This window comes from Halocatena halophila, assembly GCA_027563145.1.
Taxonomy (GTDB): Archaea; Halobacteriota; Halobacteria; order Halobacteriales; family Haloarculaceae; genus Halocatena; species Halocatena halophila.
Map to the genome: position 1 here is coordinate 2,484,797 of CP071306.1, position 113,517 is coordinate 2,598,313.

Annotated in this window: 113 protein-coding genes, 2 pseudogenes and 1 CRISPR repeat array (1 of these 116 running past the window's edge); of the genes and pseudogenes, 57 read left to right on the top strand and 58 right to left on the bottom strand. The window is 57.6% G+C overall.

Annotated features, from left to right (window positions below):
* Positions 1-479, bottom strand: partial view of a hypothetical protein gene (locus JXQ78_RS13240; RefSeq protein WP_330631240.1) — the 5' portion only. 28 nt of this gene lie to the left of the window's left edge; 479 of the gene's 507 nt are visible here — the first part of the coding sequence; the start codon lies at positions 477-479; its stop codon lies off the left edge, out of view.
* 36 nt (positions 480-515) lie between these two features.
* Here JXQ78_RS13240 and JXQ78_RS13245 point away from each other — a divergent pair, with 36 nt between their 5' ends.
* Complete coding sequence (locus JXQ78_RS13245) at positions 516-656, top strand: hypothetical protein (RefSeq protein ID WP_330631241.1); 141 nt, start codon at positions 516-518, stop codon at positions 654-656.
* 205 nt (positions 657-861) lie between these two features.
* Here JXQ78_RS13245 and JXQ78_RS13250 read toward each other — a convergent pair whose 3' ends face one another.
* The 8 genes from JXQ78_RS13250 to JXQ78_RS13285 all read right to left on the bottom strand — a co-directional run bounded on the left by JXQ78_RS13250 (position 862) and on the right by JXQ78_RS13285 (position 7,672).
* Positions 862-1,269 carry a hypothetical protein gene (locus tag JXQ78_RS13250; RefSeq protein ID WP_330631242.1) on the bottom strand — a complete coding sequence of 136 codons (408 nt, stop codon included), beginning with the start codon at positions 1,267-1,269 and terminating at the stop codon, positions 862-864.
* The gene (locus tag JXQ78_RS13255) at positions 1,266-2,324 is read right to left on the bottom strand and encodes an outer membrane protein assembly factor BamB family protein (protein WP_330631243.1); all 1,059 of its coding nucleotides are present in this window, start codon (positions 2,322-2,324) and stop codon (positions 1,266-1,268) included. The genes JXQ78_RS13250 and JXQ78_RS13255 overlap by 4 nt, the downstream gene beginning before the upstream one ends.
* 511 nt (positions 2,325-2,835) lie before the next feature.
* Positions 2,836-3,342 (bottom strand): hypothetical protein, encoded by a 507-nt coding sequence (locus tag JXQ78_RS13260; protein ID WP_330631244.1) that lies wholly within the window; start codon positions 3,340-3,342, stop codon positions 2,836-2,838.
* A 74-nt stretch (positions 3,343-3,416) separates the two neighbouring features.
* Positions 3,417-4,088, bottom strand: a complete 672-nt coding sequence (locus JXQ78_RS13265) for a hypothetical protein (RefSeq protein WP_330631245.1) — start codon at positions 4,086-4,088, stop codon at positions 3,417-3,419.
* Complete coding sequence (locus tag JXQ78_RS13270) at positions 4,088-6,001, bottom strand: hypothetical protein (protein ID WP_330631246.1); 1,914 nt, start codon at positions 5,999-6,001, stop codon at positions 4,088-4,090. Before JXQ78_RS13270 ends, JXQ78_RS13265 begins: the two co-directional genes overlap by 1 nt.
* Positions 6,002-6,159: 158 nt before the next feature.
* On the bottom strand, positions 6,160-6,420 hold the full coding sequence (locus JXQ78_RS13275) for a hypothetical protein (protein WP_330631247.1): 261 nt from the start codon (positions 6,418-6,420) through the stop codon (positions 6,160-6,162).
* Between the two features lie 21 nt (positions 6,421-6,441).
* Positions 6,442-6,726 carry a hypothetical protein gene (locus tag JXQ78_RS13280; protein WP_330631248.1) on the bottom strand — a complete coding sequence of 95 codons (285 nt, stop codon included), beginning with the start codon at positions 6,724-6,726 and terminating at the stop codon, positions 6,442-6,444.
* 13 nt (positions 6,727-6,739) lie between these two features.
* Positions 6,740-7,672, bottom strand: a complete 933-nt coding sequence (locus JXQ78_RS13285; protein ID WP_330631249.1) for a universal stress protein — start codon at positions 7,670-7,672, stop codon at positions 6,740-6,742.
* 89 nt (positions 7,673-7,761) lie between these two features.
* Here JXQ78_RS13285 and hisI point away from each other — a divergent pair, with 89 nt between their 5' ends.
* From hisI to JXQ78_RS13300, 3 genes are read left to right on the top strand one after another with little or no spacing between them, the layout of a single operon-like run.
* Positions 7,762-8,151: a phosphoribosyl-AMP cyclohydrolase gene (gene hisI / locus JXQ78_RS13290; protein ID WP_330631250.1), complete on the top strand. Its 390-nt coding sequence runs from the start codon at positions 7,762-7,764 to the stop codon at positions 8,149-8,151.
* Between the two features lie 7 nt (positions 8,152-8,158).
* Positions 8,159-9,271 carry a DUF7118 family protein gene (locus JXQ78_RS13295; protein WP_330631251.1) on the top strand — a complete coding sequence of 371 codons (1,113 nt, stop codon included), beginning with the start codon at positions 8,159-8,161 and terminating at the stop codon, positions 9,269-9,271.
* 37 nt (positions 9,272-9,308) lie between these two features.
* Positions 9,309-10,100, top strand: a complete 792-nt coding sequence (locus tag JXQ78_RS13300; protein ID WP_330631252.1) for a sugar phosphate isomerase/epimerase family protein — start codon at positions 9,309-9,311, stop codon at positions 10,098-10,100.
* 5 nt (positions 10,101-10,105) lie between these two features.
* On the opposite strand, the gene JXQ78_RS13305 is transcribed toward JXQ78_RS13300, so the two are convergent.
* Positions 10,106-10,885, bottom strand: a complete 780-nt coding sequence (locus JXQ78_RS13305; RefSeq protein WP_330631253.1) for an SDR family NAD(P)-dependent oxidoreductase — start codon at positions 10,883-10,885, stop codon at positions 10,106-10,108.
* 80 nt (positions 10,886-10,965) lie between these two features.
* Complete coding sequence (locus JXQ78_RS13310) at positions 10,966-11,613, bottom strand: helix-turn-helix domain-containing protein (RefSeq protein WP_330631254.1); 648 nt, start codon at positions 11,611-11,613, stop codon at positions 10,966-10,968.
* Positions 11,614-11,699: 86 nt separating this feature from the next.
* On the opposite strand from JXQ78_RS13310, the gene paaA reads away from it, so the two are divergent.
* The 7 genes from paaA to thsA all read left to right on the top strand — a co-directional run bounded on the left by paaA (position 11,700) and on the right by thsA (position 17,077).
* Positions 11,700-12,605, top strand: a complete 906-nt coding sequence (gene paaA, locus JXQ78_RS13315) for a 1,2-phenylacetyl-CoA epoxidase subunit PaaA (protein ID WP_330631255.1) — start codon at positions 11,700-11,702, stop codon at positions 12,603-12,605.
* Complete coding sequence (paaB, locus tag JXQ78_RS13320) at positions 12,602-12,913, top strand: 1,2-phenylacetyl-CoA epoxidase subunit PaaB (protein ID WP_330631256.1); 312 nt, start codon at positions 12,602-12,604, stop codon at positions 12,911-12,913. The genes paaA and paaB overlap by 4 nt, the downstream gene beginning before the upstream one ends.
* Positions 12,910-13,746, top strand: coding sequence for a 1,2-phenylacetyl-CoA epoxidase subunit PaaC (gene paaC, locus JXQ78_RS13325; RefSeq protein WP_330631257.1), 837 nt, complete (start codon positions 12,910-12,912; stop codon positions 13,744-13,746). The genes paaB and paaC overlap by 4 nt, the downstream gene beginning before the upstream one ends.
* Positions 13,736-14,137: a metal-sulfur cluster assembly factor gene (locus JXQ78_RS13330; protein ID WP_330631258.1), complete on the top strand. Its 402-nt coding sequence runs from the start codon at positions 13,736-13,738 to the stop codon at positions 14,135-14,137. The genes paaC and JXQ78_RS13330 overlap by 11 nt, the downstream gene beginning before the upstream one ends.
* Complete coding sequence (locus tag JXQ78_RS13335) at positions 14,134-14,304, top strand: PaaD-like zinc ribbon domain-containing protein (protein ID WP_330631259.1); 171 nt, start codon at positions 14,134-14,136, stop codon at positions 14,302-14,304. The genes JXQ78_RS13330 and JXQ78_RS13335 overlap by 4 nt, the downstream gene beginning before the upstream one ends.
* Positions 14,305-14,386: 82 nt before the next feature.
* Positions 14,387-15,259, top strand: a complete 873-nt coding sequence (locus JXQ78_RS13340; protein ID WP_330631260.1) for a rhodanese-like domain-containing protein — start codon at positions 14,387-14,389, stop codon at positions 15,257-15,259.
* 138 nt (positions 15,260-15,397) lie between these two features.
* Positions 15,398-17,077 (top strand): thermosome subunit alpha, encoded by a 1,680-nt coding sequence (gene thsA / locus JXQ78_RS13345; RefSeq protein WP_330632831.1) that lies wholly within the window; start codon positions 15,398-15,400, stop codon positions 17,075-17,077.
* An 80-nt stretch (positions 17,078-17,157) separates the two neighbouring features.
* Here thsA and JXQ78_RS13350 read toward each other — a convergent pair whose 3' ends face one another.
* The 3 genes from JXQ78_RS13350 to lrp all read right to left on the bottom strand — a co-directional run bounded on the left by JXQ78_RS13350 (position 17,158) and on the right by lrp (position 20,125).
* Entirely contained in the window at positions 17,158-18,135 is a 978-nt protein-coding gene (locus tag JXQ78_RS13350; protein ID WP_330631261.1) for a bile acid:sodium symporter family protein, read from the bottom strand.
* A 114-nt stretch (positions 18,136-18,249) separates the two neighbouring features.
* Positions 18,250-19,458: an MFS transporter gene (locus tag JXQ78_RS13355; protein ID WP_330631262.1), complete on the bottom strand. Its 1,209-nt coding sequence runs from the start codon at positions 19,456-19,458 to the stop codon at positions 18,250-18,252.
* A gap of 208 nt (positions 19,459-19,666) precedes the next feature.
* Positions 19,667-20,125: an HTH-type transcriptional regulator Lrp gene (gene lrp / locus JXQ78_RS13360; RefSeq protein ID WP_330631263.1), complete on the bottom strand. Its 459-nt coding sequence runs from the start codon at positions 20,123-20,125 to the stop codon at positions 19,667-19,669.
* Positions 20,126-20,253: 128 nt separating this feature from the next.
* Between lrp and glnA the strand changes: the two genes are divergently transcribed.
* Positions 20,254-21,627, top strand: coding sequence for a type I glutamate--ammonia ligase (glnA, locus tag JXQ78_RS13365; protein ID WP_330631264.1), 1,374 nt, complete (start codon positions 20,254-20,256; stop codon positions 21,625-21,627).
* Between the two features lie 37 nt (positions 21,628-21,664).
* Here glnA and JXQ78_RS13370 read toward each other — a convergent pair whose 3' ends face one another.
* From JXQ78_RS13370 to JXQ78_RS13380, 3 genes are read right to left on the bottom strand one after another with little or no spacing between them, the layout of a single operon-like run.
* On the bottom strand, positions 21,665-22,039 hold the full coding sequence (locus JXQ78_RS13370) for a ribonuclease BN (RefSeq protein WP_330631265.1): 375 nt from the start codon (positions 22,037-22,039) through the stop codon (positions 21,665-21,667).
* A 20-nt stretch (positions 22,040-22,059) separates the two neighbouring features.
* Complete coding sequence (locus tag JXQ78_RS13375) at positions 22,060-22,902, bottom strand: YihY/virulence factor BrkB family protein (RefSeq protein ID WP_330631266.1); 843 nt, start codon at positions 22,900-22,902, stop codon at positions 22,060-22,062.
* A gap of 52 nt (positions 22,903-22,954) precedes the next feature.
* Complete coding sequence (locus JXQ78_RS13380; RefSeq protein ID WP_330631267.1) at positions 22,955-24,061, bottom strand: tRNA (guanine(26)-N(2))-dimethyltransferase; 1,107 nt, start codon at positions 24,059-24,061, stop codon at positions 22,955-22,957.
* Positions 24,062-24,154: 93 nt separating this feature from the next.
* On the opposite strand from JXQ78_RS13380, the gene JXQ78_RS13385 reads away from it, so the two are divergent.
* Positions 24,155-24,502, top strand: coding sequence for a hypothetical protein (locus JXQ78_RS13385; protein ID WP_330631268.1), 348 nt, complete (start codon positions 24,155-24,157; stop codon positions 24,500-24,502).
* 1 nt (position 24,503) lies between these two features.
* Here JXQ78_RS13385 and JXQ78_RS13390 read toward each other — a convergent pair whose 3' ends face one another.
* Positions 24,504-25,214 carry a DICT sensory domain-containing protein gene (locus JXQ78_RS13390; RefSeq protein ID WP_330631269.1) on the bottom strand — a complete coding sequence of 237 codons (711 nt, stop codon included), beginning with the start codon at positions 25,212-25,214 and terminating at the stop codon, positions 24,504-24,506.
* A gap of 238 nt (positions 25,215-25,452) precedes the next feature.
* Between JXQ78_RS13390 and JXQ78_RS13395 the strand changes: the two genes are divergently transcribed.
* The 5 genes from JXQ78_RS13395 (at position 25,453) to JXQ78_RS13415 (ending at position 30,458) form a co-directional block, all read left to right on the top strand.
* Positions 25,453-27,363 (top strand): 2-oxoacid:acceptor oxidoreductase subunit alpha, encoded by a 1,911-nt coding sequence (locus JXQ78_RS13395; RefSeq protein WP_330631270.1) that lies wholly within the window; start codon positions 25,453-25,455, stop codon positions 27,361-27,363.
* Between the two features lie 2 nt (positions 27,364-27,365).
* Positions 27,366-28,298, top strand: coding sequence for a thiamine pyrophosphate-dependent enzyme (locus JXQ78_RS13400; RefSeq protein ID WP_330631271.1), 933 nt, complete (start codon positions 27,366-27,368; stop codon positions 28,296-28,298).
* A 379-nt stretch (positions 28,299-28,677) separates the two neighbouring features.
* A complete protein-coding gene (gene lrpA1 / locus JXQ78_RS13405) occupies positions 28,678-29,106 on the top strand; it encodes an HTH-type transcriptional regulator LrpA1 (RefSeq protein WP_330631272.1) in 429 nt (142 codons plus the stop codon).
* Between the two features lie 18 nt (positions 29,107-29,124).
* A complete protein-coding gene (locus JXQ78_RS13410; RefSeq protein ID WP_330631273.1) occupies positions 29,125-29,598 on the top strand; it encodes an SRPBCC family protein in 474 nt (157 codons plus the stop codon).
* Entirely contained in the window at positions 29,595-30,458 is an 864-nt protein-coding gene (locus tag JXQ78_RS13415; RefSeq protein WP_330631274.1) for a DMT family transporter, read from the top strand. The genes JXQ78_RS13410 and JXQ78_RS13415 overlap by 4 nt, the downstream gene beginning before the upstream one ends.
* Here the strand turns inward: JXQ78_RS13415 and JXQ78_RS13420 are convergent.
* From JXQ78_RS13420 to JXQ78_RS13430, 3 genes are all read right to left on the bottom strand, one after another.
* Positions 30,448-31,449, bottom strand: coding sequence for an NAD-dependent epimerase/dehydratase family protein (locus tag JXQ78_RS13420; RefSeq protein WP_330631275.1), 1,002 nt, complete (start codon positions 31,447-31,449; stop codon positions 30,448-30,450). The genes JXQ78_RS13415 and JXQ78_RS13420 overlap by 11 nt on opposite strands.
* Positions 31,450-31,476: 27 nt before the next feature.
* Positions 31,477-32,952: a sugar transferase gene (locus JXQ78_RS13425; protein ID WP_330631276.1), complete on the bottom strand. Its 1,476-nt coding sequence runs from the start codon at positions 32,950-32,952 to the stop codon at positions 31,477-31,479.
* 279 nt (positions 32,953-33,231) lie between these two features.
* Positions 33,232-34,056, bottom strand: a complete 825-nt coding sequence (locus tag JXQ78_RS13430) for an undecaprenyl-diphosphate phosphatase (RefSeq protein WP_330631277.1) — start codon at positions 34,054-34,056, stop codon at positions 33,232-33,234.
* Positions 34,057-34,206: 150 nt separating this feature from the next.
* Between JXQ78_RS13430 and JXQ78_RS13435 the strand changes: the two genes are divergently transcribed.
* Positions 34,207-35,799 carry an O-antigen ligase family protein gene (locus JXQ78_RS13435; protein WP_330631278.1) on the top strand — a complete coding sequence of 531 codons (1,593 nt, stop codon included), beginning with the start codon at positions 34,207-34,209 and terminating at the stop codon, positions 35,797-35,799.
* On the opposite strand, the gene JXQ78_RS13440 is transcribed toward JXQ78_RS13435, so the two are convergent.
* From JXQ78_RS13440 to JXQ78_RS13465, 6 genes are all read right to left on the bottom strand, one after another.
* Positions 35,800-36,876 (bottom strand): mechanosensitive ion channel family protein, encoded by a 1,077-nt coding sequence (locus tag JXQ78_RS13440; protein WP_330631279.1) that lies wholly within the window; start codon positions 36,874-36,876, stop codon positions 35,800-35,802.
* A gap of 78 nt (positions 36,877-36,954) precedes the next feature.
* Positions 36,955-37,326 (bottom strand): hypothetical protein, encoded by a 372-nt coding sequence (locus JXQ78_RS13445; protein ID WP_330631280.1) that lies wholly within the window; start codon positions 37,324-37,326, stop codon positions 36,955-36,957.
* A gap of 69 nt (positions 37,327-37,395) precedes the next feature.
* Positions 37,396-38,025, bottom strand: coding sequence for an imidazole glycerol phosphate synthase subunit HisH (hisH, locus tag JXQ78_RS13450; RefSeq protein ID WP_330631281.1), 630 nt, complete (start codon positions 38,023-38,025; stop codon positions 37,396-37,398).
* Between the two features lie 44 nt (positions 38,026-38,069).
* Positions 38,070-38,663, bottom strand: a complete 594-nt coding sequence (locus JXQ78_RS13455) for a uracil-DNA glycosylase (RefSeq protein ID WP_330631282.1) — start codon at positions 38,661-38,663, stop codon at positions 38,070-38,072.
* A gap of 23 nt (positions 38,664-38,686) precedes the next feature.
* Positions 38,687-39,265, bottom strand: a complete 579-nt coding sequence (locus tag JXQ78_RS13460) for an endonuclease dU (protein ID WP_330631283.1) — start codon at positions 39,263-39,265, stop codon at positions 38,687-38,689.
* Positions 39,262-39,432 (bottom strand): DUF5786 family protein, encoded by a 171-nt coding sequence (locus tag JXQ78_RS13465; RefSeq protein ID WP_330631284.1) that lies wholly within the window; start codon positions 39,430-39,432, stop codon positions 39,262-39,264. Before JXQ78_RS13465 ends, JXQ78_RS13460 begins: the two co-directional genes overlap by 4 nt.
* A gap of 108 nt (positions 39,433-39,540) precedes the next feature.
* On the opposite strand from JXQ78_RS13465, the gene JXQ78_RS13470 reads away from it, so the two are divergent.
* Positions 39,541-40,152 (top strand): MBL fold metallo-hydrolase, encoded by a 612-nt coding sequence (locus JXQ78_RS13470; RefSeq protein ID WP_330631285.1) that lies wholly within the window; start codon positions 39,541-39,543, stop codon positions 40,150-40,152.
* Entirely contained in the window at positions 40,149-40,952 is an 804-nt protein-coding gene (locus tag JXQ78_RS13475; RefSeq protein WP_330631286.1) for an alpha/beta hydrolase, read from the top strand. The genes JXQ78_RS13470 and JXQ78_RS13475 overlap by 4 nt, the downstream gene beginning before the upstream one ends.
* 358 nt (positions 40,953-41,310) lie before the next feature.
* On the opposite strand, the pseudogene JXQ78_RS19195 reads toward JXQ78_RS13475, so the two are convergent.
* The 3 genes and pseudogenes from JXQ78_RS19195 to JXQ78_RS13485 form a co-directional block, all read right to left on the bottom strand.
* A pseudogene (locus JXQ78_RS19195) lies at positions 41,311-41,967 on the bottom strand (DNA polymerase II large subunit); the annotation flags it as partial.
* Between the two features lie 15 nt (positions 41,968-41,982).
* Positions 41,983-46,728: pseudogene (polC, locus tag JXQ78_RS13480) on the bottom strand (DNA polymerase II large subunit); the annotation flags it as partial.
* 183 nt (positions 46,729-46,911) lie between these two features.
* Positions 46,912-47,070 (bottom strand): DUF7556 family protein, encoded by a 159-nt coding sequence (locus JXQ78_RS13485; protein WP_330631288.1) that lies wholly within the window; start codon positions 47,068-47,070, stop codon positions 46,912-46,914.
* Between the two features lie 368 nt (positions 47,071-47,438).
* Between JXQ78_RS13485 and JXQ78_RS13490 the strand changes: the two genes are divergently transcribed.
* The 10 genes from JXQ78_RS13490 (at position 47,439) to JXQ78_RS13535 (ending at position 59,152) form a co-directional block, all read left to right on the top strand.
* Entirely contained in the window at positions 47,439-49,235 is a 1,797-nt protein-coding gene (locus JXQ78_RS13490) for an ABC transporter substrate-binding protein (protein ID WP_330631289.1), read from the top strand.
* A 136-nt stretch (positions 49,236-49,371) separates the two neighbouring features.
* Entirely contained in the window at positions 49,372-50,418 is a 1,047-nt protein-coding gene (locus JXQ78_RS13495) for an ABC transporter permease (RefSeq protein WP_330631290.1), read from the top strand.
* Positions 50,415-51,914, top strand: a complete 1,500-nt coding sequence (locus JXQ78_RS13500; protein WP_330631291.1) for an ABC transporter permease — start codon at positions 50,415-50,417, stop codon at positions 51,912-51,914. Before JXQ78_RS13495 ends, JXQ78_RS13500 begins: the two co-directional genes overlap by 4 nt.
* Before the next feature lie 3 nt (positions 51,915-51,917).
* Positions 51,918-53,273 carry an ABC transporter ATP-binding protein gene (locus tag JXQ78_RS13505; protein WP_330631292.1) on the top strand — a complete coding sequence of 452 codons (1,356 nt, stop codon included), beginning with the start codon at positions 51,918-51,920 and terminating at the stop codon, positions 53,271-53,273.
* A complete protein-coding gene (locus JXQ78_RS13510) occupies positions 53,270-54,907 on the top strand; it encodes an ABC transporter ATP-binding protein (protein WP_330631293.1) in 1,638 nt (545 codons plus the stop codon). The genes JXQ78_RS13505 and JXQ78_RS13510 overlap by 4 nt, the downstream gene beginning before the upstream one ends.
* Positions 54,907-55,305, top strand: a complete 399-nt coding sequence (locus JXQ78_RS13515) for a DUF7555 family protein (RefSeq protein ID WP_330631294.1) — start codon at positions 54,907-54,909, stop codon at positions 55,303-55,305. Before JXQ78_RS13510 ends, JXQ78_RS13515 begins: the two co-directional genes overlap by 1 nt.
* Positions 55,306-55,431: 126 nt before the next feature.
* Positions 55,432-55,956: a DUF7529 family protein gene (locus JXQ78_RS13520; protein WP_330631295.1), complete on the top strand. Its 525-nt coding sequence runs from the start codon at positions 55,432-55,434 to the stop codon at positions 55,954-55,956.
* Positions 55,957-56,039: 83 nt separating this feature from the next.
* Entirely contained in the window at positions 56,040-56,888 is an 849-nt protein-coding gene (locus tag JXQ78_RS13525; protein WP_330631296.1) for a CBS domain-containing protein, read from the top strand.
* Positions 56,885-58,579 carry a glycine--tRNA ligase gene (gene glyS, locus JXQ78_RS13530; RefSeq protein WP_330631297.1) on the top strand — a complete coding sequence of 565 codons (1,695 nt, stop codon included), beginning with the start codon at positions 56,885-56,887 and terminating at the stop codon, positions 58,577-58,579. Before JXQ78_RS13525 ends, glyS begins: the two co-directional genes overlap by 4 nt.
* A complete protein-coding gene (locus JXQ78_RS13535; protein ID WP_330631298.1) occupies positions 58,580-59,152 on the top strand; it encodes a dolichol kinase in 573 nt (190 codons plus the stop codon). It abuts the gene before it with no gap.
* A 16-nt stretch (positions 59,153-59,168) separates the two neighbouring features.
* Here the strand turns inward: JXQ78_RS13535 and JXQ78_RS13540 are convergent, their stop codons facing one another.
* Positions 59,169-60,179 (bottom strand): alcohol dehydrogenase, encoded by a 1,011-nt coding sequence (locus tag JXQ78_RS13540; protein WP_330631299.1) that lies wholly within the window; start codon positions 60,177-60,179, stop codon positions 59,169-59,171.
* Positions 60,180-60,443: 264 nt separating this feature from the next.
* Between JXQ78_RS13540 and JXQ78_RS13545 the strand changes: the two genes are divergently transcribed.
* The 10 genes from JXQ78_RS13545 to yciH all read left to right on the top strand — a co-directional run bounded on the left by JXQ78_RS13545 (position 60,444) and on the right by yciH (position 71,109).
* Positions 60,444-62,807, top strand: a complete 2,364-nt coding sequence (locus tag JXQ78_RS13545) for a DEAD/DEAH box helicase (RefSeq protein WP_330631300.1) — start codon at positions 60,444-60,446, stop codon at positions 62,805-62,807.
* A 50-nt stretch (positions 62,808-62,857) separates the two neighbouring features.
* Positions 62,858-63,325, top strand: a complete 468-nt coding sequence (locus JXQ78_RS13550; RefSeq protein WP_330631301.1) for a DUF5518 domain-containing protein — start codon at positions 62,858-62,860, stop codon at positions 63,323-63,325.
* A gap of 111 nt (positions 63,326-63,436) precedes the next feature.
* Entirely contained in the window at positions 63,437-63,976 is a 540-nt protein-coding gene (locus JXQ78_RS13555; RefSeq protein WP_330631302.1) for a hypothetical protein, read from the top strand.
* A gap of 349 nt (positions 63,977-64,325) precedes the next feature.
* The gene (locus JXQ78_RS13560; RefSeq protein WP_330631303.1) at positions 64,326-64,970 is read left to right on the top strand and encodes a DUF6230 family protein; all 645 of its coding nucleotides are present in this window, start codon (positions 64,326-64,328) and stop codon (positions 64,968-64,970) included.
* Positions 64,971-65,015: 45 nt separating this feature from the next.
* Entirely contained in the window at positions 65,016-65,477 is a 462-nt protein-coding gene (locus tag JXQ78_RS13565; protein ID WP_330631304.1) for a DUF6114 domain-containing protein, read from the top strand.
* A 3-nt stretch (positions 65,478-65,480) separates the two neighbouring features.
* Positions 65,481-66,503 carry a hypothetical protein gene (locus tag JXQ78_RS13570; RefSeq protein WP_330631305.1) on the top strand — a complete coding sequence of 341 codons (1,023 nt, stop codon included), beginning with the start codon at positions 65,481-65,483 and terminating at the stop codon, positions 66,501-66,503.
* A 124-nt stretch (positions 66,504-66,627) separates the two neighbouring features.
* Positions 66,628-67,572, top strand: coding sequence for an AAA family ATPase (locus tag JXQ78_RS13575; protein WP_330631306.1), 945 nt, complete (start codon positions 66,628-66,630; stop codon positions 67,570-67,572).
* The gene (locus JXQ78_RS13580) at positions 67,569-68,567 is read left to right on the top strand and encodes a DUF58 domain-containing protein (protein WP_330631307.1); all 999 of its coding nucleotides are present in this window, start codon (positions 67,569-67,571) and stop codon (positions 68,565-68,567) included. Before JXQ78_RS13575 ends, JXQ78_RS13580 begins: the two co-directional genes overlap by 4 nt.
* Positions 68,564-70,756, top strand: coding sequence for a transglutaminase TgpA family protein (locus tag JXQ78_RS13585; protein ID WP_330631308.1), 2,193 nt, complete (start codon positions 68,564-68,566; stop codon positions 70,754-70,756). The genes JXQ78_RS13580 and JXQ78_RS13585 overlap by 4 nt, the downstream gene beginning before the upstream one ends.
* Before the next feature lie 59 nt (positions 70,757-70,815).
* A complete protein-coding gene (yciH, locus tag JXQ78_RS13590) occupies positions 70,816-71,109 on the top strand; it encodes a stress response translation initiation inhibitor YciH (protein WP_330631309.1) in 294 nt (97 codons plus the stop codon).
* Positions 71,110-71,161: 52 nt separating this feature from the next.
* Here yciH and JXQ78_RS13595 read toward each other — a convergent pair whose 3' ends face one another.
* On the bottom strand, positions 71,162-71,503 hold the full coding sequence (locus JXQ78_RS13595) for a rhodanese-like domain-containing protein (RefSeq protein ID WP_330631310.1): 342 nt from the start codon (positions 71,501-71,503) through the stop codon (positions 71,162-71,164).
* 92 nt (positions 71,504-71,595) lie between these two features.
* Between JXQ78_RS13595 and JXQ78_RS13600 the strand changes: the two genes are divergently transcribed.
* Positions 71,596-71,784: a hypothetical protein gene (locus tag JXQ78_RS13600; protein ID WP_330631311.1), complete on the top strand. Its 189-nt coding sequence runs from the start codon at positions 71,596-71,598 to the stop codon at positions 71,782-71,784.
* Between the two features lie 24 nt (positions 71,785-71,808).
* Here JXQ78_RS13600 and JXQ78_RS13605 read toward each other — a convergent pair whose 3' ends face one another.
* From JXQ78_RS13605 to JXQ78_RS13615, 3 genes are read right to left on the bottom strand one after another with little or no spacing between them, the layout of a single operon-like run.
* Positions 71,809-72,420 carry an NUDIX hydrolase gene (locus JXQ78_RS13605; protein ID WP_330631312.1) on the bottom strand — a complete coding sequence of 204 codons (612 nt, stop codon included), beginning with the start codon at positions 72,418-72,420 and terminating at the stop codon, positions 71,809-71,811.
* Positions 72,413-72,838, bottom strand: a complete 426-nt coding sequence (locus JXQ78_RS13610) for a DUF5809 family protein (RefSeq protein ID WP_330631313.1) — start codon at positions 72,836-72,838, stop codon at positions 72,413-72,415. Before JXQ78_RS13610 ends, JXQ78_RS13605 begins: the two co-directional genes overlap by 8 nt.
* Positions 72,839-72,885: 47 nt before the next feature.
* Positions 72,886-73,302, bottom strand: coding sequence for a DUF5810 domain-containing protein (locus JXQ78_RS13615; protein ID WP_330631314.1), 417 nt, complete (start codon positions 73,300-73,302; stop codon positions 72,886-72,888).
* A 151-nt stretch (positions 73,303-73,453) separates the two neighbouring features.
* Here JXQ78_RS13615 and gdhB point away from each other — a divergent pair, with 151 nt between their 5' ends.
* Positions 73,454-74,746, top strand: a complete 1,293-nt coding sequence (gene gdhB / locus JXQ78_RS13620; protein WP_330631315.1) for a glutamate dehydrogenase GdhB — start codon at positions 73,454-73,456, stop codon at positions 74,744-74,746.
* Here gdhB and JXQ78_RS13625 read toward each other — a convergent pair.
* The 3 genes from JXQ78_RS13625 to JXQ78_RS13635 all read right to left on the bottom strand — a co-directional run bounded on the left by JXQ78_RS13625 (position 74,743) and on the right by JXQ78_RS13635 (position 77,391).
* On the bottom strand, positions 74,743-75,762 hold the full coding sequence (locus JXQ78_RS13625) for an ABC transporter permease subunit (protein ID WP_330631316.1): 1,020 nt from the start codon (positions 75,760-75,762) through the stop codon (positions 74,743-74,745). The genes gdhB and JXQ78_RS13625 overlap by 4 nt on opposite strands.
* Positions 75,759-76,670 carry an ABC transporter ATP-binding protein gene (locus JXQ78_RS13630; protein WP_330631317.1) on the bottom strand — a complete coding sequence of 304 codons (912 nt, stop codon included), beginning with the start codon at positions 76,668-76,670 and terminating at the stop codon, positions 75,759-75,761. Before JXQ78_RS13630 ends, JXQ78_RS13625 begins: the two co-directional genes overlap by 4 nt.
* 100 nt (positions 76,671-76,770) lie before the next feature.
* Positions 76,771-77,391, bottom strand: a complete 621-nt coding sequence (locus tag JXQ78_RS13635) for an undecaprenyl-diphosphatase (RefSeq protein ID WP_330631318.1) — start codon at positions 77,389-77,391, stop codon at positions 76,771-76,773.
* Between the two features lie 231 nt (positions 77,392-77,622).
* On the opposite strand from JXQ78_RS13635, the gene JXQ78_RS13640 reads away from it, so the two are divergent.
* Entirely contained in the window at positions 77,623-78,348 is a 726-nt protein-coding gene (locus JXQ78_RS13640; protein ID WP_330631319.1) for a hypothetical protein, read from the top strand.
* Between the two features lie 166 nt (positions 78,349-78,514).
* Positions 78,515-79,954 carry a M48 family metallopeptidase gene (locus JXQ78_RS13645; protein ID WP_330631320.1) on the top strand — a complete coding sequence of 480 codons (1,440 nt, stop codon included), beginning with the start codon at positions 78,515-78,517 and terminating at the stop codon, positions 79,952-79,954.
* Here JXQ78_RS13645 and rimI read toward each other — a convergent pair.
* From rimI to JXQ78_RS13660, 3 genes are all read right to left on the bottom strand, one after another.
* Entirely contained in the window at positions 79,929-80,426 is a 498-nt protein-coding gene (gene rimI / locus JXQ78_RS13650; protein ID WP_330631321.1) for a ribosomal protein S18-alanine N-acetyltransferase, read from the bottom strand. The two genes, JXQ78_RS13645 and rimI, sit on opposite strands and share 26 nt — an antisense overlap.
* A gap of 36 nt (positions 80,427-80,462) precedes the next feature.
* Entirely contained in the window at positions 80,463-82,439 is a 1,977-nt protein-coding gene (locus JXQ78_RS13655) for an aconitate hydratase (RefSeq protein WP_330632832.1), read from the bottom strand.
* Positions 82,440-82,586: 147 nt separating this feature from the next.
* The gene (locus tag JXQ78_RS13660; RefSeq protein WP_407934026.1) at positions 82,587-83,120 is read right to left on the bottom strand and encodes a CDP-2,3-bis-(O-geranylgeranyl)-sn-glycerol synthase; all 534 of its coding nucleotides are present in this window, start codon (positions 83,118-83,120) and stop codon (positions 82,587-82,589) included.
* A gap of 90 nt (positions 83,121-83,210) precedes the next feature.
* Here JXQ78_RS13660 and JXQ78_RS13665 point away from each other — a divergent pair, with 90 nt between their 5' ends.
* Positions 83,211-83,969 carry a hypothetical protein gene (locus tag JXQ78_RS13665; protein ID WP_330631323.1) on the top strand — a complete coding sequence of 253 codons (759 nt, stop codon included), beginning with the start codon at positions 83,211-83,213 and terminating at the stop codon, positions 83,967-83,969.
* Here the strand turns inward: JXQ78_RS13665 and JXQ78_RS13670 are convergent, their stop codons facing one another.
* Positions 83,970-85,487 carry a sulfatase gene (locus tag JXQ78_RS13670; RefSeq protein WP_330632833.1) on the bottom strand — a complete coding sequence of 506 codons (1,518 nt, stop codon included), beginning with the start codon at positions 85,485-85,487 and terminating at the stop codon, positions 83,970-83,972.
* A gap of 159 nt (positions 85,488-85,646) precedes the next feature.
* On the opposite strand from JXQ78_RS13670, the gene JXQ78_RS13675 reads away from it, so the two are divergent.
* From JXQ78_RS13675 to JXQ78_RS13700, 6 genes are all read left to right on the top strand, one after another.
* Positions 85,647-86,156, top strand: coding sequence for a DedA family protein (locus tag JXQ78_RS13675; RefSeq protein ID WP_330631324.1), 510 nt, complete (start codon positions 85,647-85,649; stop codon positions 86,154-86,156).
* Between the two features lie 181 nt (positions 86,157-86,337).
* Entirely contained in the window at positions 86,338-90,057 is a 3,720-nt protein-coding gene (locus tag JXQ78_RS13680) for an MMPL family transporter (protein WP_330631325.1), read from the top strand.
* Positions 90,050-90,826 (top strand): TrmB family transcriptional regulator, encoded by a 777-nt coding sequence (locus tag JXQ78_RS13685; protein WP_330631326.1) that lies wholly within the window; start codon positions 90,050-90,052, stop codon positions 90,824-90,826. The genes JXQ78_RS13680 and JXQ78_RS13685 overlap by 8 nt, the downstream gene beginning before the upstream one ends.
* A 75-nt stretch (positions 90,827-90,901) precedes the next feature.
* Positions 90,902-91,840, top strand: coding sequence for an ABC transporter ATP-binding protein (locus JXQ78_RS13690; RefSeq protein ID WP_330631327.1), 939 nt, complete (start codon positions 90,902-90,904; stop codon positions 91,838-91,840).
* Entirely contained in the window at positions 91,797-92,594 is a 798-nt protein-coding gene (locus JXQ78_RS13695; RefSeq protein WP_330631328.1) for an ABC transporter permease subunit, read from the top strand. Before JXQ78_RS13690 ends, JXQ78_RS13695 begins: the two co-directional genes overlap by 44 nt.
* A gap of 73 nt (positions 92,595-92,667) precedes the next feature.
* The gene (locus tag JXQ78_RS13700; protein ID WP_330631329.1) at positions 92,668-93,717 is read left to right on the top strand and encodes a right-handed parallel beta-helix repeat-containing protein; all 1,050 of its coding nucleotides are present in this window, start codon (positions 92,668-92,670) and stop codon (positions 93,715-93,717) included.
* On the opposite strand, the gene JXQ78_RS13705 is transcribed toward JXQ78_RS13700, so the two are convergent.
* Entirely contained in the window at positions 93,714-94,970 is a 1,257-nt protein-coding gene (locus tag JXQ78_RS13705; RefSeq protein ID WP_330631330.1) for an outer membrane protein assembly factor BamB family protein, read from the bottom strand. The two genes, JXQ78_RS13700 and JXQ78_RS13705, sit on opposite strands and share 4 nt — an antisense overlap.
* Before the next feature lie 177 nt (positions 94,971-95,147).
* Here JXQ78_RS13705 and JXQ78_RS13710 point away from each other — a divergent pair, with 177 nt between their 5' ends.
* Positions 95,148-95,690: a metal-dependent hydrolase gene (locus tag JXQ78_RS13710; RefSeq protein WP_330631331.1), complete on the top strand. Its 543-nt coding sequence runs from the start codon at positions 95,148-95,150 to the stop codon at positions 95,688-95,690.
* On the opposite strand, the gene JXQ78_RS13715 is transcribed toward JXQ78_RS13710, so the two are convergent.
* Genes JXQ78_RS13715 through JXQ78_RS13745 form a run of 7 tightly spaced genes read right to left on the bottom strand, consistent with a single transcriptional unit; the run spans position 95,627 to position 102,253 of the window.
* The gene (locus JXQ78_RS13715) at positions 95,627-96,163 is read right to left on the bottom strand and encodes a DUF7261 family protein (RefSeq protein ID WP_330631332.1); all 537 of its coding nucleotides are present in this window, start codon (positions 96,161-96,163) and stop codon (positions 95,627-95,629) included. The genes JXQ78_RS13710 and JXQ78_RS13715 overlap by 64 nt on opposite strands.
* Complete coding sequence (locus tag JXQ78_RS13720) at positions 96,160-96,516, bottom strand: DUF7262 family protein (RefSeq protein ID WP_330631333.1); 357 nt, start codon at positions 96,514-96,516, stop codon at positions 96,160-96,162. The genes JXQ78_RS13715 and JXQ78_RS13720 overlap by 4 nt, the downstream gene beginning before the upstream one ends.
* Positions 96,509-97,150 carry a DUF7263 family protein gene (locus JXQ78_RS13725; RefSeq protein ID WP_330631334.1) on the bottom strand — a complete coding sequence of 214 codons (642 nt, stop codon included), beginning with the start codon at positions 97,148-97,150 and terminating at the stop codon, positions 96,509-96,511. The genes JXQ78_RS13720 and JXQ78_RS13725 overlap by 8 nt, the downstream gene beginning before the upstream one ends.
* Positions 97,137-97,574: a DUF7266 family protein gene (locus JXQ78_RS13730; RefSeq protein WP_330631335.1), complete on the bottom strand. Its 438-nt coding sequence runs from the start codon at positions 97,572-97,574 to the stop codon at positions 97,137-97,139. The genes JXQ78_RS13725 and JXQ78_RS13730 overlap by 14 nt, the downstream gene beginning before the upstream one ends.
* Positions 97,571-98,275: a DUF7289 family protein gene (locus JXQ78_RS13735; RefSeq protein ID WP_330631336.1), complete on the bottom strand. Its 705-nt coding sequence runs from the start codon at positions 98,273-98,275 to the stop codon at positions 97,571-97,573. Before JXQ78_RS13735 ends, JXQ78_RS13730 begins: the two co-directional genes overlap by 4 nt.
* A complete protein-coding gene (locus tag JXQ78_RS13740) occupies positions 98,272-100,095 on the bottom strand; it encodes a type II secretion system F family protein (protein ID WP_330631337.1) in 1,824 nt (607 codons plus the stop codon). The genes JXQ78_RS13735 and JXQ78_RS13740 overlap by 4 nt, the downstream gene beginning before the upstream one ends.
* Positions 100,082-102,253, bottom strand: a complete 2,172-nt coding sequence (locus JXQ78_RS13745; RefSeq protein WP_330631338.1) for a type II/IV secretion system ATPase subunit — start codon at positions 102,251-102,253, stop codon at positions 100,082-100,084. Before JXQ78_RS13745 ends, JXQ78_RS13740 begins: the two co-directional genes overlap by 14 nt.
* 195 nt (positions 102,254-102,448) lie before the next feature.
* On the opposite strand from JXQ78_RS13745, the gene JXQ78_RS13750 reads away from it, so the two are divergent.
* Positions 102,449-103,417, top strand: a complete 969-nt coding sequence (locus JXQ78_RS13750; protein WP_330631339.1) for a transcription initiation factor IIB — start codon at positions 102,449-102,451, stop codon at positions 103,415-103,417.
* Positions 103,418-103,459: 42 nt separating this feature from the next.
* Here JXQ78_RS13750 and JXQ78_RS13755 read toward each other — a convergent pair whose 3' ends face one another.
* The gene (locus tag JXQ78_RS13755; RefSeq protein ID WP_330631340.1) at positions 103,460-103,696 is read right to left on the bottom strand and encodes a hypothetical protein; all 237 of its coding nucleotides are present in this window, start codon (positions 103,694-103,696) and stop codon (positions 103,460-103,462) included.
* Positions 103,697-103,787: 91 nt separating this feature from the next.
* Here JXQ78_RS13755 and JXQ78_RS13760 point away from each other — a divergent pair, with 91 nt between their 5' ends.
* Positions 103,788-104,015 carry a DUF7860 family protein gene (locus JXQ78_RS13760; protein WP_330631341.1) on the top strand — a complete coding sequence of 76 codons (228 nt, stop codon included), beginning with the start codon at positions 103,788-103,790 and terminating at the stop codon, positions 104,013-104,015.
* 6 nt (positions 104,016-104,021) lie between these two features.
* Here JXQ78_RS13760 and JXQ78_RS13765 read toward each other — a convergent pair whose 3' ends face one another.
* The 3 genes from JXQ78_RS13765 to JXQ78_RS13775 all read right to left on the bottom strand — a co-directional run bounded on the left by JXQ78_RS13765 (position 104,022) and on the right by JXQ78_RS13775 (position 108,150).
* Positions 104,022-105,407, bottom strand: coding sequence for a GntP family permease (locus tag JXQ78_RS13765; RefSeq protein ID WP_330631342.1), 1,386 nt, complete (start codon positions 105,405-105,407; stop codon positions 104,022-104,024).
* A 116-nt stretch (positions 105,408-105,523) separates the two neighbouring features.
* Positions 105,524-106,390 carry a 2-oxoacid:ferredoxin oxidoreductase subunit beta gene (locus JXQ78_RS13770; RefSeq protein ID WP_330631343.1) on the bottom strand — a complete coding sequence of 289 codons (867 nt, stop codon included), beginning with the start codon at positions 106,388-106,390 and terminating at the stop codon, positions 105,524-105,526.
* Entirely contained in the window at positions 106,387-108,150 is a 1,764-nt protein-coding gene (locus tag JXQ78_RS13775) for a 2-oxoacid:acceptor oxidoreductase subunit alpha (protein WP_330631344.1), read from the bottom strand. Before JXQ78_RS13775 ends, JXQ78_RS13770 begins: the two co-directional genes overlap by 4 nt.
* 375 nt (positions 108,151-108,525) lie before the next feature.
* Here JXQ78_RS13775 and JXQ78_RS13780 point away from each other — a divergent pair, with 375 nt between their 5' ends.
* Both JXQ78_RS13780 and JXQ78_RS13785 read left to right on the top strand, forming a co-directional pair.
* Positions 108,526-109,179 (top strand): FAD-binding oxidoreductase, encoded by a 654-nt coding sequence (locus JXQ78_RS13780; RefSeq protein ID WP_330632834.1) that lies wholly within the window; start codon positions 108,526-108,528, stop codon positions 109,177-109,179.
* 63 nt (positions 109,180-109,242) lie between these two features.
* On the top strand, positions 109,243-109,443 hold the full coding sequence (locus tag JXQ78_RS13785) for a hypothetical protein (protein ID WP_330631345.1): 201 nt from the start codon (positions 109,243-109,245) through the stop codon (positions 109,441-109,443).
* A 9-nt stretch (positions 109,444-109,452) separates the two neighbouring features.
* On the opposite strand, the gene JXQ78_RS13790 is transcribed toward JXQ78_RS13785, so the two are convergent.
* The 4 genes from JXQ78_RS13790 to cas4 all read right to left on the bottom strand — a co-directional run bounded on the left by JXQ78_RS13790 (position 109,453) and on the right by cas4 (position 113,486).
* Entirely contained in the window at positions 109,453-110,112 is a 660-nt protein-coding gene (locus JXQ78_RS13790) for a hypothetical protein (RefSeq protein ID WP_330631346.1), read from the bottom strand.
* Between the two features lie 370 nt (positions 110,113-110,482).
* A CRISPR array of direct repeats spans positions 110,483-111,569; the repeat unit is 30 nt; unit sequence GCTTCAACCCAACTAGGGTACTGCTGTAAC.
* A 102-nt stretch (positions 111,570-111,671) separates the two neighbouring features.
* A complete protein-coding gene (gene cas2, locus JXQ78_RS13795) occupies positions 111,672-111,932 on the bottom strand; it encodes a CRISPR-associated endonuclease Cas2 (protein ID WP_330631347.1) in 261 nt (86 codons plus the stop codon).
* Complete coding sequence (gene cas1b, locus JXQ78_RS13800; RefSeq protein ID WP_330631348.1) at positions 111,932-112,924, bottom strand: type I-B CRISPR-associated endonuclease Cas1b; 993 nt, start codon at positions 112,922-112,924, stop codon at positions 111,932-111,934. Before cas1b ends, cas2 begins: the two co-directional genes overlap by 1 nt.
* Before the next feature lie 4 nt (positions 112,925-112,928).
* On the bottom strand, positions 112,929-113,486 hold the full coding sequence (gene cas4 / locus JXQ78_RS13805; RefSeq protein ID WP_330631349.1) for a CRISPR-associated protein Cas4: 558 nt from the start codon (positions 113,484-113,486) through the stop codon (positions 112,929-112,931).
* Positions 113,487-113,517: the final 31 nt, after the last annotated feature.

Consider the following 113,517-nt stretch of genomic DNA (forward strand, 5'->3'; position numbering starts at 1 on the left):
GCTGGAACAACGGAAATCCCGGCCTCTTCAAACGCTGTGATAGCGTTCTCTAACTGTTTGTCGCCTCCGAGCCGTTGATGAGATAGTGGGACTGGTCGTGCCCCCGTTTTTTTGCCGTCCTCGACAATAATACGGAGCATTGGGAATAGCCGCGACCCCCCAGTGTACTCGACGTGACTGACGGTTGAACGTTGGATCTCTGAAGCTGACGCTATATCATTTCTGAGCTTCTGTACAATAATGGCGATCGGTGGGCCTACGATGGAAAAGATAAGGACAAATTTTGAAAGGGTTTGAAAGTATGGAGATGGATCGAATACAAAGATAAGAACTGTCATCAGATATCCTCCGATAAAGAAGGCACCAATAAGCTTGCTTTGTTCAAAAAGACGCTTAAACGACGTAAATGGACTGAGATCGATCTGTATGGTCTCATCTGTAATCGTTACTGTACCAGCAGCGACCTTGGTGGATTTCATGGAATCACTACTACTCAATAACATATCAGGTAGTTCATGGCGAAAACGACTTCGAAGGACTTCGTACTCCGATTTTTCTGTTCCGAGTTTGCCTGCTTGCTGTACTCGCTGTGGCGATTGATCAACTATCTCGTACAGGTGTTCTTTACGGACACCTACGGCGATGATCGTGGGTGACGATGAACGATGTGCTCACGTCGATGAAAAAGCAAATCGGGATTGGGGAGCTACTGGTTTATCCCTTGAAATCTAAAATATTATTATATAGAATAATAGGGCTAATTCTGGAGTAAATTGCTACTGCTCTGGTCATAATTGGAAGGGATCATGCATTGATTGGCAAAATAAGACGATGATTTCCAGTCCTATCTGGTTTATGACATTATTCACGTATTGGAAGGACCTCCGGCCAGTTGGTCCACACGACAACACAGCTCAATGACAGTGCTGCGATCCAGCTAAGGCCAGCTTCCACAGTGTAATAGATCGTCCCTCCTGTTCGGCCATCTATCATCACCGGATTGAGAAGTGTCAGCCCGAAGAATACGAATATCATTGTGAGGGCAAATGGCCAGACCGTTCGTAATCGAACGTCGGGATACCACCACTGCACAATGTAGGTAGCACCAACTGCGACAAGCATACTGATCCCGCTTACTGGCTGATTGGGAAGGGCTACATCGAGGACCATTGCAATCCCATTACCCAGCGAGTATTCGAACGCGAACCAGAGTGCGAGGACCCGGCCAAAGCCATTGAATTCGTTCTGCAGGCGGTTGAGCACACTCATTGGGACGTAAGAGCGTAGAGTGTCTGGTCGACTGCGAGATACACAGTTCCACCTGCAATGATCGGTGAAGTACTTACTGTCCCTGGATTGGATATTGTCACCCGGAATCGTTCGTTCCCAGTTGTACTGTCGAGTGCGGCGAGACCATCTTCGAGCCCAACGTAGAGCGTTCCATCGGTGAGTGTCGGTATACTCGCCACGCCGGAAAGATCGACACGCCACCGCAACTTGCCGGTTTCTGCATCGAGCGCATGGACGCTGTCATTGAGCACAAAATAGACTATGGACCCATCGGATACCGGTTCAATGTTGGCGTCATTGGTCCCAAGTGGGTACGACCAGCGGGTGCTCCCGTCCGTAAGATTCAGCGCATACAGTGGTCCGGTTCCGCAGTAGACAATCCCATTCGCGATACACAGGCTGGGCTGATAGAGGGGATTACTGATCTTAATAGATCGTTTCCATGCTCTCGCTCCGGTGGAAACATCAACAGCACCGATCGACTGATCGTGGTCAATGACCTGCCCAACAACGTACTCTTGGGCGTAGGCGTATGGGCGAATCCCCTGGCTCGGCTCTGTTTTCCAGCGTTTGAGTCCCGAGTGAACATCGATGGCTATGAGGCTGCCGTTGTCGCCGATCCCTGTGACGGCGTACACGGTATTTCCGACAAGGAGTATCGATCTAACATTGCCTCTCAATGTATGCTTCCATCGTGCACTCCCATCTGTCTGATCGACAGCATACAGATTAGGCAAGGAACCAAGGAGCAACTGTTCATTGCCGAGGCTAGGACCGGCCTTGACCACGAGTGGCTTATCGTAGTCGAGCAACGTTCCGAAGCTCTCCGTTCGCCAGCGTCGCTTCCCCGTTTCAGCAGCGACTGCGGTCAGCGTGTATTCGGTTGCGGCGTACACTGTCCCCGTCGAACAGACAAGCTGTGACACATATTCGTCCTCGTCTGCGACCGTAGCTTGCCATGAGATGTCTGGTGTCTGTATCGGTCCGTCTGCATCCGGCGCGTAGCCTGTTCGTGCTGGGTCATACCGGTCCATCGGCCACGATCCGGCGGAGGGCTGTGTAGTTAGATTGGGAGCACTTTTGAACCACTCTTGTGGAAGCGTAACACTACCGATTGTTGCGCCCACACCGACAGCGAGTGCTTGTCGGCGGGTGACGGGTGACCTGTTTCGAGACATTATGAAATGCGCCCGTTGCGACGTGGGCCCCCCCTCAAGTTGCGACTGTTGATTCCAATGCATGGATACGATATATTCTCATCCTTGGGGATGGGTCGTCGTGAGTTTGATCATGAATTCCCGACGTATACGTAAGTGCAATTCAGAAAGGGCTCCAATCTGTTACTGTGAGGCGGGGTTGGACGTATCGGCCCTGTAATATAAACTCGAAATTACAACATTACTGGTCTCGGTAGCCAGTCTCTATTTGGTGCGTTGATGCACACAAGTTGGACTGAAAGAAAGTCGCCGGCGATGAGCGTCCACCGGTGGTACCTGTTATTCACGATCGGCAGAAGCGTTCGCCACCGCAAATAGAAGGTGAGTATTAGCTGTTCTCGTCCGGCGTTTCATCGGCTGGAACAATGGCAATTCCGGCTTCTTCAAACGCTTCGATTGCATTCTTTAGCTCTTGGTCTCCCCCGAGGCTTTGTAGGGATAAAAAGACTGGTCGCTTCTTCGTCTTCTTTTCCTTTTCAACGACTATGTACAATTTTGGGGCGAGCAGCTTCGACCCTGTCGTATATTCTATATGATTAATGGAATTACGAGGGATTTCTGATGCATTTTTTATACTGTTGCCAATATATTTGTATATATACTCGAAAGTTATTGCTGAAATGGCGAAGATAACTACAAACTTACCCAAATATTGAATTGGTGAAGAATCCGACATTGATGTGTCTACAGCTAACACCATTATGACAATCAGGAAAGGCACAATGAGTATATTTTGCTCATGGAGCCGTTTTAGGGCACCAAGTGGACTTGTATTTAACTGGACAGTCTCATCGGTGATTGTTACTGTTCCAGATCTGATTTTAGTGACAATCATATAGTGGCGATTTAGTTTGTCTTCTTAGGATATCAAATACAGCCAAATTAAAAGTTGTTTCTACTAGGGTGGTGTTAACCTAACCCAGCAATTGCTGTTCCTACTGCACCTCCAGCTATGGCAATAGCTGTGGCATTAATTGCTATATATACGATTGCGGCTACTAATATCATATATAATACCGCCTTAAGGACTGTTAAAATAAGATCGATAGCAGACCCGTTATCCGCCCAATTGCCTAGATCACTGAGAACATCGTCTACTAACGTATGAACATCCCCTACTGGGATCCTTCTCAAATCACATGGAAGTCCTCCACATGCAATTGTTTCTTTACCCCCATCTCCGTCGGGTCCGTCAATACCTAACCAGATACATTGTACCCTTCCTGTATCCTCATACATCTCAAAACCCAGCCAGAGTTCAAGTGTATAGTAAACTTCGGAGTTGGGATACTCTTCTGCGGGTCCTGGTGGTTCATTACCCCATATTTCGGAGTAGGGAAGCCCTCCTAAGTGCTTTGTAGACACTTTTATGGGTGCTATTTTAAGTTTTACTGCTCTATTATCGCCACAAGCTTTATTTTCCTCTGCCCAATCTTGTGGATTTTGGGAAGCTCTTATAGCTACACATATTGCTTCTGCTGGTTTGGCAAGTGAGTCTACCCATGACTTTCCTAATATATTTGCAGTCATTGGAGAAATCTCATTACAGAGATCATATTTTATTCTCCCACCAACACTCATTATTCTTCCCCTCCGTTAGGAGCAGGGTATGGTGTTTCAGCCGATACAACTGGTTTGTATATGAGGTCGCTAAGTGTCATTTCCTGAGTGCAGTCGTAGCCGTCACGCCAGAACTGGATCACATTGGTATCTGCCCATTTGAGATCGGAGATACCAACAACAACTTGTTCACTGATTCGTTGGATCACAGATGGTACCTGATCAACGGCGCTAACACCGTGTGCAAGGTACAGTTCGAATCGGTCCTCAACCACAGTTGAGGTGAACACGATACGGTCTTTGTTCGGATCCACGAGTGATTCCATGGCGAGTTTTTCGACAGTTGCGTCTGGGTATTGGTTCTCACCTGACAATCGTGGATACGGCGTTTCTAATTTCACCTTGATCGAGGTTGGGAAGATGACTTCAAGGAGCTCTCCGGTGAAATTGAACACATCGGTTTTACCGGAGACCTTTCCAGAGACTGAATTGCCGTTGATTGTTGCGTTGTTATTCGAGTCATCTTTCGAAAGTGTTCCACTGACTGTCAGCTCGTAGCCATACGGCGGATTGGAGCTATCAGTGAGATCACGAACGATGAGCTGCTGGTTTGGACGGTCAACGTCCAGTTGGATACAGGTGAAGTCGCTGATGCTCTCTAATTCGCCACAGTACAGATACTCATCAGCACCGGTGTTAGCGCCGTAGCCACGCCCGTAGCCGTTAGCGGCTCGATCGCCGGAACTGGAATTTCCGAGCGGACCGACTTCGAGATTACCAGTAACACTGAAGCCGTAATCCACACGCTCTTGACGATCTATACTGATCGTCATTTTGTTGGGTAGCGTTCTAGGATCAAATTGTTCCTCGGGAAGCAATGATCCAGGGGTAACTTCTGTCCCGTTTTTGAGTACTTGGACACTCGAAGGGACATCAATCGATTGTATCTCGCCAGTGTAGGCGTAGCTATCACGACCCCCAACAACAGAACCAGATACCTCACTGCCATCGATGGTATCGCTGCTGTTAATCGAGCCGTTGTAGGCATCCGTTTTGGCGACATCCGTCTCAACGGTAAACGTATACTCACGAGCAGTCTCACAACCACATCCATCAATCGTGATGATGTCTCGCTCTAAATCAGAGTATCTGACAATGTCTCCATTGATATACACCTCGAGTAGAACGTCGGCTCTCAGGTCAGTAACATCACCCGAATAGAGATAGCTATCGGTACCTCCATTGAGCTCTCCTTCGACGATAGTCTCTCCATTGAGATCGTCTTCGTTACGTATGCTGGTGTCTAACCCATAATCCTTCGTCCGACCAGAGATCTTGTCTGAATCTTGAATGGTTCCATTAAAATCAGTGCTTTTCAACACCTCGCCATCCACACGCATTCGATAAGAGACTCGTTCTCCTGGTGGTCCTTTGAGTGCGATATGATTATTGAGCTCTTCTCCGTTCAAGTAGAGATTCAGTGCGTCGTAGTCGCCAGACCACGACGTTATCTCACCACTGAACGAGTAACTGTCACGGCCACTACCGGCAACAATACCCGACGCCGTACTCCCAGAAATCAAGTCCTCGCTGCCGATCGATCCACCAAACGCCGTGCTCTTGTCCAGATCGCCCTCAACGGTAAACTCGTAGTTCTGCCTTGTCCCTGTTGCTTCGATCGTTAGTGTCCGGTGAAGTCCATCCCCACCACGAACGGCCGGCACGCCGCCAATTCCGGCGACAGCGGAGCCACCAACTAACTTTAGGTACGATCGGCGATTCACACGGTCCTCTCGTTGTGAGTTCTGTGTTACGCCTTCACCCTTATTTGTAGGTTCCATTTGATTACTACAAATCAATTTATATTGACTGATTATATAATAGTTGTGTTCTTGATAATGATTATTACTACTTTCATAATGCTTTTTGCTCATAGAATGACCATATATTATCAGATATATTTGCAGAAGTTGTAGGATATAATGATGACCCTAAGGTATCGACCCGGATAAGCCTCCAAGAGCCGATCGATATGATTGAACCCACGGGCGCCGTTTCCACGTCTCGATGGGTGCTGTCACGTGGAGCGTTCCTAACTCACCGAACTGCACGAACTCGATTGCGCTCGGGCCGTGCGTCGTAACGGCTTGTTCAGCAACCCATTCATCGACATGACCCAGTTGTCGAGTGCCATATCATTCGGTCCATAGGTCGTGACGGGCCCTTCATTCGTGACGCGCTTTACATAGCCGCCGTAGCTGACGAACACACCCCACCATCGAATAGGATGGTCGTGACTGCCGGCGCTGATATCCAGAAGCTCGGCCGACAGTGTGGAGTCAGCCGTTTGCATATTCCACACCCTGCATCGCGTCTACCCCATACGCGTGGGGTCGTCTCGTCCGGCCACGGAGATCGGCGCGCTTAATGTGTGATCGGTGACGGTCACCGCCCCGCTGTTGATGGCGTCGTGAGCGAGAATCTGCACCTGCCCCACCGTCTGGCCCCCGAAGAGTTCGAGCGTTCCCAGTCGATCGACGATCGGTGTGTTGTCTCGTGAGAGACGGATCCCGTTGGCACCGAACTGAGCCGTCCATAAAAACTCGTTCTGTCGGTCGAAACGAACCTGTGACACCGAATCGGTGGGAGGCCAACCCATACTGGAATCCCGGCTACGCCAATCGGCGCAGCCAGTACCGAATCCTCGAACTCAGTCGCGTACTCCGCCGTGCGATGATCACGGTGCTATCTGCGTTCTGGGCCACCTGCTCGGGCGTTGGCCCGACGACGAGCCGCTGGGTCCAGGTCCGATCAGTCGCACCGAGGACCGTCACATCGTGCTCGTCGGTTTGCTGGCGCAGCAGATCGGTGACGGAATCAGTCGTTTCAACCCGCTCAGTAACGGGGACCGACGCGCCGATCGTTTCGACGACTGCACGAACACGCTCGTGGGCCTGCTCTCGGTCGTGATCCGTGGCGTCCGAATCGATCAACCGACAGACATCGATGACGGCGTCGTTGGCGAGTGCGATCGCCCGGGCGACTTCCGCAGCGAGCGTCGTGTTGGGACCCTTCCCCACCGGAAGGAGCACCCGATCGACACCATCGGCCTGGTGACCGATGTTTTCGACGAGCACGTCACACGGCGCATGCGTGACGACGCGATCGACGTTGCGCCCGAACACCGACTCCGATCGCTTGCGATCGCGCCAGCCAAGCAACACGGCGTCACAGTCGAACTCCAGGACGGCACCGTCAATTGCTCGTGACACGTCTGGTGCAACCAGCAACCGACCACGAATTGGAACTGTAGAACCCGCTCCGAGTTCGAGCGCTCGATCGAGGATCGCCCGACGATCACCACAGAACTCACGCTTGATAAATTCGTCTGCAAAAATCGAAAACGGCGAGCTCCGCTCTTTGGTGATGACACTAAGGATTAACACCTCACCGTCGTGGTCCGCTGCCACATCGAGTGCTGTCCGAAGGAGCTGCTCGGTGTTGCGGGGCGCATCAAGCGCGACGGCGATGCGATAATTGGCCGACGGGAGCGGCCCAGCCTCCTCGGGCGTCGCCTCGATTGCGGCGCTCGCATCGTCAACCATTAGTGATAAACGTTACCACCAGACAGACAAAAGCCTTCCCACCCGTCGGTGTCACAAGGCATATCCACCGACACCACCTTCGAGAACACATGACAGTCGATCTCGCGTTTGCGGATGGACTCATGCCGGCTGTCGCACAGGACGCCGAGTCGGGGACGGTGTTGATGCTGGCGTACGTCTCACCAGAAGCGCTCGAACGAACCGAAGAGACGGGACTGGCACATTACTACTCGCGGAGTCGCGATGAACTCTGGCAGAAAGGAAAGACGAGCGGCAACGTACAGCACGTCGAGTCGATTCGCGTCGACTGTGACGGCGATGCGCTCGTATATGTCGTCCAACAGGAGGGTGGTGCCTGTCACACTGGGCACGAATCGTGTTTCTATCGGACGGTCGATGCGGTAAGCGAGGGTGGAAAAAGCGCCACGACGACAACGACTGGCGAGCGGGTGTTCGATCCGGAGGCCGTCTACGACTGACCGATCGATGAGCGACTCGATCGATCAGCTCCGAACGATTGGAACCGAGTATGAATCGATCAGCGCAAAGCTCGATGCTGCGGGCCAGGAGTCGGTTATGACGGTCCGGACGGAGTACAACGCGCTACTCGACCTGTTCGATCGCTACGAGGAGCGTGCGACCGACTGGGACGACTTCGAGGGCTACGTGGAGTTTCAGAATCGACTCGTCGAATTCATCGACGGACTGCCTGCAGGACTTCCCGAGCGCGACGCGTTCATCGCCGCAGATGAGAAGCTGGACCAGCGTAATCTCTCCGAACGGGATTTCGAGCGAGCCCGCGCTGCGCTGACACCGGCACGGGAACTGGCCGAGCTCGCCGATCGCCACGACGAACTCGAACGAGAGTATCGCCAGGCGTATCACGAACTGGAGCGCGAACTATCCACGCTCGAAAATCGGATCGATGACCTTCGGCGGCTCCAGTCGTACGCCGATCTCGATCTCGAACGATCGATCGATCCGCTGCAGTCGCCAATTCAAGAATACAACGAGGCGATCCGAGACTCGTTCCGAACGTTTCGTGAGACCGCACCAGCAACCGAGCTGCTGGACTGGGTCACCGCGACGACAGCCTATCCCCTCGTCTCTGTCACCCAGCCACCGGATCGGCTCACGACGTATCTGGAAACCCATCCGGTTGGTACAGAACCGATTCCCACGCTGCTCGAATACGCCGAGTACTCCAGCTCGAAGCTTGCTCACTACGTTGATGATCCACAGGCGTTGCTCGAGGCGATCGGCTCAAGCCGAACGTATCTCGAACGACTCAATTCGACGCCACTGACGATCGATTGGCCCCCACCACAGGCCGACTACGTCCGCTATCGGATCGATGAGCTGATCAGCGTGATTGATGCGTTCGCCGACGCGAAGACGGTCGCACAGCTCAGATCAATAGCACAGCTGACGCGAACGGCCACGTACGCAGAGCTGCGAGCAATTGCGGTGGCGAACGACCGACTCGATCCGGAGGCACGCCGTCGTCTTCGGGACGGCTCGACCGATCGCGAACTCGCGACAGCAACCGATCGGCGCGACCAGCTAGAGGACGTGCTTTCTGCGCACGATCGGCCGTAGGCCCAGGTTTTTTGCAGTGCTCACACAACAGCACGCCATGCAATCGATCCAACAGGGGTTCATGCTCGGGCTCGGACTCTCGTTCGAATCGACCGTCGAGTGGGCAACCGACGTTGGTTACGAGTTCGTGGAGGTGCTATTGGATGGTCCGTACGCGCGCGAGCGCATGAAAAACCTTGAAACGAAACGCCACATTCTGGACCAAACGGGCGTCGGTGTCGTGATTCACCTCCCTTTTGCAGCCGACATTGGCTCACCGTTCACCCCCGTTCGTCAGGGCGCAATTGAGGAGTGTCGTCGGGGAATGGACCTCGCCGCTACGCTTGGTGCTGACCGTGTCGTGTTTCATCCGTCGTCTGATGCCTGGTCTGCCGGCTGGGAAGCCGCCGACTGTCTCCCGTTCATCCATGAAAGCGTTGGCGAGCTCATCGACGCTGCCCACGAACGCGATCTCACCCCGTGTCTCGAAAACATCATCTCTGGATACTACGACGTTCATGCGTTTCCCGAACTGCTCGATCGATTTCCGAGAGCGCAGATGACGTTCGACACGAGCCATGCGTTGCTGGCGGGGATGGACGAACCGGCGATGGCAGCTTTCATCAAGCGCCACGCAGAGCGGATTGGCCACCTCCATCTGGTTGACACCCGTGGCGAAGATGATGAACACCTCCCGGTCGGAATGGGATCGATAGCGTTCGAAACGATTCTCGATGGCATTCGCCGAGCGAACTGGCACGGAACCGCGACCCACGAGGTCGGAACCGAGAACAAAGCGACGATCGCGCTCTCGAAACGAAACCTCGATAGTCTCCAGGGGGCGCTCTGAACCGGTCACCCGAGCTGCCAGCCGCCATCAACCCAGAGCAACTCCCCTGTGATGTAGCTCGCCGCTTCGCTGGCCAGAAAGAGATACGCACCGGCAACGTCTTCGGGAGTACCGGCCCGTCCGAGAGGAATCGGCTTCAGAAACTCCGCAGACTCGGTCGCCGCCTCTGTCCAGCCCTCGATGAACTCCGTGGCGATCTGTCCCGGCGCAACACCAGCGACGCGAATGCCGTGCTCGGCAAGCTCGAGTGCCATTCCACGCGTGATCATTTTCACCGCGCCCTTCGAGGCGTCGTACTGAACCTGGCCGAACTGTGCGAGCTCGGAGCTGATCGAGGCAGTGTTCAAAATCACGCCCGGATCGTCTCGGTCGAGCATATCCAGTGCTGCATACTGACAGCCGAAGAACACGCCACGAACGTTCACGGCGTGAATCCGATCCAGTGCTGTCGGCGTGAGATCTTTCCAGGACGACTCGACGAACAGTCCAGCGTTGTTGACCATCACGTCAACCCCACCGGCGGCCTTTGCTACCGCGATGAGCGCTTTGATCTCGTCGGGATCGGTCACGTCCGTCCGCTCGAACGTCGCCTCGCCACCACGATCTTCGATCAGCTCGTGCGTTGGCGTCGTAGCGTCCGTGTCTTTCGGATCGGCACGAATGTCGCCGATGAGCACCGTGGCACCGGCCGCGCCGAACTGCGTTGCAATTTCCCGTCCAATCCCCGAACTGCCGCCCGTGACGACGACCGTTTCGTCCGAGAAATCGTACGACACCCTTCCCATAGGGACTACTTGTGTGCGCATGATGGTAACTGTTGACGTGGATTTACACAGTCACTCCATCCTTTCGCTCGATAGAGACTTCAAAACAGCTGTGTGAAAACGGTCCGTTCTGCCCGTCGAAGCCGTTCGAGAAACGCAGACTTCGAGATCTCAAGCGCGGCGGCGACGTCGCTGGCATCCGCACGACGTGGCTGTTCGAAATATCCAAGTCGGCGTGCCGTGCGAATTGCATCGAGTTGCTTCGGTGTCAATCCCCATCGCGTTGTCATCGACGTGGTGGAGCTGCCGCCGGCTTTTAGTGGCGAAATGCGCTGGATGGAGATTCCCACTGTCCCTTCGGCACGGCGACGGACGCCCGCGAGAACCGTGTAGCCGACGACTGCTCCGCGAACCGTTGCCGTTCCGTCGTTGTAGCCGAGCGACTCCAGCAACAGCCCTTCACTCACGAGATCGTGGACGACACAGGGTTGTTTCGAAAGACAGCGAAACGTTGCCCGGTCGTCGTGGTCGACCCGATGGAGATATCGGAGTCGGTCGTCCCCATCCAGCGGTCTAGTGAGCGTGTCGGCTGCTGTCGCCGTTGCAGAAAACCGCACCAGGGAGTTTCCGTCCGGGCGCAACTGTGGAGGCTGTGCCGATAACCCAACGCCGGTCGCTGCGGTGGCGTCCGCGAGCGGACAGTTGTCGCCGTCGATCGCGAACTCGACGATGAGACACTCCTCGATCATGGGTGGTGGTCACTGCCACCACTTGTAAACCCCGGACATGTGGTGGGTAATGGGTATGCGGACTGCTCACGTAGCACGAGAGCACAATGGAGCTCCAGGAGTGTAAAGCGCGGGCCGGACCCCGCGAGTTTGGTCCCCACGACGACCTCCCCAGGGAGTATCGCGAGGCCGCCACACGGATGATTCAGTTCCACGCCAACTCAGAAATCATGGGTGCGTATCTCGAACGGCCGTTCATCCGCCAATCACCGAGTCTGGACCGCAAGCTGGCCTTTTCTGCAAAGGTGCAGGATGAGATCGGTCACGGACAGCTCCTCTATCGAGCGGCCGAATCGCTGGGGGTCAAAACCCGCGAAGAGATGCTCGATGAACTCGCCAACGGCGAGGGGAAATTTCTCAACTGCTTTCACTACCCGATGACGGAGTGGTGGGAGACCCCGATGATCGCGTTTTTCGTCGACGGTGCGGCGATGCGCCGCCAAGCCACGATCAAGCGAACGAGCTGGGAGCCGTATGCCCATGCCATGGACAAAATCTGCTTCGAGGAGGGCTTTCACATCAAACACGGCGAACACATCATGCGCGAGCTAGCAACCGGATCGCGCCGAGAACAGCAGTTGCTCCAGGAAGCCTTCGAGGAGTGGTGGCCGCGTATCTTGCAGTTTTTTGGGCCGACAGACGACGAATCCACCCACCATGATTTCGCAGCTGAGGTTGGCTTAAAAACGATGAGCAACGACGAGCTCCGCCAGGCGTTTCTCAACGCGTATCTCCCAAAGGCCACCGAATATGGGCTCGAGATCCCCGATGAACCACGCATTCGCGAGGAAGACGGTCGATACGTCGTTGAGGAGGACGACCTCGACTGGGAGGAGTTCTGGGCGGTGGCAAACAACGATTACGCCGGCAGCCACGAACAGATCGACGCTCGTGCGAGCGCCCACGACGCAGTTGCGTGGGTCAGAGCCACAATTTCGGGTGAGACCGCATGATCTGGGAGGTGTTCAGACAGGACGAGCCTGGTGGGTATCACACCCACTGTGGCAACGTCCACGCGCCGGACCGAGAGATGGCGCTGTTGTTCGCCGAGATCCAGCACGCCCGACGCAAGCCAACCAACAGCCTCTGGGTCGTTCCACAGAAAGAAATCGCGAGCCAGACGGACGAGACCGACCGATTCGGTGGAACGACGGATAAGACCTACCGCTGGGTGTCGGCGTACAACGTTGATGTGGAGTTCGCAAAGGAGATCGAGGACTCCGATCGCGAACAGCGATCCGTGGCGGGTGATTCCGCATGAGTTCGCTGTCTGGCCCGGATGTGCTCTCGGCGGACGAGCGAGCGGCGATCGAAGCGCTGGTGTTTCCGCTGGCTGATGACGAGTTCGTCCTCGCGGAGCGCTACACCGAATGGCAGGTCCGTGCGCCAACGTTAGAGTCCGATCTCGCGCTGGCGAACGTTGCGCAGGATGAGCTCGGCCATGCCCGACTCTGGTACGACGTGGTGGCCGATCTTGGCTACGATGAGCCCGAACTGCTGTTTGAGCGCGATCCCGACGCGTTCTATCACGCGTCGCTCTGTGCGCTCCCGTTCGAGACGGGTGACTGGGCGGATGCGGTCGTTCGGAGCTATCTGTACGATACCGCCGAAGGGCTTCGACTCGACTCGCTTGCCGGCTCTGCGTACGCGCCAATCGCCAACCGAATCGAGCGGATCACCACCGAGGAGGAGTATCACCGCGAGCACGCGGCCACCTGGATCAAGCGGCTCTGTGTGGATTCAGAGGGTCGCCAGACGGTACAAAACGCGGTAGATCGGCTCTATCCCTACGCACTCGCGCTGTTCGAACCCGGCGAGCCCACACAAACTGACGTGATCGAATCGCTTGGTCTCAGAACGGAGTCGCTTCCCTCGTTGCGAGGGCAGTGGATTCAGACCACGAGCACGTTCTTCGATTCGATCGACGTGTCTGTGCCTGTGGTTGAACTGCCGCAGGGGCTCCCCGAGGATCCCGGTCGCCACGACCCTCACGTTGCGGCCTGGCTCTCGCTCTACGATGATTTCACCCGAACGTACCGGGAGCTGGATCGAGCACACACCCCAACCATCACGAGTGAGCACAATGACGGCTGAGGATCCCTGCCCGTATCCGTCGTACGAGGGGACGACCGACAGCGAGATGCCAGTGCCAGCCCGTGGCGAAACTGCGACAGGGATCGAACGGCGTGTCTTCGAGGCCCTCGAGACCGTCGAAGATCCGGAGATGCCGATTAGCATTGTCGATCTGGGGCTGATCTATGGCGTGTCAGTAACCGATGGTGTGGCAACAGTCGAACTCACGCTCACCTACAGCGGCTGTCCGGCTCGCGATCTGCTGTGTGAAACGATCGAAGCGCGCGTCGAACAGCTCGATCCAATCGAAACCTGTTCGATCGAACTGGTGTGGAATCCGCCATGGTCGATTGAAATGGTCTCTGCAAACGGAAAAGCGGCGCTCGAATCGTTCGGGGTGTCGGTACAGTGACGCCCCCACCCGATCCGAGCGTTGAGGCAGGTGACAGCTCGGCGGACGCACGCTGTCCGTACTGTGGTTCGTCTGACACCGATCTTGAGCATCCGAAGGGGCCATCGCTCTGTCGATCCATCTACTTCTGCAACGTCTGTGCAGAACCCTTCGAAACGATCGAGTGACGACTGTGAGCGACTATTCCTCGCATACACGGGTAGAGAAATCAATAACGTAATACAGCCCGATCGCAAACGATTTGTATAGATGAACGGGCGAACGCTTTCCCGCCGCCGTCTACTCGCGGCGACCGGTACGTCGGTGGTGGTCGGACTCGCCGGCTGTTTGAAACCGAACAATTCGGATGGTGGAACCGACGGTGGCGGTGGCGACGGGTATGCGCCAGAAACCGTGACCGACGCCGGGACGAACACCACCACGAACGCCAGTACGGAGACCACCACGTCCGGCGATGTTCCGGCAGAGCCAACCGCGGCGGCCGTCAATGGATATCAGTCGAAACTCGAAAGCGGTGTGGAAGTTCCCCTCGCACCGATCGATCACGTGTACAAATGGTATCAAAACCGGGCCATTCGAGTGGTTGACGCACGTGGAGCCAAGCAGTACGGGAAATCCCACATTGCGGGGGCCGTTCATAGTCCGGCAGAAGATGGGAAATCGAACAACGATCCCGCCGAACAGTGGCCCAAAGACGCCTGGATCGTCACCTACTGTGCCTGTCCGCATCATCTCTCTTCGATGCGGGCAGCGAGCCTCATCAATCAGGGCTACGAGCACGTGATGGCACTGGATGAGGGCTATCTCGAATGGCAAGAACGAAACTATCCGCTCGAAGGATCGGACGTTGACCAGCAGGCGAACGTCAGAACGATCATCGGCGAGACTGCCGCAAAATTCGCCGGCGAGAAAGCCTGGGCGTTCCATCGCGACAGCGGACAGAAAGAAGTCACCGATATCGACCAGGACGGCAGCTACAAGCTTGATCTCCCGTTCTACGACGTAACCGACGATTCACTCATCGAGATCGAAACCCCGGCATACACCGTCGAAAAGCCCCTCGGTGAGCTCACGACGGGCACCCTCACCACCAGCGGTACCCTTCGCGTTGGTACCCGATAACGCTCATCGGTAGTTAAAGTTCGTCCTGGGAACCATTACCATCCGGGACGGAACGGCGCCGTGACGGGTTTGGGCTCTCCTGTTTCGGTACATTTATGTAGAAGCACAATCAATCATTGACCGATTATGGCACAACAGATGGGTAATCAGCCCCTCATCGTTCTGTCCGAGGAAAGCCAGCGAACCTCGGGTCGCGACGCGCAGTCGATGAACGTCACCGCCGGGAAGGCAGTAGCCGAGTCGGTACGAACCACCCTCGGTCCGAAAGGAATGGACAAAATGCTCGTCGATTCGACGGGCAACGTCGTCGTGACAAACGACGGCGTCACCATTCTCGACGAGATGGACATTGAGCACCCGGCAGCCAACATGATCGTCGAGGTCGCTCAGACCCAGGAAGACGAGGTCGGCGACGGAACGACGACGGCAGTCGTACAGGCCGGTGAACTGCTCGCGAAAGCAGAGGACCTTCTCGAGCAGGACATCCACGCCACCATTCTCGCACAGGGGTACCGACAGGCCGCAGCGAAGGCCAAAGAGCTCCTCGAGGAGATGGCGATCGATGTCTCCGAAGATGACACGGAAATCCTCGAAGAGATCGCCGCAACGGCGATGACGGGCAAAGGTGCCGAGTCCGCCCGTGAGCTGCTCGCTGAGCTCGTCGTTGAGTCCGTTCGCTCGGTCAGCGACGACGATGGCGTTGACACGGACAACGTCAAACTCGAGAAGGTCGTTGGCAGCGCCATCGATGAGTCCGAACTCGTCGAAGGCGTCATCATCGACAAAGAGCGCGTCCACGACAACATGCCGTACTTCGCCGAGGACGCCGACGTTGCGCTCATCGACACGGCGATCGAGGTTCAGGAAACCGAGATCGACGCCGAGGTCAACGTCACCGATCCGGACCAGCTCCAGCAGTTCCTCGACCAGGAGGAGGCTCAGCTCCAGGAGATGGTCGAGCAGCTCGCCGATGTCGGTGCCGACGTTGTCTTCTGTCAGAAGGGCATCGACGACATGGCACAGCATTACCTTGCCCAGGAAGGCATCATCGCCGTCCGCCGGGCGAAAAAGTCCGACATGAAGCGGCTCGCCCGCGCGACGGGCGGTCGCATCGTCTCGAACATCGAGGACATCACCACCGACGATCTCGGCTTCGCTGGCTCGGTCGCCGAGAAGGACATCGGCGGCGACAACCGCATCTTCGTCGAGGAAGTCGAAAAAGCACGCTCGGTCACGCTCATCCTCCGCGGTGGCACCGAGCACGTCGTTGACGAAGTCGAGCGCGCCATCGAGGACTCGCTCGGCGTCGTTCGCGTCACGCTCGAAGACGGGAAGGTGCTCCCAGGCGGTGGCGCTCCCGAAACCGAACTCGCGCTCGAACTACGCGACTACGCCGACAGTGTCGGCGGCCGCGAGCAGTTGGCCGTTGAAGCGTTCGCTGATGCGATCGACGTGATCCCACGGACGCTCGCCGAGAACGCTGGTCTCGATCCGATCGACTCGCTCGTCGATCTCCGCAGCCGCCACGACGGCGGCGAAGAGAGCGCCGGCCTCGACGCCTACACCGGCGATGTCGTCGACATGGAAGACGACGGCGTCGTTGAGCCACTGCGCGTGAAAACCCAGGCTGTCGAGAGCGCCACCGAGGCGACCGTCATGATCCTCCGGATCGACGACGTCATCGCTGCTGGCGACCTCAAGGGTGGCTCGGGCGACGACGACGAAGACGACGCACCCGGCGGCCCAGGCGGCGCTCCAGGCGGCATGGGCGGTATGGGTGGCATGGGCGGTATGGGCGGCATGGGCGGCGCGATGTAAGCCCGGCCAACGCCACATCACTAACACAGAGCAGACCGATCGCTTGCGGATTTTTCCTTTTTGAATCGATTGCGGAGACGTTAGTCGTCAGCCGTCACTGGTGAGGATACCCTCGATCGATCGCTGGAGAAATATGACGCCAGGGCAGGGCCCGTTACGTTATGCCAGACGCTAAACAGCGCAGCGGGGAGTGCGACTGCTGGTGAAAAGTGTGCCGTCGCGAGTGCGACAGCCAGGCCGCTGTTCTGGAGTCCGACTTCGAACGCACAGGTGCGCGCCCGGTCTTCGGACATTCCAGTGAGCCGTCCCACGCCGTAGCCAGTCCCAAGCCCGATCGCATTGTGTACGACGACGGCCAGTAGCACGACGGCTCCGACGGTGAGGATCGTCGATTTGCTCATTGCAACAACCGCGGCCACAATGGCCACAATAGCGGCCACGCTAAGCAGTGGGAAGATATCGACGCTTTTGGCTGCCAACTCTGGTGCACGTCGGTCGAGGACGTATCGGAGCGTGGCTCCGGCAATGACGGGAACGAGGACCACCTGCACAATGGACCCGAACAGCGCTGCGAACGTGACGGACAGTTGTTCGCCTACCAGAACGATGACCCACGCCGGCATCACCAGTGGTGCTGCGATCGTCGTGACGGTCGTGATGGCGACAGACAGTGCCACGTCGCCGTCTCCAAGATACGTCATCACGTTCGAGGCGGTCCCGCCCGGAGCCGCTCCAACGAGAACGATCCCCAGCGCCAGCGAGGGGGGTACCGAGAGCACAACTGTGAGTCCGTAGGCGGCGACCGGCATCACCAGCCACTGCGTGAGCGCACCGATGGCGACGTCGCGCGGTCGTTCAAGTAGCCGCTGTAGATCCGCAGGCTGGAGTGTCATCCCCATCCCGAGCATGATGACCCCGAGCAGTGGGGTGATATAGGGATCAATCCAGGTGAATGCCGGCGGATAGAGCAGTGCTATCCCCGAAAAAAGGAGCACCCAGACGACGAACAGCCGATTCGCTATCGCACTCGCTCGTCGCACGGTGTCGAATACGCTCATCGGTAGCCTCCATGTAACCTGTGGACAGTATGACAGTCCATGCCGTGGGATTTGTCAGCCTAACCGTATCGTTGTCGAAACAGGAAGGATAGGAGTCGATCGATGTGGGCATGCTCATTGCTGTTCTCGTGTGATTTCCGTCGGTTCGCGGTGGGCTTGGGCGCTGGCGAACGGAGAGACGCGCCAATGGATCACGCCAACGCCGACGAGTACGGCGACGCCGAATCCTGCAAGTGCGAGTAGCGGTGAGCTGTGAGCTGCGAGCAGTCCGCCTGTTGAGCGGGCACCGAAGAAAACGAACGCATACACCATCGAAACGCCACTGAGTGCGGTGGCACGGCCGTGCGCAACCAGCTGGTCGTTGCAGAACGTGGTTGCGAGCGTCTCTGTGGCGGTGTTGTATCCACGGGAAAACACGAAGACGGGAATGGCAACCACCGGAAACACTACGGCAATCGAGAGCGCTCCCGCCAGCACCACGGGACCGATCGCAAACCACCGTCCGGTTCCGATCATTTCCCGGAGTCGACTCGCCTGTGACGATCCGAGTGCGGCCGCTCCCATCAGCAGGGCGTACGTTGGGCCGAACAGCCCTGGCTGAATGCCCATCGATTGCATCATCGGCTGCACGAAGATCTCGACGGTTTCTGGAACCGCAAGGACGAGCGCCGATAGCACAACGAACGTCCCGAGCCGTCGGTTCGAGACGATCGCCGAGAGCGCTGCTATTGCTTGTGAAATCGAAAACTGATCGTCTCGTTCGGTGACCGGTGGCTCCGGAAGCGTTGCGACGACGATGGCTCCCAGTGTGGTCCAGATGGCCGCTGCCAGAAACGGCAGCGAGGGTGCCATCTCGTACAACAGCCCGCCTACCAGCGCGGTCGTCGCGGCAGAGGCATAGAATATGCTGCTCGCACGGCCGCGGTAGGCAGTGAACTGCTCCGTTGCGTCCGTGGTAGCGAGCGTATCGTACAACCAGGCGTCAGCACTCCCCGAGCGAAACGTGGCCGCCACACCCCAGAACGCATAGAGCCCCACGTACGCCGTTGCCGTCTCCGTGAACGCAAAACCAATGTGCGTCACCGAAAGCAACGTGGCCCCAACGAACAGGCTGTTGCGCCGGCCGATGCGATCACCGAGATAGCCGGTTGGCAGCTCCCCGAGCAGCGTCCCCAGGAAAAACGAGCCCGTGGCAAGCCCGATCATCGAGAGCGAAATTCCGTTCGCGAGCGCGTAAATGGTGATGATTGGGTAGACGAATCCCTCGGCGACGAGCGCGCGATACAGATAGAATCGACTGATCGGAGAAAAATATCGGGCCATAGTACCACCACTGCAGGTGGATTTATGTCACTGTTGGATCCGGATCACTGCTCACGTTCGTCTCAACGAAACCCCAAACGGGAGTTCATACTGACCGCTCTTGGCGGCTTCGTGGCCCTGAATACTGTACTCTGAGCCCTGCTCTGTCTTACAGTATCACAGCAAAAACCGCGAATTCCTCGTTCGTCGATGCGTCTTTCGCGAGCGCTTATTCCGAAACGTCGAGCGGGAACTGCTCGTTTTCACAGACCGTGTTCAACACCACGCTGGTGTTGGTCTCTTTGACGTTCGCGTCGTTGAGCAGCTGTTTGATCTGCTCGTTCATCCCGTCCGTGTCTCTGAATTTCGCAATCGCAATCACGTCGTGGTCGCCCGTCACCTCATACACCGACACCATCTGTCGTGCTTCTCGCAGCGTTTCGGCCACGCTGGTGATCGCACTTCCCTCGATTTTTAACTGGATCACGGCCGTGACATCGTATCCGAGCGCGCTGTAGTCAACTTTCGGCGTGTATCCCTTTATTACGCCGGCTTCGTCAAGATCGCTAAGGTGATTCGAAACGGTGGTCACCGAAACGTCGAGCTTTTCCGCAAGGTTACGAAGACTCGAACGGCCGTCGTCGAGGAGGGCGTTCACCAACTTCTCGTCCAGGTTTTCATACGTCATTACATCACTACACTCGATGGACACACTATAATTTTACGAATATCCAGTTATCGGCTGAGAGACGGCCTGCTTGCGGGAACCAGTACGGTTTTAACCATGTGGATGATTGAGTAGTACGTCAAAGAACAATGGGAAATGAAAGTATTGCCACGGATGGTGGCCTGAGCGTAGAAGCACAAAACGTGCTCGATGCGATCGAGGAAAACAACGTCGATTTCCTTCGCATTCAGTTCACAGATATCCTTGGCACGGTGAAGAACGTCTCCGTTCCGGCCAGTCAGGCGGAGAAAGCGTTCACCGAGGGGATCTACTTCGATGGCTCCTCGATCGAGGGGTTCGTTCGGATTCAGGAGTCGGACATGCGGCTCATGCCCGACCCGAGCACGTTCGCAATCTTGCCATGGCGCTCGCGTGAGGACGGCACTGCAAGCGCTCGGCTGATCGCTGACGTTCACGAGGCTGCCGACGGTGGTCCGTTTGCGGGCGATCCACGACAGGTGCTCAAGCGTGCACTCAAAAAGGCTGGCGACATGGGGTATACGCTCAACGCAGGCCCCGAGCCGGAGTTTTTCCTCTTTGAGGAAGAGGACGGACGGGCAACGACGAAGACCCACGACGCCGGGGGCTACTTTGATCTCGCGCCGAAGGACCTTGCTAGCGACGTGCGCCGAGACATCATCTACGGCCTCGATCAGATGGGCTTTGAGGTCGAAGCCAGCCACCACGAAGTCGCTGAAGGCCAACACGAGATCAACTTCAAATACGGCGACGGACTGACCATGGCAGACAACATTGCCACGTTCCGGGCCGTCGTGCGCGCTATTGCCGCCGAACACGACGTTCACGGGACGTTCATGCCCAAACCGATTTCGGGCATTAACGGCAGCGGCATGCACACGCACCTGTCGCTGTTCACCGAGGACGGCGAGAACGTCTTCCACGACGAGGACGACGAGTTCAGCCTCTCGACGGAGGCAAAACAGTTCCTCGCCGGCGTTCTCGAACACGCCCCGGCGATCACGGCGGTCTGCAACCCAACGGTCAACTCCTATAAGCGACTCGTTCCAGGATACGAGGCACCCGTCTACGTTGCCTGGAGCGACGTCAACCGTTCGGCACTCATTCGCAAGCCAGCTGCACGGACGCCGGCAGCGTCCCGTATCGAGCTTCGCTCGCCGGATCCATCATGTAATCCGTATCTCGCACTGGCTGTTATGCTGCAGGCCGGGCTTGATGGCATCGAACGCGGGCTCGAAGCACCCGATCCGGTTCGTGAGAACATCTACGAGTTCGACGAAGCAAAGCGTGAGGAGTACGGCATCGATACGCTTCCGCCCCATCTCGGTGCGGCAATCGACGCGCTTGAAGAAGACGAACTCGTCATGGATGCGCTGGGCGAACACGTTGCCTCGAAGTTCATCGAAGCAAAACGTGCCGAGTACGACGACTACCGCGCGGCAGTTTCGGGCTGGGAAATCGACCGCTATCTCGAAACGTTTTAAAAACCGATCGCAGCCGTATTTTTGAGTGGAACCACCTCTATGAGAGGAATCTGTCTCTGAGTCGCCCCGGAACGCCAGCAAGCCCGAGTCCGAAGCCGACAACGAGCATGAAGACGTACAGCCCGAGCGTCGAGAGCCAGATGACGAGCATCGACAGCACTGCCCAGACCCCTTCGAGATAGTAAAACGCCCCGATCGTCATTGCGGTTCCGTACAGCAAGACGAGATACGGACCCCAGCCCCGTGCTTTCGACCGCCGAGCGCGCCGTCGAACGTAGCGTCGAAGCTCTCGTTCGAGTTCGTCGCGGTGAACTGTCCGGTCGTCGATCTCTGCTTCGAACTCGTCCTGTCGGTCACGGAGAGACTGCAACTCGGCTCGCAACTCCTCTTTGGAGGCTCGCTCGTCGCTCATACACCAACAAATGGGTGGCCCTACATTGGAGCTTCCGTCTCCGTGTCGTCCAGCCCACCAGTTGAAAGCTCGCCGGCGAGTGTCGCGTTGATCACGACGCCGATCAGTAACACGAGCGCGCCAAAGTACAAAAACGTAACCAGCAACAAGACGCCGCCAAGAACGCCATAGGCCGCGTATTTCGAGGTGTGGGTGGCATAGATCCGAAACACGGTCTGCAACAGGGTCCAGCCCAGTGCACCCCAGATCGCTCCCGGTAGCGCTTCAGTAATGGTGATTGCTGTCGCTGGCAGAAAATAATACAGCGGCAACAACACGAGTGTCAATCCGAGCAGATTAACGATTCCACCGGCCGTCCCGAGAAAGTCGATGCCAAACAGGGTGATGGAGTAATTCGCGGTTGCGATTGCGGTTCCAAGCGCGACGGTGAGTACGATCCCGACCGCGACGAGCACGAGGGTGACGAGGCCGTCGAACACCTGTGAGAGCAGCCCTGGATTGCTATCGGCGTCGTAAACGGTTGCGAACGCAACGGAGAGCCCACGGAACAGTTTCAACGAACTCCATAGCAACACGATCAGTCCCACAATCGTCGCACTGGCGTGTCCGGACTGGGTGAGTGCGGACGTGATGAGTGCTCCCGCACCTGGACCAACCGCGTCGGTGACGGGTGCAGCGATTGCGGATCTGAACCGATTTCCACCGAGTGCAGTCCCAACGGCGATCGAGAGCATCAATAGCGGGATCAGTGAGATAAAGGCGTAGTATGCGAGGCTCGCGGCGATGAACGTCACCTGCGTTTCGCTGACCCCACGGACGATCGTTGTGATCGTCTCAATCAGCCGACGTTTCTCGAGGGTCACGTATGATCCGTTCGGGAGGGACCGTAAAATAACTGCGCTCGGGAAATGCCCGTTACTGGTAAACCGTCGCGGCCTCGATCTCGGCGACAGTAGCGTCGGTTTTGAATGTCGTCCCGCCGAAATGCGCGCGCGATGCCTCGTGGCCGGCGTCTCTGAGACGATCCAGAAACTCATCCATCCCGATGGCTGAGATCCCCCACTGCTTTGAGAGCTTGTGCTGGTCGTAGTGTGTCGGCCGGTGGAGTTCGTCAGAGAGCGTCTCAAGCAGTCGATCTGCTCGAGAGTGCGTTCCGAGCTCCGGTGTGAGTTGCGCTCGAACGCCCGCGACGATCTCTGCGTCGTGTGCCGGACCGAGCCAGAGCGGCCCGGCAGTCAGTAGTCGCTCGCCTCCACAGTTCGGACAGCAATCGAGCGGATCGGCAATCAGTCCGGCCGAACTCGTCCGGTAGAGACAGTCTTCACAGTGATAGACGTAGCCCAACTCGTCGATCGCCGCGTTGGCGTCGGTGGCACGGTGTTCGAGCGAGAGATACGTTCTGACGTAGTGGCGAGTGACGTGACTGAGAACGGGCCGGACTCCAACGTCGAAGCGGGCAGCCGTCCGTACAAGCGCTGACAACAGGATGCGAAGGCCCATCTCCGAATGATACTCGGTGTTGCGCGGAATGGCGCTGTACGATCGAACGCCGCTTTCGAAATGCGCGCCACAGAGCGGCGCGGTGTCGGTTGCGGTCACACAGAGCAGCGATCGGGTTGCCCTGACGGCGCTGTCGGCAAACGGCATCGGCGTCCCGAACGGGTCCAGATCCACGACATCGAAGCGTCGCTCTGACATGAATGCGTTTCCGTCTCGGTGGTGAACCGAGCCAGCAAGCCCGTTCCGATCGAAATTGTCGCGACACCGCTCGACTGCGCGTTCATCGTGATCACAACAGGCTGCCGTCCAGCCGTGGGCACTCGCACGCACGCCACGAATTCCAGACGCTGCAGTCGCGTCCAGATAGGATTGCTCCTGGGTGCGATCCGCCCAGTAATCGAGCATGGCGACCGTCAGATCCCGGTTGAGCTCCTGTTTCGGGTTGAAAAACACCGCATCCCCCACGCCGGCGTCGGGCTGTTCGGGAACCGATACGGTGACCCGTCCCTCCGTAACGTCCATATCGATCAACGGAGACGCGCCCGAAAAACGACACCGATCGACGGCGTACGCCCTTTCGAACCTATTTTGGTTCTAGCAGGCAAACCAACAGGTGTGATTGCCGTCGAGGAGTACGAGCAGGCGCTCGAGGCTGCCGGTGAGCTCTCTCCCGATATCGTCGATAGCATCGTGGACATCCACGGCTCACGAGGGATTCGCGCGATCGAAGCCGTCGGCGAACGCCGCGTCAAGGATTATCGGGATTTCACCGTCGTTGTCGGCCACACTGACGAGTACGTGATCGAAGACGGTGCGTGCACCTGCGACGACAGCCGCTACAACCTCGAACGCGACGACCCATCACAGCGGTGCTGGCACGAGCTAGCCGTCGAGATCGCAACGCGAATCAATGCTGTGGACCACCACGACATGTACTACTCCGAAGTCCGGGAATTTCTGTGATTCAGGGCACGTCGGTGATCGTGTAGTTGGTGAGGAGATGGTCGACGATCCAGTCGACGGTGCCTGGATCGTACGTCCAGAACCCATAGAAGCTCCCAGGATCGCGCTCTTGGGCCAACAGTGCGCATTTTTTCTCATCCATCCCGTTGCCGTCGAACACGACGAACCACGTCGATTCGATCTCCTGTGAGCGCTCAAGCTGAATGACGACATCGTCGTGGTCGGGGATTTCCTGGTTGGGAACCGCATAGAGCTGCACCGACAGCGACGCACGACTCGCGAGCCGTTCGTACGTTTCGAGCTGGAAGCACAGATCACGGACCGTCCCGAAACCGGCATACACCGTGCCAGCACCAACCCGCCAGGCCCGGTCTTCGATCTCGTTTGAAGCAGCCGCCATCTGTTCAGTGTCGTAAGAGGTGAACGTTGTCTCATCGAGATAGTCCAGTATCGGTCGGGTCTGTCCCCCATTGGGTGTCTCGATGACCCCGCCGCTGAGTACGGTTTCGACGCTTGTGGCCGTGAGAAACGTCTCTCCGTCACTCAACACCACAAATCGCTCTGGACCGTCCGTCGAATCTCCGGCAACCACATCGATATTACGGTCGGCGAAATGATCCCGCAGAGCAATCGTCTCGGCCGCCGTCGCGTTGAACACCGTGAGCGTCTTGCGCTGGGCTTCAACACCGGCTATCAACTCAGTCAACGTCATCCACAGCTATCTCCCGTGGCGATGGCTAAATAGACGGGGGCCCATCGTACTCGTTGATCGATTCGTTCTGAATATAATCAATATTGTGATATATCCGATGCGCCAATTGATGTTTGACTGTCCTTATGGTCATGATAGACCCTTATTCATCATAATCGATGTGTGCTAACACATGATAAACATTTTAGTCAGCAGCCCCTGTTGAAGAAGATACAGGCCTGATGGGCCGTGATTACGCATGACAAATGATGAGCTACTCTGGCGAATTGCTGGTGGGTCCGGCGACGGGATCGACTCGACCAGTAAGAACTTCGCCAAGGCACTGATGCGGTCCGGTTTGAATATTTTCACCCACCGACACTATCCGTCCCGGATTCGTGGCGGTCACACATACGTCGAAGTTCGGGCAGCTCCACACGAGGTAAAATCCCGGGGTGACGGCTACAACTTCCTGCTTGCACTAGGCGACAGTTTTGCCCGTAATCCACAGGAAGACGCCTACTACGGCAATGAGGAGGTAAAGCCGCTAACGGAGAACCTCGATGAACTTCGCGAGGGGGGTGTCATCGTCTACGACGAGGGGCTGCTCGGCGATGACGATCTCGCGGACTTAAACGAGCGGGCCGACGAGAACGACTGGCACGTCTATCCGCTCGATCTCCGCGGACTTGCCCGCGAACACGGTCGTGAAGTGATGCGCAACACGGCCGGCGTTGGTGCGACGGCCGCGCTGTTGGGGATGGATCTCGCTCCGATCGAGGAGCTGATGGAAGAGCGAATGAGCGGCGAGATCTTAGAGCAGAACCTGGAGATCCTCGAGATCGCCAAATCAGAGGTAGAATCCAGGGAGTTCACACACGACATTCGCATGCCGGATCCAGGAGCCGGCCACGACGAACAGCAAGTGCTGGTCTCTGGGAGCACGGCGATCGCCTACGGCTCGATCGATGAGGGCTGTCGGTTCATCTCTGGCTATCCGATGACGCCATGGACCGACGTGTTCACGATCATGTCACAAAACCTCCCCGAGTTCGGCGGGATTGCCGAACAGGTCGAAGACGAGATCGCTGCCGCTGCGCTGGCAATTGGGGCCTCTCACGCCGGGGCAAAAGCGATGTCGGGCTCTTCCGGTGGTGGCTTTGCGCTCATGTCCGAGCCGCTGGGCCTGGCCGAGATCGCAGAGACGCCGCTCGTGCTCGTCGAGGCAATGCGTGCCGGTCCATCGACCGGAATGCCAACCAAACCCGAGCAAGGCGACTTAGAGCACGTGTTGTACACGAGCCAGGGCGATTCGAACCGTGTCGTCTTCGCGCCAGGAACGGCAGAGGAGGCGTACGAACAGACGCGCTGGGCGTTCCAGATCGCATACGACTACCACATTCCGGCGATCGTGCTGTACGATCAGAAGCTGGGTGGCGAGCTGAAAAATGTCGACGAGTCGGTGTTCGACCGCGAGCCAAATCCGTCGCTCGGGTCGGTGCTAACCGAATCCGAACTCGAAGATGCGCCCCACCACGCCTCCGGAAAGTTCGAACGCTACCGTTACGACGGTGAGGGTGGTGTGAGCCCTCGTTCGATCCCCGGTCAGGAGAACGGACGATTTCTTGTCACCGGTAACGAACACAATCCGTCCGGACACATCAGCGAGGATCCGGACAACCGGATCGCACAGATGGACCGCCGGATGGAGAAGCTCACCTCGATTCGTGCGACGCTCGATGATGCAGAAACGTCGAATCAGACCGTCTATCCGCCCGAGGCAGTCGATGAGGACCGCACGTACGGCCTGATGACGTTTGGCAGCCAGCAGGGAACCGTCGAGGAAGCAGTCGATGTGCTCTCCGAGTCGGGCTATTCGGTCAAGGCGCTTGGCGTGAGCGATCTTCTCCCGTACCCCGAAGCAGAAGTCCGGGCGTTCCTCGATTCGGTCGATCACTGTCTGGTCGTCGAAATGAACGCCAGCGCACAGCTCCGCGGACTGACCCAGAAAGAGCTCGGCGACGTTGGTTCGAAGCTCTCGAGTCTGCTGAAGTACAACGGCAACCCGTTCGAACCGGAAGAAATCGCAGCCGAGTTCGAAACGCACGTCGAAGGTGGTGGGGACGAACCTTCGAAAAACACCAAATTCGTTCCTGCAGCAGGTGACTGATCATGAGTGCATTTAGCGCGATCGGCGAGGACCGCGACGTCGATCAGAACGAGTTTACCCCCGGTATCGAACCCCAGGCCACGTGGTGTCCCGGCTGTGGCGACTTTGGCGTGTTGAAAGCGCTGAAGGGTGCAATGACGGAACTCGGCAAGAACCCAGACGAAGTCTTGCTCGTCACTGGCATTGGCTGTTCGGGGAAGCTCTCGTCGTATTTCGACAGTTACGGCTACCACTCAATCCACGGCCGTTCGCTCCCGATCTCACGAGCCGCAAAGCTGGCCAACCCAGAGCTTGAAGTCGTTGCTGCTGGCGGAGACGGTGATGGCTATGGCATTGGTGGCAACCACTTCATGCATTCGGCCCGAGAGAATCACGACATGGTGTACATCGTCTTCAACAACGAGATCTTCGGGCTCACGAAGGGACAGACCTCCCCGACGAGTCCGAAGGGTCACAAATCGAAGACCCAGCCACACGGCAGCGCCAAAGATCCGATCCGCCCGTTGTCGATGTCGCTCTCGGCTGGCTCGTCGTACATCGCGCGCACGGCGGCCGTCAACCCCAGACAGGCAAAGGAGATCCTCGTGGAGGCGTTCGAACACGATGGCTTTGCACACATCGATTTCCTCACGCAGTGTCCGACCTGGAACAAGGACGCAAAGCAGTACGTCCCTTACACGGACGTGCAGGATGCAGACGAATTCGACTTCAATCTCGGCAACCGGCGCGACGCCGGCGACGTGATGTACGAAGCCGAAACGAGACTCGCCGACGGTGAGGTCCTCACTGGGCGATTCTATCAGGACGATCGCCCATCGTACGACCAGGAGAAAAAGCGCACCGGTGAGATGCCAGAGCAGCCGCTGGCCGAACGCTACTTCGACGACGACTACGAGTGGGAGCGCTCGGCCGATCTCATGCATCGACACCGATAACGCACCGCTCTGTCGTCTCTGTCTCTATTCTTCGCTATCGGTGCCGCCGAAGACGTTGTAACCCCAGAGTCCACCGCGAGAACCAACAGCATGACGACGGTCACTGGAAGTGAAAACTCGTTTCCGGTCTGTGTCTCACTCGGCAGCCCGTCGATTGCATCCAAGCATTGCAAGACCGAGCACAATGGACATCGTTGGCAACCGATTCCAAAAGTGTTGTACAAACCCATCTGCCATTTCGTCTCTGCGCCTTCACAGAGGATAGTACGTCGTTTCCATTTTCATATCGACAACGTATCGAACTGATCACCACTTTAGGCACGCTCGGGTGGTTTACTGATTCGGAAGGTATTTTTTCTCCGATACAAAATATAGATCTATGAGCACGGACACGACTGAGGACCGTATTCTCTCGGTGTTAGAGGAGGATGCACAGGCCTCCTACGCCGAGATTGCAGCACGGGCAAACGTTTCGAAGCCAACGGTTCGTAAATATATCGACAAACTCGAATCGGAGGGGGTGATCATTGGATACTCCGCTGATATCGATCCGAAAAAGCTCTCGGGTCGTTCGATTGCGCTCGTTGGCGTCGATGTCGAGAGCGAACAGTACGTGGAGGTAACCCGAACACTCCAGGAGCGAGACGGGATTGAGGCGCTGTACACCTCTTCAGGAGATCACATGCTGATGGCCGAGGTCCACGCCGCGGACGGTCACGCCGTCGGTGATATCATCAGCGAACAGATCGAATCGGTTGATGGCGTCACCGCCGCCCATCCAACGTTTTTACAAGAGCGACTCAAGTGAGTCACACCAGACAGTGTAATGTCCGCCATCGACCGACAGTGTCGTGTCCGTGTCCCGATCGCAGCGGTGTGGGCGTTGTACGCCAGCATCGATGGACTCCGTGCTCTTACGCCATCGGTGTTCGGACTACAGATTGAGACCATCCAATCGCCGGTGGGTACGTCCCCTGACGATCTCCCTGCTGGATCGGAGATTACTCTCTCATTTCGACCGTTTCTTGTTGGACCACGGATACGAGTAGCAACGACGATCACCGAACGACAGCACACAGACACGACCGCGTGGTTCGTTGATTCGATGGATAGTGGGTTGTTCGAACGGTGGGAGCACTACCACCTCTGCTACGGGGATGGTGAGTCAACGATCGTCCGCGATCGCATCGCCTATCGCCTCAGTGATCGCGTGGCCTGGCTCGACCCGTTCGTCCGGGCTATGATCGGCGTGGGGCTCCGATATCGACACTGGCGAACCCGACGGGAGTGCACACCGTGAGCGAGGGGTCCACCAGATTTGCGCCCGCCGGGCTGGCGGTTGCCGTCCTCGCCGTGAGCACGAGCGCAGTGCTCGTTCGTGCCACGACCGCACCGAGTATCATCGCGGCGCTGTATCGTGTCACGTTCACAGTGGTGTTACTCGTCCCGTTTGCGGTCGTCCGTCCAGGTAAACTGATCGAAGGAATCGATCGACGGGCAACACTCGGTGGCGTGCTCGCCGGCGTGGCGCTGGCATTGCATTTTGCGACGTGGTTCGAAAGTCTGGAATGGACATCCATTGCGGCGAGCGTGACGCTCGTCCAGTGTCAGCCTGTTTTTGTCGTAATCGGTGCTGGAGTGGTGCTCAACGAGCGCGTCACTCGCCAGACGGTTGTGGGTATCACGGTGGCGCTCTGTGGGATGGTGTTCCTCTCGGGTGCGCCCACAACCCAGGGCTCACTGTTCGGCAACGGACTGGCGATCACTGGTGCAGCGCTGGCTGGTGGATACGTGCTGGCTGGCCGATCACTCAGACGACGCGTCAACCTGATCGGCTACGTGCTTGTCGTCTACTCGGCGTGTGCGGTGGTGCTCTGTTTGTTGGCGATCGCAAGTGGGCATACGCTGGTTGGGTATTCCGATACGGACTGGCTGTTGTTTCTCGCGATGGCGGTTGGTCCCGGACTACTCGGGCACACGGTGATCAATTGGGTGCTCGCGCACGTTCGGTCCACCGTGGTGAGCGTCGCGCTGCTTGGAGAGCCCGTGGGCGCGACGCTGCTCGGTCTGGTGGTGTTCGGTGAAATGCCCTCGGCCGTGACGATTGTTGGCGGTGCTGTTGTGCTCTGTGGAATCGCAATTACAGCACTCAGTGAGTGACAGAAAGCCGTCGGTCGCTGAGCAGCTCGAACAGTTCCTCAATCGATTCGGTGAGTCCGTGCTGGGCCTCCCAATCGAGGAGCGATTCTGCGGTCGTCGTATCGACCGCAAAATCGGACACCAACGTTTCGGTTCGAGGATTTTCGACCCGTTCGATGCCAACTGAATGGCCGCGTTCTGCGGCGATTTCCTGAACGAGCCCAGCGACGTCAAGGACGCTCGGTGAGTTGTCGGCAGCAATCTCGAACTTTTCGACGCCGGTGGTACCGTTCGATCGGCGCTCCAACACGGTTTCGACGCTCCGAACGTAGGCCCGTGCCGCATCCCCAACGTGGAGGTAGTTGCGGGCCTGTGTTCCCGGTTCGTAGACACTCAGATCGTCGCCTCGGAGCGCACGCTCTGTAAACAGTTGGACGACGTTGTTCCTGGAGACGACCTGGCCGTCGATTTCGTGGGCTCCAAAGAGATTTGCTTTGATAAAACACTGTGCCGGAAACGCCTCTGGTGCCATCGAATCGACGAGTTGCTCGCCGATCACCTTTGTTCGTCCGTACCAGTTCACCGGCTGGCGTGGATGCTCAACGGTGATGGGGAACGTCTGTGGATCGCCAACGATCGCCATACTCAGCGGGAATACCAGCCCAGCACCCGTCTTCTGACACCAGTTGACAACGTTCCCAGTGCCGACAACGTTGACCTCGTAGGCCATGTCAGGGTCTGATTGACAGTCATCGACGCCGCTGAGCGCTGCGAGATGGACGACGACATCAGCACCATCCAGTACGGATTCGAGTCGAGTTCGGTCACGAACGTCGACGTGCTGTACAGGAACGTCACCGATCGAACGAACGCTCCCTCGATAGAAATTGTCGATAGCGACGATCGACCACGAGGGGTGACTTGCAGTAAGCTCACGAACGAGTCGACTCCCAGTAAAGCCGGCCGCACCAGTTATGGCCACGGTTGGCCGAGCGCTTTCAGTGGCTGTCATATATTAGATCGTCTCCGGAGGATTGGTTCACTCACCATGCTCAAATGCGTCATTCATAACTTTGTACACTTGGATGATAACGATTCGGATATCCAGCCAGATCGATTGCGATCGGATGTACTCCGTGTCAAACCGAAGTTTCTGGTCCGGATCGTGGCCGGTAACGTCTTCGATCTGTGCGAGCCCTGTCAGCCCGGGTTTGACGAACCACCGCTGTTTCCATTCGGTGACATCAGCCGTGATCTCCCGGTCGATTTCGGGTCGCTCGGGCCGTGGACCAACCACGCTCATGTGGCCTGTAAAAATTGACCAGAGCTGTGGAAGCTCGTCGAGATGCGTCCGGCGAAGGAACTGACCGACACGAGTCACCCGTGGATCGATGCCGCCGGCATCCTCTTCGCTGATGACAGCGCCGGTTTCGGCTTCTGCGTTTTCGATCATGCTTCGGAACTTATACACCGTGAACGTCCCGCCAAAGGTGGCCGTTCGCTCCTGAGCGTAAATGATTGAGCCGGGACTGTCGAGCTTGATCGCAATGGCAATGGCGAACATTACCGGCGCGGCGAAAACGAGTCCGATAGTGGCAAACAAAATGTCGAATCCACGCTTTAGCAACCGATCCTGAAGGTCCCACGGTTCGAGATCGATATCCTCTAGGATTCCGGTTGTCGGCGACTGTCGTGTGAGCACGTCGTTTCCGAGCTCCGGATGGACCTTTGCAGTCACGCCATGACGGTAACAGGTGTTTAGCACGCCGAAAAACTCCTCTCGGTCGGCGTGTGAGAACGCAAGCACGATCGTATCCGGATTGTGCTCTACGATGATATCGCTGAGACGGGAAATTCCACCGAGATATTCGAGCTGATCGTGTGATTCAGCCGCTTCGAGCTGTACACCACCGTCGGTGTACGGCACCGCCGTATCAGTGGTGGATTCAACAGTCTTATTCGAAATGGCGTAGGGCTGATTCAACGAGACGAATCCAATGAACTGGATCGTCGCCTGTTCGACGATCGCGTCGATCGTCTCCTGGTCGTTCCCGACGATGATCGCACGATTGCCGGCTTTTCGTTTCTGATTCCGAATGAGAATAAACCAGGATGGAAGGATGATGAGCAATCCAATCATCGAGAGCACCAGCGTCATCCGCGACATTCGGAACGAATAGTCGAAATAACCGATTGTCGCGAGCCCGAATCCGGCGAGCAACACACGCCGCTGTGTCTCGGCGACAACATCGATGACTCGTAATGGTTGTGGTTTAAATAGTGGCCCGAGCGCCAACAGAATCAGTCCCACTGCAGTTCCAACGATGAGCAGATGATTGTGGAACTCGGGTGGATGAGGGAGCCGAGCGAGCATCGGTATCGTATCCGCAACTGACACGATGGCAGGATGGCCCATAACGACCACCGTGAGCGCACTCAACACTGCCGTTCCACCGATGCTCAAAAGACGGTAGTGCCATCCAGCCGCTACCCCATCTAATCTATTATCTGACATTCCGTTTGTCGTCACCTTCGTTCATTCCTGATATAGACCCAACCGATCTTCGTCAGACTACGGGATGCATCCGACAGTCCATATATACGCCCGGTCGTTGATCGTGAACGTATTCTCGAATCGTCTGGGACCATATTAAATTCCTGGGATATCAAATTCAACAAGTTTGGTATAGCATCATAGATATTGTTATTTATGCAATGCATGAATTTTGACAGGAGATGCGTTCACGTGCGAGTTAGTTGCCGATTTATAGTCGATTGGTTTGATGGTGTCGATTCACAGCGTGAGAGACAGCCCGCCGCCACCGATGATGGCGAGCAGACCAAGCCCATAGCAGATTTTCTCAAATGAAACTCTCTCGACGATTCGCATCAGTGCATCGATCGTGAGATACCCAACAATGGCACTAACGGCCACGGCAAGCAGTGCCTGTGTGATGGAGATGCCGGCGAACCCGTCTTCGACTGCGGCGAGAACGCCAGCCCCGAGTGCTGCTGGAATCGACAGCAAAAACGAGAGTCTAAACGCAGATGGGCCGTCGTGGCTCCGGAATAAGAGTGCGCTCGCAGTGACCCCAGAGCGCGAGATACCCGGCAGGACGGCAAATCCTTGCAGCCCCCCGACGAGGATTGCGTCCGTGAGATCTGGCGACTCACGGTCGCCCATTGACAGATCACCAGAAACCCGCTGTAATAAACCCGTGGCAAGCAACAGGACGCCGATGAGAACGACGAAGAGGCCGCCATCTAGCTGCCCAACTGCATCTTCGAACAGCAGCTTTGCCGGAATGCCGACGAGACCGGTCATAACTGTTGCAATGACGAGATAGGAGAGCTCTGCAGATGATCGGTCGAACGCAGAGCTGAGCCGCCAGGAAGTGGCCGAAGACAGTACCGTTCGGAGCTCCGATCGGTAGTATGCCATCGCCGAAATGGCCGTCCCGGTGTGCAAAAACAGTGCGTATGCGATCGCCGTCTCCGGCGAATTTCCGAGTGCGGTAAGGGCAATCGTGATGTTCCCCTCACTCGAAATCGGTAACCACTCGAAGATACCCTGCAAGATTCCGAGTATTACGGCGATTACCGCCGATTGATCACTCATTGTCGGTCGTACTGGAGTGGGGACCTAAACGATTTGGTTATTCTTTTGACGTGGCTCTTTGGCTCTCCCACAAACATATCTAGATATAATGCAAAATAATGGATTGTTGTATGATCAGATTTTTACCCGCCTGCGTCAACTGGATGACTGATGAGTCGACTCATACGCAGCATTTTGAGCATCCTTCTCGGATTAATCCTTTTCGGGTTTGTCCTGACTAAAGGGGGCCTGATTAACCGGGTTCCGCTACTCATCGGACTCGTGGCCATCGGCCTCGTAGGGTTTTTGACCTACGGCTACCAGGTTTATGGCCTGACCGGACAGTTCGGCACACTGGCGGCAGTCTATGGATTTTCGGGACTGGTTCTCGTCGGTGTGATTCTCCGGATTAACACCGGCGGATTTTCTGATCCTGGCCGGGGTGCCAAACTTCTGTTGATCGGCCTATTATTGTTGTTCTTCATCGCGGTCGCGCCTCGTCAGCGGCGATATATCAAACGAACTGGAATCTTCCTGTGTGGCTACCTTCTCGTCTGGTTCGTCTATTTCAGATACGGGTCGAATCTGTCCGTGGTCGGCTCTCCAGCCAATGCCGCCTATTTCATGGCAGCGACGTTTATGTTCGCGCTGTTCCTTTTCGTTATCCCCCGGTATGTCTCTCGGAACGCGTTTCTGTGGTGTGTGTCGCTTCTCTCGACCGTGCTCGTTATTCTGGGACTACAGGCGTATTCGAACCCATTTACGTTCTTCGGGCTGACTGTCCAAAACACGGAATTTATATTCACACCGATGTTTTCGAGCGAGTCCGTTCACGCACTCACGTCAGTATTCGGGAATCCAAACAGCATGGGGATCGTTGGGTTTGCCGGCACCATTGCCGGCGCACTGCTGGCGGGTGAGTACTTCCCTCGGAGTCGGTCGGAGTCCTCGGAGTCGGAGTCCCTGGCGACCGACGGTGGGACCGAAGCGACGAGCACACTGCCCACGTGGCTCGGCGTTATCCTCTCGTTTCTCGCCGGTGTGTTGTTCGTGATTAACGGCTTCGGGACCTTTCTCACGAACAGCCGTGCGAGTTTTCTGGCAGTGGGCGTTTCGCTCGCCCTGTACGTGGCGTATCTACTCTTTGGACGCCGAGTGCTCCCGTTCGCCGTTGTCAGCTTGCTCGGTGCGGTTCTCGCGTCGGTCATTGTCTTTCCGATGATTGGGATCACTCTCTCGGGCCGGCTTGCGCTCTGGGAAGCTGGGCTGAAGGCGTTTGGCGACGGTAACACGCTGTTTGGCCGCCCGTGGTACTGGGGAACATCACAGGGTGTTTCGGCGATGATAGAACCGTATTTGAGCTCTCATGCCGGTAAAAGCATTCACAACTCCTATCTCGAGATCTTACTTGAGACCGGCGTCGTTGGGCTGATCGGCTATCTCATCCTGGTTGTTGGGCCGCTGTTCCGTGGCGTCTTCCAGCGTGCGACCGTCGACGTTCCGTCGCTCGTCCTCGCGTTCGGCTTTGGAGCCAACCAGCTGTTTGAGTCGTACACGCTCTTTCACAACAACATTCTCTCGGCGCTTGCAGCGCTGTCGGTGGGCTACATCATCATGAACGGTGCGTGGATGGATACCGCAGAAGCCCCGACCGAGAGCAGGAGCCGGTCGCGTTCGAAATCCCGGCGTGATCGTAGCTCACCACGGCTCGGATCCTCCTCGGATTCGTCCGATTCCTGGTCGCGACCGGAGTGGGGCGAGTAACTACAGCCGGAAGTTTTCGTTCGATCGTCGGTGCTGTTGGTCGCCGTGTGCGACGGACATCGTTCCGCTTGTGTCATCGAAGACGAGATGCGTGTGTGGGTAGGCAAACGCCACGTCGTCGTGCTCGGAAACGACCTGGAAGATCTGCTTTATGACCCTCGATTGCACCTGTTTGTAGCGCTCGGGTTCGTCGGTCCAGTAATGGAGCTCCAGATCAACGCTATTGGCACCGAATCCCTCGAACAGACAGTTTGGTCGGGCAGGATAGCGCGTCGTTCCCACGCGGATCGGTGGGCCAGCACTTATCACGCCGTCGCAGTCCGCGGCGACACGCTCTATCACCGACTGTGCCGTCTCGAGATCGCTTTCGTACGTGATTCCAATCGGTAGTTCGAGCCGTGTCCGATGGTCTTCGGCGGTGTAGTTGCGAACGTCGCGCTCTCGCATTGCGCCATTGGGAATGACCAGAAACGTGTTGTCTACCGCTCTGATCTTCGTGTACCGTATCGTGATATCCTGGACAAAGCCACGCTGATCAGTATCCACGAGCTCGATCATGTCACCAACCTCATACGGTTGATCGGCAAGCACGAACAGCCCGGAGACGACGCTCCCCACGATCGGAGCCAGCACCACACCAGCCATTGCGGAGAACGCCGCCACGGAGATCGTCAGATCCGGTCCGGAGACTTTGAACACGCTGATCATTACGAGCAAGACGCCGAGCCCGAGAATCCCCATTCGAATCGACCGAAGCACGGTCCGGGCGACGCTCGGTCGATCGAATCGCTGGTGGATTCGGTCTTCGAGCACCCGAATGACGGCGTTCGAGATGTACCACGCCACGCTCATGATGATCAGCACCATCAAAAGCCTGGCAATGTCGTTGGGAAGCCAGTCCATCAGGGTTGCCAACAGCCAGTTGGTTGCCGAGGTGGCCTCGTGAAACAGCCGCTCGTACACTGGCCCCTCCGTGATTGGCCCCTCGGGTGTGGCGTTAGGAGGTGTCAACCCCCCGCCCGACGACTCGTTCGTCGCGACTGGCGTTGACTGTAGTAACCACTCCCCCGTTCCCATGTGCTATCGCAGACGATCCCGTTGTAAAAGTATGCCGTTAGTTACACTGCTGTGATATTAGTTCCCATCCCACTCTGTCTACGGTTCGATTTCTGGGTCACCGGAGTAAAACGAATACTCATCGAGGAGCCGTTCGATACGGTCTGCACCCTCCGTTCCTTTCTGCTCTGAATCGTAGCTAACCCATTGTGTGGTGCCGTCGTGGTGGGTGTAACTGTACAACTGATAATCGCTTGGCGTTTCGATCACGAGATCGACGACTGCGCTCGCATCGACATCTCCAGCAGTGATCGATTGGCGCTGAACGTCTGCGAACGTCGACCCCCAGATCGCCCGGACGGGACGTTCGATCGGTAGTGTGTCTATCGCTTCGGGTGGATGGGGATCGCCCAAGAGTGTCGCTTTTTCGACTGGACGGTTGGGCCACTCGGAAGCTGGCCGGGGTGGCATGGTTGTTCGTACCGCACACTGTCTCTTCACTGTTCGCGTTGCAGTGGCTGTTGTGACATACCTGCGTGCTCACGAACAGAGCGAGACGAAGTTTCCAAGGATCGTCAGTCCGGTCTCACCGCTTTTTTCGGGATGGAACTGCGTGCCGAACACGGTGCCATCCGCAGAGGCCACAATTGACGGGAACGGAGCCCCGTACTCGGTGGTCCCAACGGTTGCGTTCTGTGCACTCGGAACGGCGTAGTACGAGTGAACAAAGTATGCATACTCGCCGTCAATCCCATCGACGAGCGGATGCTCGCGCTCGATTGTAAGCTCGTTCCAGCCCATGTGTGGAACGGTGAGCTCTTCGTCGAAGCGGACGTTATCACCGGGAATGAGATCGAGGCCGGTAACGTCACCCTGTCCGACGCGTTCGCTTTCTTCGCTTTTGGTGAGCAGCATCTGCATCCCCAGACAGATTCCAAACAGTGGGGTCTCGCTCTCGGCAATCGACTGCAGCGTCTCGCGAAACGGCCCGGCGTTTTCCATCCCCTCGCTGAACGCTCCCACACCGGGGAGAATGACACCGTCAGCTTGCTCTAGTGTGGACGGATCGTCGGTAATCACCACCGTTGCGCCGACGCGTTCTAACCCGCGGGTCACGCTTTTTAAGTTCCCCAGACCATAGTCCACGACGGCGATCTCTGGCGTAGCCATACCCGAGCGTACGAGTGGGTCGGCTTTATCCCTTGCCGTCACCGCTAGAAATCGCCCAGCCGCGCCTGCCCACCGACATCGCCACCGACGAGTGAAACCGCGGTGTCGATGGCGCTCGTAAACGTCTCTTCCTGGCTCCGGTCGTACAGCGTCGCCGCCGGATGCACGCAGATGACGATCCGTCGTGATTTCCCCCCAATCCGTCGTTCGAGGACGTCACCAGCTTCTGTCGTGACGGTCACATCGCGTTCGAGGAGATGTTCGCTTGGCACACGGCCAAGCGTCACGATCACTTCCGGATCGACACCGTCGATCTCGCGGGTAAGATGTGATCTGCAGTTGGCGAGCTCGTCAGTGTGGGGATCACGGTTGTCTGGTGGTCGACACCTGACACAGTTGGTGATGCGAACGTCGCGTCGGGCGAGTCCACGATCGCGGAGTGCGTCGTTCAACACCTCGCCGGACCGCCCAACGAACGGTTCGCCCTTGCGGTCTTCGGTCGCACCGGGTGCTTCACCAACAAACAGGATTGGCGGTGTCGTCGTTCCCACACCGTTGACAATCTGCGATCGAGAGTCACAGAGTGCCGGACAGCGCGTACATTCGAGCACCTCAACGCCGTCGATTCGTTCGCTCATACGCTCTGGGCGAGCGATGGGAACTACAATGTTTTGTTCCGAGCTGGCCCGTTCCAGTCATCCATCGCGCGAGCAGCCTGTCTGGCAACTCGGAGGGGTTCCGGGCGAGTGCCCGATGGAGTGAATCCTCGAACGATCCGCGCTACCGCATCCCGATCGATCCCACCCGCACGGACGAACAGTCGGTTGTCGTTCACCAGCACCGGCCACCGCTCTGAAAGCGTGCGATATCGTTCGAGGGCTTTCGTTCGTTGCTGGCCGTCGAGTGCTGATTTGATTGCGGATTCGAGGCCGTTGCTCTCCTCGAAGGCAATAGCAATTGTTGGTCGATCAACGTGCTCGACGAAGGCACTGAGATCGAGGATGTTGTACTGTGCGGGGGCAATACCGGCGATAAAAACGTACTGAACGTCCGGGCGCTCTAGCCGGTCAACCAGGTTGGTCAACGATGCGGTGCTGTCCGATCCACCAACGGTGAGCTCGCCGAAGACGAAACCGTCTACGACGCGGTCGGCGCGCACTACCACACCGGCCACCGTGGCCAACTCAGCACCTGGAGCATACGATGTTGCGAGACCAAGCGCCCGTGCTCCTGATTTCACTCTTTCATATCTTCGAGTCGTTCCAACAGTTCCTCGTTCGACGTGTCGAATTCAAAGGAGACGCTGCCATCGTGTGCAATCTGCGATTCGACTGCATCGTCGTCCTCGTAGTCGGTGTCAATCTCCCTGTTCTCCTGTTCGGATTCATCGTAGCTCCCAAAGCCCATACAGTGAAACGTAGGGAACAATCATTGAAAAACGTTGGCTGCAGAGCCGTCTGGCGGTCGATACAAAAAACAGGTAGGATAAAGTGCCTGAGAGGAGCGTATACCGCTATGGAGATTCGAAACGTCACAGCAACGGCCGAGACGTTCACCAGCAACGTGTATCTTGTTCCGGAGCCAGTTCCCACCCTGATTGATGCTGGCGCAATGTCCGGGATTGTCGATGCGATCACCGATTCCGTCTCCACGATCGATCGCGTGTTGCTCACCCACCAGCACGGCGATCACATTGGGGAGCTTGATGCGATCGTTTCGGCGTTCGATCCAGAGATTTACGCATACGATGAGATCGACGCTCGGACCAACGAGATCGAGGACGGCGATCTGGTTTCGATCGGCGGGGAGCCGTTCGAAGTGGTGTACACACCCGGACACGCGGGCGATCACGTCTGTTATCTGGGTGAGAACGTGTTGTTTTCGGGCGACGTTGTTGTCCACGACGATGGCGCGTTCGAGGGAGGCAGCTTCGGTCGAACGGATTTGGCCGGACAGTCTCGCGAGCGGTTGATCGAGAGCATTGAAGCGCTTCTCGATCGGATGGGTCCGGATGTGTCCGAACTCTACGCCGGACACGGATCCACCTTCACGGGCGATGTCCACCAGATCATCGAGACGGCGCTCGAACGCGCCAAACGCAGGGAACCGAAATATACGGAGCAGTGAGTTCTACCGAGACGATCGAGCTTGCGGACAGCCGGCAACTGGAGTACATCGCTACCGGGGCGAAATCGGGCACGCCGGTCGTGTTCTGTCACGGCACGCCGGGGAGCTGTCTGCTCGGTAGGGTGTTCGAGGAGTCCGCAACCGCGGCGGGCGTTCGGGTACTCACCCCGTCGCGTCCGGGATACGGTCGATCGGAACCTCCCACAGCTGGGTTCGAATCGTGGGCAACCGACTGCGTGCAGTTGCTCGATGCACTCGCTATCGATCGAACGACCGTCTGGGGATTTTCTGGCGGCGGTCCGTTTGCGCTTGGTCTGGCTGCGACCGTCCCCGAACGGGTCCAGCGCGTCGAGCTAATTGCCCCGGTCGTCCCCGAAACGAGCGGTGGTCCATTCGAGGCACTTTCGCGAGTTTCCCCGCTGCTCGGAGCTGTTCTGTGGCTCATCGACTGGAGCGCCAGGATTCGAGGCCCAGAGATGATCACCGGGCAACTCACCAACGCGTCGGTGAGTCCCGCGCTCGCGGAGCTTGTCGGGGCCGATTTTCACCATGCGATTGCAGCAACCACGGTCGGTGCTATCGGCGAGAGCCAACTGTTCGCGGACGGATGGGAGCTTCCGGCCATCCCCGAGTCGGTACCTCTGGGACTCACGCACGGACGGGCGGATTCGAACGTCAGAATCGAACCCGTTCTGGAAACGCTTGGCGACCGCTGTGACAGGATCACCACGCCGGAAAATGATCATCTCGGGACGCTGCTCGCTCGTCGGATGTCTCTGGTGAATTCAGTCAATAAATAATCGAGCCCGACAGCGATCTGGACTCGGACAGGAACTGTTTTCGACAGCCCATGCGACCCGTCTGGACACCCAGTTTCTCGAACGCCAGTTGCCTGACGTCCGGTAATTGGTCTTCTCACACCTCCGTTTGCACGGAGACGTTCCGGGCTGTGGCGGTTTTCCATCGAGGCGTTCACCTCGGTCCCTTCTTACGGAGGCTTTGGTTTTTACCTCGTATCTACACCGATCGATCCCGTTGACCGATCCGTCATAGATTGTCCGATTGGCCCTCGCTGTCGTGCTGTATCTCTCTGTATGGGGGCTGTCTGAATAAACATTGTTACGAGTTAACTAGTAGCTCGACCGGTGGATTTTCGAATCACATGAAATCGCCGAGCGTCGAGGGCTTGTTGTGGTCGTTTTCGAAGACACTCTCGAGCTGTCGATCGAGGATTTCGAGGCGTTGTTTCGTATACTCGCGACAACCAAACTCGTCTGCGACGCGAATGGCGGTGTCGAGATACTTATTCACCGAGCCTTCGTGCACCGTTAGCGCAACGCGACCGCCACAGTCGAGACATTCGCCCGCCAATGGAACGCGCCGATATTTGGTGTTGCAGTCCAGACAACGCGTCTCCTGGCTGGCAAACGCACGCAGATTGCCGATCAGATCCGGCAGGAAGTGATACTCGATGATCCGCTCTGCCACGTCGGTTTCGTCGACGGCACGGAGCCGTCTGGCGAGCGCAAGCTGTGCGTCCATCTTTTCGAGCATCGAACCCAGGGTTTTGTAGGCCGAAAGATCCGGTCCGGCGGCAATGTTTGTGGTGTCGTGTGTGTGTTCGAATCCCTCGTACTGGTGGTCCGTGCCGAGCGTGTCCTCGGCGATCGTGATGTCGACATCTCCTGGATCGGCCATTTCACGGGTGGCCTCGTAGAACTCCAGTGGATACGGGCCATGAATGTCTACGTTGTGGGCTTCGTCGTCGATTTCCGTCGGATCGATCCGTGAGGACATCACCAGCGGTGCGTCCATGGAGTTGTGTGCATACAGCCAGTTGGCGGTGAAGATCGGCTCCCCACCGACCTGGAGGTCGTACAGATAGCCATCGTACTCGACGCGCTCGATGTCGGTGATTTCGAGATAGACGAGATCGCCCTCGGTTAACATCCGAAGTTCCTCAAGGAGCGTCCGGGCCTCTGGCTCCAGCGAGCGCTGATCGAGCGTTCGAACGAGTTCCGCGAGAGTCGAAAGCTCGACTGTCTCACCACGAATCGCGGAGCGATCGATGAGCTGTGTGCCGTCATCCAGCGTTTCGCGGAGCGTCTCGAGTGCGTCGGGAATCGTCACCACGAGCTGTCTGGGATCGTCGTCAGATCGTGGCTGTGACGGACGGGTTGCAACGAGCCTGTAGCCCGACGCCGTCCGTTCGATCGATGGAACGAGCCCCAGGCGCAGACAGAGAAATACGAGCCCATTTTTGACGGTATCGGTGGGCGCACTGAGCTCAAGTGCCTGATTGGCAGTCTGCCCGCCGCCGTTTTCGGCACTCATGTAGCCACGCAAAAAGGACTGAACCACGGGCTCGGGCGCGGTTCGAATGACGGCGGGAACGGCCCCCGATCCATCCTCAGAGCGAGCCCCGAGCGACCGGAGCAGCTCGCCGACAACCGGTGGAAACCGCACGTCGGTGCCGTCCCGCTCGAGCGTGCAGTCAAACGTCTGTTCGACCACGGTTTCGACTCGCTCACGGACGGGCTGTGCGTCGATCGAGACGGTGAGTGCGTCCTCGAGCGTGCCGTCTGCGATCAGAAGTCCACACAGCCAGCCGAACGCCTCATCAACGTCGAACTCGCGTGCAATTCCGTGGTTGTCGCCCCGACGAGCGATCTCCATCGATCCACGATCGCCACGGTTGCCGGCCCTTCCGTCGTCGACCATCGACAACGGCAGCGTGGGATTCCCACTCGGATCGTCGACTACAACGTGGGGCGCATCGAGTCGGTCGGCCACGTCGATCGTCTTGTGCTCGCCATCGATCTCGAATGCGCCCGGTGCAACGAGCAGCTCACCCACAGAGAGCTCATCGCCGGCGACCGCCTCGATAGCGCCATCGAATCGAAAGAGACTGTGATTTGCCGTGATCGTCAATGTCCGGCCACACTGGGTGGTGATTTTGAGGAGTGTTTCGTCGCTCACACGATATCTGATGGCTTTCTCGATCGGTTTCGGACTGGCCGTGTGATCGTCCGCGAACGCGAACGTTGTCCAGCCCGCATCGATACACGTTTTCTTCTGGAACTTTCCATCGTACTCGATCGGACAGTCCAGTTCGTTCCAGAACGACTCGAACGAAAGCGTCTGTGGCGTTCCTTCGGCGTCGAACGCACAGAGCTCTGCGTCGGCGACGACGCTCCCACCGCGCTTGTCGGGCAAATACAGCTTACTGAAATTCAATAGCCCATCCATCAATAACATCACACAATCTTCGTCACCATCACACTGTCCAACATACACGCCATTTGCCAGCAGTGTGTGTGTTCGCTCGACCGTACAACAGTAGGTGTACGAAACGTCAGCTTCGACGAACTGAACGTCAGTTACCGTCTCGAATGCTGATGCACTCGCCTGATCACTGTCAGTTGCCGACGGCGAGACCGGCAGTCGATCGCCGACGGCAATCTCGCTTGCCTGAACTTCCTCGAGTGTTTCATCGCGATAGAGCGTGTGATCGGGCGTCAGTCTGAGCGTCGACCCAGAAGCCGTCTCGATTGCTATGAGATGCTCGGGAGCGGGGTGTTTCGAGACCGTGTCGATCGCACTCGTCGTGGGCGTTCCATCTGCCTTGAGCGATGGAACCCTGATTGGTTCATCGAGCTCGACGATTTCCGCCCCGAGGGCGTCGCGTGACGGTGACTCCAGGCGTGATTCCACCAGTTCGTCGATTCGTTCTCGACGCCGGTCGCCCGATGCATCGATGTAGGACAGCTTCGTCGAGGGATGGAAACAGTTCCGACGCTTTGCGGCGTGGAAGTAGGGATGGGCGTAGCCGACGGCGGCCGTGGTGAATCCGACGATCCGTCCGACAACCGCCGCTGACGTGTGGGGTGCCATTCCGAACACCAGCTCGCCAACCAGATCGTCGCGGTCCTCAAGCTCGTAGAACGGCTCCATGTCGTAGTAGCGAACCAGGAGATCATCGACGAAATCGGCGGTCTTGAGCAGGTGTTCTGCTGCCCCCATCGACAACACCACGTCCTGTACGCGCAGCTCCACGAGCTGGTCGGCGTGTTCGAGGGGTTCACCGTCAATATCCTCATCATAACCCAGCGAGCGAAACTGATCGACGGTGACTGACAGCTCCGATGGCCGCACCGCCGTCACCGGGAGATCCGTCATGTCGTACCGGATGGTGCCGTCTTTGAACGCCGACACGCCGTGTTTCGCCCGGAGAATCCCCTTTTCCATCGGCTCGGGGACCTTCTGCTCGGACGTGAGCCCTTTCACGCCTTTGAGAATGTCAAAGCCGTGCTCGCGCTCGGAAAGCGACTCAAGGGCATCGTGATAGGCATCGTCGATATCGATCGACCGATAGGTGACTGGCGAGGCGAGCGACTCACAGCGGGGACACTCGGCCCGGCCGGATTCGTCCGGCTCAACGCGGATTTCACAGTCTCGACACTCATACACCGGGACCGTCACCGTTTCACAGTCCGGACACGTGGCCTCGTACGTACGATTCGTGCAGTCTGGACACTCGCGTCGAGCGATCTGTACGTCGACGGTGCCGACAGATGACTGGAGCGAGTCGGCATGCGAGGCGGCTGCGCTCACGTCGCGCTGGCTACCCCCCGCCTCTCCGATCGGAAAGAGCGTGTGGACTGCCGGGCTCAGCTCGCGGCTTTCTGACTTTTCCGGACGGCCCATTCGGTTGCCGATTCTGGTCGGCGCGCGCTCGCGAACGGTAAACGGTGCGACCTCGTTGACCGCCTTGATGGCGTTCGTTCCCGGTGGATCGTGGACGGCGACTTCTTCCGACTCGCTCCCCCAGGTGAGCGCTCGCTCGGACAGCTCCTCAATCGACCAGGGTTTCTCTAGCGATTCATTCAGCCCGAGCGTTGCCACAAACGGACGGGCGTCCGGAATCTCGATCGTCTCATCGTGCTGAATGTGTTCGATCAACAGCGATTCAAGCGCCGTTCGAACCGGTTCACTCCGATCGAGACGAAGGGTATCACCGTCGAGCTCGCCGTCGGCGACGCTGCTTGCGAGATGGTCGAACTGGCCGACGGTGAGATCGTGCCAGAGATAGGTGTATGCGGGATGGAGTGGCGTGTCGTACTCATTTGCCCATGAAAGCGCCTGCTCTGTGGTTGGCTCCGTGATCGAAACGTGTGGATCATCCCGGAGTGCCTGGAGGTCACCCCCATCGCGCTCGAACGCCTGTGCCCACCACTCGACGGTGAACGAGGCCGGAACGAGTGGATGGTTGTTCTCGACGAACTCCCCGTAGTTGACGAGATACTCCCCGAGATCCAGGACGGCCTCGACGCCGTTTCTGATCTCGATTGCCTCGTCTGGATCATCGATCCGTCTGACCTCGCCGTTGGCGAGCCGTACCGTTGGTCCTTCGATCGTGTCGACTGGAACGACGCCGGCGGCCTTTCCGGGGCGTTCGGTTTTGATCTGTGTTCCCGTAGCCAGAAAGTCGTCCACCAGATGCATCGTTGCTGGATGGACGCCAGCGGTGGCAAAGCCGTGATTTCTGGCGCGTCCATACCGCAGCCGAAAGCCGCCATGGCGTGAGGGATGTGAGAACACCGGCCGACCGGCGATGAGATCGCGCAGAAACTTCGTCGTCGGGTCTGCTCGTGGCGGTCCCGCGGACTCCTCGCTGGGGGCTTCTGTGGTGTCGCTCTCTGTGGCTTGCTCGTCATCGCCGTCATCGTCACCCGACTCGCCGATCGTGCCGTCAATCAGGTCGTCGAGCCATGGCCAGGATAGCTCATCGAGCTGCGTGGTGTAGCGCTTGATTTTCGGAGCTTTCTGAGCAATTCCCTCACCGAGCACGAGACACATCCCGCCGCGTGGGCTGTTGGTGTCGACGCGCTCTAGATCGCGGGTTGCAGACACCTCTGCGTCGCCGGTCGCCTCCCCGTCGAGCATGATCGGACAGTGCTCGGCGATGAACTTCGTCTCCTTGTCTTTGGGCGAGTACTGCAGCCCGGTTTCGTTGTCGTAGATCCCCAACTCCTCTGCGTATCGCTCGATCTCTGCATCACGAGGTTTGTACCGGTCCAGCCCGAGCAGCGTGCGGGCATAATCAGCAACCAGCACCGAGAGTGCCTGTGCCGTTCCGCCGGCAGAGCGGATCGGTCCTGCATAAAACACCCGCACGAACTGCGAGCCATCGTCGTTATCGATCACTTCTACCCGATCGATCCCTTCGATCGGCGCGGCGACAACGCCCTCGGTCAACAGCGCGACAGCCGTTCGAACCGCGCCCTCGATCTTGCCGGCCGTGGTTTCGTAGTTACCGACGGTTCCATCGGCAAAATCCTCTGCCAGGGCAAGCGCTGCTTCCTCGCGACTCATCGTTGCTTCGAGCTCGCGGACCCGATCGGCAACCCCCGGAATTTCCAGGATGTTCTCGACGCGGTCGGCCATGTCCTTTGCAACCGGAATTTCGACCGATGTGGACGGATCACCCCCTTGTTCACGGGCGGTCTCGGCGATCTCGAACGCGTCGTCAAGTTGCGATTCGATCTCCGCAAAGTAGCGGTCGATACCGGTCACAGCTCCCACAGCCCGCACGCGTTGGTCGCCTCGCTGTCAGTGTCTCCGCGGCGGTTGCGCCTGGAAACTGGCCACTGCTGGTCGGACTCGACGCTCCAGTGATGCATGTCTCAGAGTCTGAGCGAGTGCTGCAAAAAAGTTCCCGAACGGACCGATTGAGTGAGCAGTCCACACGAGTGTGTGCTATTGCCAGTCATCGAGCGCGAGCGCTTCGACAACTGGCATCGAAAGCCAGGCCCCATCGCGGCAAATGTCGGCAATGATGACATCACCCGAATCTTCTGCCATCATTACCTCGTGGTCGACGCACGACTTCGACGCCGGGGCCGTATTAGGCACCATAATCCCAGTTGGATCCTCATAAATATAAACGTAACGAAGCCGTCGATCCATGGTACACGAGTGGTACGTATATCAGCACTGAGATCCGTTGAGGATTCTCACGTGAGTGGATGGCAACCCACTCGCAGCTGTCTCTTACTGTGGTATTGAAACCGTGATACCGCACAGTTTCTGCATTTGAAATTGGACACATATGGTTTGTAATATGAGTGATGATATTTGTATACAGTACACATGGGTCGGCGTAAAATCGCAATACAGGGCTGGATTCGGCCAAACCTGTCGATTCGAATATTATCGAAAACAATATAGCATACCTCAATTACAACGGCAAATTTATCACCAAGGATCATTGAGGTGGTGATGGAATGACAGACAATACCGGACTCTCGCGTCGGGGGTTCCTGAAGGCGACCGGTGGTGCGGCGGCGGCGGTGTCGGTCGCAGGCTGTATCGGTAGCGACGACGGCGGTGACAGCGGTGGATCACAGACTCCACAGAAGGGTGGAACGCTGCAGCTGATCAACTCAACGATGAGCACGTTCGATCCGGTGGCGGCTGACGACACCGCGTCCGGTCGTGTCATCCAGCAGCTTCACGACCCGCTCGTGAACTACCCACACGGTGAGGTTGAAGTGAAGAATTTGCTGGCAAAATCAGTTGAGACCAACGAGGACAAGACGGTCTATACGTTCACGCTCAAGGACGCAACGTTCCACAACGGCGACCCAGTGACCGCGAGCGACGTGGTCTACTCGCTCGAGCGCGTTGCAGGATCGCCACACTCAGTCCGGAGCGATTTCATCCTCAACTCGATCGGTGTCACCCACGATACCGACGGCGACGGCAACTACCAGTCGGGCTCGCTCGGCGTCACTGCTGTCGATGAGAAAACCGTCGAGATGGAGATCGAACAGCCGTTCCACGCGGTGCTTGAGGTGCTTGCATACAGCGCCTTCGCGATCGTCCCCGAGGGGATCGTTGGCTCGCTCTCCGATGAGGGCTCGCCGGACAGTCCATCCTCGCAGTACGAGGAGTTCGCGACGAAACAGCCCGTTGGTGCTGGACCGTTCCAGTTCGACCACTGGGAACTCCAGACCGAGGCGGCCGTAAACCGGTTCGATGATTACCACGGCGAAGTGGCGAAAGTCGACGATGTTCTCTGGCACGTCATCGAGGACGACTCGGCCGCGTTCAACAAAGCGATGGGTGGCGAAGCGGACATCTTCGAGATTCCGACGGCCAAATTCGAGAAAAACAGCGTCTCCGAGGATAAAACCGACGACAAAAACCGCGTCACCGGGTCGTACGGACCGGTGCGGGGCAAGACGCTCGATTATCTCAAATACCCTGAGGTTGGCACCTACTACATCGCGTTCAACGAGCAGAACGTGATCAAGCCGGTTCGTCAGGCGGTTGCCTACGTCTTCAACCAGGACGATTTCGTCGAGAACACGATGAAAGGCCGTGCGGATCCGGCATACCACCTCACGCCCGAGCTCATCTACCCTGGTGGTACTGAGGCTGCACAGAAACACGCTGAGCAGTATCCATACAGCCCTGGTGAGAGCGACATCGAGTCGGCAAAGCAGGTGATGCAGGATGCCGGCTTCGGTCCGGACAATCGCTACCAGCTCGAGTTCACGCACTACGAATCGGACACCTACTCGAAGCTGGCCAAACAGCTTCAACAGCAGCTCCAGGGCGCGTTCATCGACCTCTCGATCAACCAGTCGAAGTTCCAGACGCTGCTCCAGCGCGGTGAAAACGGCAGAAACGAGCTCTACTCGCTCGGGTGGATCGCCGACTGGCCACGTCCGGACAACTTCATGAAGCTGCTTTACCCGCCGAACACCGTTACTGGCGATCCAGCGTCGTACACCTATCTTGACTGGGGGCAGACGGATCAGTCGTCTGCTGCCGGAGCGGCCCGAACGGCGTTCGAGACGGTCGAGAGCAACCTCACGCCTACGCAGGAGGCTCAGGACACACGGAATGCGGAGTACGTGAAGATGGAAGAGGCAAACTGGGAGGACGCAATGATCATCCCGACCCATCACAGCGTGACCGAACTCTTCAGTTACCAGGATGTCCATATCCCTGATAAAATCGGCGGAATGGGATTCTCTCGCAACAAATGCAACACGATCTGGAAAGAGCAGTAAACGCGGAATAGATAGTCTATAACCGCCATTTTTCAGCGCGTATGCAGGCGTCTAAACGAAAGAAATAATTGCCACAAACAAAAATGCAGCAACGTATGTTACACGTACACCAATGCGCACGGAGGGGTGAACAGCCGTGAGTCGGTGGAACTACTTCCTCCGGCGATTGGTGCTTGCCGTCCCGGTGGTTTTCGTCGCAATGTCCGCAGTGTTTCTCATCTTGCGGGCGGGGCCACTGGATCCGGTCGCAGCGATTTTAGGACAGAAACAGGACCCGGTAATGGCCCATCAGATCCGACTGCAGCTGGGGATCATCCGGCCGGATGGATCGCCCGTCCCCCTGTGGGAACAGTATCTCGAGTTCATGCATGGACTGATCACGCTCAATTTCGGTCAGTCGTGGGTGATCAGCCGTGGGACGCCGGTGATGGATCTCATCGTCGCCCGCGCCCCGGTAACGATCTGGCTGGGCTTCTGGTCGGTGATGATCGCCCTGCTCATCGGCATTCCGCTCGGTTTCTACGCAGGATTGAATCCAAACACCTCATCGGATTATCTCGCCTCGTTCGGCGGGATCGTCTGGCGGGCAATGCCGAACTTCTGGCTGGCGATCATCCTTTCGAGCGTGCTCGTGAGCTCGCAGTTTTTCACCGAGTCACTGTTCGGTGTGGCACTCTCCTGGCGAGAGTGGCTCTGGGATACCGGCGTGATAGGGGGGCCACCACTGGACAATCTGGCCGACCCCGAGCAGCTGTTTGCTGCGATCAAATGGATCATGCCGGCTGCAATCGTCCTGGGGTCGTCTTCGATGGGCAACGAAATGCGAATTGGACGGACCGCTGTGCTTGAGACGATCAACTCGAACTACGTCGAAACCGCACGCGCGAAAGGGCTTTCCGGTCGGATCATCGTCTGGAAGCACGTCTTTCGCAACGCGTTGATCCCGCTCGTGCCAATCATCTCGGGTGAGGCGTTCTTGCTCGTCGGTGGATCGGTGCTCGTTGAGCTCGTGTTCGGTATCAACGGACTCGGCAAACTCACCTTCGATGCGATCAACTCCGCTGATCTCACGATGGCGGGTGGGATCCTGTTCATCTTCGCCGTGTTCTTACAGGTCATGAACATCATCCAGGACTTTCTCTACACGCTAATCGATCCACGAATCGGGTACGAACAATCATGAGCGAAACTGTTACACAGACGAAGTCGTTTGGCGAGCGGATCCTAGAGCAGCCCGGACCGGCACTCGTGTGGGTGCTTGGCCTTCTAATTTTGGGTGCTCTTGAGATGGGTGCGATCGCGGAGGTGACTGTGGCGATCGTGAGTGCACTAGCGAGTGCGTTCGCCTCACTCGGAACTGCCGTGCTCGGCGGCCCGGTGTTGCCTTCCATTTCGGGGTCGATTGCCGGTGGGTTAGAGAGCGCGGCGACCGTCGCCGCCGGCTTGCCAGATCTGGTGAGTCGATCGGTGATCCCGAACCAGGGATATCAAACTCCAGATGGCGTCTGGCACGGCACCTTCCTCGGGCTCGAACCGAAATACGCCTGGTTGCTCAGGGTGGCGCTGGTGTATGGCTACATGTTCGTGTTTCTCTGGTGGCTCTGGCGTGGCTACCGGACGTACGTGGCCAACTACCGGACGGCTGATTGGACGCCTCGTGACGACATGGTCCGCCGACTTCGCTCTCACAGCTGGGGGAAGTTCGGTATGGTCGTCGTGATCTGTTTCGTCGGGATGGCGATGTTCGCCCCAACTGTGAGTCCGTCGACGGGCGATCAGAACATGTACAACATGAACGCCCACGACATCCAGTACTTCGATGAGGAGACGGGATCGGTCGAGGAAATCTCCGTTCTCCAGGCGAACTTTCAGTCTGCCTCACAGGGGAGTGGCTCGCAGAACGTCGGCCTGTGGCAGTACGATGAGTTCAATCGGTTCCACCCGTTCGGGACACTCACCTCCCCCGGTCAGGATCTGTTCACGTTCATGGCCTACGGAGCGCGGATCTCGCTTCTGGTCGGCGTCGTGGCGATCAGTATTGCACTCGTGCTGGCGGCCGGTCTCGGCATGATCACTGCCTACTACAAGGGACTTGCCGATCTGACCGTGGTGTTCGTCAGCGACACGATCCAGTCGCTGCCGTCACTGCTGGTGTTGATGCTTGCCTCGATGGTCTTCAGCCACCACTGGCTTGGGAAGATCTATAACGGTGGCCTCCTGCTAGCAGTTATGTTTGGTATCGTGTACTTCCCGAATATGTGGCGGTCCATCCGTGGTCCGGCGCTGCAAGTGGCCGAAGAAGAATGGGTCGATGCAGCAAAAAGCTACGGACAGCGCTCGAGCACGACGATGCGGAAACACATGTTACCGTACATTCTAGGCTATCTGCTGATCTACGGATCGATGTCCATTGGTGGTGTCATCATCGGCACGGCCGGACTGACGTTCCTTGGCTTTGGCATCAATCCGCCAGTTCCCGAGTGGGGACGGGCAATCAGTATGGGTCAGGCGTACGTGACGACGCCCGCATGGCACATTTCGTTGCTGCCCGGGCTGTTGATTGTGGTCGTCGTGACGGGCTTCAACGCGCTCGGTGATGGCATCCGAGACGCAATGGACCCCGAAAGCGAGGGTGAAGATACCAGTGCCGGTGTCGGCGCCACCGGTGGAGGTGCGTAAGGAATGGCAACACCAGTTTCACAGACGACGACGGAGTCACCACTGCTGTCGGTGAAGAACCTGCAGACCTCGTTTTTCACCGACAAGGAAACGATACGTGCGGTTGATCGGATTAGCTTCGACATCCATCGGGGTGAGACCGTGGGGATCGTCGGCGAGTCCGGGTCCGGAAAGAGCGTGACAGCGCGCTCGATCATGGGCCTCGTCGATTCTCCCGGTCGCATCGTCGGTGGGAGCGTTCAGTTCAGCGATGTGGATACGGTCGAACGGCTGGCCGAGGAGTATCCAGGCCAGACGATCGATCTCGCAGATATTCGTGCCGAGCACGATCCGGCGGCGCTCATCGAACAGCTGCAGTCCCGGGAGGCAGATCTCTCACGACTGAACGGCCCGGGGATGGCCGATCGTGATCCAGTCGAGCTCGTCCGGGAGGGGTCGGTCACAATGGGTGATCTCGTGGCCGGTGGCTACACCGATCAGCTCGGCATCACTGACGAGGACGCATACATCGTCCGCGACGCTGACGACGGAGGCTTTGTGGACATCACGGGCGCATCGGAGGCTGCCTATCGGAAGATCCGCGGTCGCGGCATCGCAATGATCTTTCAGGACCCGCTTACCTCACTGAACCCGGTGTACACGGTCGGTAACCAGATCAAAGAGGCAATCCGCCTCCACCAGGGATTACAGGGCGATGAGGCCCACCAGGAGGCGATTCGCCTCCTTGAGGCGGTCTCGATTCCGGATGCTCACCGACGAGTCGATGAGTATCCCCACGAGTTCTCCGGTGGCATGCGCCAGCGTGCAGTGATCGCGATGGCGCTCGCGTGCAAACCACAGCTGCTGATCTGTGATGAGCCGACAACGGCACTCGACGTGACGATTCAGGCCCAGATTCTGGAGCTGCTGATGGAGATTCAGGAAGAACGCGACCTGGCGATCATGTTCATCACGCACGACATGGGTGTGATTGCCGAAATCGCAGACCAGGTCAACGTGATGTATTCGGGCGAGCTGGTCGAGAAGGCACCGGTCGAGTCCGTCTTTGGCGCTCCGAAACATCCCTACACCCAGGGGCTGCTCGAGTCGATTCCAGGCCGCCATCCCGACGAGGACCGCCTGCGGACGATCGAAGGCGACGTCCCGACGCCGAACGTGAAACCGACGTACTGTCGGTTCGCCCCCCGGTGTCCGAAGGCATTCGACGCGTGTGATGTGGTCCACCCCGTCAACGTTGATGTGAGCGAGGACGTTGATGATAATCACACGGCAGCATGTCTGTTGTATCCGGAGGATCTCCCCGAGAGTGATGCGGTCGAACACCACCGCAAGCGCGGTGATGGAGGTGATGACCAATGAGTGAACTGCTCCAGGAAGATGATCCAGCGACAAACGAGAACGGCCCGCTCGTTGAAGTTAACGGGCTCAAAACGTACTACGACACCGGTGGGCTATTCGGCTCAAATCCGGTGAAAGCTGTCGATGGCGTTGATTTTGCCATCGATCGCGGTGAGACGCTCGGGCTGGTTGGCGAATCCGGTAGCGGAAAAACCACGCTCGGCAGAACGCTCGTCCAGCTCGAATCGGCGACCGAGGGCGAGGTGCTGTTCGATGGCACGGATGTAACGACGCTTTCTGGCTCCGATCTCAAAAACTGGCGTCGTGAGGCTCAGATCGTCTTTCAGGACCCCGAATCGAGTCTGAACCACCGGATGACGATCGGCGAGATCATCCGCGAACCGCTCGACGTTCACGATTGGCCCAACTTTTCGGTCGCCGTCGACGATCCGGAGGACCGTTCTGTGTCGGTGTCTGGCGACGGTATACGCGCTGATCCGAACGAATCCGCTGATATCACGGTCGAACTCGCAGGCGCTGGACCGTCGATTGCAGTTCGTGATGCGCTCGCGATGAACGCCGATTCGGTGGATGTCTCGGTCTCCGAGCAATCATCGTCGGTGTCGGTCTCGGTGTCGGTCGCCGTCTCGAAAGCCCAGCTCCGGCGGGCTCACGTCAGAGACCTGCTCGAAACGGTTGGTCTCAGAGAGGAACACTACTACCGATATCCCCATCAGTTCTCAGGCGGACAGCGCCAGCGCGTCGGCATTGCCCGATCGCTCGCGCTTGAGCCGGAGTTCGTCGTGCTCGACGAACCAGTGAGCGCACTCGACGTGTCCGTGCAGGCGAAGATTCTCAATCTGCTTGAGGACCTCCAGTCCGAGTTCGGACTGACGTATCTGTTCATTGCACACGATCTCTCGGTGGTGCGCCACATCTGTGATCGAGTGGCCGTGATGTATCTGGGACACATCATGGAGATCGGCGAGACCGAAGAGCTGTTCCAGAACCCGGAGAATCCCTACACCTACTCGCTACTGTCGGCGATTCCGGAGCCGGATCCGACAGCCGACCGCGAACGGGTCACCCTCCGTGGAACGCCACCGAGTCCGCGTGATCCACCGTCTGGCTGTCCGTTCAGCACGCGCTGTCCGGTGAAGATCAGACCCGAGGCGTTTCGGGATGTTGATGAGCACACCTGGGAGAGCGTCGAGACACTTCGGGAGATCCTCCGCGAACGAGAGAATCGCGAGATGGGAGTCAGAGACCACGCGAAAGCACTGCTAGGACTCGAAACCGGCTTTGAGGACTTCGTTGATGTGGCCGAAGAGGTGTTCACCCGCAATGGAAGCCTCGAGGCCGAAGGCGTTGCAACCGAGGGGCTCGACGACTCTGCGCGCATCGAACGAGCGCTTGATGATATCGATCCCGTCGCCCGCGAGCCACTCAAAGAGACGATCGAGCTCGTGCTCGCAGACAAGGAGTCCCGTGCACACGAGCTCCTCGTCGAAACGTTCGAATCTGACTGTGGCGAACAGTCGCCCGAACACCACTCGGTGAGTGACTCCGGTAGAACGAGTTACTGTCACCGCCACCGGTCGGAATTCGATGACACGGCAGTCGCTTTCGACGACCTCCTGTCGAGTGCCGAGTGATGGCCAACGGACCCCCCGTTCGGTATCGCCAGCTGCTCGATCTGCTCGTCTACGACGGAGCGATCACGACGATCGTGCTCCTCGTAGGGCTGCTCGTCGGACTCATCACAGGCGGCGGGCTGGTGACGGCGAAGTTTGTCCTGTTCGTCGTTGGCTTCGTGCTGCTTGCGATCGGCACGTTCAAACTCAGACCGCGACCGCCGTGGAAAGACGAGTCTCGGATCCCATCAATGGACGAACAGCCGCTCCAGATCTGGCTGTACGACCACTGGCCGCTCGACTCCCACGGCTGTAGACCCCCCGATCGGCTGCCGATCGGCCTGAAAATCATGGGTGCGGGCGTGCTCGTGCTCGTGGTCTCGTTCGTTATGGAGTCCGTCTTCGGCGTCGTTCGGTGACCAATTGCCCGAAACAAATTAAATACTTTCTTCATACGTGTTATTTTTGACCGGTCAATGGACGAATACTCGCTTCTCGTTGCTGTAGAGAGTGAGGTTTAATGCCTGGGCGTCCCAGCTGTCAGTATGACCGAATTCGGTGACAGTGAGGACCCATCCGACCGAATTGCGGCGTCCTCCGAGGAGGCCAAATCTGCCTGGCAAGCGACGATCGAGGACATGAACGGCATGGCCAAAGAGCTCGCAGAACAGGGGTGGACGACGACGGCGATCGCTGCCGAGGACACGGCTCCAAATCCACCGGACAGCGAGGATTCGGATCGGTTTGGATTCATTCACGTCATTCCGGACAACCGGGCCACAGAGTTCACCGCGGCGTTCGATCGCGGTCACGGAGCGGGCGGTGGTTTCCAGGAGTATGAGGTGTATCGTTCGGAAGCAGCCGATCGCGCCTTTCAGGTGACGGTGTTGTACGACGAGCCGTCTGCGAACGTCATTTTGCTGGCCGGCAACTACGAACTCCGCAGCGCAGATCCACTGGCCAGAGCGGCGCGAGAGCGCGGTGAGATTTACACCCACGTACAGACGCTCGATCAGACCGTTCTGGGCAGTTTCAAACACGAAAGCTGGGAACACTTTTTCCCGGAGTGAGCGGGGCTCACTACACCCTGGTCCACGAGTATCGTCTGCACACATGTGTAAGGCCTTTGTAGTCCGACGGCGACGGGTTCGATATGGACGTTACAGATGCGATGACACCACGTGACGAGCTGGTTACGGTGTCGATTCCGGGGTCACGAGATGTTGCCCTGGAACACCTTCGTAGCCGGGAGTTTTCCTCCGTCGCGGTTCTCAAAACGGAAGACGGGACCGAAACGTTTCGTGGGCTGATTTCGCGGGAGACGCTGATCGAGAATCCAAACGAAGACCAGCTCGCGTTGCTGGTCGAGGAAGGCCCAACCACGACCGCAGACACCTCGCTCACCGCACTGAGTGCGATGATGGCAGATACCGGAACACGGCGCGTGCCCGTTGTGAGCGACGGCGAGCTTCATGGCATCATCACGATCACGGACGTAATCGACGCCATTGCTGACGGTCAGGCAGACGGTGACCAGTCCGTCGAAGGGTTCGCCACACAGACGGTCAATGCAATCTACGCGGAGACGCCCCTGTCGGTCGCAGAACGCGAGCTTCGCTTTGCCGATTTGCCGTATGCGATCGTCATCGACGATGAGACCGAGATTGCCGGTATTCTCACCGATGCGGATCTGATCGCAGTGGCCGAGATCGTCGAAGGCGAAGACGACACCGGCGGCGCAATGGCGGGCGACGACGACGAATGGATGTGGGAAGGGATCAAAACCGTTGGCAATCGGTATTATCCCACGCGAAACGTCGAGTTTCCGGACGGAACGGTCAGCGATTACATGAGCGATGAGCTCGTGACGGTATCGCGCACACAGACGGCCCAGGAGACCGCCCAGCTGATGATGCGCCATGACATCGAACAGATTCCGCTGGTCAGCGGCGGCGAGCTGATCGGCATCGTCCAGGATATGAATCTGCTGGAGGCAGTATGAGCGAGCCCCTCACCGAGCTGGCCAAACGGCGTGGGTTTTACTTCCAGTCTAGCGATGCATACGGCGGTGCGTCCGGATTTTACACTTACGGTCCCCAGGGTGCAGCACTCAAGCGAAACGTGATCGACGCCTGGCGCGAGCGATTCATCACCCAGGAAGGACACATGGAGATCGACGCGCCGACCGTAATGGGAGAGCCGGTGTTCGAGGCGTCTGGCCATCTCGACACGTTCGATGACATGATCATCGAGTGCCCGGCCTGTGAGCGCAGTTTCCGCGCCGATCATCTCGTCGAAGACGAAACCACGATCGAGGACGCAGAGGCGATGTCGTTCGAAGCAATCGAGGAGACGATCGCCGAGAACGAGCTCAGCTGTCCGTCCTGTGGAAATTCGCTCGCAGACGTTGCGGTGTCAGCGTTCAATCTCATGTTCGAGACGAACATCGGGCCGGGATCGTCCGCACCGGGCTATCTCCGCCCGGAGACCGCACAGGGGATCTTCGTGGAGTTTCCCCAGCTCAAGGAGTACGCGCGCAATCAGCTCCCGTTCGGTGTGGCACAGGTCGGGCGGGCCTACCGCAACGAGATCAGTCCGCGCCGGTCGATCGTCCGCGTCCGGGAGTTCACACAGGCAGAACTCGAGCTGTTCATCGATCCCGAACGAGACACCCCATCGATCGATCGAGTGCAAAATGTCACCGTTCCGCTGTATTCGGCCACCGCACAGGAGGGAGACGGCGAGGTCGTCCGAATGACGATCGGCGACGCTGTCGAAGACGAACTCGTCGAGGAGTGGATCGCGTATTATCTGGCGATCGCCGCAGAATGGTACGAATCGGTCGGGATCGACATGGAGCGATTTCGCTACCGCCAGCACCGACCGGACGAACTCTCACACTATGCCTCTGATACGTGGGATGCAGAAGTGTCGGTCGATGGAAACTGGATCGAGCTCACCGGCTTTGCCTATCGAGGAGCATACGATCTGACGAAACACGACGACTACTCCAACGAGGAGTACACCATCTTCCGACAGTACGACGAGCCGGTCACTGTCGAAGAGCCATCCGTCGATCCAGAGATGAGCGTGCTCGGGCCGGAGTACGGCTCGGACGCCGGCAAAATCGCCGACGAGCTGGCGTCGCTGGCAGAGTCCGATCCTGACGCGTTCGACGCAGAATCCGTGACTGTCACCGTTGATGGCGACGCGTATACGATCGCAACGGATGTGGCGAACTTCTCGAGAACGGCAACGAAAAACGGCGAGCACATCACGCCACACGTCGTCGAGCCGTCGTTCGGTGTCGATCGACTGCTGTACACGATACTGGCGCACAACTACCGCGAAGACGAGGTTGAGGGCGAACGCCGCCGTTCGCTGTCGCTGCCGTCGTCGATTGCGCCCACAACGGTTGGCGTCTTCCCGTTGATGACCAAAGACGGTCTCGACGACCGTGCCAGAGAACTCGCTCGCAAACTCCGCGTCGCGGGTTTCACCGTTACGTACGACGACTCCGGGCAGATCGGCCGGCGCTATCGACGCCAGGACGAAATCGGGACGCCCTTCTGCGTCACGGTGGATCACGAATCGCTTGAGGACGATACGGTGACGGTTCGCGAGCGCGATACGATGGCCCAAGAGCGCGTCCCGGTGGACGCACTCGAGGACTATCTCACAGAACGGACGTAAATGCACCCTGAGGAACAGCGACGACTCGTTCACTGCTCCGGCGCGCTCGTGCCACTGGGCTATCTTCTGGGGATGATCAGCTGGCGGACTGTGCAGCTGTTGTTTGCTGTTTGTAGTCTCTGTGCGCTCTGTCTCGAGTGGGCACGACTTTCCGAGCAACTCGAGCTCGGGCCGTTTGCGTCCATGTTGCGCGAGTACGAACGCGACGGTCCAGCTGGGTATCTGCTCTATTTTCTCGGCACAGTCGTCGTCGTGTGGACCGTTTCACCAACGATCGCGGTGCCATCACTGTTGGTGTTGATGGTCGCTGATCCCCTGATTGGCGTATTGTACTCCGGTGGGACACCACCAAGCAAGCCAGCACACGTGCTGGCGGCGATGTTCGTGGTGAGCTGGCTCCTCGCGATTGCCTTTGTGGGGCCGGTAGCGGCGATCTGTGGCGCGATTGGGGCGACGATTGCGGACGGAAAGAAACCGATCGTTTTCGGACACGTCATCGACGACAACCTCTCGATTCCCCCACTCGTGGCGCTCGGTATTCTTCTCGGAGATGCGGTGACGATACTGGTATAGCTCCCGCTGGTGACGTTCACTGGCCAGGCAAAAGCACTGCGCGAAATCGCACGTTGCCGGTTGACATGCGTTCGAATGCCCTGGATGCGTCTTCGAGCGGATAGGTTTCGATCATTGGTTCGATTCCGTGGAGGGCACAGAATTCGAGTGCATCCTGTGCGTCGCGTGCATGTCCTGCGTTCCATGCCTGCATCGATTGGCGGTTGGCGATGAACTGAGAGAGCGGGAGTTCGACCGGATCGTGGGGCTCGGCGATGACTAGCAGCTGCCCGTTCTCTTTGAGACCGCCAGCAATCGAGCCAATCGCCTGGGCGTTCGGAGCCGTTGTAAGGATCACGTCTGCTCCGCCCATCGATTGCAGTGCTACAGCTGGCTCTTGCTCGTTTGCGTCGAGGTAGTGGTCGGCACCAAGTTCAAACGCGAGCGATTCCTTCGCTGGTCCCCGGGAAACAGCAACGGTCTCAAAGCCCATTGCCGTCGCGATCTGGACACCCATATGTCCAACGCCACCGATCCCCTGGATTACAACCAGATCCCCAGACCCTGCCGGACTCGATCGGAGCGAGTTGAACGGGGTGAGTCCCGCACACACGAGCGGTGCAGCCGCTGGTGCGTCGAGCTCGTCCGGAATGCGTGCGAGTGCCTCGGCTGGTGCCGTCGTATACTCAGCGTATCCACCGTCGAACGTGATCCCCGTGATCGATCCGTTCTCGCAGTTGACAAAATCGCCGCGTCGACAGGGATCACAGACGAAACAGTGGCCACCATGCCAGGCGACACCGACTTGATCCCCGATGTCCCATTTCTCCACATCGGTGCCCACCACGTCAATTTGTCCAGCGATTTCGTGGCCAGGGATGTGCGGATAGTTAATCCCCGGGTACGCTCCCTCTTTGAGAACTGCATCCCCGCCACAGACGCCACACGCCTCGACGGCAATCCGCACCTCCTCGGGGCCAGGATCAGGAATTGGTTGATCGACGTGCTCGAAGTCTTCTCCAGCTGCACTGACTTGTACGGCTTTCATTGGCTCTCCTCTCCGTATATCAAGAACCAGCGATGAAATAACGATCCCCTGATATGAATTTAAGTAATCAGTATGATGTTCTGTATACTGGTGTCGTGCAACTGTTACGATGAGTGCTTGCGTGCCCCCTTTCGACGACCAGATCGCGTCCGAGAACACAGCGAACAGAAGCTGTTGTCGATCTTCGAGCATAGGGGTGGCTGAGATTAGCCTCGCCCGCCCGGACGGGAACGCTTAAGCTGCCGTGCCGGGGTAGCTACCACAATGGCGGCCGGAACGTCAGCGATCGATCTCGACCATCACCTGCTCACCCCAGAGCTGCTAGAGCGACGCGAGTATCAGCTCTCGCTTGCGAACACGGCGTGCTCGGATCACACGCTCGTGAGTCTGGCAACCGGACTGGGGAAAACGACCGTGAGTCTGCTCGTGACGGCCCATCGACTGGGGGCGTTTGAGGAGCAGTCCTCGCGAGCGCTGTTGCTCGCGCCAACCAAACCACTGGTCGAACAGCACGCCTCGTTCTATCGCGAGGCGCTGACGATCGATGACGAACGGATTGTCGTCTTCACCGGCGGTGTGTCGCCCGACGATCGGGCCGAACTGTTCGAAGACGCCCGCGTCGTCGTTGCGACGCCCCAGGTGATCGAAAACGATCTCATAGCCAACCGAATCTCACTCGAGACCGTCGTTCACTGCACGTTCGATGAGTGTCACCGGGCGACCGGCGACTACGCCTACAACTACATTGCAGAGCGCTATCATCAGGACGCCGTGAATCCGTTGGTGACGGCGATGAGCGCCTCGCCTGGCGGCACGAAAGAGGAAATTCTGACGGTCTGTGAGAATCTCGGGCTGTCCGATGTGGCCGTCATGACCGAAGCCGACGCCGACGTGAGCGAGCACACCTACGAAACGACGATCGACTGGGAGAAGATTGAGCTTCCAGAAGCAATCATTACCATTCGGGATTCGCTCAACGACGTCATTCGTGACCGTCTCGAAGCGCTGCGCGAACTTGGCGTCACAAACGTTTCGAGTCCGGACTGCTCACAGAAACAGCTCAACGCAATGCGTGGAAAGCTCCAGCGGCTGATCGACGCCGGCAACAGCGACGGTTATGAGGGGATGTCGATCCACGCCGAGCTGATGAAGCTCCGTCGGGCGGTCGAACTGGTCGAAACACAGAGCGTCGAATCACTCCGGCGGTATTTCGAACGCCAGCGCAACGCGGCCAAATCCTCCGGTGCGTCGAAAGCTGCCCAGCGATTCGTGAGCGATCCAGCCGTTCGTTCGGCGATGGACGCCGCCGAATCGTTTGACGACCTTCACCCGAAGTTCCGCCGCGCCCGCATTTTGCTCGCCCAGACGCTGGGCATCGACGATGGCGAGCGCGTGATCGTATTCACGGAATCGCGCGACACGGCAGAAACGCTCACCTCGTTTTTCAACGATCATTTCGAAACCCGCAAGTTCGTTGGGCAGGCCGACACGGATGGCTCAGACGGGATGACCCAGACTGAACAGCGCAAAACCTTAGAGGCGTTTCGCGAGGGCGAATTCGAGGTGCTGGTTTCTACTTCGGTCGCCGAGGAGGGCCTCGACGTGCCGGAGGTGGATCTGGTGTTGTTCTACGAACCAGTCCCCAAGGGCATTCGCTCGATTCAGCGGAAAGGCCGAACCGGCCGTGGGCGTGAGGGCCACGTGGTGGTGTTGCTTGCCGAGGATACCCGCGATGAGGCTTTCTTCTGGATTTCCCGTCGTGAAGAAAAACGCATGCAGTCCGAGCTCGAATCGCTCAAGGAGGTGGCCGGTGCGGTTCGATCGGAGCTCACACCCCCGGGTGCGACACACCCCACAGACGAGCAGTCGGCACAGCCCCAGGCCGGCCAGACCGCGCTTGATGCGTTCGAGCAACCAGCGGAGCCAGCCACTGAGGAGACGATTGACGGCCCCAAACCGACTCCCAGCGACGAAGACGGTGTCGAAATCGTCATCGATCAGCGAGAGCTTGACGCAACGATCGCCAGATCACTCTCGACGCGCGATCAGCTCACCACCCGGCTCGAAACGCTCGATGTGGGTGATTACATCTGCTCGGATCGGGTCGTCGTCGAACGGAAATCAGTCAGTGACTTTCTGGATACGATCGTTGAGGGCGATCGATCGCTGTTTGAGCAGATCAGCGCAGCGACCCGGAGCTATCAGCGCCCAATCGTCCTGGTCGAAGGATCACAGGACGCGCTCTTTGAAGGGCGAAACATCCATCCGAACGCGATTCGAGGCGCACTGTCGTCGCTTGCGATCGATTTCGGGGCGAGCGTGCTGTTTACGCCAGACGAAGACGGCACCACCGAGCTGCTGGCCACGATCGCCAAGCGCGAACAGCTTGACGACGACCGAACCGTGAGTGTTCACGGGGACAAACACAGCAAAACGGTGGCCGAACAACAGGAGTACGTCGTGAGTGCGATCGCAGAGGTCGGTCCCGTCACCGCCCAGGCGCTCCTCAGTGCGTTTGGCACCGTCGAGAACGTAATGACCGCCACTGAAGACGATCTCCAGACCGTCTCTGGGGTCGGTGAGGTAACCGCTTCTAGAATTCGGGACGTTCTCACTGCCGAATACTGAACATATCAGCACCGAATATTTATTACGGTAATTGACCAGTGTACAGCTGTATGAGTCAGAGTAACGCGATCAGTCGATCGGAGTTTCTGGTCTGGAACGACACCTCCATACGCAAACGCGCGATTATAGCGGGCGCGATACTCGGTGCGTTGGTGAACCTGAGCGCAATGGTTGTCCCGCTGTTCACGACGATTGGCGGCGGGATTATCGCGGGAATCGTGGCGGGCTACTGGATCGGTGGGCTGCGCGGATGGATTCACGGGCTGCTTGCAGGCGTTGGAGCGGGACTCGTTGGTGGCTGGGTGGTCGCGTTCATGGGAGCGCTCCTCGGTATGTACATCGCGCCACCGCTGCTCGTCTTGCAACTGGCGGGGCTCCAGTCGCCCGTCTTTTCTGCGTTCGGCGGAACGGTGTTCCTGGGACTGGTGGTCGGGCTGTTCATCATCTTCGATGGGATCATTGGTGGCCTTCTCGGCGCAGCTGCTCGGTCGGGTGTCGATCAGGTGCTCGGTCGATAGCTGATCGATCCCCGTTTTTGAAGACTCTGACTCAGTGATTTCGACGATGGTTTTCAACGACCCGATTATTCTCGCACGAGCTTTTTATCAGTGCGGCGATGGTGCGGTGGTATGACACGATCGGTTCGTTCGAAGCTGTATGATCTGACTGGCATTGAAGGCAAAAGCATCGAAGCAATCGTGATTGCATCGCTGTTTGGTGCATTCCAGGCGATCATCGTCTTCCATTTCGGGGACGTGACGGGTGTGAAAATGATCGGCGCATCAGCTGGCCACTGGGATAAGATCACCGGTGGGCTCATGGTTATCGTCTACAGTCTCATCTTCGGTGGGATCTTCCTGGGTGTCATCGCCGGCTCGGTCAATCCGTTCGTCACACGCGTGATCATGCTCTCACAGAACTCCGCTCTGTTGCAGAAGTTTCTCGTGCCACTGCTGACGCGATCTGCGCTCGGCGTTACACTGTTGGCGATCGGACAGCTCTACGGTATTATCATTGGACTCGTTTTCCACGGCATCCTCTTGCAGCTGTGGCTAGAGGCGATCGGAGCCCCAGCTCAGTTCCCGGCGTTCGGCCTGGCCTCAACGGTGGCCTGGATGGCCTACGGCGCGACGATGGGCCTCGTCTACGGACTGCTCATGGAGCAGTAACTGGATCTTAACGCAACTGAATATGATCGTTCAACGAATGACGTGCACTGAACGAAAGTATTCTCTGTCTACCTCCTGTTTTCGGGCAATAGGAGCCTTCTCGAGAATTCCATGTTAAATGCCCACGTATAGCCGGGTAAAAGTTCTCACAGAGTGACATAGAAACCTTGCCCGGGTCGATGCGTCCAGAAACGGATGATGCCAGACACTGTGTCTGGTCGGGAAGCCAGCTGTGAAATGTCGTCATCAGTGCCACCGAGTGAACAGACTCGATTACGATATGTTCATTTCGGCAGATATATATGGTTTCCCGACATCGGCCACTTTGGCACGCACGACATTGTCAACCATGTACGATAAACGCACGTTCGGTAAGGGAATGGGTGCATCGATCGCGGTACTCGCAGTGGTGGTGTTGGTGATGCTGTCTACGACGGCATACGCAGTGCCACTCGCCGGTATCGGCGGATTCCAGATTTCGGCCGATTCTCTGTCGGCCGATTCGGCATTCATCTACCCTGGCTACGACGATACGAGCAATCAGGAGGGCTACCCGATGGCGGTGATCGAGCAGGAGGGAGTGACGATTGAGGGAATGGAGCTCACCAAAACGTTCGACGTGAGTTCCATTCCGACGCTGGACGGGAACGCCCGCATCATGATGACGGCGAGCGACACGGTAACCGCCGACCAGCAGATGGTCAAGGTGAGCTCGCTTTCTGCCGATACGGCGACGTTCAACCAGCAGGTCATCGATGAGGCGAATTCAAACAGCCCAGCACAGCAGTTTGGTATCTGGGCCGGTGACGCGTCCACCGAGCAGGATAAGCTGACCGAGACCCGCCTCATCTCGCTGGAAAACGATGGACCGGCACAGACGCTCGAAGGCGCTGACATCCAGGCGCACTACCTGGCGTCCAGCTCGATCAGCCTGCCTGGACTGAGCCTCGACGTTCAGTATGATTCGGACGGAGACGGAAACTACAACGAGTAGATCCTGACACCGTCTTCGTGAATTCTGCTAGGCATCCCAGCTATAATGTCAAATTCAAATCATAATTCGAAGGAGAGCCGACGACAACGGTTCACCGACTGGCGACAGCGCCGTCCCGTGTTCGGTGGGTTGTTGGTGATACTCGGGAGTGTCCCGATGTACTACGTGTCGATACTCATCGCCAAGGATGTCATCTTCCTGCGAGGGGGATCGTTCATCATCGCGGGGCTGGTCGTTGCCTCCGGGATCTTCCTGGCTGGGGTGTTCACACTGACACGACCCGAGTACACCACCATCCTCGGCTACGTTGGTCTCGTGTTGATTGTTCCGTCGCTCGTGTTCACGCTCGGCGGTCTCGTGATCGGCGCGTTGTTCGTCTTGCTCGGCTCGAACCTCTGTCTCGCGTGGGAATCGGAGGTTGTCGAACAGCATTCCCCTCGAGAGCTGCTCACAAACGATGACGAATCGTCAGATGAGCCTTCGGGATTGCTTGACCGGTGGCGATAACACATGCGATCGAACATATTTCATCGACTGCGCACGATCCGACCTCGAACGGTCGCCGTGGGCGTTATCACGACGATGTTGGTGGTGAGCGCTGGCTTTGCTGTCGTCTCTTCCGGGCAGGAATCCCCGCCCGGCGTTGACGACCGAGTCACGTATACGATCACGACGGGAGGTATTTATCCGGACAGCAGTCTTCTGGGCGACACTTCGGGACATATCTGTGCCGAAAAGCTCTCAGAGGATGTGAATCGAGTCAAAATAGACGATGCCAGACTGGAAGATGTTGATATTTACGTCGGTCAGGAGGGCTCGATTCAGTCACACATCCAGTTCGACTCGGCAGAGGTAAATCGAAATCTCGTGTTGTACACGAACGGCGAGAGCGCGCTCGTGGACACGCTCGCCGAGCTCGGCGACCTGGGTGGTGGTGAGCTCTGCCTTCCGGAGGGGATCCCGAATCCAATTCCGACGACACTGGAGGTGTACTGGCTTGGTGTGTACAACCTCAATCCAGAGAACCTACAGATCAGCTCTTCGGGTACGATTCCGGATAATCTGCCCGATCCCACGCTCGATGAGGTGTTGAACGAGACGAACGCCACCGAAGACGATCTGATCAGTGAGAACGGAACCAGCAACGAGACGACCAACGAAACGACGAACGAGACGGTGACGCCAACGCCAGTAGCGACGACACAGGCGTCGGGATCCTCGACGCCACCGGCCACCACACCGGGTTCGACGTCAACACCGACAGCGCCACCGACTGAATCGTCGACGCCGACTGCTTCATCGACAGCAACCAGTTCGTCACCCCAGACCGACGCACAGACTGCAGCCGGCTCGGTAAAGCCGACTGCATCACCCACACCCGCACCTGCAACGCCTACTGAACCATCCGCCGAGGTCCAACGAGTACAGTCGACGGCGACTCCGAGTTCCTCTGTGGAGACACAAACAACGACACCGACGGAAAGTGACGACGAAGGGCTCCTTGAAGGGATCGTCTCGTCGCTCTTTGGTTGAGCACACTCCGTCGTGGTGTCGGTCAGTAATTTTTTGTAGTACGAGCACATTTCGCACAGAGACTGGTTAGCACTCGGGAAAGTGTATGTGTGTTCAGTTGCATGCATAGACATACACACGACCAATGACGGACAATGTCACTGCTGAACCTGCTGACGGAGAACGGGCACAGGCGATCGCCCAGCGGATCGTTGACAACGTCGAGACCGTCATCGTCGGTCACTCTGACACCATCGAACAGATCGTCACGGCAGTTCTTGCTGGAGGGAACGTTCTTCTGGACGACGTTCCCGGGGTGGGAAAAACCATGCTCGCCAGATCGCTGGCACGATCGGTCGATGGCTCGTTCAGGCGCGTGCAGTTCACGCCGGATCTTCTTCCGGGCGATATCACGGGCGTGAACGTGTTCAATCAGAAAGCCCGCGAATTCGAGTTTCAGTCCGGACCGATTTTCGCGAACGTGGTGTTAGCCGACGAGATCAATCGAGCGCCACCAAAGACACAGAGTGCGCTGCTCGAGGCGATGGAAGAACACCAGGTCACCGTTGATGGCGAAACTCACCCGGTACCGGCACCGTTTACGGTGATTGCCACACAGAACTCCGTCGCGGCGGATCAGACGTATTCGCTTCCTGTCGCAGAGATTGACCGATTCATGAAACGACTGCAGCTTGGCTATCCAGGCGCGACCGAGGAGGCCGAACTGCTAGACCGGATCGTTGGTGGCCATCCGATTGAGTCGCTCTCACCGGTTGCGACGGTCGCAGAGATCCGGAGTGCACAGGATGTTGTTGCCGACGTCCGCGTCGAACCGTCGATTCGGGAGTACGTCACGGCCATTGCGGAGTACACGCGCGAGCACGCAAGACTCGGGGTGAGCCCGCGTGGCTCTATCGCGCTGGTCCGTGCCGCACAGGCACGAGCAACGCTTGCGGGACGATCATACGTCCGTCCGTCCGACGTTCAGTCGGAAGCAAGGGTTACACTCGCACACCGAATTCGGCCGACAGCCGAGACGGACTCCCAATCGTCTGTCATCGAACGAGCGCTCGATTCGGTTCAAGTATGAACGTCACACGACGTGGCTGGGTTGTCATCTGCAGTGGTGTGCTGGCGATGGTAGCCGGTGGCATGCACGGTGCGCGCACGCTCGATGCAATTGCCGTTCCTGCACTGGTGCTTGTCGTCCTCGCATTCGGATGGGTACTCAGTCTCGACAAACCGACGGTTGAGCGTGTCGTTCCCGATCCCGCGCCGGTGGGGACGACCCACGAGATGAAACTGCGCGTAACCAGCGGCGGCCTTGTTTCCATCCACGAGGAACTGTCGGGGACGGAGCCGACTAGCGTGGATCAGCCGATAGATACGGAGACGTGGGTTAGCTATCCGATCACCTACGTTCGGCGCGGTCGACACACTGTTGGCCCGCTTCATGTCACGGTGAGCGACCCGCTCGAACTATTCACTCGCACATTTCGATACACAATCGCCGATCCCATTCTCGTGTATCCACAGCTGTCGCCGGTTTCGCCGCCACCGTCGCTGTCGGCTCTCGCCAGCACGTCGGGCGTAATCGAACGCCAGGAGTTTGAGCGGCTCAGAGAACACGTCCCCGGCGAGTCGTTGAGCTCGGTCGACTGGAAAACGAGCGCAAAACACGACGATCTGTTCGTTGTCGAGTACTCACACTCCGAATCCGGTGGCGTTACCCTCGTTGCAGAGGGCGTTGGCAACCGCCAGAACGTCGACGCGATGGCTCGAGCTGTCGCGAGTCTGGTGGCCTATCTCCGCACACAGGGCGTCTCGGTGACAGTAGTACTTCCGAACGGAACCGTTTCGACCGATCAGACAGCGTTTTTCCAGCGGCTGTTGTTCGTTCTGGCGACGACATCGCCTGGGCGGGTTTCCACTGCTGCGCTAGAGTCAGCTGATCTTTCCGTCGTTGGTCGACGCGGTACGGCAATGGTAACTGTCGATGGCAAGGAGTTTCCGTTTACGGCGTGTCTCGAGCCCGATCGTGGCAACGCACACGAGCAGATTGCTCCGGAGGTGGGCCTCTCTTGAACGACAGCACTCGCCAGCAATGGCTGCGCCTTGCGCTTGCGGCGACCGGACTCTCAGTACTTGGAAGCGCCTATCTGCGTGTGTTGTACACGGCGGTCGATATCGACGGTGATCCACAGCTCTTTTTCGTTCTCGTGGCCGGTGCGGTTATTACGGGCGTCATCGCAGGTCGGTTTGTCCCACTCAGTGGGGCAATCGTCGGTGGGGCAATCATCACGGCGCTCGGTTCTCTGCTGTACGTCTCGACGATACCGCCCGAGTATTCGCTCACGTTGACCATCAGTGGACTCTGGGGGGACACTACGGCGTTGCTCACCGGCATGTCGATCCTCAGAATCATCAACGCGGGAATGTGGGCCGTTGCCGTTGCCCCGATTCCGACGTTTCTCTTGGCGTATTTCGCCACGCGTCGGCAGTTTGGCTACAGCACGCTTATTGGCTGTGGAACGGTTGCGTTTGTGATTCTTACTGGCGATATTTCCGGAACGGACGCGTTAATCGGTGTGCTTGGTGGCGTGTTCACCCTCGGCATCGAGGGATTAGAGCGCCGTAAAGCACGATTGATGCAAACTGATCGCGTACTCGTTGTTCTCACGCTCGTACTCGTGGTGACGGCCTCAATTAGCATCGTTCCGGGAGGGTCTGCCCCCCTCGGTGCGGGCGGTTCGACCGGGCCTGGTGAAACTGTAGAGGCCTCACTCACACGATCGGACGACGAGCTGTCGGTTGGGGGCTCGATCAAACTCAGTCCAACCGTGCGATTCACAGTCGAGAGCGATCGCCAGTCGTACTGGCGAATCGGAGCGTACGACCGATACACCGGTGATGGCTGGGTCAGAACGGCCGACACTCACGATCCGGACGACGAGCTTACAGGGCCAAAAAGCGGTGGCTCGACATTCACACAGACGATTTCGCCCCGAGATACGCTGTCGGTGATGCCGGCCGCCTGGCGACCGACCAGCGTCACGGGCGCTTTGGCGGACGCTACGTCGTTCGGCGGTCTCAGGCCAGAGGGACGGCTCCAGCCGGGTGACAACTACACCGTCGAGAGTGTCGCGCCCAGATATTCGCCACGGGAACTCCAGAACGCATCGGGGTCGTACCCCAACGATCTACAGGATCGGTACACGCAGCTTCCCGATAGCACGCCGGATGATGTCTCTCGGTACACCGAACAGCTCACTGCCAACGCAGAGACGCCATACGATTCAGCACGGGTCATTTCGTCCCATCTGAAGAAAAATTGGAACTATTCGCTATCCGTTCGTGAACCCGAGGGACAGGTGGCTTCGACTTTCCTCTTCGATCGAGACGCAGGCTACTGCACCCACTTCGCGACGACGATGGTGACGATGCTCCGATCGCAGGGGATCCCGGCCAGACTCGCCGTGGGCTATGCTCCCGGTCAGCGCGTTGGACAGAACAAATGGGTCGTTCGCGGACTCGACGCCCACGCGTGGGTGGAGGTGTACTTCCAGGGTGTTGGCTGGGTTCGATTCGATCCCACGCCATCGGAGCCACGACAACAAGCAGAGCAGTCCGCAATCGATGCCGCACGCGAGGACGACGCCGCAAACGTGGACGTTTCGGGCTCCGCTCCGAACGAGACCGACACTCCCACACCAACTCCGACATCAGAGCCAACAGCTTCGACAGCAACGACAGAACCCGACCAATCAACCGCCACACCGAGCAGTGGAACGACACCAGATACCGGCTCATCGCCCGCCTATCGCCCGGAAGCGTTCGCTAACGCGAGTGCTGATGTGTCTGGCGGGGATGGCGAGTCATCGATCGAACTGCCGACGGCAAGCACTATCGTGTTCGGGATAACGATCGCTGGCGGGCTCCTGGCTGTCCTCAGACGGTGGGGAGTGTTCAGAGGGCTCCGCCGACTGATCTGGTTGTGGAGTCTCTCCCGGTCGGATCCGGCAACCGACGTGGAAGCAGTCTACGATCGGCTCGAGTATCTCTTGACGCGAGAACATCGACCACGTGATCCTGGTGAAACCAGACGCGAGTACGTCCGAGACGTGGGAACGCGTGAAGATCGACGACTGGTAGCAATCTACGAACAGGTAATCTACGCGGGTGATCGATCGGAATCACTCGTCAGTGAAGCAATCGAACTGTTCAAGCGTCGGCGAAGGGCGCTCGTCGGTGGTAACAGCTTTCGATATTCCTGACTGTTGTGCGCTGAACGGTCGATAGTGTTTAATAGGGCCATCGAGTAGTTCTGTCTGTAATGTCGGAAGTCTGCTCGACGTGTGGATTGCCCCAGGAACTCTGCGTCTGCGAAGACGTTGCCAAAGAGTCCCAGGAAATCAAGATTCACATCGACGAGCGCCGATACGGAAAAGAGGTAACGGTCATCGAAGGGTTCGATCCGCGTGATGTCGACATGGATTCGCTCTCGTCGAACCTCAAATCGAAGTTCGCGTGTGGCGGCACGGTCGAAGATGGATCGATCGAACTCCAAGGAAATCACAGCGGTCGAGTCGAGGACTTCCTCCGCGATCAGGGATTCAACGTGGCCTAACGAAGCAGTTCTCAGTCGTCGGTCTGTGCAACGTAAGTAGCGACTGCGTTCGCTAGAACGGAGCGTTTCCAGAGTCAGCCGCTGCACCCGTCAGTTCGTACTCCCAGCCGCGAAGGCCGCCGTTCAGACTCTCAACTGGCCCCTCGATACCTTCGTATGAGCCAATGAGCCGGGCGGCCTTGATCGAGGATTTTCCCAGCGGACAGACGGTGACGATGTGGTCTGTCCCTTCGAGCTCCTCGACCCGCTGGGGGAGCTCTGCGAACGGTAGATTTTTGCTTTCGGGAATGTGTCCTTTTTCGAACGATCCTGGGTCTCTGATGTCGACGATTTCTACGTCCTCGCCGTTTTCGAGCGCTGTGTGTAGGTCAGCTGCGCTGATCTCGCCGTCCATACTCGTTCAATGCAATGGATCGGGAAATATCGACCGTTCTCCGAAAGATCCTCCAGCAGAAGTCACTTTTTCTGTGAAAAGGAAGGACAGCTATGGACGACAACTTCGTTCGAACGCGCATCAACCAGCTGTACATTCTGGGGTTGATCTGTTCGAGTTCACTGTTTGGGCTGGTGTTCGGAAGCCACTACCAGGATCGAATCAATCTGACGATCATGTGTTTTTTCGCACTCGTCGTGGTCGTACCCCTCATCACGACCTACGTCGTTCCGGACGGCTGAGTGGCGCTGTCGGTGCTATCGCACCTAGAGCAGTCCTTCGTGGTCGGCGAGCAACAGCCCCTGGATCGTCGCCCCGTTCGATGGGTTTTCACGAGCGACGGTGAGCGCATCCTCAATCGGAATTTTTCGCACGGTGATGAACTCGTTCGGATCGAGCTCTCTCTCAGTGGGTTCGAGATCGCTCGCGAAGACGTAGCCACGCTGATGGGTAAGGAGTCCCGTTGCAATCCAGCTGTCCTCCAGAAACGTGGTTTCATCCGCAACCAGACCCGTCTCTTCTCGAAGTTCGCGTCTGGCTGCTGTTTCATAGGCTGCTGGTTCGATTGTGGCGGTCTCTGTGAGCCCTCCCGGCGTGTCCGCTCTCTCGACTGGTTCCGCACAGTCCATTGTGTCGACGATTCCGGCGGGGAGTTCGAGATCGAACTGGCCGATCGGGGGCCGGAACTGCTCGACCATCACTAGCTCATCGCCGTCGCGAGCGACGACGACAACGGCCGGCGAAAGCCGCGCCCAGTAGTAGCGCTTTTCGGACCCATCGGGCTGTCTGTACAGATCGTACCCGCCAGTGTACCAGCCCGTCTCATATTCGGTGACAGACTCCAGCAACACCCACTCTTCAGGTGGTTTCTCAATCATCCTTCTGGATGACCGGCCGGTAGTATTTCCCGAACGCGTGGCGACGCAGCGTCTCGATGGCCGCGCGCTCTTTTTGTTGATAGGTCGCGCCGACGACTACGGATTCGAATTCGACCGGGTGGAACACGACGTTGTCGACCGTTTCGCTGCCGATCAGCTCGACCTCGTGGTTGTGGTCGTCACACCAGCGATCGAACTCCTCGGCAGTTCCAACCATCACTTCGAGCAACGATCCGAACAGCGCCTCGTGCGCCGTAGAGATGACGTCGGTCGTCACCCGTTCGTCGTACTCCGAGCGATCGAACGACATCGCCTTTGTCGTCGATCTGACGACGGTCTGGGCGGTACCACCAACTGCACCGTAGCGTTCCCGGACCGCGGTTTCGGTGGTCGGATTGAGTATCCCATCAGAATGCATGCCCGGTGCTTGCGAGGCCGGATAAATAGCAGCCACGGTGTTCGTCGTCAGGACTGATCGCGCTCTCTGGTCAGCTCACGTGCTTCCTCGAGCACCGCCTGGGCCTGTGCGTCGAGCGTCTCACCGCCTGAAACCATCGACGGTTCGATTGCGTGGTCGTGGTCGTGATCATGGTTCGGTGTCGTATCCTCGAACACCTGTGGAAATTCAGTTGTAGCAACGACAGTCGAGAGCTCCGCTCCAAGCTCGTCTTCGCCCATCGATCCCCACTCCGGTACCGTCTCCTCGAGATACGTCTCGTGGTCGTCGCTATGAACCATTGCACGAAACGCGAGATGATTGGCCAGATGCGACTCATCGGCCTGCGGTATCGAACAGACCGGACACTCATAGCCCATACCTGACAGTCGCAGTGGGGCGAAAATATCCCTTTCGCCGGCGGCCATCCATTGAAACTGTGTCACGATGTACCGTCGTTCGGGCAGATGTGTTAATATAGCATATATGGATTAATATTATATAGACTGAACCGCTAGTCACGGCAATGATTGCGAGTAGCCGTTCGATTGCATCACGTGGCCGAGAGCGCTTGACCAGTTGGAGGGGTGTCTGACGATGGCGACGGGAGCGTCCGTCCCCAAGGATGCCACTGAAGAGCCTTCTGAGGAGTCAGCGCTCGAAACTGCCCGCCGGCAGCTCGATCAGGCGGCGACGTTGCTGGATATCGATCCGAACGTTGTCGAACGGTTGAAACATCCACAGCGGGTCGAACGTGTCTCGGTGCCGCTCGAACGCGATGACGGTTCCGTCGAGGTGTTTACCGGATATCGCGCACAGCACGATTCGGTCCGTGGGCCGTTCAAGGGTGGACTCCGATACCACCCTGACGTGAGCGAGGACGAGTGTATCGGGCTGGCAATGTGGATGACCTGGAAGTGTGCAGTGATGGATCTCCCGTTTGGTGGTGCGAAAGGTGGGGTTGTCGTCGATCCAAAGACGCTCTCGGACGAGGAAAAAGAGCGCCTCACCCGACGGTTCACACAGGAGCTCCGCGACGTAATCGGGCCAATGGACGACATTCCAGCCCCAGATATGGGAACGGACGCCGAAACGATGGGCTGGATCATGGACGCCTACAGCATGCAAGAAGGTGAGACGACGCCGGGTGTCGTCACCGGCAAGCCGCCGGTGATCGGCGGTTCCTACGGTCGTGCTGAGGCTCCCGGTCGGAGTGTCGCGATCATCACGCGAGAGGTCTGTGAGTACTACGATCATGACCTCTCGGAGACGACGGTTGCAGTCCAGGGCTTTGGCAGCGTCGGTGCGAACGCAGCCTCCCTCCTCGATTCGTGGGGGGCAAACATCGTCGCCGTGAGCGATGTCGATGGGGGCGTGTACGATCCCGAGGGACTCGACACCTCGGCGATCAAATCCCACGGCGAGCAGCCAACGGCGGTTGGCTCCGTTGAGGACGCAGAGCGGATCTCCAACGAGGAGCTGTTGACCCTCGACGTTGACGTGCTCATTCCGGCAGCGATCGGCAACGTGCTCACCGAGGCCAATGCGCACGACGTTGACGCATCGATCATCGTCGAAGGCGCGAACGGTCCGACCACCTCGACGGCGGACGCGATCTTCGAGCAGCGTGGGATTCCGGTGATTCCCGATATTCTGGCCAACGCGGGCGGCGTGACCGTCTCGTACTTCGAGTGGCTGCAGGACATCAACCGGCAGGGCTGGACGCTCGAACGCGTCAACGAGGAGCTCGAATCACGAATGCTGACCGCCTGGGAAAACGTTCAGGAGGCCCACGAACTCGATGCGGACGTGTCGTGGCGGGATGCCACCTACGTGGTTGGACTCCAGCGGATCGTCGAGGCCCACACCTACCGCGGACTCTGGCCCTAGAGCAGATCAGCTTTTTTGAACTGGAAGTAGCCAAATAGCGGCGTTATCACCATCCAGCCGAGGAGGACGACCGCCGCAACGGCAGGCGTTTTCGCGATCGTTTCGGTGTTCGAAATGATCTGCACTGTTCCGTCTACAAAGATTCTATCGGATGGATAGCCCAACAGTGGATGGTGAGCGTTTGTCGTGGTGAACTGCGACGTGAGCGTGATGTATGCGTTGAACGGATTCAACGAGGCAATCCAGTAGAACCACTCCGGATGCGGTGGGTTGGTGTCCCAGACCAGCAGGAATCTGATCGCTGTCCAGCCGATCCGCAGCGTGGCCAGTGCTGCAACCACGATGGCAACGACCTGGTAGATCGAGTTGCCGTACGTTGAAGCGGTGAGTCCCAGGCCAACGAAGACGAGTGCGTACGGTATTGACACTGCAGCCAGGCCGAGCATGCTCAGGAATGAGCCCGACTGGTAGGTCAGCTCAACGATGATCCCTGCCAAAAGCAATCCCAGAACGAGCGGAATGACCACGACCAGCGACCGGCTGATGAATTTTCCCACGAATGCATCCGAACGGCTGTTGGGCAATCCCACCAGGAATCGAATGCTTCCCGAGTTTCGCTCACCAATGATGGTGGCGTAGCTCGAAAGCAGTGCAACGACCGGAATTGTTAGCGACAATAGACTTCCAACGCCCACCACAGCCGTGTCCATAGATGGTCGAAATGCTAGTGGCTGAAATAATAATGGCCAACTGAGAACCAGCACGAGCCCGATGGCGAAGCCCGTGAACAGGACGGCTGTGATGGCGATCAGCTTTGGATCGCCGAGAAAGACGAGTGCAAGGAGGATTCCAACGATTAACAGCCCACCGACCAGTCCAACCACCGAGCTGGGAGCGATCCCAATCAGCCCGATAATGACGACGGTGCTCAGTGCGGTGATTGCGGCCACTGCCGCGCCCGTTCGAGAGCGATAGACGCTGGTGAGATCCCGTCGGAGCACGTCCTCGACGGTCATGGAGAGACCTCCGTCACCGCTGAGAACACGTCGTCGAGCTGTGAGTCGTTCGTGGCGAAATCAACAAGCTGACTGGTCTCAGCCGCGGTGTTTAACACCCTGAGTTTCGTTTCGGCGTCGTCTCTGCATTTGATCTTGATGCGGTTGTTCTCGGTGCGCACGGCACTGACGCCGGCAAGCGCGCGAATCGTTTCGAGGAGTTCATCGGTGACCTGCTCAAGCTGTAGTTCGAGTCGGGTTCGGCCACCCAGTTCGGACTCCAGTTCGTCGATCGGACCGACAGTTTCGAGTCTCCCCGATCTGAGAATGCCGATCCGGTCGGCAACGGCCTCGACCTGTGAGAGGATGTGACTCGAAAAGAACACTGTGGCTCCGCGGTCTGCCTGTGCGCGGACGATATCGCGGAGCAGCCGCGCGCCGTTTGGATCGAGTCCCGTCGTCGGCTCGTCGAACACCAGCAGATCGGGCTCGCCAACGATGGCCATCGCGATGGCCAGGCGCTGGGCCATCCCCTTCGAAAACGTCCCAGCACGCCGATCAGCGGCGTCTCCTAATGCGACGCGATCCAAGAGCTCGTCGGGATCATCGGCTGCGTCTTTCGTCGCGATCGCGTGCTCGACGTGCTCGCGCGCGCTCAGTCGCGGATAGACGCCGTATCCCTCCAGTAGAAGCCCTGAGCGCTGACGGACCGACACGGAGTTTTCGTGGACATCCTCCCCGAACAGACGAACCCCACCGCTCGTCGGGCTTGTGAAATCCAGCATAACATTAATCGTCGTCGTCTTTCCCGCACCATTGGGTCCGAGAAAGCCAAACACCTCTCCACGCTCGACCGACAGTGAAAGTTCCTCGACGGCCGTGACGGAGCCATATCGCTTCGTCAGGTCGTTTATTTCGATCGCTGGCATTGTCGCTTGATTGGAACTGCCATACCATACGGCATAACTCTTCTGTCTGACAGGTACTGCTGGTGGTTCTGAACGAATGTGTCTTCTTGCTGTCGTCGGTTCAGCCACCAACCAGCAACTGCAGGATTCGCGTTTCGATTGTTGTGCAGAGGGTTGTAAACCGGTTCACCGCTGGAGCAGCCGTGGCCACCACCGTGACACCGATCAGTGCTGCTCCGAACCCCCCTGCGATATCGATTGGATAGTGGACACCCACGTACCAGCGAGCGACGCCGACGAGTGTGGCGAACACGAGCAGAAGTATGCCGGTCGCTCGATCCCGAAACGCGAGGATTCCGAGCGCGAATCCGAACGCCACGGTGGCGTGTTGACTCGGAAATGAGTTTTCGGGGGCATCCACGAGCAGCGTTTCGTGACCGACCATGTACGGCGCTGGATGACTATACAGGGCTCCAAGCGCGTAGGAGCCACCGAGTGAAGCGAGGATCGTCACAAAAACGAACACACTACTCGATTTTCCCTCCGACACCGGCAGGCCTGGAATTCGTGCCTTCTGTTTTGCTATCGGAGAAGCGTCTGACTCCCCACAGAACCAGAGAAACACGAGTGTGACTGGGATGAGAAAGATGAGTTTCTCGGCAGCAACTATCATCAGTTCGTTCAACAGCGGTGGGCCGTCCACACCGGCAAACAGGGCGATGGATCCTGGTATATCTATCATCACTGTGTTCGATCGATCGCCCTGAGCCATGGTAAATAATGGAGATTGTTCTGGTCGAATTTCGTACGTATAGGCCTATACACGCATGAATTCGGCATAATTAGATTCTGTCTCTTCCCCTGGTATATCCGGCATCTGTGGTTACCAACGCCGTGATATCGTGATACAGCGGCTAGGATTTCATCGGAAAATGATCAACGATATACTATGTGGCCCCATCGTGGTCGGTGTATGGGCGATCGAACTGCCTCATTGCTCACGAAAACACAGCGTCGGCGAATTCGCAACGAGTTTGCCGACCTCGATGAGGAGAAAACGTTTCGTGATCAACAACGGATTCGCAGCCGCGTGCGATCGGGACTCTCCGATTTTTCGTTGCTTGTTGCGTATCCAGATCGACAGCTGGCGCTGCTAGTTGAAGATGAGGATCCCCAGTCGCTTTGCGACGCGCTCGCGGACACGACGATTGTGGTCGAACGCCTGCGTGCACAGTGTGGGCTCGAACGAGCGGAGCTGCTCGAAACGGCGCATGATCGGGTTGGGCAGGCAGACGACATCCCAGGACGCGACGAAATTGATCTTCGAACGGTATCAGAGATCCGCCGCGAAATCGAGGCCGAACACACCGCTGAAAACGAGCCGGGTCGCTGGGACAGACGAGCGAACGGACTCGTGAAACTCGGCACTTGGACGTTCGTCTGTATGCTGCTGGTGTATGCGGTGTGCATGCTGTTTGGCTTCTCACTCCGTGGGACCCCGTTTTCGCTTCCGTACTGGGGGCTGCTAAGCATCTTCGTGTTCTGTGCGACGGGCTGGCTTGCTATCGTGGCGACTCAGGCGTTGAAACACACTGTCATTCCGACGATCGTGGGGCTGTGTACGCATCCCAGAGAGCAGATCGCGAACGCGATCATCCATCCATGGAGTGCGATCCGCAGCTCCTGGGAAGAGCTGTGAGAAACAGGGCTGATGAATGGATCGACCGCGTGTTCATCCCGAGTATTGTCGCCATCCGTTGCGAAGTCAAACCACCCCATCGAACCGTTTGTAGCTGCTATGCATTCTAGACGTAGAACGAATCAACCAGGAACTATTTCCTGTATCATAGAGAATCGGTTCGTATATGACTGGGACAACAACTGAAACCGTCTGGTATAAATCAATCCCATTCACCTGTCTGCTGTTGGGACCCGTCTTCGTTCTTCTCTGGGCGGTTTCTGGCTACACCGGATTTCTATCGGCATATCCACCCGTTGTGGGTGGACTGGTACTCACGATCACTCTTGGGATCGTTCTCGACCGGACCGGACACGAGATTCTGGCAGTCTTCCTATCAGCTATTACACTGTTTTTCATGGGTATCGTCGTCGTCTTCAGTTTGCTCTCCGCAGAGCCGTTCTGGTCGTCGGTCTACGATGAAGTCGGCTCTATTGCGGAGTTACTCCATTTTTTCGTCATGGTGGGCTGGATCACGGTTGGTGAACCGCTCTCACTCAATGCTCGATTCGTGCTTGAACACCCGGATCCGTTTGTTGGCTCTCTCGGACTCGTTGGTGTCTGTGCGACTGGTCTCATCGGATTTGCTCATCGTGACATCCGATCGATCTCGATGGTGACGCTGGTTGGAAAAATGGTGGTGTTGCTGGTGGTGTTGTTTATCCTGACAGTTGTCATGATTGTCTCGTTCTGGCACGTGGTTGAGACGCCTGTGGGGCTGGTACTCTTTGGAGTAGAGTCGAACGTTCCCACCTACGCGATAACGACGCTGTTCGTCGTCGGATATCTGGTGGGCGAGTTTCAACGACTGCGTTCGTTCCCAGACAGCGTGACGCAAGAGTATACATCTCTCGCGCAGAATCCAGCGGTTGACGATATCGTACAGCGAATTGCCACGCAATACGACGTACCAGTGCCGACAGTTACCATTATCGACGGCCAGGAGCCGTTCGTGTTCACGGTTGGCTACCGACCAACGAACACGACGCTTGTGATCCAGTCATCCGTGCTTGACCGGCTCTCAGAACGAGAGCTGGAGGCAGTGATCGCTCATGAACTCGCTCACGTGGCCAACGGCGACGCGATGGTGATGACGATTGCATCGCTTCCCATGTCGCTCGCATCGAGACTCAAATCACAGGCCACGACGGATCCGTTTGGTGGGGCCGATGATTTCTTTGGGCAGTTTGCGTCGAACGTGTGGAACAGGGGGTTGGCCCTCTTTGGTCTGTATCTCGCGATTGTCGCTGAATTCGTCGTCTTGTTCAGCCGACCGTTCGTTGCGGCCGTCTCTCAGGCCCGTGAACGAGCTGCCGACCGGGCTGCAGTCGCCGTGCTGGGAACACCAGCGCCACTGGCAAGTGCACTCAGAACGCTCGATACGTCCCGGCCGAGCACGCCACGACGTGATCTTCGCAACGTTTCGATGCTTGGAATCGTTCCACTCGAAGGGAATCAACAGTCAGCCGTCTTTTCGTCACATCCATCCGTTGCGGACCGGATTTCGGCGTTCGCTGACGGAGACGATCTTCCACCCCATCTCATGGAATCATCTCGCGAATCATGATCAGCGCGTCCTCGCCGTCGTGATAGTAGCGCGGAATCGTCTGGTGATAGACGAATCCGTGGGATCGATAGCAGTTGATGGCACTGGTGTTCGAACGTCGCACCTCGAGTTTGACGGTCGCTGCACCGCGCAACCCGAGATCGGAGAGTGCTCGCTGAAGAATTGTCGACCCGATTCGTTCTCCCCGGTGGTCCGGATGGACGGCAAAATCTTTGATATGACCGATTGCTCGGCCGTGATTCGGCGTTAGATCGGCAACAATGTAGCCCACGATCGTTCCCGAACGCTCGCCGACGAGAAACGTTGGCTCACCAAGAAACTGCTCGAACGCCTCGAGGTTCCAGGGCTGTGCGAACGATGCCTGCTCGATCCGATACACCGAGAGCAGATCTGCGCGCACAGCCTGACGAACGGCGCAGTTGGTGTCGGGAACGATTGCGGTCACACCTGGTGGTAGGTGGGGTTCGCTCATAGGTCTGCCGTCAGACGCGAAAAAACCGCGATGATTTCAGTCGTCAGCCGGGGCTGCGCCGTCGGAGCCAAAGGAGTGCTGCTTGCGGGTGTGGGCCAGCTTCCCACCGTCAGCAACGATCTCACGCTCGCGCTCTGAGGCGTTGAGCGCTGCAGTGAGCTCCCAATCGTCATTGATGCGGACGGTGAACGTCTCTTTGCCGTCACGCACGCCCTGGGCAACGTCGTCGACGATCTCGATCTGGTCGCCCTGTTCGATCTGCTCGTAATCCGCTTCGTCGATCTCAAGCGGAAGCAGCCCGAAGTTGAATAGATTCGCCTTGTGAATCCGAGCGAAGCTCTGTGCAAGCACGCCTTTCACACCGAGGAACATCGGACAGAGTGCCGCGTGCTCACGCGAGGAGCCCTGCCCGTAGTTCTCACCGGCGACGAGGAAGCCACCGTCGGAATCGAGCGCCCGCTGGGGGAACGACTCATCAACACGGGTCAGCGTGAAGTTGGCGTACTCGGGAATGTTCGACCGGAACTTCAGCGCTTCTGCGTTGGCGGGCGTGATGTGATCGGTCGTGATGTTGTCGCCCATCTTGAGGAGGTTCTCACCGGCCAGCTGCTCGCCCATCTCGTCTTTCAGGGGGACATCGGCGATGTTCGGTCCCTTGACGAGCTCGTCGTCAACGGCTTCGTCTGGTGCGATGAGATCGGTCGTCGAGCCGTCGTACTGCTCTGGCATCTCCAGTCCTGGTGGCTCGAGGTCGCCGAGCTCCTCTGCGAGGTCACGCGGATCGACGATTTCGCCCTTGATTGCGGCCGCAGTGGCCACTTCCGGCGAGCACAGATAGACCGAGTCGTCCTCGATGCCCGACCGACCCTCGAAGTTGCGGTTGAAGGTGCGCAGACTCACTGAATCGCTTGCTGGCACGTGACCGATACCAATACAGGCACCACAGGTGGCCTCCGAGAAGTTCACACCAGCAGCCATCATTTCAGCGGTCCAGCCCTGTCGGGCGAGGATTTCCGAAGCCTGTTTCGAACCGGGTGCGACGATCAGATCCGTCTTCATGTCGACTTCGCGGCCTTCGAGCATCTTCGCTGCCGGGAGGATGTCCTCGTAGGCACCGTTGGTACACGAGCCGATAATGACCTGCTCGACGGACTCGCCGGCAACCTCACGAACCGGCACGACGTTGTCCGGCATCGACGGCGTCGCGATGAGCGGCTCGAGATCCGAGAGATCAATGGTGAGCTCGTCGTCGTACTCGGCGTCTTCATCCGGGCCGATCTCGACGTGGTCGTCCTCGCGACCGAGGCGGCTGAGATACTCCCTGGTGTTCTCGTCGGTCGGGAAGATCGAGGAGGTTGCTCCGAGCTCCGTCCCCATGTTGGTGATCGTCGTCCGCTCTGGAACCGAGAGCGTTTCGACACCGGGACCGGTGTACTCGAAGATCTTATCCACACCGCCTTTCACGGAGAGACGGCGCAGCATCTCGAGAATGACATCCTTTGCGGTCGCCCAGTCGGGGAGCTCGCCCTCGAGTCGCACGTTGACGATCTCCGGCACGTCGATGTAGTATGCGCCACCACCCATTGCGACCGTCACGTCGAGCCCGCCAGCACCGATCGCGAGCTCGCCGAGCCCACCAGGCGTCGGCGTGTGTGAGTCGCTGCCGAGCATCGTCTTGCCCGGTGCTGCGAAGTTCTCCTTGTGTACGTTGTGACAGATCCCGTTGCCCGGTCGTGAGAAGTGGGCTCCGTACGTTCCGGCCGCCGATCGTAGGAATCGGTGGTCGTCCGTGTTCTTAAAGTCGAACTGGTAGGTCTGGTGGTCACAGTACTGTGCAGCCAGTTCTGTTTGTACTTCGTCCAGGCCAAGTGCTTCGAACTGGAGCCAGACGAGCGTCCCCGTCGTGTCCTGTGTGAGCACTTGATCGATCTCGATACCGATCTCCTCGCCCGTTTCGAGTTCTCCTTCGACGAGGTGATCGTCCAGAATTTTCTCAGTGAGCGTCTGTCCCATATCGTCTCTAGTTCCACAGCCCATCGGTATAAACTCCACGTGTTCGGCCCCTTTTGCGCTCTCCGTGGGGAAATTGGCCGTTCGAGCGTTCGAGACACCAAAATATAATTAATTTACAATAATGTTAGTTTGAAACGCGCTATCGAATCAGTACGGCTCGTTTTTGAGCCCGAGCCGAAACGCAACGACGTTGAGTCCGAGATGCAACAGCGGCGTGATGACGAGCACAATGAGAACCACAGCCGGCGAGAAGGTGTCGAAAAACCATCCTGGCGCGAGAATGGGGGTACAGATGAGTGCGCCAACGACGAAATCGAGCTGGTCCAATCCAGGGACAGGACTGCCACGTTCGCGGTTCAATCGGCGTTTCACGAGCGACGCGCCAATGTCGCCACCCATTGCTCCGCCGGCCAGTCCGAGTAGCGCGAGCAACGGAAATGTTGGAACGAGCCCGTCTATCGGAAGCCCAACGGCGAGCAGGTTGAGCAGTACTCCAGTGAGAATTCCAGAGAGCGTTCCGCCGATCGTTCCCTGCCAGGTTTTGCCGTCACCGAGCAGCCGTCGGCCGCCGATCGTGCGACCACCATCAATCGGGCGGCCGCCGCCCACGACGACGGCGGCGTTGTTGGGAACGTACGCCGGCAGCATCGCCCAGAGTGCGACGATAACTGATTCAAACATATCCACACTGCAGAGGGGTACTCCCTTAAAAACACGCAATCGTTGTCCAGCGAACGAAATGGGTTTGTTGCCGCCGGATTGAGCTGTGATATGACTGGGCCCTGCACGCGCCGGTCGTTGTTATCGTTCGTGGGCGGGCTAGTTGTTTCGACTGCAGGATGTGTCGATTCGCTTCAGCAGTCGGCCGACGAGACCACGACAATCGAGCTTACGGAATCGTCTCCTGCACTCACACGGACGGCGTTCGAACGCGTTGTGTCACGCCAGGCAGACCGGTTTGGTGATCACGGCATCTGGGGAACGACAGGAACAGCGTCTATCTGGCCGCTTGAGGATGCGTTCGTTGGTGGCTGGAGCCAGTCGTGGACGGTCACCACGGAAGAATCCTCGAGTGATGGGCTTCGAATTCCTGGTGAGGCCGTCGCTTTTGTGAGCAGGCCGCAGCCTTCCGGGGAGACTCCTGACCGGCGACATCTGTGGCTCTGGGCGGGTGGAGCGCCCGACCAGCACGCAGATCGGATCGGTCAGGCAACGCTGTCCGTGTTGCGGTTGTCACTGTCGCTCAATTCGGGGACGATCGACGCAATCAGTCCTCGAACGGACGTTGGTCCGGACGATGCACCGGTCACCATACGCCTTGGCGAGTCGACGGGCGTCAATCGACCGATACCAGCCGGTCGGATCGTCCCAAAACGTCCAGAATCGAACGATAATCAGTCCATCACGTTCGAATGGGCTGGCGTTCATAGCGGCCCACTCTCCGTGTTCGGCGCGTGTGCGATCGCGACCGATCAACCGCTCTCCGGTACGCTGACGATCGAGGCGGCCGGATCGGTCGGAACGGTGTGACTATTCCTTATAGCCGAGATACTCGAGACGTGCGGTGGCCTCTTCGCTCATCTCCTCGAGAAGCTCATCGTCGTCTGCATTGACGGCTGAATCGTCCCAGGCCGTGGCTATCTCCGATTCGAACGTTTCGAGGACGGCTTCGAGCGCTTCGATCTCCGGATCGGACTCACCGATCAGATCGGTCTGCTCGTCGGGATCCGTATCTAGCCGGTAGGCCTCGTCCGCAATCCGTTCGTTCCGAACGTACTTGCCGTTCGGACGGCGAGCGCTACGCATTCGTGAGTAGAACCGTGACGCTTTGGGGAGCGTGATGTTTGCGGCTTCGGCCTTCCCTTCGAGTTGATTCAGCTCGATTACGGGCCGTGAGTATTCAACGAATGCAGTGTTGCCGCCGTCGATCAACGACTCGTCGTCTCGGTAGCTCGCAGAGAGCAACGATCGTGCTGGATTCAGGCCGACGGCGTCGGCGTCCCCTGGCGCTCCTGGTTCGACGCCAGCGTGCTCGAGCACGGTGTGATACAGATCTAACAGCTCGACCTGCGTCTCGTCGGTGCCCGCATCGATATCTGGATGGTGGACCATCAGCGGCACGTTGATGATCGGATCGTACAGTCCGAATTCGTGGCCATAGAGGTCGTGCTCGCCGTGGAGTTCACCGTGGTCTGCACAGACGACGATCATCGTCTCTTCGAACTCGTCGTTTGCTCGCAGCCAGTCGAACAACCGCTGTAGCTGGGCGTCGATATGACGGATCTCTGCGTCGTACAGCCCGCGGATCGCGTCCCATTCCGTCTCGTCGATCTCTCGTGCGCCAGCGTTGTACTCCTTTGAGTTCTGGCACACGTCGGTGGAATCGACACCTGGAGCGAACTGATCGCGATACTCTGCGGGTGGGTGATACGGCAGATGGGCATCCATCAGGTTGAGGAACGTAAAATACGGCCCCTCAGCACCGTCGATGAACTCGATCGTCCGATCGATCACTGCCGGCGACTTCGAATCGGCGGCTTTGTTCGAGGCGAAATGCTCGTGGACGGTGTTTCCCGCTTCGACGAGCCAGTTGGCGATCGACCGGAGCGTTTTCCGGTCGTTCATCTCCTTCCAGACGCGAGCAAGCGGCCCACTGAGTACGTCGCTTGGCAGCGCCTCGAAGAAGTTGTCGTGATCGTCGAATCCACGCGTCAGTTTGGTGTAGGGGGTGATCCACGTGTTCGACGTGTAACAGGCCGTTTCGTAGCCGTTTTTGCCGAGCGTTTCGGCGAGCGTCGTTGCCCCTTCGAGATAGGGCTGTTCCTGGCTTGCTCCGTGCTCGCTGGGATACTGTCCGGTAAAAAGTGAGGTGTGCACCGGGAGCGTCCATGGCGCGGGTGCCACGGCCTGGTCGTACACGCGGGCTGCTGAAGCGAACCGCTCGAGTTCCGGCGTCGTCTCGCGGTCGTAGCCGTAGACAGAGAGATGGTCCTTGCGGACGGTGTCCATCACGATGACGATCACGTTCCGATCGGTTCGATCGCTCATCGATCCCCCCGCTGTAGAGACGAACCGCTCAGTAGCAGTGACATCGTTAGGTGTATCCATCAACCGTTGAAATGAAGGTGTTTCGTTTGCCCAGTCGACACCCTGCGATATGTAAAGTGTTATAATGGACGCTTGTTGTTGGTTCCAACAGCAACTGCGATGTCTACACCAGCACTCACTGAAGTCGTCAGTGGACTCTTCGATCAGTACGGCGTAATCGCCCTGTTTGGAATCTTCTTGCTCGAAGGTGCGATGTTGCTCTATTTCGCGCCGAGCGAATCGCTCGTCCCTGGGGCGATCGTTCTGCTGACCGAGCAGACCGTGGGTGAAATCGCCGGTGTGATCGCGGTCGCAACCGTTGGTGCGACGATCGGACAGACCGCGCTGTTCGTGCTGGTCGATCGCGAGGGCCGTGACAGGGTGGTCCAATCGCGCTGGTTCCGGTTTTCTGAATCCAAACTCGAACGATTCGATCGCTGGTTCGACCGCTGGGGATTGTTGGTTGTCGTCGTCTCGAACGCGCTCCCGTTCACGCGTGGAATGTGTACGATCCCCGCCGGCTTCTCGAAACTTTCGCCCGCACGATTTGCTGTGGCCTCTGCTCTCGGTACCATCCTCTTCGAATCTGCGCTTGCAGCGCTTGCACTCGGCGTTCTCGAGCTTTTCTAATGCACCACCTGGAATGTCGACTGGTGAGGAAGTTCGGCACACTTATCAGATAGCGGTGTTAGTAGGATAATACTAACAGAGCTGGCGATCGGTTCGCCAGCGACCTGAGTGGTGATCTATGGGTGTACTAGACCGTTTGTCACGTGGGATACCGAGGCATAGTCGTGTCGTCATCGTTGGCATGTTGTTGGTTTCAGTAGCGATGGGTGCTGGGATGCCGATGGTGTCCCAGAGTTCGTCGCTGGATTCGTTTCAGAGCGGATCGAGCGATGCGGCACAGGCACAGACGTACGTCGACGAGAACTTTTCGAGCAGTGACGACAACACGACCGCGGTGCAGATAATCGTCACCGGCGACAACGTGCTATCGAAGTCGTCGTTGCTCGAGCAGATCCGACTCCAGGAGGCGATACGTTCGAACGAGACAGTTGGGCCAACGCTGGCGAATGATTCGACGGTTGGCGTCGTTTCTGCCGTCGCAATGGCCGCCGATCGAATGGAACAGGCAGAATCGTTGAAAGCACGTGGAGAGAAGCTCGAAGAGCGCGGCTCGTCGCTCAAAGCTCGCGGTGAGAAGCTCCAGGAACGCTCTGCGGCGCTCAACGAAAGCAAAAAAGCACTCGAACAGCAGGGTGCTGATCTCAAAGCACGCGGCAGTGAGCTCGAACAGCGGGGTGAGCGACTCAAAGAGCGCGCCGACTCGTTGAACGAGAGCAAAGCACAGCTCGAAGCGGACGCACAGGCGCTCAAAGAGCGTGCCGACTCGTTGAATGAGAGCAAAGCACAGCTCGAAGCGGACGCACAGGCGCTCAAAGAGCGTGCCGACTCGTTGAATGAGAGCAAAGCACAGCTCGAAGCGGACGCACAGGCGCTCGAAGAGCGCGCCGACTCGTTGAATGAGAGCAAAGCACAGCTCGAGGCTGATTCACAGGCGCTCGAAGAGCGTGCGCAGTCGCTGAATGAGAGCAAAAAAGAGCTAGAGCAACGCCGCCAGGAACTACAGCTCCGTGCACAGGAGATCAATCACACGAAAGCGGCGCTCGAAGAGCGGAAATCGGAGATCGAACGGCGAGAAGCAGAACTCGAAGCTGCAATCGAGGCGGGCAATCTCACTGACGCCGAGATCGAACAACGGCGAAAGCAGCTCGCGGCTGATAAAGCCGAGCTGGCAAACGATACCGCCGCACTCGGAAAAAAGGTTGCCGAGCTCACGGCCGACCAGCGGGCTCTGAAAGAAGACGCAAACGAAATCGAATCGAAAGCTGCGACACTGAAAGCGGATAAACAGGCACTCGAAGAGCGCGGTGCCACCTTAGAAGAGAAAGGCAATGCGCTAAAAGCAGACCAGCAGAAGCTCGAAGAGCGCGGTGTCGCCTTAGAAGAGAAAGGCAATGCGCTAAAAGCAGACCAGCAGAAGCTCGAAGAGCGCGGTGTCGCCTTAGAAGAGAAAGGCAATGCGCTAAAAGCAGACCAACAGAAGCTCGAAGAGCGCGGTGCTGCCTTAGAAGAGAAAGGCAATGCGCTAAAAGCAGACCAACAGAAGCTCGAAGAGCGCGGCGCAGCACTCAAAGAAGAGCAAGCGCGCCTTGAAGCAGAATCACAGGAACTCAAAGAGCGTGGCGAGTCGCTGAAAAACGACTCTGAAGCGTTGAAAGCAGACCAGCGCGCTCTCGAGAACGCGAGTGCTCGGCTGAAAGCAGACCAACGCGAACTGCAAAATCAGTCCACCTCGCTCTCGCTCGAAAAACAGCGCTCGATCATCGAGTCATCCAACGAATCGGAGATTGAGACGGCTACCGATGCGGTGCTCGGTGGGACGAACAGCTCTACAGATCGCTCCGGTGCGTTCGCGTTCATGCCGACCTCGTATGAGCCCGGTGACACTACCGCGAACGCAACGATGCTCATGGCCACCCAGACGGGCGAGGGTGGAATGGAAGGAACTGCATCGGATCGACTGATCGAGTCACAGAATGCGATTCAGGCGATCGCACACGATCAGTTCGGAGCGGATTCTGCCCACGTGTTTGGTGCTGGAATCATCGCCGACGAAACAGAGCAGTCGATGACTGACAGCATGATCATCGTGGGACCGCTTGCACTGCTGTTCGTGCTTGCGGTGTTGATTATCGCCTACCGGGATCTCCTCGACATTCTGATCGGCCTGGTTGGCATTGGCCTGGTGCTCATCTGGACGTTCGGCTTTATGGGCTGGGCGGACATCGCGTTCAACCAGCTGTTTATCGCGGTACCGGTGTTGTTGATCGGCCTCTCGATCGACTATGCGATCCACGTGTTCATGCGCCATCGCGAAGAACGCGAACGGGTTCACGGTGTTCGACGGTCGATGGGCAGCGCACTGAGCGGGATCGCCGTTGCACTCGTGCTGGTCACTGCCACGGCAGTCATCGGATTCCTATCGAATCTGACGAGTTCGGTCCCGCCGATCCGTGAGTTCGGAATCGTGAGCTCTGTCGGTATCACGGCCGCACTGCTCGTCTTCGGGCTGTTCGTCCCAGCACTGAAATCCGAGCTCGATAGCTTCTTCGAAGCGCGTGGAATCTCTCGACAGAAACGTGCTGTCGGGACGGGTGGTGGCGTCCTCAGTACCGTCCTTTCGGGTGGTGCGACTGCCGCGAGAAAAGCACCGTATCTGGTGTTGCTCGTTGCGGTGTTGATCACTGCTGCCGGCGGCATTGGCGCGACACAGGTCGATACGAGCTTCAACCAGGAGGACTTCCTCGCTGAAGATCCATCCGGCGTTATTGCCGATCTCCCCGAGCCGTTCGCGCCGAGCGAGTATCACGCCAAATCATCGCTTGATTTCGTCAATGACCAGTTCCTTCGTGAGGACTCTGGCGTCAACATACTGATACGCGGTGATATGACCGACCCACAGTCGCTTTCGGCAATCGATCGGGCAGCCGAGAATGCGAGCGACCAGCCAGCAGCCGCGACGCTCTCGAACGGTGAGAGCGACATCAAGAGTCCGATCACGGTGATGCAGACCGTTGCAGCGGAAAATGAAACGTTCAACGAGACCTTCACCGCAGCAGACACCGACGGCGACGAAATTCCCGACCGAAACGTTGAGGCAGTGTATGACAGCCTCTATGCGACGGCACCGGACCGGGCAGGGGGCGTGCTCCAGCGGACTGACGACGGATATCAGGCGGCTGTCCTCTCGGTCACCGTCTCCGGCGACGCAAGCGGCCAGGCGATCACCGACCAGTTCCGTGGCGTGGCCGATGTCGTCGAATCGACCGATGGTGATCTCTCGGCGACGGCCACTGGACAGCCGATCGTCTTCAACATCGTTCAGGATCAGCTGATGGACACGGTGATCGAGAGTCTGCTGTTGACGCTCGGTGCCACGTTCCTGTTCTTGATGTTTATCTATCGGTATCTCTATGGGAGCGCCACACTCGGGTTCGTGACGCTGTTGCCCGTGTTGTTCAGCGTGGCCTGGATTCTCGGGACGATGTATCTGCTCGGGATTTCGTTCAACGTGATCACGGGCCTGATTACGAGCCTGACGATCGGGCTGGGAATTGCCTACTCGATCCATCTCTCCGAACGGTATAGCCTCGAACTCGGTCCGAACGTCTCGGCATGGGATGCCCTTCGCACTGCCGTTACTGGCACTGGCGGGGCACTGCTCGGGAGCGCTGCGACAACTGTGGGTGGCTTTGGCGTGCTCGCCGTCGCGATTCTGCCACCACTCCGACAGTTCGGGATCATCACCGGACTGACGATCATCTACGCGTTCCTCGCAAGCGTGGTTGTGTTGCCGAGCCTGCTCGTGGTGTGGACGCGGTTGTTCGGTCCGAGTGACGCGTTCGAAGTCAAATCACGAACCACCTTTGAGAGTGGCGACGAGGGACCGATGATAGATGACTGAACTGCCGACGAAAGCAGAGGCAATCGCGTCGCTCCAGCAGCTCGGCCTCTCAAAGTACGAGGCTGCCGTATTCGTAGCCCTCCAGCGGTTGCGAACCGGCACCGCAAGCGACATCGACCGGATCACTGATGTGCCCAGATCGCAGGTGTACGGCGCGGCCGACCGGCTGGCCGAACTCGGGGTGATCGACGTTCAGCAGTCGAATCCGATCCAATACCGGGCGATCGAGCTCGACACGGCGCGCGATCGGCTTCGGAGTCGCCTCGCAAACGAAGAACGAAGCGCGTTCGAATTTCTGCGATCGGTGCAGGGCGAACACGCAACGGACGCGGAGACCCAGGTTGACGTGTGGACGGTGACCGGCCGTGAGACGATTGACGATCGGATTGGCGTGCTGGCCGAGGGTGCGACCGACCGAATCGTGTACGGTGCTCCCGATCCGGCATTTGTGGTGCCCGTCATCGAGACGGCGCTCGAATCCGCAAGCAGTGATGTGTCAGTCACGGTGATCAGCGAATCACAGGCAGTCTGTGACATGTTCGAGGGCACAGCGATCGAAACATCACTCATCGATGAAGAGCTGCTGATGCTCACCGAAGGGTATCACGGACGATTGCTCCTCGTCGATGCGGACACGGTACTGTTGAGCACGTTCGAAACGGAAGGGTCCGAGGCGGCAATTTGGAGCGCCAACACGACGTTCGGTGCGATCTTCGCAGGACTGCTCGACGACTGGATGGAGCAGTTCCTGTCGGTCGCTGAGGAGTAATCCCAGCACTCCGTTTTTCGGCAATCGACAGTCAGATGCAACTACTTATAGGCTAATCGACGTTACTACGCTGATATGAGCAGTATCGATGCGGAGTCCGTCACCAAACGGTACGGATCCACCCGCGGCATTGCTGACGTTACGTTCCGCGTCGGGTCAGGAGAGTCCTTTGGCATTCTCGGACCAGCCGAAAGCGGGAAAACAACGCTCGTCCGCACGCTGATGGGTGTTCAGCGGCCGGATACCGGCTCTATAACGATTGAGGGACACGATCTCGATGATCGCTCTTCGCGGACCGAAATGAAACGCTCGGTGGGCTTTCTGCCATCATCGCCGTCGTTCGATACGTCTCGGACGGGTCGAGCCGTCCTAGAGCAACATGCCACACTCAAGGCAGCCGATCGGAGCGACCGTCTCCCCGTCAGACTCGACATATCGACGGTGCTCGACGATCCGATTCGAACGTACGACGATCGCGATCGCCGATTTCTCTCGGTTGCGCTGGCGTTTATGCACGATCCATCGCTCGTGATTATGGACGAACCGTTTACAGCCCTCGATAGGACCGCTCGCGCGGAGCTACAGTCGTTCCTAGAACGCGAACACGAGGCGGGAACGAGCTTATTACTCGCTACGTCACGATTGGATGTCGTCAACCGTCTCTGTGATCGGGTTGGGGTGTTGCGAAACGGCCATCTAGTCGATATTCGACCGGGTGAGTCACTCCCGCCGAATGGTGGTCGTCGTGTTAGATTCATCACCACAGCGAAAATCGATTCATCAGATTTCAACCACGCCGAACGGATTTCGACCACGGAAACCGGGCTGGCGGCCGAGAATGACGAACGGACGACAGTAGAGCTGTTTTACACAGGTCCGCTGTCGGAGCTGTGCGAGCGGCTCAGTTCGTACCCAATCGAGGATCTAACAGTTGAGCCACCAACGCTTGCTTCCGTGCTCGCGGAATGGTATGGCGTTCGGCTCACGGCTAGTGGAGGTGATCAGCTTGCTTGAGCTCACTCGCCAGTCACTGCGTGCGTGGCGTTCGGAACAGGCCGGGATTGCGCTTGGATTTGCCGGCCTCCTGGCCGTTCTGTTCATGATTGGCACCGACCCGACACAGCTTCGAGGCGTGGCTAGCCCACTCGGGGAGCGAATTGCCAGCAATACCACCCGGAGTGGACCGCTACCGGTCTACGTTCCGGATCTGTATCAGTTTGGCTGGACACTCGTTGTTGGCGTGTATATTGCCGCTCGAGTGGCGACAGCCACCGCACGCGATATCGGCGACGGAACGCTTGAGTTGCTGTTGACGGCACCAATCTCTCGGACGCGAGTTCTCAGGGCGCGGTTGTTCGCCATGGTGTTTGGCTTCGTCGGTATGACCGTCTTCGTCGGGACCGTGTTCGTCGCGTTGAGTGTTCTCACCGAAACCACCATCGACCCGATCGTTGTCTGGATGATCCACGCACTTCCCGTCCCGTTTTTCCTTCTGTGTATCGTCCTCGGACTGTTCGTTGGGACGATCACGGATCGCGGTCGCCTCGCCGGACTGGCGAGTGGACTCCTCGTTCTCGGCGTGTTTGCGATAGGACAGCTCTCGCCTGGCTCACCTCTCGAACTGATCAGTCCACTCTACTACTACGATCCAGTGGCCATCATGCACGGCACATCCGTCACGGCCCAGCAGATCGGCGTCCCGATCGTCGTCGCACTGATTGTCGGTGGACTCAGCCGTCTTCGATTCAACCGTCTCGATCTCTCCTGAGTCCTGCCGAATTTTATTGGTGATTGTCGCGAAGGCGGCGTGTAACATTGATCAGTGCCGGTAAGCTGTGGCTATGGCCGAAGTGACGGTACAGGGAGGCGAGTCGTTGCAAGCTGTGATCGACGACGCAGATCCTGGAGCCACTATTACAATTGGACGTTCGTATGAGGAATCAGTCGACAGTTGGCCAGTACGCGTGACCAAGTCATTGCTGTTGCAATCTAGCCAGGGGAATCCGATTACCATCCCCAAGAGCAGTTCTACGGGTTTCGTTCTCGATCTGGGCGGGTCGAATCGACCTCCTGGAATCACCCTCTCAAATCTGTTCATCGATGCCAATAACGCAGACGTTGGCATCCGCGTCCAAAACGCCAGATTCTGCCGACTCGTGGGGTGTCTCGTAGAGCATGCTTCGACGCACGGATTCTCGCTTGCCCTGCGAGAGGCTGCGCCAAACAGTAACGTGCTGTTCTACTGTGAGGCTCACGACAATGCTGGAAACGGCTTTTTTCTCGACAACGTCGCTCATTCGACAACGCTCGTCGGGTGTCGAGCAATCAGCAACGATGGCAGGGGACTCTGGACGAAAAACACCTATGGGTGTGGCTGGATCGGTGGTGGAATGGAGTTAAATGGCAAGGAGGCTGTGTTTGTCGACGGAAGTGAAGTGTTCAGTCTCTACAATGCGTATCTCGAAGGGAACGCAAAACAGACTGAATCACAGGTGTCCGTGGCACGATCACAGACGGCAACGATTGCCGGATCTTACATCAATGGATTGCGCCAGAACACGACGACCGGCGTTCGATTCGACACATCAAATAACTGTTCAATTCGAAACTGTGAGTATCGCGGGCTCGATAGTCTCGTGGCGAATGTGGCCTCGAGAAACACGGATCTCCACCGGAACAGCCATTTCGCCCTGGATGACACGCCAATCATCACCACGGACACCGGGACCAAAACCAGAAATCGTGGCGTAATCGAGCCAACCGATCTCAGCCGGATTGATGGTAGCCACACCGGTGAGCTTGCTATCAATGACGGGACGACTGGACCGTTTGGACTTGCGGTGTGGAACGGCACGAGCTGGGTCTGTATGACCTCTGGTGAGTGTCTCTAGGTGGTCGCTTGAGTGTCAAATGCGACCACAGACTCGCCGCCGAAACAGACCATTTCTCGTGCGATCGCTGGCGGGCCGGTTTCGAGATCAGCAGGTGCTTGCCACCGTATCGTTCCATCCGATGTATTGATGGCTTCCCTGTGAGTGTAGAGCGTTTCGCTGGTGACCGCCAGTCCCAAAATTTGGTGTGTCTCACGATCGAAACTGGCGTGCCAGCATTCGGCTCCGTCCCGAATCGCGAGTGCACTGATAGTAGCGTGCTGATTCCGATCGTTCGTGTAGCCCACATACACTGCTGTTCCATCGACTGCCATCGGTATCCGTCCACCAGCTAGCGGTCTGTTTGACTCACTCGCGATTCGAACGTGCCACTGGAGGGTGCCATCGGCAAGATCGCGACACTCGACCATCGGGCCGGCATCCGTCTGTCGAGTACAAAACACCCGACCGTTGGCAACCGATGGCGCTGTCGTACCGATCGTTTTGAACGATGTGGGTGCTCTCTGTGTCCAGTGTGGTTCTCCAGTCCTGGGATCAACCGACTGGAGTGCATTTCCGGCGATAATCACGTTACCATCGCCGACTGCCACACCGGCGGTAGTCTCGCGTGCAATACTCGATGGGCCCGTCGATCGAGACCAGTGGATTGTCCCGGTTCTCTCGTCTAGAGCATACAGTCGATCGTCTGTCCCGGCACCGAATCCATATCCAACAGCGTAGACGATTCCATCCGACACGGTTGGTGGAGAAATGCCTGTCACAGGTGTTGGCGGTGTAACCGTCCACTCGGTGGTTCCAGATGACGTATCGTAGGCCCGGATTGTGCCTGAACGGTCTGTGGCTCTACAGCCAACGTAAATGTGCCCGTCGCTGATTGCTGGCGCACTCAGCAGATTGTGATCGTGCACAACTCGCCATTCGAGTGCGCCATCCGATCGCCGGCGTGCGTACAACTCCGAGCCATCGGTCGCATACACCGACGATCGGTCGATTACAATCGCGTGTGCTCGCTCATCGGCCGGCAATTTCCATCTGCGTGGTCCCGGTGCAACCGGCCCCGACAGATCGGTGAGTGCACCAGTGTTCGCTTCTGTCGCTCCGAACTGTGACCAGCCACAGGGCACATCGCCATCCTCTGACTCCTCCGGTGTGTTTGCCTGCACTGCCGGCGTCATTCTCGAGACCACTCCCCACACTGCAGCTGTTGCGGTACTTCGGATGATCTCCCGTCGTGTGAACGTCTCATCCCCCATACCGGACTCGTTCACTACTACAGCACATAATTATACAGCGCAAATACAGAATAGGCAATTGTTTCCCGCGGTCACGACGTACGTTCGTCGGGTGGATCGGCGTCTACTTGCCGATCGGCGCATATCGTGTGTTACACCCACCCGAGATTACAAATATATGGAGCAGTCAGTAGGGACATGGATCGACACGGACATGTTGGTATAAATTTGCTGGTGTTTACGCCGGTTGCCTGCTATTTGCTTATCGAAAACCAGCCGTTGCTCATTGTGATGGGGTTCATCGGTCTGATGGCGATCGAGCCCATGGTTGATATCGATCAGTATCTTCCAGGAATGTCTCACGGCGGAACAAGCCATTCACTGTTTGCGGTGGGTATCGTGGGATTGCTTAGTGCGGTATGCGTCTACGTGTTCACGGGCTTTGCGGTAACGTCGATCACGCAGGCAGCCTTTGGCCAGCCGCTGTTACTGGGAGGAGCCGTCGAAGATAGTCCATTGAATCCGATGTACAATGCACGGCATGCCTTTTTCATCGGGGCCGGTGCGGTGTGTTCTCATTTGCTCGGTGATTTTCTCAGCGAATCTGGGATCAGACCGTTGATGCCGTTTCTCAGCCAGAAGGTCTCGTATCCGGTCATCCGGCTCACTGGCTGGGGTCAGTATCTTCTCGTTTTCGCTGGCGTCGTTTCGTTGGCGGCTGGCATGCTCGTGTTTTCATAACGGACCCAGACCACTGTGGGACGGGGGGTAAGCATCGTTGTCACCCGAACTGTCCGGTCAATGCCAGTGAGTTGGATGTCGATCCCAACGGCACGCAACCGAACTGACTGTCCGGAGTGATTCCAGACGACCAGCCCAGAACTGACCGGACAGACCGATGGACAGCGTGTGCTGGCCCACTGCTGTGTTGCAGATTCATTCAGTGTAACCGCAATGGCAGTCGTATCGGTGGTTTTCGAGCGCTCAGACAGTACGGTCTGGAGTTGTTCTCGGACACCATTGGGGGTCGATGCAGAGATCGCTGCGGTGGCAGTTTGGAGTTCCTGTGCAGTCGTTCGAACGCGGTCACGATCAGTGGTGAGCTGTTTTGGCTCGCGTTCTGTAGCCGCTCGGTGTTCGATCATCGACACACACAGACAGGCGATCACGATGACGATCGCACAGATCAACACGAACTGCCCTCGGTCGGTCATGACGTCCACACCTCGATCGTCTGGCTCCCGTGGGCCGTCCAGATACCAACCTGCACACGAGAGTCCGCCGTCCGGTTCGGTCTCACCGATCGTCGCAGCTCGATGGCGATCGGGATCGCGTCATTTCGATTGATGCGTTCGGTAGCGTTCGTCGGAGAATCCATCAGATACGGGGACGTGAACAGAACACTGGTGTCACCGGCAAACTGTGTGGACTGACGTCTCTGATCGTTTGCCACAAATCCGTCACCACCGATGAATGCGATTGCTCCAACGATCAGCATGACGCCGATCGCAAGCTCAATCAGGGACAGTGAGAGCTGACCACGGTCGTCAGCTCGTGGGTTACCCATCGACGGCGACCTCCAGCATCACTGGCCGCGTTCGAACTCGTCGTTTTTCGATCGTAACGGGTCCTGTGGCGTCAACCCGGATGATTGATTGATCGTCTGGTGGATGGGCAATCGCTACAGTCCGTGGCTGTGGCTCCGAGCTGACGTACAGCTGGGTCTGACCGATTCGAATCCGTCGAATCCGCCCAGTGACCTCGATCCGATCCGTTCCGGGAGGGATGGTGGTCTGGTTGGAAATCTTGGCAGTTCGTGTCCGTGTCTGTGCCTCAAGAACGAGCCGACGAACGACTGTGCTATCACCGTGTCGAACGTCCTCGTGAATCGGTTTGTCTCCTATCGTGATTCGTGTTGATGGTGGACACGCAAATGGGAGTGAGAATGATTCGTTAGAAATTACGCTGGGGTCGATCACATTCGCATCAAGCGTCCAGTTTGCCTGCGGGTTTCCGAGCGCGTCTGCACAGGCGCTTGCACGCACACGTTCGGCCGAACTATCTCGAGGTGAGCCGGTATCGATTGCCGTTATGACTGCGCCCGTTAGTCCAAGCAAGACCACGATCGCCACCAGCATCGACAGCAAGGTTCCCTGGGCACGCGAACCATCGGTGTCACACTGTTGGCTACTCGGTTGCATTGATTTCTATTGCTATGCCATCGCGGTTTCCAGCGATGTGAATCACGAGCGGACCATTCCCGTGCCACGAACCCGTACTGCTGGTGACGAAATGGGGTAATGAGCGCTGTCGGTCGATAGCAAGCGAGGGATGCGATAGCACGACCGATCGATTCTCACCGTAAATCCGGTAGCGATCACCCTGAATCGTCTCCGGAATGGAGAGTATGATCTTTGCTCGCACCTGCCCCATGGTGTGAGGTGTATCACCAACTCGTCGTGCGATTCGGTCGAGTACACGGTCGCTCTCTTCGATCGTTGCAGTCGTTTCTGCCGACGGAACGATATCACCGTACAGCAGTGCCGAGAGAATGCCCATTACGCCAAGGAGAATAATAATCGCTAGCGCCTCACTGACGGGGCTGGTCAGCCCACGATTTTTCATGATAGATCCTCCACGGTGATATTTCGAATCATGAGTATCGTGCGACGCTTCTGAGTGAACGAAACAGACACGCTGGGTATCCCATCGCTGTCGGGATCTTCCCTGCTGGGAGCATATCCCCGGGCGCGAAAGAAGCGTTCAAACGGCCCCGGTGTTGCCGTTTCGATACTGAGTGAACCAGTGAGGGTATCGTGGCTGTGGTGCGTTCTCGAACGCTGTCGGTTGAACGTGTGCGCTCCTTGGAGCCGGTCGAACCCACTTGTGCTGATGGCCGTGAGCCGAATGAGACGCACTGACGCCGATTCGGGCGAGAATACGCGTGGAGTCGATCGAAACCAGGCATTTCCAGGCTGTCCACTGATGACAGCGCCACAGAGTGTCGACACGCGGTGATGACCGTTGGTGTAGACGATTGCCGTCGTTTCGAACCGATAGTCCGCTCCGGTCGAAGTGCTGACAGTGATCTCTCTGGGTGCGGTGCTGATCGTCCCAATGGTTGCGGTGAGTGACGTTCTGTCCGGTGATGATGGGTCGTTTAATCGCTCGAGAGCGGTGCCAACACGCTCGTGCTCGTCGCGAGACTGCCCTGCGTCGATCAACGTTCCCACGCTCATCGTGAGAACGCTCATCGAGATGATCGTGATCGCGAGCAACAGTGCAACTCCCACGACGTGCGATTGTCCACGTGAGGCGGTACTCATCGGATCCCACCCACGGTAAACACGACGTAGCCAACGGCAAGCAACAGCGCGGCGTGAAACAGGGATTCATATCGATCACCGGTCGTCCCGCCAGCAAACAGCCCACATGAGAGCATCGTCGACTGTGTTACGAGATAACAGAGTGACCGCCCGCGTTCGAAACCGAACGTTGCTGACTGGATTCCTGTCCCCTCGAACTGTCCTGACATCGACCCGATTGGTTCGAAACTGGCAAACACCTGTGTCGAAACAATTGCCATGATGGCGACGATGAGTAGTCCAGTTGTCCAGCCGATGATGGTGTAGACGGCCATCGTGCTCCGCAGTGCTCGTTTTTCCTGATACAGCCGTCCAACCTCGGTCTGGAGCGTTTCGAGCACCGTTTTCGGATCGCTCCCGGCGTTGATCGCATCACAAAGCAAACCAATGCTCTGTGCGGCCAGAGCCGTGCCCACATCGGCTACAAATCGATTGAGCGCAGCAGTCCGAACGCCCAGGGCATTCGCCGGCGGGGTGACAAACTGCAATCGCATCGAGAGACGATCGATGTCGTCCTGTAGCGTTCCGTGGTCGAGCTCCGCTCCAACCCGTCTGACCGCCGCCGAAAGCGGTGTACCGAGTCTAACGTGTCCAGCGACCGCATGAATGAATGCGCCCAGTGTACGGTCTTTTGCAGTGTCGAGGCGACGGCGACGAATGCTGATAGCACCGATAGGAATCCCGGCTCCGACGGTCATGAGCACGAACGCATCAAGCGGTGAGCCGGTATGGATCCAGACCGACACCAGGATGGCGAGGGCAGGGAGGACTGCCACCATTGCAGCGCTGTTCGGGTTCCGGTGTGCTGTCTGTAGGATCGTTCGGGGCTCAGTTGGCCACGAATAGGTGGGTGGCCGAAGACCGGGTGGCTGGAGCGCTCTCACCAACCAGGTCGCGCCACAGCCCACGGCGACGACGCTACCCGCACAGGCATAACCAACGACAACGAGCACTGATTTCGAACCGACCGGTGTCCACACCGGTCTCGACAGCGCTGGTGACAACAATGAGACGACGATCAACACGATCAGCAACACCGCCGGCAACACCAGGAGGACGACGAACAGCTCTGCGATCAGCTCCATGGTGTCGACGGTCCGTTGACGCTGGCGCTCTTCTCGGAGGGTCTGCATTCGTGCTTCGACGGTGAGAAACGATCGGAGTGAGCGTTCACTTTGACGGGCGTGTTCAATATATTTCAGAAGGAATGGGGCGAGCCGATCGTCAGATGGAGTTTCTCGAGCAATTTCTCGCAGCCCGTGATCGAAGCTCCCCGTAAGGCTCGCGTTGGTCACGACGCGTCGGAGTGCATCACCCGTTGCGCCGTGCGCGTCCACCGCAGCCGCCGCCGCAAATCGTCGTTCGTGTTCGCCAATACCGTCGACCAACACCCTGAGATATCTGACGGTAGCCGGGAGCGTTCGCTCAATTTGTCGGCGTCTTCGTTCGCGTCGGTAGATGAGCCAGTACCGACTCGTGGCGAGGACCGATCCAGCACCACACAGTCCTCCAACGAAGGCACATCCGACGACAATCGTTGCGACGCCAATTGCTGTGAGCGGTCCATCGATGTGAACGTCGGTCCATCGAATCCCGACCATTGAAACGAAAACCACACACACTCCGACGGCGACTCCAGCGATCCAGATGCCAGAGAGCACCCACGCACGATATCCCTCATACGATCCGTCGGGGATGGCTTTCCGATATCGGTCTCGTTTGGGCAACAGCGCTCGAAGTCGGGTGGCGATTTCCATCCGTGCGCGCTCACTCGGGATCACAGAGCCCACCCAGTCCTGTGGTAGCGTGCCTTCCGATTGATGCAACCCCCGTGCTTCCTTTCGCCAGCAGCCTCGTCACGCGACGACGTCTGTCGTGATAGGAAGCCTCGATCGTCTCGACAGCCGTATTCGTGCGGGCTCCAAGCGGTTCAAATAGCCGGTTGAACGGTGAACTGTCGGACGATATGGCAAACTCTCCGTTCGGTGACCGTTCGATGAGCGTTTCATAGCCAATCGTGGTTCCGTTCCGGGTGATGGTTGTCTCGTCGTCGTTGGTGAGGGATTGAAACGGCGTACAGACCGTTCCAACGAATCGCTCTCCGCCAACGAACCGTGGAAACACGAGGAGATCGACGGCCGCTAACAGATGAATTCCCAATCCCTGTTCTACGAACCGATTCGCGAGACGCTCGACGGTCTGTGCGTGCGTCGTGCCGATGATTCCGTGACCGGTCGCAATGCTCTCACCAAACGTAGCGAAACTTTCTGGCGTGTTGATTTCGGCAATGATCTCGACATCAGGGTTGAGATAGTTTGCCTCGGTCATCAGCTCCGCCATCGAGACTTCTTTGTGCGGGTCGGCGTGTGTCCGCGTCCGCAACGAGACGCCTGTTTCGTGGGGAAGGCGTACCTCACGCGATCCCTCGTCGATGCTGATTGGCCGATCGCATCGGGGAATAAAGGGCAAATGAGCGTTCATCAGCGTCGTCTTTCCGACACCCGTCGGACCACAGAAAAGAACAACACCGTGCAGTTCGAACACCAGCCACAGCAGAGCAACGAGTGAAACGGGGACCGAGCCGTTTTTGATCAGGTCGATCGGTCCAAGTGGCTCTGGACGTTGTTTTCGTATCGAAATGTGTGGACCGTCCTCGGAGATCACACCGAGCGCGAGCGCACACCGAATCGTTTCCGTCGTGTCCCCTGGTGGCGTCAGATTCACCTTCGCAGATGGATTGCTCGCCGTGAGTTCGACCCCATCCTGGCCAGCCAGTTGAACGACGAGATTTTCGAGTTCGTGTTCGGTGTCGAATCGAATCGGTGTGGGGAGCCGATATCCGCCGTCGCTTGCAATGACTTTCACCCGATCATCCACTCGGTTCACCTCGATATCTTCGAGCCAGCCGTCACAGATAGGGACAGTGAGCCGTTCGAAACCAAGCGTGTCCCGGAGCAGATAGTACAACAGTCCTCGCCGTCGTGATCGATCCTCGGACGCTGAACTGTCGGCTTGGGTTCCCCACCCTAGCGATGTGAGCCGTTTCCAGGCCGACCTCAAGTAATTTCGATCGTTTGTCCCGTCCAGCTCTTCAATTACCGTGCCTGCAAGGCGTCTGATGGTCGATTCGATCGTCGAGTGATCCGGTGGTGTTCCAGTGACTGACCGGTCTGCACCGCCGTGCTCAAAACACGCATGTGTACTCGCCCGCTCCCACAGTCGATCTCCAGCCCTCGATAGCAAGTCGCTGTCTCCCGGAAGCAACGGCGGCTCACACGGTCGGTAAATACGACGGAAACCGTCGGATGCGGGCTCCGGTAGCTGGCCAATTACCACGGGAATCTCGAACTCCAGAAACGAAACGGTGTGTCGGCGAAGACGTTCGTATCGGAGTCCGTCGACCGCCCGATCGGGCACGCTATCGAGTGAGACGGTCGTGAAAATCTGGTCTCCCTCCGGCGTCGAAACCCACAGCTCGCCGTCAGAAATACCAACCGCACTGACGCGATCGTCGAGCGCGATGGGAGTTAGTGCGTCCAGACATCGCGAGCGGCTGTGTAGATAATAGCGAACTCGGCGACGAATCGACGGCCTCCCGGGCTTATCGTACGAGTGTGGTATCACCGACCGATACGTGGCTGACAGCTCTGTGTGCAATCGGTCGCTCACACAATCTCGGGTCGGTGCCAGCGTCCGATATTCGACTGACAGTGCTTCGAGAAACTGATCGACGGTGGAATGACCGCGCGCAGTGAGGGCGGGCTCACGGACGACATAACGCAGCTGTGTATCCGAACGCTCGATGGTGACGACCGTCCGTCCGGTGACCGAATACTGCGCTACTACCGTCGGTGCGTACCATGCCGACGAATCCGTCGGCGATACCGGTGCTGGAACGACCGGGTGTCCGTCGATGGTCTCCGTCTCCGCCTGCATCATCGACCGCTGGTTCGGTGTTCATATTTAAACGTTCGCCCAGACGTGAGCCATTTTGAGAAAACGGTGATAATGCCCTTTAGTACAGGTTTCCGAGTATGAGATACGGATAGTACCCAGAACGAGTCAGACAGTCCCCAGACCACGCCAACGCGGGAGTGCCCTGCTTCCGCGGGGAAACAAAACAGGGCGAGACCAATGTCACAAACGTCGACCAACCGTCTTCGCCAGGACAGAGAACGAGGCGAGCAGACCGAAACCGAGACACAGTCGGAACAATCGGTGTGTCCCGAATGTGGACACTCCGATGCGATAGAAGAGCAGGGAGAGCGCTGTTGTATGAACTGTGGCCTCGTCCTTGAGGAGTCGTTACTGGATCGTGGTCCCGAATGGCGTGCGTTTGACAGCCAGGAGCGCGACCGAAAGTCACGCGTCGGTGCTCCGACCACGAACACGATGCACGATAAGGGCCTGACGACGGACATCGACTGGCGAAACAAGGACGCCTACGGACAGTCGTTATCGTCGAAAAAGCGCACCCAGATCAATCGACTTCGAAAGTGGCACGATCGGATTCGGACGGCGGACAACGGCGAGCGGAACCTTCGGCTTGCACTTTCGGAAATCGATCGGATGGCGAGCGCCCTTGGCGTTCCAAAGTCCGTTCGAGAGGTCGCATCGGTGATGTACCGCCGCGCTCTGGAGGAGGATCTCATCCGTGGACGATCGATCGAGGGCGTCGCCACCTCGACGCTGTATGCGGCCTGTCGCCAGGAAGATCTTCCGCGGAGTCTCGACGAGGTGACCGAAGTGGCACGCATCGACCGCCGGGAGATCGCACGGACCTACCGGTATATCTCTCAGAATCTCGGCCTCGAACTCCGTCCGGCTGACCCAAAACAGTACGTTCCCCGATTCTGTTCGGCACTCGAGCTGTCCGATGAAACACAGACGAAGGCGATCGAAATCATCGACGTGACTGCAGAGGCCGGGCTGCTATCGGGAAAATCACCAACCGGATTTGCGGCCGCAGCGATCTATGCGGCCTCACTGTTCTGTAACGAGAAACGCACCCAACACGACGTGGCCGAGGTTGCCCAGGTGACCGAAGTGACGATTCGGAACCGATACCAGGAACAGCTCGAAGAGCTCGATATCGCGGCCTGAAACACCGATCCGTCGATACAGTTGTTTTGCTCGGTCCACAGGTCAGTGGTTGCGCAGCGATCGAACCCGGGCCCAACACTCACGATAGCCGAACAGATAGACGCCAAGAATGAGCGCGATTGCACCCATGTACATTTCCCAGTATGCGACCGTCTGGTGACCGGTGGCCATGCTGTGGAGGCTCGTTCCTTCGATAAAAAGCCCACCACCGGTAAAGACAACCGCAGCCACGCCGAATCCGAGCAGTGTGAGGAGTTCGGTCGTCGTTTTCGATTCCATTGAAGCCTCCTATCGTATCGATCAGCATGTTCTTTTTGGTCTTGTTTGGACGATCGATCAACTTACCTGGATGGCCACCGGAATCACTGCCATGACGCACGGTTCGACCGTCAATCACGAACTACTCGTCAAGCTAGGATTCTCGGTCGGCGTTGGGCTGTTCGTACTCGGCGCCGCAGGACAGGGGCTGTTGCCAGCGATCACCGGTCCATTGCCGAGCTGGGAACAGTCGTTGTTGCTTGGAGCCGAAGAAGTCGGGCTCGTTGTCGGCTTTTTCTCGCCATTTGTGTTTGGAATATTGCTCCCGTTGATCGAGTAGCTCCATTCAGGCGAACGGAACGACCGTCGAGAGTGCCAGCACCGATAGCAGACCACTGACGGCGATGATCGTCGTGAGGACGGTCCAGGTTTTCAGCGTTTCAGCGCCGGTCAGCCCGCCAATCTCCTTGACGAGCCAGAATCCAGAGTCGTTGTACCAGGAGAAGATGTTTCCTCCTGCACCGATCACCATCACCAGATACGCTGGGTGGACGCTGAGCTGTCCGACAAGTGGTGCCATAATCCCGGCTGCCGTCAGCATCGCCGCCGTGGCGGATCCCTGTGCGATCCGGACGACTGCAGCAATGAGCCAGGCAGTCACCAGGAGCCCGATTCCGAGATCGGAGAGTCCGGCTGCGATGTACCCGCCGATACCTGACGCGGCGAGCATCGCGCCGAAGGCACCACCCATTGCAGTGATTGCGGCGATGTTTCCGCCGCTTTTCAGTGCTTCTGTCAGCTCATCTTCCCAGGTCGATCGGTCGAGATCTGCCCATCGAAGATACGTGAACGCTGCCACAACGGCAGCGATCGTCAGGGCGACGTTTTTATCGCCCAGGAATGCGACAATGTCGGCGATCGTCGCCGGGGGAGAAAGCAGCCCCTCCACGATCGTCGCTGCAGCCACGAGGACCACTGCCAGCACGATTGGCAGCACTGCCTCAAGCAGACCAGGTAACGACTCCAACTCCCGGTTGGCACGGCGCTCAAGTTCGTCTGTCGACGTACCCATCGTTTCACGGAGCGGAATATCGAGTCGGTCGTTCAGCCAGCGGCCGTACACCAGCCCACTGACCATCGCTGTTGGCAGCGCTACTGCGACTCCAATTGCCATTGTCATGCCGATGGAGGCTCCTACCTCACTTGCCACGGCGAGCGGACCCGGCGTTGGCGGAACGAAAACGTGTGCCGTCGCTGCACCCGCCCCCACCACGACGATATACAGCGTGTAGTTCTTCCCAATACGGGCGCGCATCGATCTGGCGAGCGGCGCGAGCAGGTAGAACACACTGTCGAAAAACACCGGAATCGCGAGGATAGAACTGCTCGCCCACAGCGCAACGTCGGCGTTGTCGTCGCCCAGCACCGAGAGGAACGATCGGACGACCCTCTGGGCGGCACCGCTCTCGAGCATCGATTTGCCGATGATTGCTGCCATCAGGATTGGAATTCCGATCCCTTCCATATCCCCGCCAAAGGCGGCTGCCGTATCGGTCGCTGCATCCGCAAGGGAGATTCCATCGACGAAAACGGCGTTGACGATGCCAACGCCAAAGGCAGCTATCGCGAGTCCAACGAACGCCGGCAGATCGAGCACCGCGATCAACAGTACCACCAGAATGAGTCCGACCGCGAACGTCACCAACGGACTGTGTACCCCAATCGCCACCATATATTAGGTACAGGTTGATAATTTATCACAAAAAGCCTGTCGTTCGTTGATAGTAACACCTATATCGTGATCCAGTGCGATAGCAATAGCAAAACAGCCGCTTCGATCGCTAACAGTCAGTAGAACTCTCTGACGAGATCCATGGCGTCTTCTGGGGGCTTCGAGGGAATCTCGGATAAGTTCTCGGTCAATCCGTGCGATTCGTTGTACGGAACACTGTCTTCGTCCTTGTAGATCACGCCCTGGTACTCCTTGTCGTTGTCAAGGATGACCTCGGTTGCCTGGTCGTAATCCGTCGGATCGAACTCATCGTCATCGCCGAGATCGACGAGCGAGTCGCGGAAGTAGTCGTACGTATCAACGTCGTTGAACGTCACGCACGGACTGTAGACGTTGACGAACCCGAAGCCGTCGTGTTCGACGGCCTGCTGGACGATCTCTGCGTGGCGCTGGGCATCGGAGGAAAAGGACTGGGCGATGAATGAGCCACCGGCAGCCAGCGCGAGCGCAAGCGGGTTAACCGGCGACTGCTGTGGTCCCTCAGGTGAGGTCGAGGTCTCGAAATCTTCTCGACTGGTTGGTGAGAACTGCCCTTTGGTCAGTCCGTAGATCCGGTTGTCCATGACGACGTACGTCATGTCCAGATTCCGGCGAACGGCGTGGATGAAATGCCCCACACCGATCGAGTAGCCGTCGCCGTCACCGCCGGCGACCATCACTTCCAGATCGGGATTTGCGGCTTTCACGCCGACGCCGACCGGAAGCGCACGCCCGTGGACGCCGTGAAGCGCATACGAGTGCATGTACGTGCCGATCTTGCCCGAACAGCCGATGCCGGCGACGATGAACGTGTTGTCGGGATCGTTGCCGGTTTCGGCGAGCGCTTTCATCATGCCGTTCATCGTCCCGAAGTCACCACAGCCGGGACACCAGGTCGGTTGCTTGTCGGATTTGAAATCAGTAAAGCGAACGTCTGAGCTCATGCTGTCACCTCCGTGCCCGTCGCGAGCACATCTTTGATCTCGGTGGCGAGTTCGTCGGCCTTGAATCGAACGCCGTTGTACTTGTTGATGCGCTCAACACGCGTCAGGGTGTCGCGTTCGATGAGGTTGGCGAACTGGCCATTGGCGTTACATTCGACCACGATAACGTTCTCTGCGTCCTCGATCTCCTCGGTGAGATCGGCACGCGGGAACATGTATGCACACGAGAGGAACCGGACGGAAATTTCCTCCTCATCGAGGAACGAAAGTGCTTCTCGGATCGCTCCCTCGTTCGATCCCCACGAAAGAACGAGCGTGTCTGCGTCTGCGTCACCGTATTCCGTGTACGTCCACGCTTCGCGATCTTTTGCGGTTTCGACCTTTCGATCCCGTTTGTGGACCTGCTCGAGTCGCACCTCGGTGTCTTCGGTCCGGCGTCCGAGCGCGTCGTGTTCGAGCCCGGTCGTCATGTGTGCACCGCCACTCGTTCCGGGGAACGTCCGCGGGCTGACGCCGTCATCAGTGGCCAGGTGTGGCTGGAACTGTCCTTTCTCGTTCTGATACGCTTCAATATCGTCGGCGTCGACGACGTTGCCACGCTCGATTTCGATCTCGTCCATGGCAAACTCCTCAGGGGCGAACGTCTGCTCGGTAACGGCGAGTGCGAGGTCGCTCGCCACGTAGACAGGAATCTGGTATTTCTCTGCCAGATTGAACGCCTCGACGGTCTTGTGGAAACAATCAGCCACCGTCGTCGGCGCGAGCACGAAGCGGGGAATCTCGCCGTGGCCACCGTAGAGGAGCTGATTCAGGTCGCCTTGCTCCTGTTTGGTCGGCATCCCGGTCGATGGACCCGAACGCATCACATCAACGATCACCAGTGGCGTTTCAGTAGTCGCAACGAGACCGAACGTCTCGGTCATCAGGTCGATTCCTGGTCCGGAGGTTGCGGTCATCGACCGTGCACCAGCACGAGCAGCGCCCAGGGCGATATTGATCGCGGATAGCTCGTCTTCGGCCTGGATCACGGTACCGCCGTAGCGCTCGATGCGGCCGGTCAGATACTCCATCACGTTCGTCGCAGGCGTGATCGGGTAGCCGGCGTAGAACCGACAGCCGGCCGCCAGCGCGCCCATGCCGATCGCCTCGTCGCCGTTCAGCAGCACGTAGTCGTTGTCAGTCGTCTCCAACTCGAAGCCAAAGTCGTGGTCGTAGTTCTCTTCGACGTACTCCTGGCCGAGTCGGGCCGCCTCTTTGTTGTTTTCGACGATCGAGCTCCCCTTCGAGCCGAATCGCTTCTCGAGCGATTCGTCAAGGTTCTCGATGGGGAACTGGGCGACCTCACACGCCACACCGAGCGCCACGACGTTCGCCATGATCGCACCGCCGGCGTCTTCGGCCAGGCTCTTCAACGGAACGTCGAGACCGATCATTCCGTCGGGAATCTCCAGGTCCTGCATCGTCGTCCGCTCGCCGTCGTAGATGATAACGCTGCCTTCCTGGAGCTCATCCATGTTCTCCTCGACCGTCCGTTGTGTCAACGCGATGAGGATGTCGAGTCGGTCGACAACACTTTCGACTTTCTCAACGGACGTTCGTACTTTGTACGCCGTGTATCCGCCACGAATTCGTGAGGCGAAATCCTTGGAGGTGAATACGTGCCGGCCCGCCCGTGAGAGGGCCTGAGCGAAGATTTTCCCCGTCGAATCGATGCCATCGCCGGCTTCCCCGCCGATGGCCCAATTGAGATCTTCGTGCATACTGGTTCAAACGTACCTCTCGCCCGTGCAAAAGGCTTCTGAATGCTTAATATCCACAGTACTCAATGCAACAGAATGTTGTCACACTGTCCAAACGGTGGTAGTCCCTTCTCATGGTGGCGCTCTGTTCTCAGAACCGCTAAATTCGAGTTTTTTAGCCACGGTTGATTGTTTCACTCATTATAATTATCGCCTTGGCACAATCATTCATATATTATTTCTGAGTATTATCTGTGGGCTGTGTCTCCTGTGGGAGCTGTGGCCGTATGCACAGTATCCGTGTGGGTGATGTTACTATACGAATTGGCGTATCCGAACTGGGCGGATACGAACCGAGTGCGATGGACCTACGAGTATGGGCCGACGAAGATGGGTATGGACGCCACGACAGTGACGGTATCGTCAGTGGAGCCGGTTGGAACCGATGCGATTGCAATCGAACTGACAACGCCAGCAGAGTTCGAGGCCAATCCGGGCCAGTTCGTGAAGCTGACGGTGACGGTTGACGACGAACCCGTCTCTCGGTTTTACACCATTTCCTCCCCTGCGATCGAGGAGACGTTCGAGATCACGCTGACGATCGATCCTGCTGGTGAGCTTGGTCCGACGCTCGCCGAACTTTCGGTGGGTGATGAGATTGACGTGGCGGGTCCATTCGGCGACGCAGCGTATGCGGGTGAATCCGAAACGCTCGTCCTCGCGGGCGGTCCGGGTGTGGGTCCGGCCGTTGGAATCGCCGAACGAACGATCGATGATGGGGGCTCTGCGGCGATTGTCTATCTCGACGACGAGCCGATTCACGAACAGCGCCTGGGTGCGCTTTCGGACGCTGGCGTGTCGGTGTTCGTCGTCAGCAATGGCGACGCACTGGAGGATGCGATCGATTCTGTCGCAGCCGAACTCGACCCCCAGGTGTTCGTGTATGGCTTTGCGCCGTTTCTTGATCTCGCGACCGACGGGCTGACTGGAGCCGGTCTCGACGCTGATGGAGCCAAAGTGGAGAGCTTCGGTCCGGCTCCCGAGGAGTGACTCGGCGATCAACTCAAATAAATTGTCAATATAATTAATAGGTTGGAGAAATGAGCAGTGTGCATGTGGCCCTTCACGAGCAGCGCCCGCCCGTCCCGCGGTGGTTTTGTTCCGACGAGTGAGCTCGACACAGGCGATGGGACGACGGTCGAGCGGGTGGTCGACGAGGAGGCAGGAGTGGTGGTGTACGCAATGTGTGGCGAGGATGGCGGCGGTCTTGCAGCGTTGCCGATTGATGAGACGGAGCTTGTGGGCGAGCGCTGATTGGATCGGTCACTCGCTGTCGAGTTCGATGATGTCATAGAAGAACGTTCTGAGGTGTTCAATCCGCGATTCGGTCCAGAAAAAGCCCCCAAAGACGTTTTCAACGTCGTTGAGTCCCGACCATTTCGTCAGTTGAAACGCGAATCGATCCGACGGTGGGGATTTCAGCGTCAACCACGCGGCGTTTGCCTGATCTGGACTCGAGAGGCCGATGGTGCCGATCGTTTGCCAGCCTTCGGTTTCGTCGTTGGCATTGGCGCGTTCGAACAGCCAGAACACGCGTTCGAGCGCTCTCGTGTCGGGTGTTCTCACACAGACTGTTTCTGAGGGCGCATCGTCCATCGTGTTGTGTAAGAGCAGACAGTGCGCGCCGGATGGGGCTTTTGCGTATCGCAGATAGCGCTGGCGGCCATCGGTTGGCTTGCTCAACCACGCCGTTCGGATCGTTGCCCAGGAGTCCTCTGGGTCCTCCGTTTGCTCTCCATCAGCAGCGAGCGTGCAGTGCGTGGTGTCCGTGTGTCGGAAATGGGGGTCGACAGTCGTGTCCATGCGCTCGTGGCCTTTGATGAGCGTCAGATCAGTCTGGCAGCTGACGCAGGCTATCTGGTCGTCTGCGTCCGCTTCTGTGGCCATGACGAACTCGCCGTCGCGCAGTCCTAGCTGGACCATCGGCTCGTCACTCCTGTGTGTCGCTTGTTCATGTGGTTGTGACTATAATTCGTTATGCTATATTATTAAATTTATTCCAATTGTGTGTAAGGGTGGTGTGATGGAGAGAGATGATTTTGAATTAGCTTCTGGTGGGCGCTTGGTGTCAAGCGAAACGTTTGAGTAGCAGATGCGGTCGGGTGGCTTTTCGTCGAATTCTGTAGCTCTCTATTAGTGGCGACGTAATTTTATTGGGTGGTCAGTTGTAGTTCGGGGTCCTGCTGTAACCGTATGTCTCTTGGACAGCAAGTTATATCGTTGGTCGGCTTCAACCCACCAAGGATCCTTCTGGAATAATTGAGGCAGCTCAATATGGACGAAAGCCGACTGCGCTTCAACCCAACTAAGGTCCTACTGTAACACGCCTGAGAACGCCGTGGGAATCCAGGAAATCCTGCTTCAATCCAACTAGGGTCCTGCTGCAACTCCACTACATTGAATCCGATGACTACTCTCTGTCCGCTTCAACTCCACTAGGGTACTGCTGTAACCTGAGGAACTCCGAGCCGGCTGGGAGCAACTGAATGCTTCAACCCAACTAGGGTACTGCTGTAACTTCGGGAGCTTTTGACATCACGCGCGGAGTTGTCTTTGCTTCAACCCAACTAGGGTACTGCTGTAACCACTGAGAAGGAAGCCATTAGTCGTCATGGAACAGGAGCTTCAACCCAACTAGGGTACTGCTGTAACCAATTTGAAGGCCCTGAGGGACGTTGCTGGACGATTTGCTTCAACCCAACTAGGGTACTGCTGTAACTCCCTCTGCAATGTCGGATCCTTCTTCAGTCAGTCCGCTTCAACCCAACTAGGGTACTGCTGTAACAAGTCCGTCAGATAATCGACCTGCTCACAGATATCGCTTCAACCCAACTAGGGTACTGCTGTAACCCACCAGCTCTCCCGAGGGATCAGGGACCGCAAAGCCGCTTCAACCCAACTAGGGTACTGCTGTAACGGCCTATGACGGCCATCTCAGTGTGGATGGAACGTTCGCTTCAACCCAACTAGGGTACTGCTGTAACCTGTTGAAACGCCTTTGTTTCCCGTTTCTGTGGTTGCTTCAACCCAACTAGGGTACTGCTGTAACGCCATCGAGAGGGCTGCATTCCAGATTCGATCTTTTGCTTCAACCCAACTAGGGTACTGCTGTAACACGCGGACATCATGGGCTTCGAGACTGGCGACCGGATGCTTCAACCCAACTAGGGTACTGCTGTAACGCTTCATGCTCGCCAGGCCAGACACGGCGACGAAGGTGCTTCAACCCAACTAGGGTACTGCTGTAACCCGATAGATCAAACTGGTCCTCCACTTCGACAGCAGCTTCAACCCAACTAGGGTACTGCTGTAACATTAGACTATCATCGCATTCTGGGCATTTTGTGGTTGCTTCAACCCAACTAGGGTACTGCTGTAACCATGGCCGATTTACCGACCATATGGCTCCTAGAGGGTGATTTGTAACAAGTGTTTCCGTCGACCCGCAATTCTGTGTTACCCCCCGGGGGGTCGACGGAACATTACGTAAATCGGCAACCAGGTTCGGTTCCGTCACCGTAAGTAGTGTGATCGACGAACCCAACCGTATCTGCTTCGAACACAATCACTGCATCATCGTCTTCTAAGGATTGTTCAATATCATGCTTGATATCGACCAGCTGTCCCGGTGTGACATCACCATAAAACACAGATTGTTGGATGTGTTCAAGTCGAGTGCGGAGCAGTTTGCGATAGATCCGGGTTCGACCGGCTGGAACATCATAGACAATCAGTACGAACATCACCACCAGCGCTCCGTCGGGTGGTAGTCCTCGCCAGTGAGAATGTGTTTCTTCAGACTATACACATCCGTCTGGATGAGTGTTTTATAGCTCACGTGGCGCGAGAGACGAGGATGTTTGACAGTTTTGTCAAGCGTATCTTCGTACTCTCCGAGTACCTTGGCACGGCCTTCTTCAGTGAGGAGACAGCCATCTAACTCATCCTCGAAGTCATCGAATGAAAGCTGCTGGCGATTCACCAGCCGGAACATTACTCGATCAGCGAGTATCGGCTTGAAGATGTCTGCAATATCAAGTGAGAGCGTGAATCGTCGCTCACCAGGCTCGTGCATGAAGCCAATCGTTGGATCGAGCGCTGTCTTCCGAATCGCGGAGACACACGTCGTATAGGTCATTGCGTTCAGATACGACAGTAACGCGTTGGCCTCGTTCGAGGGAGGATTATACTCGCGTCGGATGAGCTCGAATGGGTCACGAAGAATTGCATCGAAACAGGTGTAGTACTCCTTTCGTGCGAGCGCCTCAACGCCACGAAGAGACTCTATATCTGACTCGGTCTGCGTTCGATCCTTGAGAGCATCGAGCTCAGCAATGCTTTCTGTGAAATCATGTCCTCGGGTGTTGTAATACCGAAGATTCACACGCATATTGTGAATGCTTGCTGCGATGATGTCCGTTGCAATCGACAGCCGACGGTCCGCATCCTCATACGCGCGTACCTGTTCAACGACGGTGTTTCCAGACACGTGAGAGCGCTTCGGAAGATATGAACCACAATAATAATCATTCCATCCGAAGACGTGAGCCGGAACGCCGTGCTCGTTGAGCAACCCTAATGCCCGTGTATTAAACGTCAACTGACCATGTAGATAGAGCGAATCCAAACTTTCGACTGCTAAATGTTTTGGATCGTTATCCAGCCGATCAATGCGAAGTGTATTCTCACTCCGGCCGAGATCGCCATCCGCGAAGATATGGTGGTTATTATGCATGGAATCACATCCAACACAGGTCCTGGTAGAGACACGCCTCACAGACTGGCTTTTTCTCAAGCGCAGGTGGGGTATTTCGACTAAGGACTTCCAGAATCCCCCGCAGAACGGCTTCGATACGATCTCTGTTTTCGGAGGTCAGTGTGACCTGTTCTCGTTTTCTCTCTCGAGGATATGCTAGAACACCATCACGTTCGATGTCAAGTATCTCATCGAGATACCATAGATAATACAGAAGTTGCAGTCGCGCCGGTTCCTCAAGCTTTGATGAAACCTTTACTTCCATGATATCCCCCGAATCAAGCACATCAATTGCGATACGTCCATTCACCTGAAACGATTCTCGCTTATCCCGATAGCTCGTTTCGTCAACATGGGTTCCACGGCGGATATTTGCAGCTCCTCGGTCAATGTCGATGCCTTGAGCCATGAACCAGAGCTCTCGTTTGCAGACTTCGTAGTACTGTACCATGAGACCGGTTATTCGCTGTACTGGCTCTGTGTGTGGATCTCGTTCTGCTTTAATAAACTCCTCAAGCAGCCCAATTTCTTTTTGATCCATAATTCATCATTCAATATGTTTATATCTATAT

Excerpts from the sequence above, each read along its gene's own strand:
- JXQ78_RS13245 (WP_330631241.1), top strand. The coding sequence starts at position 516 with ATGGCGAAAACGACTTCGAAGGACTTCGTACTCCGATTTTTCTGTTCC.
- JXQ78_RS13250 (WP_330631242.1), bottom strand. The coding sequence starts at position 1,269 with ATGAGTGTGCTCAACCGCCTGCAGAACGAATTCAATGGCTTTGGCCGG.
- JXQ78_RS13255 (WP_330631243.1), bottom strand. The coding sequence starts at position 2,324 with ATGGACCGGTATGACCCAGCACGAACAGGCTACGCGCCGGATGCAGAC.
- JXQ78_RS13260 (WP_330631244.1), bottom strand. The coding sequence starts at position 3,342 with ATGATTGTCACTAAAATCAGATCTGGAACAGTAACAATCACCGATGAG.
- JXQ78_RS13265 (WP_330631245.1), bottom strand. The coding sequence starts at position 4,088 with ATGAGTGTTGGTGGGAGAATAAAATATGATCTCTGTAATGAGATTTCT.
- JXQ78_RS13270 (WP_330631246.1), bottom strand. The coding sequence starts at position 6,001 with ATGAGCAAAAAGCATTATGAAAGTAGTAATAATCATTATCAAGAACAC.
- JXQ78_RS13275 (WP_330631247.1), bottom strand. The coding sequence starts at position 6,420 with ATGCAAACGGCTGACTCCACACTGTCGGCCGAGCTTCTGGATATCAGC.
- JXQ78_RS13280 (WP_330631248.1), bottom strand. The coding sequence starts at position 6,726 with ATGGGTTGGCCTCCCACCGATTCGGTGTCACAGGTTCGTTTCGACCGA.
- JXQ78_RS13285 (WP_330631249.1), bottom strand. The coding sequence starts at position 7,672 with ATGGTTGACGATGCGAGCGCCGCAATCGAGGCGACGCCCGAGGAGGCT.
- hisI (WP_330631250.1), top strand. The coding sequence starts at position 7,762 with ATGACAGTCGATCTCGCGTTTGCGGATGGACTCATGCCGGCTGTCGCA.
- JXQ78_RS13295 (WP_330631251.1), top strand. The coding sequence starts at position 8,159 with ATGAGCGACTCGATCGATCAGCTCCGAACGATTGGAACCGAGTATGAA.
- JXQ78_RS13300 (WP_330631252.1), top strand. The coding sequence starts at position 9,309 with ATGCAATCGATCCAACAGGGGTTCATGCTCGGGCTCGGACTCTCGTTC.
- JXQ78_RS13305 (WP_330631253.1), bottom strand. The coding sequence starts at position 10,885 with ATGGGAAGGGTGTCGTACGATTTCTCGGACGAAACGGTCGTCGTCACG.
- JXQ78_RS13310 (WP_330631254.1), bottom strand. The coding sequence starts at position 11,613 with ATGATCGAGGAGTGTCTCATCGTCGAGTTCGCGATCGACGGCGACAAC.
- paaA (WP_330631255.1), top strand. The coding sequence starts at position 11,700 with ATGGAGCTCCAGGAGTGTAAAGCGCGGGCCGGACCCCGCGAGTTTGGT.
- paaB (WP_330631256.1), top strand. The coding sequence starts at position 12,602 with ATGATCTGGGAGGTGTTCAGACAGGACGAGCCTGGTGGGTATCACACC.
- paaC (WP_330631257.1), top strand. The coding sequence starts at position 12,910 with ATGAGTTCGCTGTCTGGCCCGGATGTGCTCTCGGCGGACGAGCGAGCG.
- JXQ78_RS13330 (WP_330631258.1), top strand. The coding sequence starts at position 13,736 with ATGACGGCTGAGGATCCCTGCCCGTATCCGTCGTACGAGGGGACGACC.
- JXQ78_RS13340 (WP_330631260.1), top strand. The coding sequence starts at position 14,387 with ATGAACGGGCGAACGCTTTCCCGCCGCCGTCTACTCGCGGCGACCGGT.
- thsA (WP_330632831.1), top strand. The coding sequence starts at position 15,398 with ATGGGTAATCAGCCCCTCATCGTTCTGTCCGAGGAAAGCCAGCGAACC.
- JXQ78_RS13350 (WP_330631261.1), bottom strand. The coding sequence starts at position 18,135 with ATGAGCGTATTCGACACCGTGCGACGAGCGAGTGCGATAGCGAATCGG.
- JXQ78_RS13355 (WP_330631262.1), bottom strand. The coding sequence starts at position 19,458 with ATGGCCCGATATTTTTCTCCGATCAGTCGATTCTATCTGTATCGCGCG.
- lrp (WP_330631263.1), bottom strand. The coding sequence starts at position 20,125 with ATGACGTATGAAAACCTGGACGAGAAGTTGGTGAACGCCCTCCTCGAC.
- glnA (WP_330631264.1), top strand. The coding sequence starts at position 20,254 with ATGGGAAATGAAAGTATTGCCACGGATGGTGGCCTGAGCGTAGAAGCA.
- JXQ78_RS13370 (WP_330631265.1), bottom strand. The coding sequence starts at position 22,039 with ATGAGCGACGAGCGAGCCTCCAAAGAGGAGTTGCGAGCCGAGTTGCAG.
- JXQ78_RS13380 (WP_330631267.1), bottom strand. The coding sequence starts at position 24,061 with ATGGACGTTACGGAGGGACGGGTCACCGTATCGGTTCCCGAACAGCCC.
- JXQ78_RS13390 (WP_330631269.1), bottom strand. The coding sequence starts at position 25,214 with ATGACGTTGACTGAGTTGATAGCCGGTGTTGAAGCCCAGCGCAAGACG.
- JXQ78_RS13395 (WP_330631270.1), top strand. The coding sequence starts at position 25,453 with ATGACAAATGATGAGCTACTCTGGCGAATTGCTGGTGGGTCCGGCGAC.
- JXQ78_RS13400 (WP_330631271.1), top strand. The coding sequence starts at position 27,366 with ATGAGTGCATTTAGCGCGATCGGCGAGGACCGCGACGTCGATCAGAAC.
- lrpA1 (WP_330631272.1), top strand. The coding sequence starts at position 28,678 with ATGAGCACGGACACGACTGAGGACCGTATTCTCTCGGTGTTAGAGGAG.
- JXQ78_RS13410 (WP_330631273.1), top strand. The coding sequence starts at position 29,125 with ATGTCCGCCATCGACCGACAGTGTCGTGTCCGTGTCCCGATCGCAGCG.
- JXQ78_RS13420 (WP_330631275.1), bottom strand. The coding sequence starts at position 31,449 with ATGACAGCCACTGAAAGCGCTCGGCCAACCGTGGCCATAACTGGTGCG.
- JXQ78_RS13425 (WP_330631276.1), bottom strand. The coding sequence starts at position 32,952 with ATGTCAGATAATAGATTAGATGGGGTAGCGGCTGGATGGCACTACCGT.
- JXQ78_RS13430 (WP_330631277.1), bottom strand. The coding sequence starts at position 34,056 with ATGAGTGATCAATCGGCGGTAATCGCCGTAATACTCGGAATCTTGCAG.
- JXQ78_RS13435 (WP_330631278.1), top strand. The coding sequence starts at position 34,207 with ATGAGTCGACTCATACGCAGCATTTTGAGCATCCTTCTCGGATTAATC.
- JXQ78_RS13440 (WP_330631279.1), bottom strand. The coding sequence starts at position 36,876 with ATGGGAACGGGGGAGTGGTTACTACAGTCAACGCCAGTCGCGACGAAC.
- JXQ78_RS13445 (WP_330631280.1), bottom strand. The coding sequence starts at position 37,326 with ATGCCACCCCGGCCAGCTTCCGAGTGGCCCAACCGTCCAGTCGAAAAA.
- hisH (WP_330631281.1), bottom strand. The coding sequence starts at position 38,025 with ATGGCTACGCCAGAGATCGCCGTCGTGGACTATGGTCTGGGGAACTTA.
- JXQ78_RS13455 (WP_330631282.1), bottom strand. The coding sequence starts at position 38,663 with ATGAGCGAACGAATCGACGGCGTTGAGGTGCTCGAATGTACGCGCTGT.
- JXQ78_RS13465 (WP_330631284.1), bottom strand. The coding sequence starts at position 39,432 with ATGGGCTTTGGGAGCTACGATGAATCCGAACAGGAGAACAGGGAGATT.
- JXQ78_RS13470 (WP_330631285.1), top strand. The coding sequence starts at position 39,541 with ATGGAGATTCGAAACGTCACAGCAACGGCCGAGACGTTCACCAGCAAC.
- JXQ78_RS13485 (WP_330631288.1), bottom strand. The coding sequence starts at position 47,070 with ATGGTGCCTAATACGGCCCCGGCGTCGAAGTCGTGCGTCGACCACGAG.
- JXQ78_RS13490 (WP_330631289.1), top strand. The coding sequence starts at position 47,439 with ATGACAGACAATACCGGACTCTCGCGTCGGGGGTTCCTGAAGGCGACC.
- JXQ78_RS13500 (WP_330631291.1), top strand. The coding sequence starts at position 50,415 with ATGAGCGAAACTGTTACACAGACGAAGTCGTTTGGCGAGCGGATCCTA.
- JXQ78_RS13505 (WP_330631292.1), top strand. The coding sequence starts at position 51,918 with ATGGCAACACCAGTTTCACAGACGACGACGGAGTCACCACTGCTGTCG.
- JXQ78_RS13510 (WP_330631293.1), top strand. The coding sequence starts at position 53,270 with ATGAGTGAACTGCTCCAGGAAGATGATCCAGCGACAAACGAGAACGGC.
- JXQ78_RS13515 (WP_330631294.1), top strand. The coding sequence starts at position 54,907 with ATGGCCAACGGACCCCCCGTTCGGTATCGCCAGCTGCTCGATCTGCTC.
- JXQ78_RS13520 (WP_330631295.1), top strand. The coding sequence starts at position 55,432 with ATGACCGAATTCGGTGACAGTGAGGACCCATCCGACCGAATTGCGGCG.
- JXQ78_RS13525 (WP_330631296.1), top strand. The coding sequence starts at position 56,040 with ATGGACGTTACAGATGCGATGACACCACGTGACGAGCTGGTTACGGTG.
- glyS (WP_330631297.1), top strand. The coding sequence starts at position 56,885 with ATGAGCGAGCCCCTCACCGAGCTGGCCAAACGGCGTGGGTTTTACTTC.
- JXQ78_RS13535 (WP_330631298.1), top strand. The coding sequence starts at position 58,580 with ATGCACCCTGAGGAACAGCGACGACTCGTTCACTGCTCCGGCGCGCTC.
- JXQ78_RS13540 (WP_330631299.1), bottom strand. The coding sequence starts at position 60,179 with ATGAAAGCCGTACAAGTCAGTGCAGCTGGAGAAGACTTCGAGCACGTC.
- JXQ78_RS13545 (WP_330631300.1), top strand. The coding sequence starts at position 60,444 with ATGGCGGCCGGAACGTCAGCGATCGATCTCGACCATCACCTGCTCACC.
- JXQ78_RS13550 (WP_330631301.1), top strand. The coding sequence starts at position 62,858 with ATGAGTCAGAGTAACGCGATCAGTCGATCGGAGTTTCTGGTCTGGAAC.
- JXQ78_RS13555 (WP_330631302.1), top strand. The coding sequence starts at position 63,437 with ATGACACGATCGGTTCGTTCGAAGCTGTATGATCTGACTGGCATTGAA.
- JXQ78_RS13560 (WP_330631303.1), top strand. The coding sequence starts at position 64,326 with ATGTACGATAAACGCACGTTCGGTAAGGGAATGGGTGCATCGATCGCG.
- JXQ78_RS13565 (WP_330631304.1), top strand. The coding sequence starts at position 65,016 with ATGTCAAATTCAAATCATAATTCGAAGGAGAGCCGACGACAACGGTTC.
- JXQ78_RS13570 (WP_330631305.1), top strand. The coding sequence starts at position 65,481 with ATGCGATCGAACATATTTCATCGACTGCGCACGATCCGACCTCGAACG.
- JXQ78_RS13575 (WP_330631306.1), top strand. The coding sequence starts at position 66,628 with ATGACGGACAATGTCACTGCTGAACCTGCTGACGGAGAACGGGCACAG.
- JXQ78_RS13580 (WP_330631307.1), top strand. The coding sequence starts at position 67,569 with ATGAACGTCACACGACGTGGCTGGGTTGTCATCTGCAGTGGTGTGCTG.
- yciH (WP_330631309.1), top strand. The coding sequence starts at position 70,816 with ATGTCGGAAGTCTGCTCGACGTGTGGATTGCCCCAGGAACTCTGCGTC.
- JXQ78_RS13595 (WP_330631310.1), bottom strand. The coding sequence starts at position 71,503 with ATGGACGGCGAGATCAGCGCAGCTGACCTACACACAGCGCTCGAAAAC.
- JXQ78_RS13600 (WP_330631311.1), top strand. The coding sequence starts at position 71,596 with ATGGACGACAACTTCGTTCGAACGCGCATCAACCAGCTGTACATTCTG.
- JXQ78_RS13605 (WP_330631312.1), bottom strand. The coding sequence starts at position 72,420 with ATGATTGAGAAACCACCTGAAGAGTGGGTGTTGCTGGAGTCTGTCACC.
- JXQ78_RS13610 (WP_330631313.1), bottom strand. The coding sequence starts at position 72,838 with ATGCATTCTGATGGGATACTCAATCCGACCACCGAAACCGCGGTCCGG.
- gdhB (WP_330631315.1), top strand. The coding sequence starts at position 73,454 with ATGGCGACGGGAGCGTCCGTCCCCAAGGATGCCACTGAAGAGCCTTCT.
- JXQ78_RS13625 (WP_330631316.1), bottom strand. The coding sequence starts at position 75,762 with ATGACCGTCGAGGACGTGCTCCGACGGGATCTCACCAGCGTCTATCGC.
- JXQ78_RS13630 (WP_330631317.1), bottom strand. The coding sequence starts at position 76,670 with ATGCCAGCGATCGAAATAAACGACCTGACGAAGCGATATGGCTCCGTC.
- JXQ78_RS13635 (WP_330631318.1), bottom strand. The coding sequence starts at position 77,391 with ATGATAGATATACCAGGATCCATCGCCCTGTTTGCCGGTGTGGACGGC.
- JXQ78_RS13640 (WP_330631319.1), top strand. The coding sequence starts at position 77,623 with ATGGGCGATCGAACTGCCTCATTGCTCACGAAAACACAGCGTCGGCGA.
- JXQ78_RS13645 (WP_330631320.1), top strand. The coding sequence starts at position 78,515 with ATGACTGGGACAACAACTGAAACCGTCTGGTATAAATCAATCCCATTC.
- rimI (WP_330631321.1), bottom strand. The coding sequence starts at position 80,426 with ATGAGCGAACCCCACCTACCACCAGGTGTGACCGCAATCGTTCCCGAC.
- JXQ78_RS13655 (WP_330632832.1), bottom strand. The coding sequence starts at position 82,439 with ATGGGACAGACGCTCACTGAGAAAATTCTGGACGATCACCTCGTCGAA.
- JXQ78_RS13660 (WP_407934026.1), bottom strand. The coding sequence starts at position 83,120 with ATGTTTGAATCAGTTATCGTCGCACTCTGGGCGATGCTGCCGGCGTAC.
- JXQ78_RS13665 (WP_330631323.1), top strand. The coding sequence starts at position 83,211 with ATGACTGGGCCCTGCACGCGCCGGTCGTTGTTATCGTTCGTGGGCGGG.
- JXQ78_RS13670 (WP_330632833.1), bottom strand. The coding sequence starts at position 85,487 with ATGAGCGATCGAACCGATCGGAACGTGATCGTCATCGTGATGGACACC.
- JXQ78_RS13675 (WP_330631324.1), top strand. The coding sequence starts at position 85,647 with ATGTCTACACCAGCACTCACTGAAGTCGTCAGTGGACTCTTCGATCAG.
- JXQ78_RS13680 (WP_330631325.1), top strand. The coding sequence starts at position 86,338 with ATGTTGTTGGTTTCAGTAGCGATGGGTGCTGGGATGCCGATGGTGTCC.
- JXQ78_RS13685 (WP_330631326.1), top strand. The coding sequence starts at position 90,050 with ATGACTGAACTGCCGACGAAAGCAGAGGCAATCGCGTCGCTCCAGCAG.
- JXQ78_RS13690 (WP_330631327.1), top strand. The coding sequence starts at position 90,902 with ATGAGCAGTATCGATGCGGAGTCCGTCACCAAACGGTACGGATCCACC.
- JXQ78_RS13695 (WP_330631328.1), top strand. The coding sequence starts at position 91,797 with ATGGCGTTCGGCTCACGGCTAGTGGAGGTGATCAGCTTGCTTGAGCTC.
- JXQ78_RS13700 (WP_330631329.1), top strand. The coding sequence starts at position 92,668 with ATGGCCGAAGTGACGGTACAGGGAGGCGAGTCGTTGCAAGCTGTGATC.
- JXQ78_RS13705 (WP_330631330.1), bottom strand. The coding sequence starts at position 94,970 with ATGGGGGATGAGACGTTCACACGACGGGAGATCATCCGAAGTACCGCA.
- JXQ78_RS13710 (WP_330631331.1), top strand. The coding sequence starts at position 95,148 with ATGGATCGACACGGACATGTTGGTATAAATTTGCTGGTGTTTACGCCG.
- JXQ78_RS13715 (WP_330631332.1), bottom strand. The coding sequence starts at position 96,163 with ATGACCGACCGAGGGCAGTTCGTGTTGATCTGTGCGATCGTCATCGTG.
- JXQ78_RS13720 (WP_330631333.1), bottom strand. The coding sequence starts at position 96,516 with ATGGGTAACCCACGAGCTGACGACCGTGGTCAGCTCTCACTGTCCCTG.
- JXQ78_RS13725 (WP_330631334.1), bottom strand. The coding sequence starts at position 97,150 with ATGCAACCGAGTAGCCAACAGTGTGACACCGATGGTTCGCGTGCCCAG.
- JXQ78_RS13730 (WP_330631335.1), bottom strand. The coding sequence starts at position 97,574 with ATGAAAAATCGTGGGCTGACCAGCCCCGTCAGTGAGGCGCTAGCGATT.
- JXQ78_RS13735 (WP_330631336.1), bottom strand. The coding sequence starts at position 98,275 with ATGAGTACCGCCTCACGTGGACAATCGCACGTCGTGGGAGTTGCACTG.
- JXQ78_RS13745 (WP_330631338.1), bottom strand. The coding sequence starts at position 102,253 with ATGATGCAGGCGGAGACGGAGACCATCGACGGACACCCGGTCGTTCCA.
- JXQ78_RS13750 (WP_330631339.1), top strand. The coding sequence starts at position 102,449 with ATGTCACAAACGTCGACCAACCGTCTTCGCCAGGACAGAGAACGAGGC.
- JXQ78_RS13755 (WP_330631340.1), bottom strand. The coding sequence starts at position 103,696 with ATGGAATCGAAAACGACGACCGAACTCCTCACACTGCTCGGATTCGGC.
- JXQ78_RS13760 (WP_330631341.1), top strand. The coding sequence starts at position 103,788 with ATGACGCACGGTTCGACCGTCAATCACGAACTACTCGTCAAGCTAGGA.
- JXQ78_RS13765 (WP_330631342.1), bottom strand. The coding sequence starts at position 105,407 with ATGGTGGCGATTGGGGTACACAGTCCGTTGGTGACGTTCGCGGTCGGA.
- JXQ78_RS13770 (WP_330631343.1), bottom strand. The coding sequence starts at position 106,390 with ATGAGCTCAGACGTTCGCTTTACTGATTTCAAATCCGACAAGCAACCG.
- JXQ78_RS13775 (WP_330631344.1), bottom strand. The coding sequence starts at position 108,150 with ATGCACGAAGATCTCAATTGGGCCATCGGCGGGGAAGCCGGCGATGGC.
- JXQ78_RS13780 (WP_330632834.1), top strand. The coding sequence starts at position 108,526 with ATGGACGCCACGACAGTGACGGTATCGTCAGTGGAGCCGGTTGGAACC.
- JXQ78_RS13785 (WP_330631345.1), top strand. The coding sequence starts at position 109,243 with ATGTGGCCCTTCACGAGCAGCGCCCGCCCGTCCCGCGGTGGTTTTGTT.
- JXQ78_RS13790 (WP_330631346.1), bottom strand. The coding sequence starts at position 110,112 with ATGGTCCAGCTAGGACTGCGCGACGGCGAGTTCGTCATGGCCACAGAA.
- cas2 (WP_330631347.1), bottom strand. The coding sequence starts at position 111,932 with ATGTTCGTACTGATTGTCTATGATGTTCCAGCCGGTCGAACCCGGATC.
- cas1b (WP_330631348.1), bottom strand. The coding sequence starts at position 112,924 with ATGCATAATAACCACCATATCTTCGCGGATGGCGATCTCGGCCGGAGT.
- cas4 (WP_330631349.1), bottom strand. The coding sequence starts at position 113,486 with ATGGATCAAAAAGAAATTGGGCTGCTTGAGGAGTTTATTAAAGCAGAA.